Raw genomic sequence first — 115,343 nt, forward strand, 5'->3', positions numbered from 1 at the left:
TCCGGAGAAAAGTCAACCCAATCAGACCGCAACACCGGTGCGTACAATCACGATCCGCCAAAAACCGGTTAACGAAAAAACCACCTTGGCCGGTACATTGCAAGGCGATAAACGCATTACGCTTAGCACCAAAATCATGGGACAAGTCCTGGCAATACATGCCCACATCGGAGATCGCGTCGCTAAAGGCCAACTGCTGATCAAAATCAAAAGCGATGACTTAAGCGCCAAACGCGCGCAAATCGCCGCCAATAAAATCGAAGCGGAAGCCGCTTTAAAAAATATGGAATCCAATTACCACCGCATTAAAGAATTATACGCCCGCAAAAGCGCTACACAAAAGGAAATGGACGACACGGAAATGGCGTACGCGATGACACAGGCCAAACTTAAAGCCGTCGAAGAAATGGAAAAAGAAATCAACGACGTGTTTGGGTATTCGGATATTACAGCGCCCATTGACGGTTACGTCGTCCAAAAACTCACTGAAGTGGGCAATACCGCTGCACCGGGTATGCCTCTGATGGTTATTGAGGATCTTTCATCCTTCAAAGTCATTATCCCGATCCCGGAAAGCGACGCCGCTTCGATTCGTATCCAGGATGCCGTCGAAGCCGAGTTTTCTTCAGATCCGAAGCATCGGTTAAATGGCTATGTCAGCGCCCTCAGTCCTTCTGCAGTTCCCGGCTCACGCCAATATGACGCGGAAGTGCGGCTTCATGGAATAACGGAAAACCTGAAGAAAACATTGCGCTCCGGCATGTTCGTGCGCATCTATGCGGGCACCGGTCAAAAAAATATGATCACTGTTCCGGATTCAGTGATACATCGGCGCGGCCAATTGGAAGGTGTTTTCGTAGTCAGCGCAGCCAACCAGGCTTTGTTACGATGGATTCGTCCGGGTAAAAGCTATGGCAATGAAGTTGAAGTATTGAGCGGACTTGATTTCGGTGATCGTGTTATATACGAATCAACGGAACGTCTGAGCGACGGTGATCGTGTGGAGGTTCGCCCATGAAAACCGGATTTTCTGGACGCATCGCACAAGCGTTTATCAATTCTAAACTGACGCCGTTGCTCATCGCAGGGTTTTTAGCAATCGGTCTTTTTGCCACCTATCTCACACCGAGCGAAGAAGAACCGCAAATCGTCGTGCCGATGGCGGATGTTTTTGTGCAGTATCCGGGCGCTGAACCTAAGGAGATAGAAACCAAAGTCATCCAGCCGCTGGAAAAAATAATTTCCAATATCCGCGGCGTCGAATACGTGTACTCGACGTCCATGCAGGACCAAGGCATGCTCATCGTACGTTTTGTCGTCGGTGAGGATGCCGAGCGCGCAATCATTCGGCTCTACGACGAAGTTTTCAAAAACATGGATAAGATGCCGGTCGGTGTCAGGCCTCCGTTCATCAAATCCAAATCGGTTGACGACGTACCGATTTTTGCAATGACTCTATGGAGCGCCCGGTACGATGCGCTTGATTTACGACGTTTTGCTGCAGAACTCAGTTCTGAATACAAAAAAATCAACGACGTGTCCGAAGTGAAAATTATCGGCGGACGCTCACGGCAAGTGCGGGTCATATTGGACAAAGAAAAAATGGCGGCGTATCGCCTTGATCCACTCACGATTATCCCTTTTTTCCAATCCGCCCACCAACAAGGCCCGGCAGGAAAATTTAATCAAGGCAACACGGAATATTTAGTACAAACGGGAAAATTTCTAGAAACCGCAGATGACGTACGCCAATTGGTCGTCGGCATGCACCTGGGCAAACCTGTCTATCTCAAAAATATCGCTCAGATCGAAGACGGCCCTGATGAAATCAAAGATTATGTGACGTTCGGTTACGGGGCCGCTCACGCCGGTGAACATAAAGCGTTGGAATATCCGGCGGTCACGTTGTCGGTATCCAAACGTAAAGGCTCCGATGCGATGGGCCTCGGCGAACGCCTGATGGAAAAATCGGAAGCGTTGAAGGGTAAACTAATTCCCTCCGACGTAACCATGACCGTCACGCGCAATTACGGCGAAACGGCGTCAGAAAAAGTACACGAACTGCTCAAACATCTTTCTGCGGCTATTTTGGCCGTGACGGTACTTGTTGCGTTGACCATGGGGTGGCGCAGCGGATTGGTCATTTTTATGACCGTACCGGTGACCTTTGCTATGACACTTTTTGTGTACTACATGTTTGGCTATACGCTCAATCGTATTACACTTTTTGCGTTGGTGTTCGTGACAGGATTGGTTGTGGACGACGCCATCATCGTAGTTGAAAACATGCATCGCCACTTCAAAATGCGGAAATTGCCGTTTTTACAGGCGGCTATTGCGTCGATAGACGAGGTCGGCAATCCCACCATTTTAGCAACGTTTACGGTGATCGCTTCCGTACTGCCGATGGCTTTTGTGTCGGGATTGATGGGCCCGTATATGAGCCCTATGCCGATCGGCGCCTCGCTGGCGATGCTGTTTTCACTGTTCGTCGCGCTGATCATCACGCCGTACCTCGCCTACCGTCTTTTGCGCGGCGATACGCACGGGCATTCGGAAAAAGAATATCGCCTTGAAGCGACGGGAATTTATAAACTATACACCCGCATTTTTGTTCCGTTACTCGAAAACGCAAAAAAACGTTGGTGGTTCATCGGAAGTGTCGTCGTGCTATTGCTGGCTTCCATGTCTCTGATGTACTTCAAATTGGTAACCGTAAAAATGTTACCCTTTGATAATAAAAATGAATTACAAGTTGTAATTGACATGCCGGAAGGCGCCACGCTAGAAAAAACGGCTGCGTTGAGCAAAGAGATTGCCGCCTATCTGCGTAACGTGCCGGAAGTAACCCATTATCAGATGTACACCGGTACTTCCGCGCCGATCAATTTCAACGGGCTTGTACGCCATTATGATCTGAGACAAGGCTCCAATGTCGCCGATATTCAAGTCAACTTTCTTCCCAAAGGCAAACGGAGCGAACAAAGCCATGACATTGCCAAACGTATTCGACCGGCTATCGTAAAGATCGGCGCTTCCTATGGCGCACGCATCAAAATTGCAGAGGTTCCGCCCGGCCCGCCGGTATTGTCCACGCTGGTCGCTGAAGTATATGGGCCGGATTATACTAAACAAATTGAGGTGGCCCATCAGGTGCGTACGGCGTTTGAAACGTCGCCCGGCGTAGTGGATGTGGATTGGCTTGTCGAAGACGATCAAACCGAATACCGATTTGAAATTGACAAAGAAAAAGCAGCACAAAGCGGTGTCAGCCCGCAGCAGATTTATCACGTTTTAGGAATTGCATTAAACGGCAAACAAATTGGCGCACTGTATCAGGCCAAAGAACTGGAAACCGTAGGCATTCAACTCCAACTCGCCGAATCTCAGCGTTCGTCCGTAGATGACCTCAAAAACATCCATGTCATCGCGATGACAGGCACTCCTGTAGCGGTATCGGACTTGGTCAGAATCTATCCTCAAACGCGTGAAAAAAGTATCTACCGTAAAAATCAGCAACGCGTGGTTTATGTAACGGGCGATGTAGCGGGTGAAGTGGAAAGCCCTGTATATGCGATTTTAAACATCGACGAAGCGATGAAAAAAATCCGGTTACCTGAAGGGTACACTCTGCAAACGCTATACGCCAAACAACCTTTCCTTGAAGAAAATTTTTCGATGAAGTGGGACGGCGAATGGCAGATCACTTACGAAGTGTTCCGTGATCTGGGTGCCGCCTTCGCCGCCGTGATCGTGATTATCTACTTTTTGATCATCGGTTGGTTTCAGTCCTTCAAAGTACCTTTTGTAATGATGGTTGCGATTCCGTTGTCATTGGTAGGTATTCTGGTCGGCCACTGGATGATGGGTGCCTTTTTTACAGCCACTTCGATGATCGGTATGATCGCATTGGCCGGCGTGATGGTTCGCAATTCCGTATTACTGATTGATTTCATCGAATTGCGCTTGCAGGACGGTGTGCCGCTGAAAACAGCCATTATCGAATCCGGCGCCGTCCGTACTACGCCGATTCTTCTGACCTCAGGCGCGGTTGTCATCGGCGCATTTGTGATTTTATTTGATCCGATTTTCCAAGGGTTAGCTATTTCGCTTATCGGTGGTGCGATCGCTTCGACAGCCCTCACGCTGATCATGGTGCCGCTTTTTTATTATATGACCGAAAAAGCGCAGTACGAATCCGAGACTGTGCCGCAAGCGAGTGTGCCTCTTGAAACAACGGAAAACAAATCGAAGGAGAATTGATATGAAACTGATCGCAGTCATGACGATCGAGCAGTACGCGCAGGATCTGCGTAAACTTTTTCGCGAACATCACGTCACCATTTTTTCAGAGTCGGAAATTCGCGGCTACCGGAGTGATGCTACCGAGCGCGATCCTTCCAATTGGTTTGCACACACAGCTTCGCCGATTTATTCGCATCTGGTTTTTGCTTTTGTCGACGAATCAAAGGCTGCTGAACTGATGCAAGCCATCCGCAATCATGGACAAACGATGGATCACGATCATCCGATGCGCGCCTTTCAAATGCATGTCGAACAATTTGCATAAGGAGATACTATGTTAGAAAAAACCATTCGTGTTATCGCCGGTACTTTCGTACTGATCAGTCTGGCCTTAGGTTATTGGGTTCATCCCAACTGGCTGTTCTTTACGGCGTTCGTAGGTATCAATCTCATCCAATCATCATTTACCGGATGGTGTTTGATGGAAACGATTTTGAAAAAAACGGTATTCCGTTGATGATGTAGAAATAAAAAAACCCGGGAGATTTAATGCCCCGGGTTTTGTTTTTATCTATTACACCTAAACACTTTTCTATACATGCTCCTTTGATAACGATTCTGTTTGTTGCAATGGAGCGATATTTGTTTCCTGACCGGGCTTGTGCTCATGCTTCATATAAGAATAAATCGCAGGAATCACATACAGAGTCAGAATCAGCGAAAAAATCACACCGCCTATAATCACAATACCCATGGCAATTCGGCTAATCGAACCTGCGCCTAGCGCTAAAGCGATCGGAACGGCACCAAGCACCGTAGCAAGACTGGTCATCAAAATCGGTCTGAAACGCAGCACGGACGCCTCTAAAATCGAATCCATTTTGTTTTTCCCTTTTTCACGAAGCTGATTGGCAAATTCGACGATCAGAATTCCGTTTTTTGTCACGAGACCGATCAGCATGATAATGCCGATCTGACTAAATATATTCAGTGTTTGCTGAAACCACCACAGCGACAAAATCGCGCCGGCAAGCGCCATCGGTACCGTCAGCATGATAATAAAAGGATCCACAAAACTTTCAAATTGTGCGGCCAGCACAAGGTAAATGAGTACCAGTGCCAAAATGAATGCAAATAAAATATTGGAAGAGCTTTCTGAAAAATCCCGCGAAGCCCCCGCCAATGCAGTAGAAAACGAATCATCAAGCACCTTTTTGGCGATGCGATCCATCGCTTCGATGCCGTCACCGATGGTTTTTCCCGGCGCAAGTCCCGCCGATACGGTCGCGGAGGAATAACGATTGTAATGATACAATTGCGGCGGACCGCTTTGCTCGCTGACTTTGACCAGATTGTCCATCTGTATCAGTTCGCCCGTACGGTTGCGTACGTACAATGATTTCAAATCCAGCGGTTCGTCGCGATCCCGGCGATTAACTTGCCCTATGATCTGATATTGTTTCCCGTTCATTACAAAATAACCAAACCGCTGGCCACTCAGCGCCAGGCGAAGCGTCTGCCCTACATCTAACACCGAAACACCAAGACTACGGGCACGATCGCGATCAATCGTGATCTGCAATTCAGGGCGATTAAATTTAAGATTGGCATCAAAACCCTGAAACGTCGGCTCTTTGGCCACTTCTTCCATAAATTTCGGCAATACTTCTTTGAGGCGCTCGAAATTCGGTGCTTGCAGTACATATTGCACCGGCAGACCGCCGCGCGCACCGCCGCCCGACGCTGAGATCGTTTGTTCCTGCACGATAAACGTACGCGCTTCCGAATACTTGCGTGTATAGTTGGTGAGCTTAGCCGCAATCTCCTGTTGTGATCGTTTGCGTTCGTCAGGCTCAATCAACACCAATCGCCCGAACGCTGAATTAACGGCACCCGTACCTGCAAACCCCGGCGCCGTTACGGTCAAAAAGATGCGCTTTTCCGGTACAGAATCATTGACTAACTGCACCATATTGAACATAAAATTATCGGTATAATCAAAGGATGAACCCTCCGGTGCGGTCACCTGAAAACGTATGAAACTGCGATCTTCGAGCGGCGAAAGTTCGGATTGCAATTGTTTTCCCACGACGAAAATCAAAAGCACCGACACGACCAGAACAGCCAACGCTAACCAGCGACGTTTCATAAAAGCATGCAACGAATTACTATACGCCTGTATCATCCCTGCAAAAAAAGGCTCCGTCAACTCATAAAAGCGCGTATGCTTTTGCTGGCGACGAAAGAGGCGCGAACTCAACATCGGTGTGAGCGTCAGCGATACAAATGCAGAAATCAATACGGCACCCGCGATCACAATGCCAAATTCGCGAAAAAGGCGTCCTACAAAACCTTCTAAAAAAATGATCGGCAAAAAAACCGCGGCGAGCGTGATGGACGTAGAAATAACGGCGAAGAAAATTTCGGCTGAACCTTTAAACGCCGCTTCCATCGGCGAAAGGCCTTCTTCGATTTTTTTATAAATATTTTCCGTTACGACGATACCGTCATCCACCACAAGCCCTGTGGCCAATACGACGGCAAGCAGCGTGAGAATATTGATGGAGAAGTCCATCGTATACATAATAAAAAACGCACCGATGAGTGAAACCGGAATATCAATCAAAGGGCGAACCGCTACGATCCAATCGCGGAAAAACAAAAATACGATGAGTACGACAAGCGCAATCGCGATCAATAACGTTTCTTGTACTTCCGCAACGGAACGTTTGACAAAACGCGTATTATCCAGAGCGATATTGAGCGAAAAATCTTTAGGCAGATCTTTTTTGAGTTGCTCAAAACGTTTGTAAAACTCGTCCGCGATTTCTATGTAATTCGAACCCGGCTGGGGAATAATCGCACATCCGACCATCGGCACACCCGATTGGCGCAAAATCGTTTCTTCATTTTCAGGTCCAAGCCGCGCGTAACCAAGATCCTTAAGGCGCACGGTGCGTTCACCCGTCGAAGAAATGATGAGATTATTAAAATCATCTTCGGTGATCAATTTACCGATAGTTCGTACGACGAGTTCGGTAGCATCGCCGGAAATTTTTCCGCTCGGCGCTTCGATGTTTTCCCGATCCAATGCATTGCGTATATCCAAAGGGGTCAATCCGAAAGCTGAAAGTTTGGCCGGGTCCATCCAGATACGCATCGCATAACGTTTTTGCCCCCAGATCTGTACACTGCTCACACCGGGAATCGTCTGAAGTCGCTCGGCAATGACGTTTTCCGCAAAATCACTGAGCTGCAATTGATTTTTGGTCGTGCTTTCTACCGTCATCGAAATGATGGCATCCGAATTGGCGTCGGCTTTGGTTACTACCGGCGGGGCATCAATATCTTGCGGAAGTTGCCGCACGGCTTGCGAAACCTTATCGCGGACATCATTAGCCGCCGTCTCAAGATTCACATCCAGTGTAAATTCGACCGTAATATTGCTGGTGCCTTGATTGCTGGAAGATGTGATCGTACGGATACCCGCTATACCATTGATGGCTTTTTCCAAAGGTTCGGTGATTTGCGTTTCGATGACTTCCGCATTGGCGCCGGTATAGGACGTACGAACATTGATGATCGGCGGATCAATGGAGGGGAATTCGCGAACGCCAAGATAGCTGAAAGCGATCGCGCCAAAAAGCACGATGACGATATTCATCACTATCGCAAGTACCGGGCGACGAATACAAATCGCTGAAAGACTCATAAACAAGCTTTCTCAATAGAATTGATCGCCGATCGCTTCAAAATCTAAATTGATGCGATACGGGCATTTTAGCTGTAAGTAGTTACTGAATCAGATCGCTGATGCGAACCGGGAGACCATTGCGCAATTGCATAAGTCCTGTGATGATGATTGTGTCATTCGGAGCAATACCGCTTGTAATCTGAACATCCACATCGGTACGAATGCCGGTTTCAACTTTTTGAGAAACGGCGGTTCCGGATTTATAGACATACACACGTTGGCTTTTCAGTTCCGGCATGAGCGCTTCCGTCGGTATCATCAGCGCGCCAGGAATATCGCGCAGGATCAAAGTGATATTTGCAAAAGCGCCCGGCAAAACGCGCTGGTCAATCTGAGTCGAAATAGCACGCAGTTGCAGCGTGCGTGTGGCCAACTCGATTTTCGGTTCGACGGCAAATACTTTGCCTTTATATAATTTATCCGAACCTTCAATCCGGTACTCAATATCATCGCCTACACGTACGGCGCCGGAATATTTTTCTGGAATGGAGAAATCCAGTTTGATCGCATCCATATTTTGTAGACTGGCGATACGAGTTGTCGGTGTGATATAGCTGCCTTCGCTGACATATTTCAAACCGATCATACCGTTGAACGGCGCTCGAATCTCCGTTTTGGAAATTTGTGCTTTGATCAATTCAATATCCGCTTTGGCTACATTGAGTTCATTGAGCGCTATGTCATAATCATTTTGACTGGCCAAATTCTTTTCAAAAAGCCCGCGTTGACGCACTTCATTGGATTCGGCCAATTTGCGTTTAGACTCCGCGCGCTCCAGTTGGGCTGTCAGTTCGGCATCGTTGATTTTTATTAAAAGATCATGCTTATTGATAATACTACCTTCACGAAAATAAACCCGCACCACACGCCCGGAAACTTCACTGCGTAATTCGACTTCTTCGTTGGCAATGACGGACCCGGTGGACTGAATTTTATTAGCCAAAGTTTGCGGCTTGATGATTTTAGCTTTGATCATCATCGGCGCATTGCCGCCACCGCCGCGATTTCCTCCGCCCGGTGAAGAAGTCGCCTCCTTCAGAAGACGGCTTACGGTCAGCCAAATCACAATCCCTGCTAATATACCCCAAAACAAGTATTTCTTAATGGCCATGCAAATGCGGCTCCGTGGTTTCGATACGTTCGACTTCATCTAAAAATTCAACCGCCCGGCGGAGATGCGGTATCACGATGGAACCGCCCACCACCAATCCGACGCTGAACACTTCAAACATTTCTTCGCGAGTCACGCCCGCTTCTTTGGATTTATTGATATGGTAAGCGATACAGTCATCGCAGCGCAATACAAGCGACGCGACAAGGCCGAGCATTTCTTTGGTTTTTATATTCAACGCTCCGTCCTGATACGTCAACGTATCAAGCCCGAAAAACCGTTTGATGACCTTGTTATCCTCCGCCAGAATACGTTCATTCATTTTCTGCCGGTATTCGGTAAATTGTTTGTAACGATCCGCCATGTGTTTTACCATCAAATAATGTGTGAATGAATAAAGTTAAAAAACCAAATAGCCGCAAGCATAAACGTAAAACAATTATTAGAAACAAGTAACCGCGCTATCTTCTCTAAAAAATTCAATTGTATAGTTTCCACACCAAACCAAAACGCCATTGCTGCGGCGTTACAGCATAACCATCCATAAGTTCGAAGCGGTTTCTAAAAATATTTTCCGCTTCATAAAAAATCTGCAAGTCGCCAACATACGCCGATACGCGCGCAAAAAAAAGAAACCCTCCCGATCGGTTAGATGTTGTCGGCACAAAATACATCGTCGGTGCATCTTGAAACGTGTACCCTGTCGGCTTATTCCAGTACGACGCCGTTATTGTACCCGTTAGACGCATATTGTTTTGAAACACCATTTTTTCGCCATAACCGGTCAGCGATGCCCGATACCACGGTGTCCCGTTGCGAAACACCTGATCACCCTGGCTGACGGATTGGCGCAGTGTCCACGTCGTAAAAGAAAACGGATGGGACGCTTCAACATCGAATCCCCATGTTCTTCCGCTGGACTTGGTTTTAGGTACTACCCGTTCGGTGTCGGTATGAACGTGAACCGGTGTATAATACGTACCGCCTTTAATAAAGTTGGTATAAATCGTAGCGGACACGGTCAAACCTCGACCCGATGAACGATGGGCCATGGTACCGGAGATCGTGCGAATACGCGTCACCGGAAGTAAACTAAGTGAATCCTTTGGAAAAAAATAACTGCGGGTATATCCGTCAGCAAACGCATCCGAATACAACGATGTCGTATGTATCATTTCGTCATGCAACGATGGAAAAACAACGGTACTTCCGACATCAGCGCGAAGGGTTAATTTCTTTTGTATAGGATACGCCACAGACGCTGTCCACGTCATCCCGCCATCATATACCGAATGATGATCATAGCGCACACCCATCACTGCAGTCCATGATGCCCATCGAAATGTATTTTCCGCAAATAACGAAGTCATCCGAAATGTATCAAAACGTGTGTTAAGCGTATCAAACGATGTTCGATCATACGCTGCGCCGACTACGGGCGACCAAATCCCAATATCGCCCGCATACCGCGTACGGTAGGTTTGATTTTTTACTCCGTAGTAGCGTGGAACTAAACGATACGTAAATCCCGTGGAGCGGCGCACGATATCCGTGTTTTGATATTCAGCCGTCCACATATGCGTTTTATTATTTACAACTAAACGTGCCTGCCAATCATCGCGTTCATCTTTGCGTTCTGCGCCGCGTGTTGAAAAATCAAATTCATCCTTTAGCGGATCACGATCTCGTCCATAGGCATCGTATCGGTCTGTATAGATTTGGCGATGAATCTGCAACGCAATGTTTTCATGCATCAGTACTTTACCGCCGAAAAAAATGTTTTTTCCGGAGTACCGGGTACTGTTAAAATTAGCTAAGGTGCCTCCGCTAAGACCGATAGCGAGCTGCTCACCGGGCGTGCCGCGGCTGGAACCGCCGACATACGTCTGTACGCGCGAGCCAAAATTTCGCCCGAAAAATACACCCACATCGCGAAAATCATCAAACACCGAACGAAACTTGAGTGATGTGAGCGGTTTGTCCGCATCCGCTTGACGCAACACGATATTGATATATCCGGTTGCGGCTTGCGCGCCATATCGCACCGATGCATTACCCCGAAATACCTCGATACGATCAATGGTTTCAAGGCTTACATAATTCAGATTACTCCAACCCCAGTCCGGTTCCGTGAGCGGCATACCGTCGAGCAATATCAATACATGACGATTGGATAATCCCGACCACGCTACCGAGATGGGTTTACCATAACTACCCTGATCGTGTAAATAGGTTCCGGTTATTTGCATCAGCATGTCGGCAAAATCTTCGTGATAATAATGCAGCAGCGAATCATGCGTCAAAATCGTATACCAGAATGAAGATTCCCCACGCTGAATGTTTTCCGTCGTATCTATTTTTTCAAAAAAATGTTGAACCGAACGATAAGGAAACGGTTTGACCATCACCGAATCGGGCCGAATCGTAGTAGTGTCTGTCGAGGATAAATGGAGGCTATCGGAGGTCGTTTGTGCGTTAAGAAGGAAATCGTTATTGATGCAAAATAGAGGCACCGCTACAAAGAGCAGTGCCTTTTTGACTGTCCTATAAAGCATAGTGTGTTATTGCCCGGCGCTCATGAAGGGCGCGTATTTTTCTTCCGGCGACGGTTTAGTCATGAGGCTGACAAAGATCAAACATCCCAATGAAGAAACGATTGCAGGAATGATAATATAATCGGCTTCAAGCAGCGGTTGATCCATGACGGCATTGGCTACCGTGATACCGACCGTCACGATCATACTCGCAACCATCGAAGCGACACCGCCCTGAGGCGTAACGCGTTTCCATAAAAAGCTAGCAAGCAGTACAGGCGTAATGCCTGCACCGACCATCGTGTAGGCGGTAAACGCCATGGCAAGTATGGTCTGAAACTGCGTCGCCAATAAGAAGGCCGCCAGCGCAATAACTACGATCAATACACGCTGCATGGTGATGATCGTTTTCTGATCGGCTTGCGGATTGATAAAGCGCTGATAAATGTCGCGTGTAATATTGGTCGAGGGTATCATTAAAAAAGTATTGGCCGTAGATAAAATGATCGCTACCGCCGCGGCCATCAATAACGCACCGGCGACCTCCGGCAAATCAAATCGCGCGATATGCAGAACGACCGTTTCCGACATCGAAGGATCAATTCCGCCGTCCGGCGTTTTGAATATAGGATTGGACCAATGTTTGGCGCTGCCGATAATAGACAGAAGGCACAACATACCTTCTACAAAAAGAACGCCGATGACCATGCCGATGACAGCTTTTTTGGCCGTCGCTTCATCTCTAGCTGCAAAAAACTTTTGATAGATACTGCTTTCACCCATCAGCAGAAAAAATGTCGGGAAAAAGATGCCGATCACCCACCATGCATTATGCGTTCCCAATGCGGTAAAATGATCATTGGGCAGCGTTTCGGTTACAAAATTCCAACTGCCGATATCACTGCCAAACAACAACAAAGGAACACCGATGATAACCGAAATCGTGATGATCAATCCATTAACAAGATCGGCCGCGATGATAGACACCATGCCGGCCAATAATGTAAACAGTACGACGACACCGCATGTGATCATAGCGCCGACGAAAGGATCAAGTCCGGTCGCTGCATTGTGCGGGTCCGTACGGGTGATTATGTTGAGTAAACGTCCGCCGCCTTTAAATTGATAACCCGCGATGGACATATAGGCAATGACGATGGTGATCGTTCCGAGGATGCGCGCCGTCGCATTGTACCGTTTTTCCAAAATATCAGGCACGGTATATTCTGCGATTTTGCGAACGCGACCCGCAAGAAAATAAACACACACGATACCTACCCACGCACCGGCTGACATCCATAGCGCCGAAAACCCGTCGCGAAACGACAACCCTGCGCTTCCGAAAAGCGTCCCTGAACCGACCCACGTGCAGACAAGTGTACCGACCAAAAACCACATGGAAACACTGCGGCCGGCTACCATGAAGTCGTCTTGGCTTTTGATCTGAAAGCTTTTGTAAATTCCGATGCCGATCAGCACCAGCACATACACTGTTATGACTAAGAGAAAAAGATTCATAGCACCTCGGTTTGATTATTTTCCGAAAACCTGTTTATGCCGTGCGTCGGCGAGTATCTGTTTGTTTTTTTCGTCAAGCCCTACAATGTCGTCTAAACTCATATACGCCGCAATACGAACATTTTTGTTTTCGTCCTTAGTAAGCGCGACTAACGTCTCGTACACGTTTTTAGGTAATTGTTCTTTACCGGCATATACGACACTGAAGCAGTCGGCGCAGACTTCGCGCATATTCCATGCAAGACTGCGGCACCCTTCGATCAGAAATTCGACCGCGCCGTGCTGACCGTGCGTTGCGATTTCAGTGATGGCTTCGATAGCCGCCATACCCAAAGTATCTTCGCCGCCGTCATGATCGTGGTATCGCTGATGGGCATACGTTTTCAAAAACGCAAGCGACTCTTGCCCGCCGATGCGCCCCAATGCAATCAGCGCTTCCTGCAGCATCTCTATATCCCAAAGTACGCCCGGTGTCGGATGGTTTATCATTTCGATAAGCACTTCTGCGCCGTCGGTATGGCGCCAGTTACCGAGGCCGACGATACCCGACATCACAAATCGTGCATCCGTCGAACGAATCAACTTCATCAACGGCTCTTCTAATCGCGGGTCGCATTCAAAATGACTGATCAAGTCGATAGCTTCTCGACGTTTCTCGGTATCTTCATTGTAGATATTCTCAATGATCGCGGTATAATACATTTCTTTAGTCAGCGCGATATGCGCGGCTTCCGGATCTTCCTCATCCGCATCCGGCTCTTCCGGCAAATCCCATTCATTGAGTGGTTCTTCGTCCTGATTGCGCATTATACTTTTCCGTTAATAATTTCCGTGATCCCGACACGTACCATCATAACGCCGATCGCGGCTAATAAGATGGTAAATACTTTAGCGATGCCTTTGGCGCCGCTCCGTCCCGTAATACGTAGAACATACGGCGAAAAATGCAAAGCGCCGTAAACGATGAGCAGATTGATCATCACACTAAAAATCGTCGGCCCCATACCATAACTGTCGATCGTGATCATCATAGTTGTGAGTAAAGCCGGGCCCACGATCAGCGGTATACCGATGGGTACGATGCCGATCGTCGGATTCTGATTGATATGTATTTCGGTCGTTTCATCGCGGACTTCGTTACTGATGCGATCGTCCGATGAGGAAATGAGATCATTGATGGCAATAGCAAAAAGAATAATACCGCCGGCGATTTTGAAATCGCTGATCGAAATGCCGAGAAAAGCAAATATCGCCTTGCCAAGCGCCAAAAAAGTCATCGTAACCAAAAAAGCTGTCAGAATAGATTGGCGTAGTACGCGCGATTTGACGGGCTCGGGTATGCCGTCGGTCAATGTGATATAAAGCGGCATAAAACCGATCACATCAATAGCGACAAACACCGGTATGATCGCAAGGATATAGTCATTATAATTCATAAGGTCAAAATTTTCCCATTTTATCCATGTCCATGAATAAAACATTCCACCGGTGTCCGTCCGGATCGCAGAACCCGCATCCATACATCCACGCCGTATTTTCTGCCGGTTTGGCAAATACTTTTCCGCCGGCCGCTTCCGCTCTTGCCGCAAGGTGATTCACTTCCTCGCGACTCTCCGCATCAATCGAAAACAGAACTTGCGAACCGTGGCGCGTATCCGCAATCGGATGGTGGGTGAAACTTTGGAAGACATGCTCCGAAAACAACATGACAATCGTTTCTTTGCCGGCATCTTGATCGCCGACCAGCATGCACGCCGTATGTTCGGTATCGCGTTCTGAATTGAACGCAAATCCGAGATGACTATAAAATGCCCTGGCTTTTTTTATGTCTTTGACAGGCAGGTTGAGCCACATTTCTTTTGTCATAACCTGAGCATCCGATACAAGTGATATACGCGGTATTCGCTGTATAAATCTACGAAACGAAAAAATATATGCAGTTCGGCGGGAAAAATCCGTCTAAATAAAAAGAACTTACAAACGAAGTATGCGTACCGAAGACACTCGAAAAATATTATGCGCGCCCGGCGGTGTCCCGCACTTTGGTAAATTTGGCGTCGCCCCAGAGACGTTCGAGATCATAAAACGAACGCGCATCTTTTTGGAAAACATGGACGATAACGTCCACATAATCCAAAAGAACCCATTTCAGCGATTGGTGACCTTCTTTGTGATGGAGTTTAGCGCCTTCCTGAGCGAGGCGATCTTCCACGTTATCTGCAATGGCTTTGGCATGCATGTCGGATGTGGCCGTACATATCACAAAAAAATCGGCAGCGCTGGACAATCCTTCTAAATCGGCGATAACAACGTCTTCAGCCTTTTTCTCAAACATGTATTCCGTTACACGGCGACACATCTGCATGGCCTCGGACTCCGGTAAGGCTTTTCCGGTTTTAGGGTCACGCGGTTTGCCTTTTTCACTTTCATAAGCCGCCAATTCCGCATCAATTTCTTCCGTCGTCAACCGGTCCACATCCTCATCCATCATTTCGTCCTGCGCGATGAGTGCATCTTTTTTGACGGGTTTGGTTTTTTTGGTTACTACTTTTTTAACCGTTTTGGGTTTTTTGGATACGGTTGTTTTTGTTGCTTTTTTAACGGTTTTGACGGATTTTTTGGTTTTATTGACCGTCGAGCCGGATTTTTTTAAAGTTTTACCCGTCTTGGGCGCTGCTTTTTTCTTAGCCGGTTTGGTTGATTTTCCGGCTTTAGGTGCCGCTTTTTTAGTCTTTTTGGATGTAGCCAAGTTTTTGATTCTCCGATTTTTACAATGCGGTCAATATAGGGATGCCGATGCTTTAAAATCAAATAAAAACTTGCTATTGCAGGGCTCGTTGGCTATATTGCGCCGCATTTGGCCTATATATGCGGGATTGGCGGAATTGGCAGACGCGCCAGACTTAGGATCTGGTGGTTTTACCGTGTGGGTTCAAGTCCCTCATCCCGCACCATTTTTTTGAAAAAAATATTTATAACACAGGAGAATTCCTTTGCAAGCGAGTGTGATTCACGAAGATAATGCTACCCGAAAATTAGCGGTAGAAGTGCCCTACGATGCGATGTTGCCATACTTTGAAGAAGCCTTGGCGATGTACCGCGAAGAAGCCCAGATCGAAGGTTTTCGTAAAGGCAAAGCCCCCAAAGATGTGATTCAGAAAAAATTTGGCAATATGATCGAAGCGGAAGCGTTGGAAGTGGTCGTGGAAGATTTTTACCGCGAAGCGCTGGAAGCAACTAAGACCGAAGCCATCGCGATCGGCAAAATCGAAAACATGGACTACAAAAAAGGGCAGCCGCTGAAATTTGATGTGACCGTCGAGATCATGCCCAAGTACGACGTCAAAAACTACAAAGGCCTCAACTTAAAACGCGAAGTACACAAAATAACAGACGAAGAAGTGACTGGCGCTTTTGATCGTTTGCGCGAAAGCTATTCCACGACCAAAGAAACCGATGTGATTGCTGCGGGTAATTTCGCAACGGTGGATATTCAGGTGCTGGATGAAAGCGGCACGCCGCTCATCGGCAAAAAATACGAAGACCGTCGCATTCCGCTCACCCGTCAATTCGTGGGACAGGATTTTATTGACGGCCTTATCGGCGCCAAAACAGGCGACATGCGCACTCTTGATGTAGCCAAACGCCCTCCGCAGGAAGGCGAAGACATCGCAACGATCGAAAAAGAAAAATATCAGGTGACCGTTCGCAAAATCGAAGAAATGCAACTGCCGGCTCTGGATGACGAATTCGCCAAAGATCTCGGATTTGAAACGTTCGAATTGCTCAAAGCCGACATGCACAAAAATCTCAGCGAACGCTGGGAGCAGGAGTCCGAACAAAAATTTCGCGAAGCTTTGATTGACGAAATCATCAAACAAAACGAAATCCCTGCTCCGGAACCGCTGGTAGATAACTCGCTTCAACGCATCGGGCGCATGATCAAAGAACGTCTCAAAGGCCAGCCCGTCAAAGACGAGCTCATCGCCGAACGTTATCGCCCCAGCGCCATCCGCGAAGTAAAATGGACATTGGCTAAACGTAAAATCATCGAACAAGAAAACCTGAAGGTTGAAGATGCCGATGTTCAGGCCTATCGCGAAAAAACAGCCAAACAAAATAAAGTGCCTTTGGAGCAGATCAATGTTCACTTCCATACGGAAACGGAACAACGCAACTTCGAAGATTATTTGCTTGAAGAAAAAGCGGCCAAACTGATTGCCGACTCAGCCAAGGTCGAAGAAGTGCCCGACATGCTCTCGGAAGAGAAAAAATAAGCTGATATTGCACACGACGTAGTTAATATCTGTATTTTAAATTGTAAAAACTCTGACTTTGCTTTTTGTTCAGAGTTTTTGCACTTTAAACCTTGAATTTGATGACCGAAACCAGGACTTCTATGAATCCATACGAATCATTTGTTAAAAGTGAATTTAGTCGCCTCAGCGATGACAGCCTGCGATCCATCTCCGGTTCCGTCGTGCCTTATGTGATCGAACAAAAAGGTCAGATGGAGCGCGTCTATGACATTTATTCGCGCCTGCTGATGGAGCGTATTATATTTCTCGGTACGCCGATTAATTATGAGATTTCCAATGTCGTCATTGCGCAGTTACTCTTTCTCGCGGCAACCGATCCGGAAAAAGACATTATCATGTACATCAATAGCCCCGGCGGCAGCGTGACGGACGGACTTGCGATTTATGATACGATGGAATTTATCAAACCGGAAATTCAAACCACCTGTACCGGCATGGCGGCCAGTATGGGCGCTATCCTCCTGATGGCCGGCACCAAAGGGAAACGTTATGCCTTACCGCATTCGCGGATCATGTTGCATCAACCGCTCGGAGAAACGCAGGGACAATCTTCCGATATCGAAATCTACATGCAGGAAATCGTGAAGATGAAGGATCAATTGAACAAAATCATCATGCAGCGCACCGGCCAAAACGCGGAACGCCTTGAAAAAGACATTGATCGCAATTTCTTTATGTCTTCCGACGAAGCAAAGGCATACGGCATCATAGACGAAGTGCTTGTACGCAAAAAGTAATTGCGTGTACATAGAACATTATCCGGTCCGGCATCCTCTCCGCCGGTATCTTATCGGTTTATATTGTTGCAAACGCGAACCCTATTTCTTATTCTAAAGCCATAACCTGAAAGTTAGTCCATGGCACGTACTGTATTTTGCTCCTTTTGCGGTAAATCAGCCGAAGAAGTAGACAGCATTATTTCTGGACCTAACGGCGTCCACATCTGCAATGAATGCGTACGCAATGCGTTCGATATGATTCGCTCGCATACGACACGCGACGTTTCATTGCCGCTGACCGACATCACGCCCGAAAAACTGAAACTGAAGTTAGATGAATACATTGTCGGCCAGGATTTTGCAAAAAAATCGTTATCCGTTGCCGTCTATAATCACTACAAACGAATTAATGCGCTCCAAGACTCGGAAAACGATGTTGAACTCGAAAAAAACAACATCCTCCTGATCGGACCGACGGGCACCGGTAAGACCTTGCTTGCACAAACGTTGGCCAAATTTCTGAACGTACCGTTTACCATAGCCGACGCCACAACGTTGACCGAAGCCGGCTATGTCGGCGAAGACGTTGAAAATGTACTCGTACGCCTCCTGCAGGCCGCCAACTATGACGTCCAGGCGGCGGAACGCGGCATCATCTATATTGACGAAATCGATAAAATTGCACGCAAAGGCGGCAACCCTTCGATCACACGTGACGTCTCCGGTGAAGGCGTTCAGCAAGCTCTTCTGAAAATCCTGGAAGGCACCGTGGCCAATGTTCCTCCCAAAGGCGGCCGCAAGCACCCTGAACAAAACCTCATCAGTATCAATACCAAAAATATTCTTTTCATCTGCGGCGGCGCTTTCGAAGGGATCGAAAAAATTATTCAAACGCGCGTCGGCAAAAAGAATATCGGCTTTACGGCTTCAGCGGACAAAAAAGCCGAACAATCCGTAAGCGAAGTACTCAAATTGGTAGAACCGGATGATCTACTGGGATTCGGCATCATTCCCGAACTGATAGGGCGTTTACCTGTAATCAGTCCGCTCGAAGAACTGTCCGAATCGGCGCTCTATTCTATCCTTGTTCAACCCAAGAATGCGTTGGTCAAACAGTATAAAAAACTTTTTGCACTGGAACACGTCGAGCTGGAATTTGATGAAAAAGCATTGAAAGAAGTCGTCAAACTTGCGGTCAAACGAAAGACCGGCGCACGCGGGCTTCGTGCCATCATGGAAAAATTCATGACCGACATCATGTATCAGATACCCAGTATTTCACACTTAAAAACAGTTACTATTCACAAAGATTGTGTCGTATCGGGCGGTAAACCGCGCATGACGTTTGCGGAACCGGAAGATTCGACCGTCAAAAAAACGGCGTAATGTTGTATGCGTAGAAAGTTATCTCCTTCGGCTTCCATATCAACACAAAAATCTATGAAAAATCGCCCCAAAAACACCGAACCATCACCGACACAAATGGATGCTTCGGAAACGCTTTTGATCGAGGAACTGAAATCCAAAGTTTCAGAACTGGAAGCATCGTATATACGCGTCCAGGATGAAAATCAGCTTCTCCACAAACGTCTGCACCAAACGAGCCTGCTTTATAAAATAGCAGCCATGCTCAATTCGACGTACGATACGACCAAACTTTATAATATCATCCAAAACATGCTGTCGGATATTTCGTTTGTCCGGCATTATGCCTTGATCGAGAGAACCGATTCGGGTTCGGTAAATGTACTCTTTCACACCCACACTAAAGATCGTTCTTTGGCGCATGTGCTTGATGCGGAAAAAGAAGTAGCGGAAAAAGTGTTTTCAACGGAAAAAGAGTCTTACGTGATTTCCGTTAACGAACGGAAGGATTTATTAAAATATTTTCCGATGAAAACCGAAGGCAGCATCGTTGCACTGCCGTTGACGTTTCACAAAAAATCCAGTAAAGTGGTTTGTTATTTTGCCGAGCATAGTCTATCCGATGGAGAAAAAGAATTTTTGAATCTCATCACCAACGAAATCGGTGTGGCGGTTGAGCGCGCTTTACTGTATCAGGAAACTTTTGAAATCTCCATCAAAGACGGTCTTACAGGGATTTACAATCGGCGCTATTTCAACGACCGCTCACAGCGTGAATTTAACCGTGCCAAGCGGTACAAGCATATCCTGTCATTTATCTTGATGGATATTGATCACTTTAAAAAATTTAACGATACCTACGGCCACAAAGTCGGTGACGAAGTACTGGTATGGGTTGCAAAAAACTTGAGCAAAGGCTTGCGCGACCACGATGTATTAGCCCGCTATGGCGGTGAAGAATTTATTGTGATTTTACCGGAAACCGATGTCAAGGGCGCAGCGATCGTTGCCGAAAAACTGCGCAAAATCATCGATGAACAATCGGTTCAGATCAATCATCTTTTTGTGTCTCAGAATCCGCATTCGACCTTTCATACCGACCGTGTTACGATTTCACTCGGCGTAGCATCTTTTCCCAAAGACGGCGCAACGCTCGAAGAGGTACTGGAGCGCACGGATCAACAACTGTACGTCGCCAAATCGCAAGGACGTAATCAAGTGGGTTACGAAGAATAAAACAAATACCAGATATTGAAAATAAAAAATCCCGGTCACTGTGTGATCGGAATTTTTATTTGTGAGCCAGGTAGGGCTCGAACCTACGACCTTCGCCTTAAAAGGGCGCTGCTCTACCGACTGAGCTACTAGCTCGCCTGCTTCATTTGAAGCGTGCAATTATATAGAAATTACCCTTAGTTGGCAAGCAAAAAATCACATTTTTAAAAAATTATTTATCATTTTTTTTCCGTGTTCGGTCATCACGGATTCGGGATGAAACTGCACGCTTTCCGCTCTGGTACCCTGTATACGCAAACCCATGATTTCACCGGCATCCGTCTGTGCAGATATTTCTATCTTTTGATTCAGACTCATCGGATCAACGATCAGGGAATGATACCGAGTAACCCGAAGTGGGTTAGGAATACCCGCAAACACACCTCTACCGTCATGTTTTATAGCCGATACTTTACCATGCTTAGGTTCGTTTGCGCGCAGGATGCGGGCACCGTAGACTTGCGCCAGACACTGGTGACCAAGGCATACACCGAGCAGAGGTATGGTATCTGCGGCATATCGAATCACATCATTGGAAATACCGGCATCGTGCGGAGAACCGGGCCCCGGCGATATGATGATGCGATCCGGTCGTAACGCTTCAAGTTGTGGAATCGTGATTTCATCATGGCGATATACTCGCACATCCGACATCGGCGCCGCTAATTCGCGTACGTATTGATAGAGGTTGTAAGTAAAGGAATCGTAGTTATCAATAATGATAATCATAGGCCAAAATTCATAAGGGCTGCTTTAGCGGATTCCGGGAAGTTTTTTCGCTTCGACCAAACCCTTAAAGCAGCCCTTATATGTAATAATAACGAAACGTATTATTTAATTTTAAACGCGGCTTTCACTTTTCCTACGTAGTCCAGTTTTTCCCACGTAAAAAGTTCGACCTTCACCGTTTTTTGGATGCCGTCACCGGATGTAAATGTTTTCGTAACCCATTCGTTCTTACGACCCATGTGTCCGTACGCGGCCGACTCCGAATACATCGGTGTGCGCAGTTTGAGGCGTTTTTCGATAAAATAAGGGCGCATATCAAAAATGGATTCGACTTTTTTAGCAATATCGGCATCGCTCATACCGACTTTGCCTGTGCCGAAGGTATTGACAAAAATACCCATCGGTTTGGCTACACCGATAGCATATGAAACTTGCACCAGTACTTCGTCAGCCACACCGGCGGCAACAAGGTTTTTAGCGATATGCCGCGTCGCATACGCCGCCGAGCGATCCACTTTGGAAGGATCTTTGCCGCTGAATGCACCGCCACCGTGTGCCCCACGTCCGCCATAGGTGTCCACGATGATTTTACGACCTGTCAATCCCGTATCTCCGTGCGGACCGCCGATCACAAATTTGCCCGTCGGATTGATGAAATATTTGATCTGGTTATTAAAAAGATGTTTGTACTTGGGATAACGCTTCATAACACGGGGGATCAGAATATTGATCATATCTTTGCGGATTTTATCCTGCATCGCGCTGTCCGATCCGAAATCATCGTGCTGCGTGGAAATAACAATCGTATCAATGCGCACGGGCTTACGATTTTCATCGTATTCCAGCGTCACCTGAGATTTGGCATCCGGACGAAGATATTTGATTTCCTTGTTCTCCCGGCGAAGCACAGCCAGCTCTTGTAATAACTTATGGGCGAGATCCAGCGTAAGCGGCATGTAGTCCGCTGTTTCATTGACCGCATAACCGAACATCATACCTTGATCGCCGGCGCCTTGTTCTTCTTTTTTCTTTTTGTCAACGCCGCGATTGATATCCTGCGACTGTTCGTGAATCGCGGAAAGAATACCACAGGAGTGCGCTTCAAACATATATTCACTCTTGGTGTAACCGATCTTACGAATAACGCCGCGCGTAATTTCCTGCACGTCAAGATACGTACTGGATTTGACTTCGCCGGCCAATACGACCTGACCGGTCGTAACCAAGGTTTCGCAAGCAACTTTGGAATACGGATCGAATGCGATGAAGTGATCTACGAGCGCATCGGAAATCTGATCCGCTATTTTGTCGGGATGTCCTTCGGATACCGATTCCGATGTAAACAGATAATGTGACATGAACTACTCCTGTATTAAATAGGTTATTAAAATGAACAATAAAAAAACCTCATCCGAAGTCGGGAGAGGTTTTGAAAGAAATCTGTGTTGCTTCCATCTCATTGCCCCGACCGCTTACATTGCGTTCGGCAGGTATTAGCACCTTGACTACGCGCGGGACGTACGGTTGCTGTGGCTTCATCGTGCCTGATCACTCGGCCACTCTTCATAAGAAGGATATATGTGAAAGAACGAATTTTTTAAAAGCGGGTCAATATATCGAAGCACGACCGCGCTGTCAAGCAGAATTTAGGACGGCTTGGTGCCCCAAACTTCACCCGTAATATTTTCGACCGGTTCGTCAGGCTCTGCCGCATGTTTAAGTTTTTTCAAAAAGAAAATAATCATCACGGCTGAGAAGAAACAACATACGGTCAAGACGGTATAAAACTGTGTGTGGGACCAGGTACTGTAAAACGAACCGAGAAATCCGGCAAAATAATTACCTATCGCCGTCGCGGCAAACCAACCGCCCATAAGTAACCCGCGCCAGCGGTACGGGGCCATCTTGCTGGCATACGAAAGCCCCATCGGGCTGAGGCATAATTCAGCTAACGTTTGTACATAATACGATGAAATAAGCCACAGCGGAGACATGGATTTATTATCCGCATCACCGCCACCCATCGAAGCAAAAATCATGATGGCAAAACCCAACCCGCAGAGCATCATGCCGATTCCGATTTTGGCCGGCGTTGCCGGCTCCAGCCCACGTTTATTGAGCCATCCCCAAAACATGACAACCAGCGGCGTCATCATGAGTATGAACATCGGATTGAATACCTGATAGAATTCGGCTTCCGATGCGTTCGCCGGATCGGATATACCCAAAATCACATAAAGCACGCTGCGCAAGCCTTCAGGCAAATCCATCGGCCGTGTGGAGCGTTCGGCAAATAAAGTCAGTGCAAATCCGTTTTGGTGAAAAGACATCCAGAAAAAAACGACGATCAGATATACGATGATCAAAGCGATCACACGATCTTTTTCTTTTTTGGGTGAAACACGCTCCTCGGTCGCCATCGTCGTACTGCCGTTTGCGGCTACAGCGGCAGCAGAAGCATTATAGGAAGCCTGGCCAAGACGAAATGTGATAAAAGAAAAAAGCATGCCGGCGGCGGCGGCACCAAATCCCGCATTGTAACCATATTCCGGGCCGATCGAATTTCTAAGAAAAGTAGCCGCAATCGGAGCTAAAAAAGCACCGACATTGATACCCATATAAAAAATGTTATAACCGGCATCTTTGAGAGGACTGTTTTTTTCATACAAATTGCCGACGAGAACGGAGATATTCGCTTTGAAAAGACCGTTGCTCATCGCCACGACAAATAAACCGAGATAAAAAAGCGACTCGGACGGCTTAGGGATGGCCAATATAGCGTAACCAATACCGGTCGCAATAGCGCCCACCATAATGGTTTTAGGAAAACCCCAAAACTTATCGGCAAGGTATCCGCCGAGTACCGGCGAAAAATAAGTCAGCGCAAGGAATATTCCGTAAATCTGCCCCGTTTTGGTGTCTGGCCAGTCGAAGTAATTTCCCATATACAATGTGAAAATCGCAAGCATCGTGTAGATACCAAAACGTTCCCACATTTCCGAGAAGAACAAGACTTTGAGGCCGCGCGGATGTCCTTTGAACATATCTGTTCCTTTGAGGAATAATTAGAAATAAAATCTGAAACGTGAATTGAGTATGATCAGCGAACCATAAAAAATTTCGATGCTTTACTTACGCATTCACTACTTGCCATCCGCGCGGATCCGTCAATTCGCCGGTCACCGCCGCCACGCCTGCAACGAACGGTGAAACGAGAAATACATCCCCATTTCCGCCCATACGACCGCTGAAATTACGGTTGCTCGTAGATGCGGTGATCGTATCTTTAGTAGAAATTCCCGGCCCATTGCCGATACAGGATCCGCATCCGGGTTCCGTTACTACGGCGCCAAAGTCCTGAAACATCTTGATCATACCAAGCTGTTTGGCATCATCATAGACTTTTTGACTGCTGGGCGTTACGACCATATGAATACGATCAAGCTTTTTGTGACCACGAATGGCCATAGCTACTTGTTTGAGATCTTCCAAAGATGCGCCGGTACAAGAAACAATAACCACATTGTCAACACGCGTTTTGGCAACGGCAGTAATCGGTTTGCGATTACGACTATCGCCGGGTGTGGCCACCGTAACCGGTACATCCGCGAGATTGACTTTATACACCGATTCGTACGTCGCCTTATCATCAGGATAAACAAGCATAGATCGCACATCCGATTCCGTCATGCCACGTTTTTCGATCAGGAAACGAATAACCGGTGTACAAGGCTCGACAACACCGGTGGTTGCACTTCCTTCGACCGTCATATTCGTCAAAACGGATAATTCATCCACGGTAAAACGTTCCAGTGCGGGCCCGCCGAATTGCATGATCACGGTATCACCCGGTTCTTTTTTCCACTGCATCTCGCGGAAATACGGATCACCGATGATGTGAAGGATAATATCTTTAGGCGTTACCAGGTTGAGTTTATCTTCACCTTCGATCCAGATGCGTACAGTCTTAGGTACGGTTACCGGGATCATGCCGGTGCCCAATCCCAACGCGATGGCTGTCGAACCGAGTCCGTATGCAAAACAATTCATCACGCCCGCCGTCGGTGTGTGCGAATCCGTAAGCGCTATGACATCGCCGGGTTTGGCATAACTTTCCACAACCAAACGGTGACAGACACCGGCGGGAAGATTGCCACCCGGACCGTGCATCGGAAGATTGTGTTCTTTGCAAAATCCGATCAATTCTTGCGCGAGCGCCTGCGCCGAAGCCAAACGCTTGGATTTTACATCGCCGGGCACATCGTCATGCCCGATCAAAACAAAGTGATCGTTAAATCCGCGAATAGTCACGCCTTTGTCCGTCGGATTGTGACCAAAAGCTTTTTCGTACAAACTGCGCACATGACCGCCGGTGTATTCATGAATGCCAAGAAAATCCGCTTTGACGAAAAGTTGTTCACCGGGTTCCGAATAACTCAAACCCTGTCCTCCGGGGGCATCCGTGGCTACGGCTTTGCGTGCTAATATTTTTTCAGCGATCGTCATCGGTTTTACGGAACGTCCGGCGGCCTTATAGGGCAATTCCGCTTTTCCGGCGATCACTTTTTTTCCAAACTCCAAAAGTCCGCCGCCAAAAAATACAGATTTATACAGCGGTGATAACTGCTTTTCCATAAGTACATCAAGATCTACCGTTTCACCGGCAAGCAGTTTATCAATTACCGTCATATCATTGGTAAAATACAGACGATCAAACGTCATGTTTTCACGGAAAATACGTTCGAGGCTTTTCGCAATCACCAGTTCGATACCGGCACCGCGGTGCGCGACCACGGCCACTTCGCGTGAGGAACCGCTGCCATAACTTTCGCCGCCGACTACGACGGAAAAATTTCCTTTTTGAACGTCTCCCTCATGGATGACATCGCCTTTGCCGACCAAAAAATGAGGGCCGAGTATCGGCTCCGTATAACCCAACGTACATGCCGCACCATTGATGATCGTATCGGTACTCACACCAAAAACCAACGGCTGACCCGTGTATGTAAACGAACGCCCCTCAAGCTGATCGCGTACCGATCGGGCGTCTTCGGTATAATAAAAAATGCGTTTTTTTCCGAGAGAAAACGGTTTCATCCTTCTTCCTGTGTATAAATCTTAATATGAATTAATTCTAATTTATTTGCGGCGAATTGCCCTTACTTTTTTATCACGTTCTACGCCGGTACGAATTTCATCCCAATTGAGTTTGATTTTTTTAGGGCTTTTCCAAACCGTGGGAAGGCCTGCAGCGTCGAATTTGGTGAACACATCCGGATTGTTTTGATATATCAAACCCGAAGCTGATTTGAGGCCTTCGTTGGTGATATCCGCCGGAGCTATGGTTTGATACAATGTGTACTGATAATACAACGACATGATCAGGCGAATTTCGTCCTGAGGATTCCACGATTGGGTCGTGTACATTCCGCTGTTAATTTCGTTGATGATGATGTTGTTGCGTTCCGTGATCGTGCGCTTCTGACGTTGCTGTTCTTTGACGCGCATCAGCGAATCCACATTATTCAGCGTAGAATCTTTTTCAACCTTAAGTTCTTTTATGATCGTCTGCGCCGGTGGCGTATAGGTTGCAATACGATACACGATTAGCCCGATCACCACACTACCGATGATCAGCCCGCCGATAAGTATTTGTTTTTCTCGCACGGTCAAACCGGAACGGCTGCCCCAATAACGGGACTCTTCAAAACCCCAGGCTTCCGGCGCGTGCCGCCAGGAGTTAAACACTTTTCGTTTTTTGAACCATGTCCGGTAGTCTTCCGGCATGTGATACACAAAATCTTTTTTAGCGTCGAGGATTTGCGCTTCACGTTCGGCTTTGGCCGTTTCTATTTCTTCCGGGGTCGCGCCAGGATTTTTGACGACTTCTTTGTACTGAAGCTCGATTTCTTCCTGTAGATTGGTATATTGTTTGACGGCGGCTTTATATTGCCTGTTGTCCACTCCGATGATTTTCTCGACACCAAATAAATCGAGACTCACCTTTTTGGCGCGCCACCATTCTTTGAATCGTGAAAAAAGAGGCGTTTCGACCAAGTCGGCATACTCGCCGGCCAAATCCTCTTTGGGGGTTGGTTTGTTATCCTGCTCCATAAAACATCTCCTTGAAAACCGCTTGGGACGTGCTGGCGAAATATAGTAACTGACAGTGGTAATGAAAAGAAAAATCGGGAATTTTGAAATTCTCTGCCGGATATTTTGGAACATCCCTGATGTCTAATTCGACTGACCGATGGACGCATGTTTTTTCAAAAAACTTTTTCACACCGAAGATTTTTTTAAAAATACATATATGATTATTCCAAAAACCGTTTTACATTAAATGGATAGGTTCTTCGGGAATATATATACCAGCCATGTTTTCACGGGATAATAAAACGGTCATCGTATTTGTCGGCTTGCAACCCTTGCCGGAGTCGGTATGGGTGCACGTACTCAGTTCGCTCGCTGAGATCACAGCCGTGCATGATCGCCGGTGGTTATCGGAATTTCGGGCCATCGAAATTTATTCAGTATGTACCGATAAAGCCCGCATGCATGCCTATATCGCGAAGACCTTACCGGACTTCCTTCAAAGTCATGCCATAGACTATTTCATTTTGGATTTAGCGACCAGGTCCAAAAAAATATTGGTGACCGACGTTGATTCGACATTGATACAAAACGAATGCATTGACGAATTGGCACGCATGGCCGGCGTAGAAAAAGCCGTGTCGGAGATGACCGCATCGGCGATGCATGGCGCCATCCCGTTTGATGAAGCGCTGCGTAAACGTGTCGCATTACTTCGCGGATTGCTTGCCTCCGCATTGGAAGAAGTTTATGCGAATGCGATTCGGCTCACGCCCGGCGCACGCACGCTCAGTGCGACACTGCGCGAGCAAGGTTTACACCTCGTGATGGTGTCCGGCGGATTTACATATTTCACGGCACGCCTTTCGGAGGAACTCGGATTTCATCATCATCACGCCAATACCTTAGAGATACGTGACGGCGTTTTGACCGGTGAAGTCAGCGGTCCGATTATTGACAAAGAAACAAAACGGCGTATTCTCATCCAACACTGTGCGACACTTCGGTTTGATACGAGCCTGGCTATAGCTTTGGGTGATGGCGCCAACGACTTACCGATGCTGATCACAGCCGGTGACGGGATAGCTTATCATGCGAAACCCATCGTCGAACAAACCGTGATGAATCGTATTCGTTACAACGATCTTACGGCCGTATTGTTTGCTTTGGGACTTGCGGATTACCAATTTTCAGCCATTGAGGAAGAAATTTCCGCCGAACTTAAAAAAACTTGACAATATTAGGCGATTCATATACTTTGGGGTACGCTACAGAGACTTCGATCTGCAAAGGTTCACATCCTTAAATTCCAACACTTAATTTTCTGTTCGGCGCTAAAGCGGACAAATTTTCGTTGAATATCGTTGCCTCTAAAAACTGAATCCTTGTTTTTGTTAATTTTCTCTTTATAACCGTTTTTCACTTAATTTACCTCCAACATGAGCGAAGAAAAAGAAATCAAAACTGAAGCGGCAGAACCCGTAGCGGAAACCGCTGAACCAAAAACCACACGCAAACACGACGGTGCGCGTACACCCAGAGATAAAAAAGCCGATTCGAAAGCCGGTTTACCGGCCGATGTCGAAGAAGAAGCTCCCGCACCCCGGGAAAAAACGTCGCTGAATCTGGCCAAACTCAAAGACCTCAAAATCTCGGAACTTAACGATATCGCCAAAGATCTCGGCATGCTGAGTTTTACCGGGATGAAAAAGCAGGATCTGATTTTTACGATCCTCGAAGAACAAACCAAACGCGACGGCTTTATTTTCAGCGAAGGCGTTTTGGAAATATTACCCGACGGCTATGGTTTCCTCCGTTCGCAAAACTATAACTACCTGCCAAGCCCGGATGATATCTACATCTCTCCGTCACAAATCAAAAAATTCGGCTTACGTACCGGCGATGTGATCAGCGGGCAGATTCGCCCTCCAAAAGAAAGCGAACGTTTTTACGCACTCCTGCGTGTCGAAGCGGTCAACTTCGAAAACCCCGAAGAAGCCAAAAATAAAATTCTGTTTGATAACCTCACGCCGATCTACCCCAAAGAACGGCTTGAACTGGAAACAAAGAACGCCAATAATTATTCGATGCGCATCATGAATCTGATGACGCCCATCGGTAAAGGCCAGCGCGGTCTGATCGTCGCCCCCCCTCGTACCGGTAAAACGATTCTTTTGAAGAATATCGCCAATAGCATTACGGAAAATCATCCCGAAGTCAAAATGATCGTACTGCTGATAGACGAGCGCCCCGAAGAAGTGACCGATATGGAACGCTCCGTAAAAGCGGAAGTATTAAGTTCCACCTTCGACGAACCACCCGAGCGCCACGTACAAGTGTCGGATATCGTTCTCGAAAAAGCCAAACGCATGGTCGAATGCGGACACGATGTTGTGATTCTTTTGGATTCGATCACGCGCCTTGCCCGTGCACATAATACGGTCGTACCGCATTCCGGTAAAATTCTTTCCGGTGGTGTGGATTCTAACGCCCTCCATCGCCCCAAACGCTTTTTCGGCGCGGCCCGTAAAGTCGAAGAAGGCGGCAGCTTGACGATCATCGCGACCGCTTTGATCGAAACCGGCTCGCGTATGGATGATGTTATCTTTGAAGAATTCAAAGGTACGGGTAACATGGAAATCATCCTTGATCGCCGTTTGTCCGATCGCCGTGTCTATCCTGCGATGGACATCAATCGCTCCGGTACCCGTAAAGAAGAACTTCTCCTTACGCAGTTTGAACAAAGCCGCGTATGGATTCTGCGTAAACTGATGAGTGATAAGACGCCGGTCGAAGCGATGGAATATTTGCTCGACAAAATGCGCGGCACACGCTCCAATAAGCATTTCCTGGAGTCCATGAACGGTTAATCGCATTTCGTCTTTAATTTTAAAAAGGGATGAGTCGCTCGGATTCATCCCTTTTTTATTTTTTATATCCATTTTATTAACGCGCGTTTTTATACGTTTGTATGAAACGACATAAAATCGTCTCGCCGTACGTCCCACGATAGCCGATCAAAAATGCCTGTAATTTAAATTAAAAATCCGTAGCATTCGTCGGGGTTTTATTTTCATACGTTTTGAACGTCATGTTTTTTTGCTCTGCTTTTTCGGCAACTTTGCGTGCCAACAACTTATAATAAATCAAGAAAGCCGGTTATGAAGGACGCCGACACATCGCGCCACCTCCGTCATATCACATTGGAAAGCCAGGGGCTGACGAAACCAGCGCCGTTTGGAAAAGGTAAAGCGGCTGTTCTCCGCGCTATGGAACACCTCGGGTACATCCAGATTGACACGCTGTCCATCGTCGAACGCGCGCATCATCACACGCTATGGACGCGGATTCCGGATTATAAAACAGAATACTTAGACCAATTGATAGCCGAGCGCAAAGTGTTTGAATATTGGTTTCATGCCGCGTCCTATCTTCCCGTCAGAGATTTTCGTTTCGCGTTACCGCAGATGATGCGTTTTAAGCGCGGTCCGTCTCCGTACTATAATGCCGACCCCAAAGTGATGCAGTATGTGATGGATACGATTCGCACCGAAGGTCCCAAAAAAGCCAGGGATTTTGAAAACCGAAAAAAAAGATCCGGAAGTTGGTGGAGCTGGAAACCTACCAAACTGGCATTGGAAAGGCTATTTATGCAAGGCGACCTGATGATCAGCGGACGGGACGGCATGCAAAAAACGTACGATCTTCGCGAGCGCGTATTACCCGAAACTATGCATGCGACCGAACCGACATCGATGGAATGGGCCGAATATTTAGTTCGGACGTATCTCCGTGCATATGGATTTACTACGATCAAACAAATCACCCATCTTAAAACGGACGAACGCTTGCGAAAAAACGTGCAGGACATTTTACAATCCATGCTCACGGCGGACGCTGTGCAGCGCGTAGATATCAAAGGCAGCCCGTCAGTATTTGTACTTTCGGAATGGGCCGAAAAAACATTCAAAAAAAACGGCCCCTCGATCCGGTTATTATCGCCTTTTGATAATGCCATCATCCATCGCGACCGCGTCAAACATTTTTTTTATTTTGATTTTCGGATCGAATGCTACACGCCGCAGAAAAAAAGACAATACGGCTATTTTTGTTTGCCTGTCTTATGGGGCGATACTTTTATCGGTCGCGTGGACTGCAAAGCGCACCGAAAAGATCAGCGGCTGGAATTGATCCACCTGCATATCGAAAACACAGAACGGTCTTTTGAAATATGGGCGGAGGCTTTCATCGAATCCGTACGGCGTTTTGCTACGTTCAACGGCTGCTCCGCGATCGTACTGACCAAAGTAAGTCCGTCCCGCTACAAAAAAGCCTTAACGACGCTATTAAAAAATAAAAACTCGGGGGCACATGCCGTATGAGAAAAGTAATCGCTGCGATCAATATGACGCTGGACGGTTTCTGCGATCACACTGCCGGGATTGCCGACGACGCGCTTCATCAGCATTATACGGATATGCTCAGGCATGCGGGAACGCTTTTATACGGACGGGTCACCTATCAACTGATGGAAAGTTTTTGGCCGAACGTGGTAAAAAATCCGACCGGCAATCCGGCTTATGACGAATTTGCCACAGCCATAGAGGAAGTGCCCAAAGTTGTTTTTTCGAGGGCACTTAAAAATACCGCCTGGAAAAATGTACGCCTCGCGCAGCGCGACCTTGCGGAGGAAGTCTTAGCGCTCCGCCGGGAGACCGGCAAAGACATTTTCGTCGGCAGTCCGGGGCTGATCGCAGCCCTGACTGACCTGGGCTTGATTCAGGAATATCAACTCTGCATACACCCGGTCATCCTAGGGAAAGGTTTACCTCTGTTTAAACAGATCAGTGAAAAAAGAATACTCAAACTCACCAACACCAAAATATTCAGCTCCGGTTCCATCGTGTTGTATTATGGGGTGGGGAAAGAGTAAATATCATAAAATCACAATATTTTAGCTTCACATGCTGTTGCTCTGAAATGAAAATTCCGTTCCTCAAAAGCACTTTAAGAATACTTACTTGAAGTACATTAAATAAGATAATAGGATTTGTTCAAATATTATACCTCCGCTTCACAATAGATACTGCCAATCAAGATTTGATTAAATCTTCACTCCTTAAAAAAACCTCTAAACCGCCCCTTCTTATTCCCCCGTCTTGACAAATCCCCTGCGGTTATCTATCTTTCCCGCGTTTTAGAAATACTCTTAGTATAGCTTATGTTTCTTAGTGTAGTATATGATTCATTAACCCAAACGGAGTTTCTATGATTCGTGTCGAGAATCTCACCAAAGATTACGGCAGCGTGCGTGCGCTCAATAGCATCAGCTTTGAAGTGCAGGACGGCGAGATCCTCGGATTTCTGGGGCCCAATGGCGCCGGCAAATCCACGACGCTCAAGATCATCACGTCGTATCTCGCGCCCACTTCAGGTAATGTCTTTATCAACGACCGCAACATCCTCGATCACAGCCTTGAGATACGCAAGCAGATCGGGTACCTGCCGGAACTCAATCCCTTGTATTACGAAATGACCGTGTACGATTTTCTGAAATTCGTCGCGGCCGCCCGTCAGATCGAAAGCAGCGCTTTTACCAAACGCCTCGGCGAAGTGATCGAACTCTGCGGCCTGCGCGGCGTCGTTCACAAAACCATCGCCGAACTCTCCAAAGGTTACAAACAGCGTGTCGGTTTGGCACAGGCGATCTTTCACGATCCCAAGATTCTGATCTTAGACGAACCGTCCACCGGACTCGACCCCAATCAGATCGTCGAAATCCGCGAACTGATCAAAAACCTCGGCAAGAAAAAAACCCTGATCATGTCCAGCCACATCTTGCAGGAAGTGCAAGCTACGGCCGACCGGATGGTCATCATCAATAAGGGTCAGATCGTCGCCAACGGCACCACCGCCGAACTGATGGCCGGCTTCAAAGGCAAGACCGTCGTCACGATGGAACTGCTCAACGCGCAGGAAGAGGCCGTACGCAAACTGCAAGGCGCCGTGAGCGGTATCACCGTCACCCAAGTGACACAGGACAGCAATGCACTGATGGTCCGTCTCGAATATCCCAATCAGTCCGATCCACGCAAAGAGATCTTCGAATATGCCGTCCAACAGCAGTGGGCTATTCTGGAGATGAGCCGCCACAAAGTCAGCCTGGAAGATATTTTCCGGACACTCACCGTCGAAGGAGGCCAACCCCATGCCTAATACACACATGATCTACCGCAAAGAGATGGCGGTGTTTTTTAACAGCCCCGTCGCCTATATCGTGCTCGCCGTATTTGCGGTGATGACCTCGATATTTTTTAGCAATACGTTTTTTCTAAATAACCAATCCGATCTGCGCCCGCTCTTTGAAGTCGTGCCGTGGGTGTTTATGTTCTTTGTGCCCGCGATCACGATGAGCCTTGTGGCCCGCGAACGCCAGTCGGGTACGCTGGAGTTTCTTGTCACCCTGCCGGTAACCGACAGCCAGATCATCATCGGAAAATTTTTGGCTGCATTTACGCTCGTAGCGACCGCGCTCGGATTTAGCCTCGTACATTTTTTTACACTGATCGCCGTCGGCAAACACGTGGATGTCGGCGCCGTATTGTGCGGATACTTCGGACTCCTGCTTGTCGGCGCGCTCTACTGTGCGATCGGTATTTTTTGCAGCACCGTGACCGATAACCAGATTTCAGCATTCATACTCACGCTGCTGATCATCACGGTTTTCTTTTTCTTTTTCGGCAAAATGGTCACGTTCGTCCCGGCATTTCTCGCAGGACTTGTACAGTACATGAGCGTGGATCATCACCTCGAAGGTATCTCCCGCGGCGTGGTGGACTCCCGCAATCTGCTTTACTTCGGGTCGGGTATCGCGTTTTTCCTTTTGGTCAGCACCCGGCTCCTCGAAATGCGCAAGTGGCGTTGATTATTTACGAATGTATTAACGGATAAAACTTATGCTCAAAATCACCAATAAAAGCACGTTCATCAACTACGTCCTGCTCATCGCAGCGATCGTCGTGATGGCCAATATCGTGTCCCGCAATCTTTTCGTGCGATGGGATGCGACGGATAACAAACAGTATACCCTCTCCGAATCCAGCAAAGAAGTCATCGGCAAACTCAAAGACCCGATGCAGGTCAAAGTCTATTTTTCGGATAATCTGCCCGGCCCCTTAGCCAATACGCGCCGCTATGTGCAGGATCTCCTGGAAGAATATCAGGCGTTTTCGGACGGCCAATTTGTTTTCGAATTTGTCAATCCGGATGCCGACGATAAAGCCAAAGAAAAAGCGCAGCAACTCGGGATCGGTCCCGTACCCGTGCAAGCCGTCGAAAACGATAAGATGGAAATGCGCAATGTCTATATGGGTATGGTACTGCTCTACGGCGATAAAAAAGAACCCATCCCCGTGATCCAGTCCACCGAAGGTCTGGAATACATGATCACGGCGACGATGAAAAAAATCGCCGCGACCAATCTGAAAAACGTCGGGATCATTTCTCCGGAAAATGAAGAAATCAGCACCCAAAATCTGAACCGCTTTTTGGATCAGCTGTACACCGTACGCAGCGTTTCCCTCGGCAGCGATATTCCCGCCGATATCCAGACCATCATCATGAATGGCGTTTCGGATTCCGTCAAATTAGACGATCTGTATCGTCTGGATCAGTTTTTGATGCGCGGCGGCAAACTTTTTATCGGCCAAAGCAATGTCAAAGATTTTTTTCCGCAACCTTACGCTACGGACATTCGGTCTAACATATTTACATTCCTTGAGCACTACGGCGTCCGTATCGGCAAAGAAATGATCACCGATCAAAGTTGCAGCCAGATCCAGATGCAGTCGCAACAGGGCTTTTTTATGATGCGCACGGCCGTGGACTATCCGCCGTTTCCGATGATCCGAAACTTCAACACCTCGCATATCCTGACGCAAAAGATGACCGTCGCACGTTTGTTTTTTGTCAATGAGGTTTCCTCCGCCGAAGCCGCCGGAACGACGTTTACGCCGCTTATGTTTACGTCGGACAAAACCGGTATGCTGAACGGGCCCTTTTATCAGATCAATCCGACACAAAATCCGATGATGAAAGCATTTCCTTTCGGTACGAAAACCGTAGCGGCACTCGTCGAAGGAACGTTTAACAGCTTTTTCAAAGACAGTGCCCGGTATGCAAGCCGCGCGGGATTTATCCCCGCCAATAATAACGGCCAAATCATCATTGTCACTGACAATCAGTTTTTCAACGATCGCCGCGCCGGCGGTGTGCAGGAAAACACGGATTTTATTCTCAATGCGGTGGATTATCTGAGCGGCGACAAAGAATTGATCGCTATCCGTTCACGCGACGTCTCGATGCGCCCGCTTGCGGAGATGACCGATTCGGAACGCCGCTCCTGGAAATGGATCAATATCCTCGCGCCCGGAGCGCTGGTTATCCTTTTTGGTTTGTATATGTGGCGCCGCAATCGCCAACAACGCAAAATGCTGGAGGATCGTTATGCTTAATGCCAAACTCAAACCGTACGCGCCGTACATCGGCATTCTGCTGGTGCTGGGCATACTACTGATGTATTCGCAGATGCGCCAGCGTAAATATGAAGCCAAAATCGAAAAGGTATTCGATTTTGCCGCCACGGAAGTGACAGAATTTACCGTCAGCAAAAATGACGTCCAAGTCACCATCACTAAAGGCGATTCGTCATGGTTTTTTGCCGCGCCGGATACGGGTACGGCGGATGATTACCGGGTCAAACAATTTATCCGCGAAGTGCTCGGTGCCACGCGCGAAGATGCCGTGAGCGAAGATTCGATCAAGTATAATGAATACGGTGTCACCGAAAGTTCCGCCGTCAAACTCGAACTGCGTGCCAACGGAAAACAACTTTCCAAAGTATATCTCGGCCAATCCAAAAAAGATATCGGTCAGGAATACGTGCGCTATGCCGGCGATGATCGGGTGTATCCGCTGCGCGGACGCGTAATCAGCAGCCTCAGCGCCGCGGCTTCATGGTGGCGGTAAGAGGAAATCAGATTTTCGTATATCTCAAAGCGGAGAAACCAATTTCTCCGCTTTTTTATTTTTGCAGAATAGAAAAACTTCGTAAGTTACACGGAGCGGACCCATCGGAGTTTTTCCCATGATCAAACGGATATTCAAATATCTCGGTATTTTTTTTCTCTTAATCATCGTCGCGATCGGATTGATCGTCGGGTATGTCTATGTCCGGCACGGTGGTTTTTTCAAATACCCGTCCGGCGGTGTCCTGTCGGCTCATCAAGCACGATACGATGTCAAATCGTACGATATTACACTAGGCGTTGATCCTGAGGAGAAATTTATTCGCGGAACTACGACGATAAAAATCGAATCCCGCGCCGATGGATTGGATACCATCCAACTGAATCTGATCGGGTTATACGACGTACTTCATGTCACAGGACCGGGCCAATTGCGCTTCACACAACAGGAAGACACGCTCTGGGTCATCATGAACCAAAAACTTGATTCGGGCTCCTTAGTCGATATCGGCATTTCATATCACGGCACACCGCCCACCGCTTTGTATCCGCCGTGGCTTGGTGGTTTTAATTGGTCAAAGGATGAATCCGGTCACCATTGGGTTGGTCTTTCATGTCAGGGTGAAGGCGGTAAAATATGGTTTCCGTGCAAGGACCATCCTTCGGACGAACCTGATAGCGTAGCGCTACATATCACTGTTCCCCAACCTTATGTCGTCGCCGCCAACGGCATTTTGAAAAAAATCACTACCACATCGCACGGAATGCATACGTATCATTGGGTGACGCGCTACCCCATCAATAATTACGACATCAATCTGAGCATCGGGCGATACGACATCGTAGAGCGTTCGTATGCTGCGGCGTCCGGACAGACGATGCCCGTCCAGTTTTATGTGTTGCCTCAGGATCGTGCGAAAGCGGATACTTTGATTGACATGGCTGTTGATATGCTGAGCACTTACCGGTTGTATTTCGGCGAATATCCGTTTCTGTCGGAAAAATTTGGTTTAGTACAAACCGATTACCTCGGGATGGAACATCAGACGATCAATGCATACGGCAATAATTTCGAATACCGGGAATTTGCCGGACACCGATGGGATGAACTCATGTTGCACGAAATGGGGCATGAATGGTGGGGTAATAAAGTAACTGTCAACGATTGGGCTGACTTTTGGATTCACGAGGGGATTTGTTCCTACGGTGAAGCCTTGTATCAACTGTCCAAAACCGGAGAAGCAGGTTATCACAATCACATGTCGCGGTTGAGCAAACGGATTCGCAATAAAAAACCCCTCGTTGTTCATCCCAATGCGACCACGTCCGAAGCATATAACGACGACATCTACTCCAAAGGCGCCTATCTTATGCATTCGCTGCGTTTTATGCTCGGGGATTCAGTGTTTTTTAAAAAACTATACCGCTTTGCCAACGATAGCGCTTACACCTATCAAAACCGTGTCAATACCAACGACTTTGTCCGGCTTTGGGCAGACGTAGAAGATGGCAACACGACATTATTCATTCGCGAATTTATCTACACTACCAATCTTCCGGAAATTACGATGGATTCGACAGCGGCCGGCACGTATGTCATACGAAGCCGAAACCCGAAGTATGCGTTGCCTCTCGAAATACAAACAAGCCGCGGACTAGAGCGTATCACAGTTCACGCCGAGGGAACGAGCATTCAAAGCGCCACGACACCGGTAGTGGATCCGAGACGGTGGTATTTACTTAAAAGTGAAAAGTGATCGTCGGATTATAGATCTAAGAAGGACGAACAAAGAATTTGTCGTTTCTTGAATTGCTTTAGTTCAAAAGATGAAGCTCAGAAAGCCGTTAGGCTTTCAAATTTGGTAATGCCTCAACAAAGGAAAGATGAAACCCGTAGGGTTTCAATACTCTTCCATAACATTAGAAAAGACATAACGCTCATCGTAGTTAATCTCATACCGCTTAAGCAACGCGACGTATTCTTCGCGGAATGTTTGTTTTTTGTGATGCTGTTCTTGATTCTCAATATAGCGACAGACGGTATTTAATTGCGACTTGGCATAGGAAAACGCACCATACCCTTCCTGCCAAGAAAACCGGCCCTTGATCCAACCTTTTTCGTTTATGAAATTGGTCGAACATCGTTTGACCTCTTTGACTAGAGCCGATAAAGCTTCGTGGGGATCGTATCCTATCAGAAAATGAACATGATCCGGCATGCCATTGATCGCAAGGAGTTTATGGCCTTTGTTTTGAATAATGCCGGTCATGTATTTATACAGCTCAATCTTATGATTATCCGGTATCAAACTCATTCGACCTCTGACGACCGAAACGATGTGGATGTAAAGTTGGGTGTAGGTGTTAGCCATAGTTTTCCTCTAATTCATTCCCTACAGGAATGCCACGCTTTCTATCAGTTCATAGTTAACCATTTTTATTCCCTAACGGGAATACAATCTGATCAATAGCTCCTGAGACATAGAGAGCGTTGCCAGAACTTACAAAGCGACTAATAGAAAAAATAAGTAACGATTTAAAAAAATATAGATCAGGGAAAATTTGCATTCAAGCGTTAGCAATATTTACTGAATAGCGAAAACAACAAAACCTGTGAATAACTAAAAACACCACTAGGCATACGATGTTTCATTTAGCGAGCCGAGGAACCGTACGACCACGGAATACTCAGCGAACATTGGATGCCGCGATTTTTTCCGCCGACACCCTGATCACGTCGGAGCATTTGAAACAGCATAACCGACAAACGTATATCCGGATTATGCTTTTGGGAAAAAAGTGAAACACTGCCCATCACTGCGGCCGAATAAAAACTTTGGTGATCGAAAGTCGCCGCATTAGCCCACACAAATCCGGTCCATTCCCATCGGTGTGACGGTGCATAGGTGAGACGCAGACGATGAACGATGTCCGCACGATCCGCTTTTTTAAATCCATCAGCCCACAGCGTCGTATTTTCTATCTGCCACGAAGAGTGCGGCGAAAATAAAACCGACGCACCGCCGATGGCGTAAGGCGAATTAAACCACTTCCCGTTTTGCGGAATTTCGATGATCGCGTACGGAGTCACGGACCATGTATTGCTAAGATGAAACCAACGATACAGACCGGCTTGAAAATAATTGATATCCGAATTTCTCGTTTGGAGGTCTAACGACTGAAAAACATACGCGGAAATAAACGGCTTTTCATACGTGCCGACGATATCGCCCGACGGATGAAGATTGATTAATCGCCCGGAATACGGAAAAAATCCCGATGAATGTAACCGCAAACGAAGCGAACCTTTGGTGCGGCATGAATCATCTCCCGCATTTACCGCGGCACTCCAATTCAAAACAATAAACCATAACAACAAACCACGGATCGTATTTGAAAACACGTTTATGTCTCCTTTGTTTTTTTGAAAAATTTATAACCGGCCGTTGCGTTTTCCAACCCGATTCTTGCGCAGATTAACCCCCCGATTTTCCTTTGATAAAACACACCACGGTCAACGCGGCAAACAAAAACGATAACCAGAAGTACACATTCATAGACTCTTTGAAAACCAGCACCGCAAGGCCGATGGATGTAGTGACCATCGCCAGTATAGCGTACAGCGTATAATAGGCGGCTCCGTAATGACGGTACAGCACGTACAAAAAAATATTGAGTAAAATCAGACCTGCTGCGGCAACGGCAAACCAGACAAAATTTTCCACGGCGTAGGGTATTATTTTACCGGAAGAAAAAAATGTTGCGATACCAAACAATCCGAGCGATGCGAGAAGCAATGAAAAAGCACCAAAATAAAACGGGTGATCAAATGGTGTCGCTTTCTTTTGAGCATAGGTGACCAAGGCATTGCCTATCGCCGCGACGAACGCCAATCCAAACGGCACGGAAGCCGCCCACCACTTCATACGTCAAACCGCTTGGTCATAACCTCATACTCAAAATGCATTGAATGAAAATCATACGCATAACGTGTCGTTTTTTGGAAACCATGACGTTCGTAAAACCGAATGGCCTTGTCATTACCATCCCAGACGGCGAGCCAAAGCGTACGAATACCCAACAAGCGCACCTCGTCAAATAAAGCACTCTGTAGCCGCTCTCCGATACGCTGGCCGATAAAATTGCGCAGCATATATATTTTTTGCAGTTGAGCGGGTTTGGTATCTTCCAGTAATTTGTACGGCGACACTTTTTTCATTTTGGCGTAACCTACCGGCAAACCATCGGCCAGAGCGATCCAAAAGCTATTGTTTGTTTTGCTGAGACTCGATGTGATTTTGGGAACAGAAAAAGTTGTGTCGAGATATTCTTTCAGTACCGGTTTATCGGTCCACACGTAACCGAAAGCATCCTCAAATGTAACCCGCGCAAGAAGTGCCAACGCTGTCGCATCGGCGATCGTGGCTCTACGAACCGATATATCCATGCTCATTTCCTCAGTTCAAATATGGGTCGTGATTTCATTGTTTATTTTCACTGGACGCAGTTTTTTGTTTTATATCAAACGTTTTTCATTCGTACTTATCCGATCAGATCGAATGCATGATTCGGCTCAACTGACGATCGCTATTCAATCCCACCGCACGGGCAATCTGAACCCGCGACAAATCCGGGTTTTTAAGTAACAATTTTATTTTTTCTTTACGCACGAGTGTCGTGTACTCATTGACGGTGATCCCGGCTTCTTTTTTAAAAATGCGTGTAAAATTACGTTCACTCATGCACGCGATTTCGGCCAAATGACCGACGGAAGATTTTTTATGAATATTTTCCGAAAGATAATCCTGCACTTTATGGATACCGGAGTGAATGTGATTTCGGTAATCAAGGTACGAACTTTTTTGGGGCTGAGAACCCGTGCGCCGCGTATAGATCACCATTTCACGGGCGACTTTGTGCGCAAAATGCGATCCCTGTATGCGTTCTAAAATATATAACGCCATATCAATACCGGAGGCAATCCCCGCACTGGTTATGATATTACCGTCTTCTACAAAAAGCACGTTTTCCTGTACATCCAGTTTTGGAAAATAACGTTTCAATTCAGCCGTCCGCTTGAAATGCGTCGTACATTTTTTGTAATCCAATAAACCTGCATACGCCAGCGCAAATGCGCCGGAGCACACGCTGCACAGCGTGATATTTTCACGATGGCAACGCCGCAACCAATCCAGTAACTCGGTTTGTGAAGTAAACTTGTAATCGTGAATGGATCGGACATTCGGACCGGGTATAAAAATATAATCCTCCGGTTTGATCGCCACCTCGCTAAAATGTTTGATATGACCAAACGTGAGCCCGCCCGAACTTCGCAATTCTTTGGTATATGTACAGTATTCGATTTCAAACGGTGCACCGTAACCGATAGCTTCCAAAAACACCTGCTCAGGCCCACCCAAATCCAACAGATGAACTTCCGGCAATATTAGAAAAACAATTTTTTGAGATGCCATAACACGTCCTTTGATCTTTGTTTAAAGATAACACCGGTTATGCTAACCCGTGCGCCATTAATCAGACATTTTCGGCCAATCAGTATTAATCTACCCAGCAATATAAACTCAATAAAATCAAATTAGATAGACGTAAAAAATAAAATATAAGCCAGCTTAATTTATTTCAAAAAATTATTGGCCAGAAATGTCTTTTTATTGGCGATGCTAATTTTTTCATAAGCCGTATTTTGTAAAAAAGTATACACGTCACCGATTTTCGCACGAGGTATTATGAAAAAAAACGTAGGCATTTTGATTTTTGATGATGCGGAAGTATTGGACTTCGCCGGACCGTTCGAAGTTTTTGCCGTTGCATCCGAAGTGCATGATTTTTCCTTGTATGATGTATTTACGGTCGCCCGGCATATGAAACCGGTACGCGCCGTCAACGGTTTACTCGTCACACCCAATTATGATTTTTCAAATCACCCTCCGATTGATATTCTGATCGTCTCCGGCGGGCAAGGCACGAGAGCGTTACTCCACGATCAAGAGCACCACGATTGGTTACAACGTGTCCATCGTACAACCGAATACACTCTGAGTATTTGTTCCGCCGCACGAATTTTTGGCGCGCTCGGTTTGCTTGATCGTAAACCCTATTGCACGCACCATCAGGTGTACGATCACTTAAAAGAAATCGTGCCCACCGGACAACCGCAAAACGATCGGCGCTTTGTCCAAACCGATGAACGGCTTTACACGTCGGGCGGCATTTCCGCAGGCATAGATCTTTCATTTCATATTCTTGAGCAGCGCCACGGCAAAGAAACCGCCGTTCGAACAGCTGAATATATGGAATACCGTTATACACCATAAACCGGAGTTTGGTATGATCAGACCATTAATTAAAAAAATATGGATTGGCTTTGTATGCCTGATGTGGCCTGCGACGATGAAACCACTGCACACGCAGGATAGTGCAACGATCATCACGCCGGAACGTTGGGCGCGCATTCACAAAATAGATGTGCAACATGTCGATTTGAATCTGCGTCTGGACTGGAAAACAAAATCGGTGGAAGGGTATGCGACTATCATTTTGCAAATGCGTACCGCCACGGATCGTATCGAACTCGACGGCGCTTTTCTGACGATACATCGTGTCGAAGCCGGCGACGGGACGCCTCTGCGTTATACGTACGACGGCAGTGATCGTGATGGCGCTCTGCAAATACAGCTTGATCGGACTCATGGGGCAGGTGAAATCCTGACCTTGAATGTTTTTTACAAAACCGGATGGGTCAACTATAGTGATCCGAACAATCTCTGGGGAAGCAACGGTAAAGGTATTCGTTTTTTTGAACTCACATTTTCAGAACCCCGCCGCCGCAAACAAGCCTGGAGCATTTCCGAATACACTTCCAACCGTTATTGGTTTCCCGGCCATGATACGCCTTCGGATTTACGTACCACCACATTTTCGATGCGCGTGGACACACCGCTTACAGTCATCTCCAACGGCACTCTGCTGCGTACGGAAGATCATTCCGACGGCACCAGAACATTTCATTGGCGAATGGATACACCGTATGCCAATCATCGTACATCCTTTGTCGTTGGTCGTTATTCAATATTTCGCCAGATGACCGACGGTGTCGTGATCGACAACTATAGTTATCCCGACGAGTACGACGCTACCGTAGCCACGGTCGAACGTTTACCCGATATGATGCGTTTTTATTCCGAACTTACCGGACAATCGTACCCCTTTTCGCAATACGCTCAGGTTTTTGTTCAGGATTTACCGTGGGGCATGGAAAATGCAACCGCCTCCACACTAACTGAAAATATGGTGGATGATCATCCGACGCATACGGAATTTCTTTTTTTATGGGACATGCTGGAAGGTGAAGCGCTGGCGATGCAATGGTTTGGAAGTTACGTTCCTGCTGCATCATGGGAAGACATTTGGCTTAATCGGGCCTTTGCGCGGTATTTGTCTTGTATGTACGACGAATATAAAAATGGTCGCGACGAATTTCTCTTGTGGCAATTGGCGTTTCAACATAACACGTACCTCTCCGATTGGGCATCCGGTACACGGCTTCCTGTAGTTGCCCGACGCACCGCAGCTGAAGCTTCTCTGGTGAACGGTAATCACACTTATCTTCACGGCGCCAGTGTTTTGCATATGCTTCGCAAGCATGTCGGCGAAACCGCGTGGAAAAAAATCCTGCAACACTATGTACTGACTTACGGCGGCCGTCCCGTTCAAACGGAGGATTTGCGCCGCTCTGTCGAAGCCGTCACCGGTGAACCGATGGATTGGTTTTTTGATCAATGGCTGTATCGAACCGGTCACCCGGTGTTTACTGTAACCAAAGAATACCATCCCGGAGAAAAAACCCTGACGCTTACAGTTCGTCAAACCCAATCACCGGACACAACCGCGTCGGTGTTTTCACAGAACCGCTGGTTTCAGGGAAAGATGGAAATAGCCGTAGATGACCGTATCGAAACAATATGGATCAAACCGCAATCGGAAAATGTATTTCGTTTGGCATGCGAACGTGCGCCGCGCCGTGTTATTTTTGATTACGAAGGGACGTGGATCAAAGAGGTGGCATTTGAAAAAACATTTTCAGAGTGGATTGATCAGTTTACCGGCGACGGTGATATTTTAGCCCGACGGGATGCGATGACCCGACTTTCCGCGATGGCCTCCGACTCCGGCACATCGCTTCGCGATAAACAAAAAATTTATGCTGCTTTTCGCACTGTGATCGGCGGTACGGCATATTGGCGACTCCGTTACATGGCTACACTTCAACTTCAATCACTGATAGCGCCACCTTCAAACCCTAAACCGGTACTTGATAATGAAACGCGTCGCTTACTTCTTACCGTCATTCGCAGGGACAGCATGTGGTGCAAAACCGCAGCCATAAGCTTATTAGGCTCTACCCGGGATCCGTCGAATGCTTCGCTCTTTATTGATTTGCTCCGCGATCCTAAAGATCGCGTCGTAAACGCAGCCGCCATCGCCTTGGGTAAAACCAAACACCCTAAAGCGTTTGACGCTTTGAGTGAATTGACCCGTCGCCCTTCATGGAAAAACCAAAGCCTGATCAGCGCGCTCAATGGTTTGAGAGAATTGGGGGATGCGCGCGGAGCCGATATCGCGGTCGCTGCGCTGAGCGATCGCTATGCGCCGCGCTGGACACTGGTCACTCCGGTGTGGGACTTTCGTATCGCAGCCGCACAAACATTGGTCACTCTTGGCCATTCAAACAAAGCGTATTCCATCATCGCAGATCGCTTCCAAAAAGCCATGGAGGAAAACGATATCAACGATATTCTTAATAACGCTTTACTCATCGCAACACTGGCGGACCCCAGAGGCAAAGAAGTTTTTGATGCTTTGAAAGCAAAATTTAAAAATGATGCCAATACCATAACGGCCGTTACGCAATACGAAAATCAATTTTTGGAAGCGCTTAAGAAAAAATGATTATTGGGATAATATCCTCACACATGCAGGAGATGGTGATGAATCGGTTTTTTGGTATTGTTTATATGGTAACTTTATTCGGATTGGGTGAAAAGGTGCTTTCTCAAACACCCGCCAATGAATTGATGTTGCGCGTAGATCCGCGAGTTGAATTACTTTGTATTGCTTTTCGCTTGGCGGATTATCCGGAAGTAATAGACACGTTAAACTCGGCCTACACGCAGCGGATAGATGCGCATTTTCAAAAGTACAAGAACCATCCTTTGATCGAAGATATCCGGCTTCTCCTAGACAGCGTAAAAAAACACGACATCGAATTTGGTTATTGGGATATCCCCGCCATTGCGATTCATATACGTGCATCCGCGGACTGGACACCGGTGGCGACAGCAGATCAGCTTGTTGACGATATTTGGGATAATCGCACTTGGCTCACACCCCGGCGGATGGAATTGATCAGAGCATTTTATTATGACAGCGATGCACGCCGGTTTTTTGACGATGAACGGGATTATTACGCACGTGCCGAAGCGAGCATCAACCATCGCATAATGCATTTACAAAAAACGTGGTTACAGAAATATTTCGGCATGGCCGAATCGGAGGCGTATTTCGCAATTCTTGGTTTGCAATTGCGTCAGGGTGCCTATTTGCGTGTAAATGCTCCTCATGAAATGCGGCAAACCTTTACGCTGTTTCCGTGCACGGCATTCGATCGTTGGGGTCTGCCTGCGTCTCTGGATTCGCTGCAGATTATACGCTCCATTTTACACGAATACATCCACGCGTTTGTAAATCAAGCCGTGGACGCGTACGAAAGCCAATGGCAAAAACCGGCAGAGCTGATTTTGGCCGATCCGCATCTGTGGTCATTGATGAAAGATGCTTTTTATAATAACCCGCGGTATCTCGTTTACGAATCATTGGTTCGCGCCACATCGATCATCTATCTGACCCGGCACCATCCCGAACTCATTTCTCTTGAAAAGGAAATCACAGCGCAGGAAAAATGGGGATTTTATTGGATGAGGGAAACGATCCGTCTTCTGGAGAATTGCGAAAAAGAACGAAATCGTTATTCGGATTTTTATTCGATCATGCCGGAGGTGTGTCGTTTATTGGAGTTGGTCTCAGGTCGCATGCGAGACGGAAAATACGTCTCCCCTAATCGGCAATAAACCGTCACCGGATGTACGACAGGTTTCGGTATTGAAACCCGGCATGATGTTTCACGTATACACCAGATAAAAAACCTATGGCTACATTTTTTATCTGGTGTATTTTGTTGATTCTGTGCTGGCCGCTTGCCCTGGTCGCCTTGATCATGTACCCGTTTGTTTGGTTGATATTGCTGCCGTTTCGAATTGCCGGATTGGCGGTGGAGGGTGTACTCAAGTTTATCTGGGCCTTATTTACGCTGCCGTTTCGGGTACTCAGCGGCGGAAAATAGTTTTAACAACCGTCTCTGATTTTTTCTTCTTCTTTTTCAAATCGCGGAGCATCTATTTTTTTTCGGGGCGGTTCTTGCTTCTTCACCGTCACTTCGGGCTTAGGTTCCCGGATCACCGTAGGCTGACCGCCAAAATAGAGGCTTATCTTACTTCTTTCTTCGAAACGTTTTTTCTCTGCATCTTTTGCATCAGGCAATAACTTTGGAAACAATATTTCCGAACGCCAGGCTGATAATCCTCCGTGCATCGTATACACATTCTTAAAATTTTTAGCTTTGAGTAGCACCCATGCTTGCCCGGCATGAATGCCGCCTTCGGAATATAGAATTATCAATTCATTTTTTTTCAAGGTAGAATGCAGCAGATCAGGAAGCGACTTTAACTCAGCGCCGGGAATGTGATATCGGGAGTATGATGACGAATCACCAAGATGAATGATACGCATGGGTTTTTCATTCATAAGCCAAACAGCTAATGAATCGGACAAAACATGATCGTTTTCTGTCTCGACAAGATCCGCTATTTCATTGATCTTGTCATGATAGGGATCTGAATTGCCTGAAAGCAGCGCTAAAAGACCGAACACAAAACAGACTGCAAATAAAAAACGATTAACCGTCACGCGCTCAACCCTTTGCATGTAATTTTTCAATACGTTCAGCGGCTACAAAACCTAATAACGCCATCATAACTACGATAAAAACAGCCGTGCCGTACGGGATTTGAAAAAACTGAAACAAGGTGATATCTCCCAGCGATGTTGAAAAATACCAACTCTCGATATAGGGATAGGCCTCCGCAAAAATAAAAATTCCTGTCATCATGCCGATAAAATGAATCCATCCATCCATTCGACCGGTAACAGAAGCCACACAACACGTACCCGGACAATATCCGCCCATAATAAATCCGACACCAAAAACGACGCCTCCGGCGAGCTGCGGATATATATACGTGGGAAGCACACGAATAGCCGAAAGATCCAGCAAATCCAGTTTATTCAACCAAAACAAGCCCAACATAGCTGTTACAAGCGCAGAAAACATAACTTTGAATACAGACAGATCATTTAGATAAAATTGCTGCGCTAGTTTGACGGCGCTCCCAAAACCGGCTTGCTCAAGAAAAAAACCAAATCCAATACCGATGAAAACCGCTATTATCAGCGATTGTTCAAAACCGATCATATCAAATTTCAAAAAAGGGGCGTTCATTTCCATTGCCTTCTAAAAAATTTGGCGACCAGATACGCCGTTATAAACACGGAAGCGATAAATATCCAACTGCCTACACTCATCAATGCACCTCCCGTCAAAGCCTGACCGCTCGTGCATCCGCGAGCAAGCTTGGAACCCAAACCCATCAGAATTCCGCCGGCAAAAGCAAAAATAAAACGCGTGCGGGTGGATACGCTTTCGGATTTTTCGATTTTAAATTTTAATCTTCCCGAAAACCAACCGGATAACAAACCGCCGATCAGAACACCGGCCATCTCAAATACTAACCAGTCTTTGAGAGGGTTTCCGTTATTGTAATATTCACTGTAAAAAGCGTTCGACTGGATATGCGACGGTGCGACCGTATTTACGGTCGAAGTTAAAACAGAACTCAATGCGCCGGAAGCACCCAGACCTCGTCCCACAATGAAAAAAGACAAGAGTAAAACCAGCCCAAGTCCAACACCCGCCACATAGGGATTCATATAAGGTTTCATCGGTTTCATGGTCTATTTTTTTACCTGATACGATTCATCACGTACATTCCAGTCTTCAAAACATCCGTCGTATAATAAAGCTTCATACCCTAACATACGTGCAACTGTATATACCAAAGTAGCTTGTTGCCCGACATGACAGTAGGTGACAACCGTATCGCCTTTTTTGACGCCTGCATCATCAATGATTTTTTGCAAACTGGCGACGGGTAAAATTTTATTGGTACTATCCGTCAATGTGGAAAAGGGAATATTTCTGGCGCCTTCAATGTGACCGGTTCGCAATATCCCGCCGCCATTGCCGGCGTAAAAATTTTTAGAACGCGCATCTATAATTTTAACTTTTTCAGACGACAAACGCGACTTGACCCATTCTGCATTAGTGATGATTTCCGGATGGAGTTTAAGCGCCAGTGCTGTTTTTTGTACGATCGGTATATTCTTGGTAATCGGACGCCCTTCCGCTTTCCATACATCAAGACCACCATCCAGAACTGCTGTCTGATCATCAAATCCAAAATAAGAAAGCGCGACGAGCATCCGCGTCGTGGTGGTAACACTACCTCTGGTAAACACGACGACAATTTTTGATTTTTGAGAGATACCCAGATTTTCCAATACATTTTTAGCCGTTACGCTATCCGGCATTTCCGTGGATAAATCCGGCGTATCCATAGCGAGCCAGTTAAACCATAAAAATCTTGACCCTGGAATATGTCCTACAGCGTACTCTTTTCGTGTAAAAGCGGTTTGAAGTATCACTAGATCAGAATCATTGATATGATCGGCCAACCACTGGGTTGAAACAAAATAAGGCAATGTACGCTCTGAACCTTCCGCGGACGGGACCGACAGATAAAAAAGAATCAAACAGCAAAGAAGCTTCTTCATAAACAAATTACCTTTTATAAATTTAAGAGGGAAACGAACGGTATAGACTTGCGTAAGTCTTTACGGTTTTAATTGGTTTATGTTTCATGTTTTTACAATGCGTGACACCCGACAAATCTATGCGCTCTCTACTCAGAACAACGCCAAACCATCGCGCATTTAAATATGTAAACTGAAAATCGCTACGCTTATAACTATGCTATTATTTATATATCGTAAAAACATTCGGCAGACGGTTGTCCGCGATCATGAAGGTGTGAACTAAACTTGTATCTTCGTGCATCCTGCTTAAGCCGAGCGATCTACGGCGTCTCGAATCACTTCGGCCGGTTTATTCATATACCCAAAAAGCAGATGTGGAAATTTTTCGCGAACACGCCGCATCAAAGAAGGAACACCGGCCGCTTTGGAGCGATATTCGCCAACGACATCGTTCAGATACCAGTCGGGATCAATATTGAAATTGCGCCACTGAATCAGATGAAGTTTTGTATCGGCTATAAGAGCCATTAGCGCACGTATTTCCGCTTGGGAATCCGTTATACCCGGAAAAACAAAATAATTGATTGAGGCAAATTTTTTATGATCGCGCGCGACCTTCAGCGATCGTACTACATCGTCAAACGTATAGTTGTTGGGTTTGTAATAGCGATGATAAAGATCCGGCTGAGCCGAGTTCATACTCACACGGACACTGTCGAGGCCCGCATCAAATAATCGCACTAACGTATCCGGTTTGCTGCCGTTGGTATTGATATGAATAACACCACGCTTGGTGTGTCGACGTATCGCCCGTATGGAATCTTCGATCAATTTACCGCGTAACAGCGGCTCGCCTTCGCATCCTTGACCAAAACTCAAAATGGCATGTTCGGCCTTTTCCAAATGCGGTACGGCATATTCGACGATTTCTTCGACCGTAGGAACAAACTCTAAGCGATTTTGCGGTGATGGAACGGATTCTTTCGGTTGAAATGAAATGCAACCGACACAATTGGCATTGCACGCCGAGGCTACGGCGACCGGCGCCTCCCAACGTCCGAGAAAAAGATTTTTAGCGTTAGGACAACCGTATTCGATAGCGCAGGCATGACCATGATGCGCCAATAAACGATTATTAGGATGACGAACGATCCACGCATCGACAGCGTGCTTCACTTTTTTATCATCAAAAGACGTCGGCAACTGTTTGATATCTTCATCGACATGCACGGCAGGTACGTAGTAACGACCACGATAATAACCCACTGCGGTAAAAGAAAAAAGCGGAAGCCGGGGCGCTCCTGTGATGGTTTCGTAGGCGGCCATGAGATAATGCGTATATGACGGCGGGATGTATGCAGCGACGGCATACGCATCATCAAATACTATGAGTTCGCCGGTTTTTCTATCGTACCCCATAGCTTTACGTTGAGGTAAGAAATATAATTGCGAACCTTCCGGCAGAGGGATCAATGTATCGGCTGTAACAGGAACCGTATTGTTTCCACTGCGCCCAGCCATGGCAATCTGCGGAATGTCGCTAAATCGCCCTTGCGCATCGCTGATCAGCAGATGAGGTATGGTTTTAAACATGATAGAATGGAATTCGGGGAATTATTTTCCGCGCAGGCGGTTAATTTCGGTTGTCTTTTCGCGAAGGTCTTCGGTAAGGCGGAGGTTTTCAGTGGCAAGGCGCTGATTTTCAGAGGCTAATTCTATCTGACGGCGATTTTCGTCATACCGTTTGACAGCTAACTCTATCGTATTGAGTAATTCGTTGAGATCCCAAGGCTTATTGAGATATCTGAAAATCTCACCGTAGTTTACGGAATTAATCAAAGCCGTCATATCGGAATACCCGGACATGATAATACGAACCACTTCGGGACGGCGCTCACGGACATGACGCAAGAATTCTGAACCGGTCATTTCCGGCATACGTTGATCTGAAATAACGACGGATACCCGTTCGTCCAAAAGCTCCAGACCGGCTTTGGCACGCGATGCCGTTAAGACGTCATAATCGTCTTCAAGTGATTTTTGCAAAACCTTTAAAATTTCGACTTCATCATCTACGATGAGCAAAACCGGTTTTGTTAGCGGCTGGGACATGCCGTTTCCTGTCATAATGAGAAATAGGTAGTATAAAAACCGTTTTAAAGATACAATCAAAGCGTCGCAAAATCAAAATATTTTCTCTAAAAACGGTTTGACTTTATTGGGATGCCGACCTATATTTTTTCCGGATTTTTCAGCCTGTCGCTGGCACTTCCATATACCATTCAAAATACTTTCTATACATCTTCGTTATACTAACGGAAAAGGTAATCTATGGCACATGACGCTCAAGCGGGCTCTTCGACGACGGGTTCGCACCAATTCACGCCTTACATCGCACCGGAACACAATGTACCGGAGTTTACGGCTAAAGCGCTGATCCTCGGTGCGCTTTTCGGTATCATCTTTGGCGCGGCAACGGTCTATCTTGCGCTCAAAGCAGGACTCACCGTATCCGCTTCCATTCCTATCGCTGTTCTGGCGATCTCATTGGGACGCAAACTTTTTAAAACCACGATTCTTGAAAACAACATCATTCAGACCGGTGGATCGGCAGGCGAATCCATCGCTGCCGGTGTGGTTTTTACGTTGCCCGGATTTCTCTTTCTCAGCGCTGAAAGCATGGGACCGAGTTATTTCAACTATTGGACAATTTTTGTATTAGCCATGTTCGGCGGTATTTTAGGAACGTTGATGATGGTGCCGCTGCGCCGACCGTTGATCGTACAGGAACACGGCGTACTTCCTTATCCGGAAGGAACCGCTTGCGCATCCGTTTTGGTTGCCGGCGAAAAAGGCGGTGACTTTTCCAAAACGGCGTATCAAGGTCTTGGCTTTGCATTCATTTATGCATTCTTCCAGAAAGTATTTCACTTCATCGCCGAAACACCGGCTTGGGTCACACAACAAACCAATAAATTTTTTCCTTCCGCCACGGTAAATGGTGAAATCACGCCGGAATACATGGGTGTAGGCTATATCATCGGACCGCGCATTGCCGGGGTGCTTGTAGCCGGCGGTGTGCTCGCATGGCTCGGTTTGATACCGCTGTTAGCATCACTGGTTCCTGCCGCAACGATAGCCGAACAACTTGTCAAACTCGGTTATTTGCCGGATATCCTCACCGCAGGCGGACCGGGCGGCTGGGATCCTGCTACGCAAACTTTTGGCAGTACCGCTACAGCCGTCTATCGTGCGTATGTGCGCCAGATCGGCGCCGGCGCTGTCGCCGCAGGCGGATTTATTACATTGATCAAAACGCTTCCCACGATCGTAAGCTCTTTTAAAGGCAGTGTCGCCTCGCTGAAAAACAAACAATCCGAAGAATCCGTGCGTCGTACGGAACGTGATCTGTCGTTTGGAACAGTAATCGCCGGTTCGCTCGGATTAATAGTTCTTATCGCCATCCTCCCCATTATCCCGGGCGATTCGATCATCAGCAAAATTGTGTTAGGTTTATTGATTATTGTATTTGGTTTTTTCTTCGTAACGGTATCAAGCCGTATCGTCGGCATCATCGGTTCGTCATCCAATCCGATTTCCGGTATGACCATCGCCACCCTCATGGGCACAGCTTTAGTTTTTATCGGTGTAGGTTGGACGGGCAGTTTATATGAACCGATGGCACTTGTCGTCGGAGGTATGATCTGTATCGCAGCCGCTAACGCCGGTGCGACATCCCAGGATCTTAAAACCGGTTACATCGTTGGCGCGACACCGAAGTATCAGCAGATTGCACTTTTTGTCGGCGCGATTGCCAGCTCCGCGATGATCGGATGGACGGTGCAAATCCTTGATACTCCGACTTCCGAAATGGCCGCACAAGGCATCCAGCATGCGATCGGCACAGAAAAATACCCGGCACCCCAGGGAACATTGATGGCTACCTTGATCAAAGGTTTGTTATCATTTAACCTTGATTGGCAGTTTGTTCTTGTCGGCGCATTTGTAGCGGTGACGATGGAACTCTGCGGCGTCAAGTCGTTATCGTTTGCCGTTGGTGCATACTTACCTCTTTCGACGACGCTTCCTATTTTTGCCGGTGGCGCCATCAAAGGTATTGCCGATTGGAATCGTTCACGTAAGGGCGAGTCGGAAGAAGATGCGGAACTTGGCAAAGGCAGTCTCTTTGCGACAGGTCTTGTTGCCGGCGGTGCGCTCTTTGGCGTCATCGTTGCCATCGCAACTGTGTTTGCCGAAGACTTCATGAAATCCATCAATATGGAACATGCTTTCTCCGGTATTTTGGGCCAGGCCGGTTATGAAATTTTCGGTGTTATCTGTTTTGCTATCATGGGCATTACACTGTACCGGGTTGCAATGAAAAAGTAAGTGCCGTGAACTGTTTTTGACTTTATAGAAAACATTACTTATTATTTGAGACATGAAAACAGCACCTATACATATTGAAACATCGTTTTATTATTACTTTTATCGCAACGGATCCCCGCCTTTGGAGATGCGATTAAGGTAGTTTTTATTTTTAAAATCACCGACCCGTTTCCCCAAAGGAAACGGGTTTTTTATTTTCACCCTTTAATGAAAGGAAAACGCCATGACTTTGGAAAATGAAAACCACACAACGGAAGAACTCGAAGTTTGGAGACTTTTGTTCGAACGCCAATCGTCACTGCTGCACCATACGGCATGCCAAACGTTTTTGGAAGGACTCACCGCATTGGATTTTCAACCGGACGCCATTCCTCATTTGAAATCCATCAATGCAAAACTTCGGGATATGACCGGTTGGTCGCTCACGGTAGTACCCGGCATCGTTGAGGATGCGATTTTTTTTGAAATGCTGTCGCGTAAAACATTTCCCGTTACAGGATGGTTGCGATCCAAAAAACAACTTCAGTATATCGAGGAGCCGGATATGTTTCATGATGTATTCGGACACGTCCCCATGCTAACCGATAAACAATTTTGCGGTTTCTTGGAAGGATTGAGCCGCATTGCCTTAGCCTATCCCAACAACACCTTTGTTATTGAACGCCTCGTACGTATGTATTGGTTTACGGTCGAATTCGGTTTGGTACGTGAATCCGATAACGTCAAGATTTGCGGCGCAGGAATCCTTTCATCCATCGGCGAAACGCTGTATTGTCTCAGTGGCAAACCGCCCGTTGTGGAGTTCGATTTACATACCGTATTTGAAATGCCTTTCCGAAAGGATCGTTTTCAAGATCGGTATGTGTTGATCAATGATTTTGAGCAGCTATTTCGATCCGTGAATCAAATGGAAGAAACTTTGTTGCGTTTGCAAAGACAAATTCAACTTCAGGTTTTATCATGGAGTTGTTGAGCGATAAAACTGAAAACAATTGAAAAACACGTTTTTATGGCTAAATTTAGCACATTCAAAAAAGGTTACGGATGAATTCAGCCAATAAATCAAACGAAATCGAACGCATTGCGGACATGCTTCGACTGGAGATGAACAATCGTCCCAGCGAAGATTTTATTAAATCGTTTATTCGCCAAATAGACAGCCTTGCGCCCAATGTATTACGGTATTTTCGCTCTACGCTCAGTCAGACTTTGATCGAACGCGAAAATCAAGGCAAAGGTCATCTTAAAATCGAAGCGCTTCTTGAGTTATTGGATTTATGCGATTTACAGGTGTGGCTTACTTCGGCAGGACTGCATGAAAAAGCCGCCCGTAATGTCGTCAAAGGATTAAAAAACCGATCCACGGAAGAACTCAATAGAATCATTCACGGCAAACTCTACATCGAACACGATCGCACGGAATTACTGGAGTTCTTGGTTGATGCCGGTGTTGAAGGTGATGATGCCGAACATTTTGTGAAGCTTGTTCGTGAGATGGATGTGTCCGTAACGGAAATTATTGACCGCATCTTCAAACTTAATTTTCTTGCCGAAAATGCCTTTCGGCAAGAATCTTTGCGTGGTATGATGTCACTGAAAGAAATTGTGACATTATACTTATACTCGGTTTTACAAGTTACGATCAGTGACTATGTGCACGACGAAGAAACGATAAGCGAAATAGCCGCGCGCCTTGCTTTATGTAACAATATGCGCCGTGAATTCGCTTTAGTTCAGCAATTAGAACGCTACTTTTTCAGCACTACATCCGTAGAAGACACCCAAAACAAAACACGGGATTTTTGGATCAAACTGCTGAACGATTACGAAGTGAAGCTGGCGCTGGAGCAATATATCGGTGATGATAAATTGAAACGCTCCGATATGGAGATCGCCGACCTCTATGTAGAGGCCGGGCACATTTTTGACGATGTCAGCGAGATCAAAGATCAGACTTTAGCCGTTATTTCGATCACCTACCGGCTTGATAATCCCGAAGAAACAGGTCATACTGTCGAAGAACTTCTTGCCATCATAGATCAGATCAAACTGCTCACCACCGAGATGGGCCCGCTGAGCATTATGACAAGAGATATTTTTTCGTTTTTTGAAATCCTCGGTGAATCCGATCACAAGAATCGTTTTTTCCACAAAACAATTATTTCATTCCGTTCGTTACTACGCAAATTAGTGGATCTCAACGAAAAAACAGGCGAGCGGGTGACATTGGATCAATTAATTCTCACCTATTTACACGCGCGCCTCAAAGCTTTTCTCGAAGATTACGAGGGCCCGCGGGAAAAACATCTTGAGTCTATCAAAACTCGCATTTCCCATTGCCATGATATGCACCGTCAGTTTGCCATCACGGACCTGGTAGAAGAACATATCTTCGAAAATCCGGGATTGCTGTTGACGCTTTCCGAACCGGATAAATACTGGCCGGAACTCATCAATACATTTGAGCTCAATATCATGCTGGAGATTTATATCGAGCGCGAGTATTTGGTCTCCGGGCATCACGATATGACCAAGCGCCAGATGATGGAAACTTTGCAACAGCTCATCAACGGTATTCAGGAAATTTCCATCAAAAGCCTCAGCGTGGTATTTCTCACAGCGCATCTGGCCGCTATGCAAGATCACGCCAAAAGTAAAACCGTTTCTCTTGACGAAATCATCCAGACCATCGCTCAACTTCGCAAAGATGCGGAGATGGCTGCCAAACAGATCACCGTGGAGTCGCGTGTCAAACACGATATTCTTACGACATTGACTGAACGGCTATTCCGTTTGGAAACGATACAAAGCGCCATCACGCTTAGTAACACTACAGATATCATAGATCGCTTAGATGAAGTGATTGTCGGTTTACGTACACGCAGAGATAATCTGATCGGCGGGAAAATGGATGCCAAAGTTTTGCAGGATGACCTGAATACTTATCTTCATGACTCAAAAGTTGTCGGATTGATTGACGAAGTAGAAAGACTGTATAAAAACGAACTTGCCCAACAGGCCAAACTTGTTGCATCCAAATAGTCGTTATTTCATTGATCGTAAAACTATCGTTGTCTTATTAGCCGTTTGTTCTACGATTACTTCATCAACGAGTTTTTGTATGGCACCAATACGCCGCGCACGGACCGCTTTGCCTTCGGCTTGATCTGATCCTTCCGAAATCCTCGCCATATTCCAAAGTGCATTGTTATCCTGATCCGTGATTCGCACTTCGACGCCGTCATCCCACGCTTCGGTTTCGACATGAATCGACTTCTTCAGTTCAGACGGCTTGGTACTCCGGGCAGCATAGGTTATCGTTTCGCGGCAAGCGGATAGCATGGACTTGATTTTTTCCGATTCAAAACCACGATTCGCCATCATCGTTTGGATCTTATTTTCCGTGTCAAATTCTACATCCGACCCTGGTGTAAATATGAAATGCTCTTTAACGCTTTCACGGCGAGCTATTTTTAATATGACGGCGTCACTATGTTTCGAATCCATCGCTGTGTTATGAATTTTCTCCGGCCCATCGGTCATCGTGTCGGGCGAAATTCCATTGCTGTGTAAAAACATAGTTTCACCCGTAGCCAATACAAATGTCGTGGTTTCAAAAGAACCAAGCCATTGAGGCATACCCAGAGCTCTACCGCGTATAGCGATAGATTGCGTTTGATCCTTTTTTTGCAAAACAGGGTATTCCGACCCCGCATTGATCAACCGTACTCGATGGTCGTGGGTATTGATGATTCCGACACCAAGCGCTATCGTTCGCGTATCGGTATCCCGATGTTTCATAAAATCCGTTTCAAGTTCGTTCATCCATCGCAAAGGGTCTTGCAGAAGCAAATCACTGCGTTTCCAATACGCACTCAGCAATCCCTTCATCAGTGCAGCATAAAACGAACCGATGGCGCCTTTACCGGCAGGATCAGCGATAGCAAAAGCAACAAACCCCGGTTGCGGTTCGGTTATATCGTAAAATTTTCCGTTGTACTCTTGAGCTATCACTAAACGACCATTGATCGTCAGACCGCGCGTTATTAACGGCGATGACCGAAGAGTACCGCCTTGGATTTTTTTTACAACATTGGATTGAGTCTTCAATTCCGATTGTACATCAGACCATGCACGTTGAACGGATTCGGTTTGTATCGTACTTTCCTTTAGGGATTTTACCATGTTTGCTATAGCGCGATGAAGAGCGCCGATCTCATCTTGTGGATCAGAGGAAGATTCGCGAAGTGTATGCGTTTGATCACCGGACGCAACGATCTGAACATCGTCTGCCAACCGACTCAAGGGTAAAAGAATAGTACGACTGAGATACCAACTCAACAAAACTCCGGTCAAAAATCCAAATACGGCCGAAAAAATCAGTACACGTATCAATGCCGATTCGGCGTATGCCATATTAGGAAAGGCCGTATTCCATACCTGCAAAAAAACCACCGACCAGTTATCACTGCGTAGCGGGTATCGCGCAAAAAAAATCTGTTCTACGGAATTACGCCCATATCCTTCGTTTTTTATTCCGCGTATTATGTTTTCATTCCATTGTTTTTCGTTGGTCGCGATGATCTCATTATCATGCAGCAAAAAAACAGATACGCCCGGCATGGATTGTTTTATTTCAAGCAGCCAAGCATTCGTTCTGATATAGAGTAAAATATAACGCTTTTGCCCTTCTGCGGTTTCGAGAGGTATAAAATATTTGAGGGTGTGCCACACAGGGGCTTTATTACCATCGCTTATAGGCTGGAATGACGGTTCGACGAATGCCGGATTGGGCAAATTACGAACGGGATAGTTTTCTTTGTATCCGGTTGATATCGGTTCAGACAAAAGACTTACACCCTGATCGTCCAGGAGATAAACTGAAAAATAATCTTCGGAATGATGTCTAAGGAATTCGGCTAATATACCCGGTTGCCTCCAAAACGGTTCCGCAGTAAGTCGTTTCCTCAAAAACTCGCCTTGTTCGGTATGTTTCATAAAACGATTGTTTAAGTTGGCCCGATAGGACGCCAGACGATCAAGGTTGGCCGACAAATCCGCTTCCTGTATCACGTGATCGATATGGCCGCGAAAAAGATAACCTACGATTACAAAACAAAATGTCATAGCGATAATGATTACGGAACTCATGCGCCGTGCGATACGTGCTGTTTTAGTAAAATATAACAGCGCCAGCACACAAAAGGTCGTACCGGTTATACCTGCCAAAACTAAATACAATACACGATCTTCTTCCGCCCAACGAAAAAGAAAATACACGACACCGGCGAAAAGCAGTAACTGAGAGATTGCAACACGGAAACGGTTTGTCCACCTTGCAGGAAAGGTCATCATTGCGGAATATTCCTCTTTATAAAAGCAACGTACACAATCCGTTTCTGTAATTCAACTTGGGATATTGATGCTAGCCATAGCGATGCTTGAACAAATTAAAACACGTGCTACTGATATGCTCTGCGAAGATTAATATGCAGTATGATTTTTCGTTGGCAACACATAAAATAAAAAACCAATAAACTTCTTTGTTCATTGGTTTTTATTATTTTCGACGTGGAGCTGAGGGGGATCGAACCCCTGACCTCATCATTGCGAACGATGCGCTCTCCCAAGCTGAGCTACAGCCCCAATACAAAACAATTTCAAAGTTACATTTAAAATTTACCAGATCGAACCACTGACCTTCCCGCCTTCAAGCGGGACGCTCTCCTCACGCCCACGGCGTGAAACTACAGCCCCGATACAAAAAGCGGGACGCTCTCCTCACGCCCACGGCGTGAAACTACAGCCCCGATACAAAACAATTTCAAAGTTACATTTAAAATTTACCAGATCGAACCACTGACCTTCCCGCCTTCAAGCGGGACGCTCTCCTCACGCCCACGGCGTGAAGCTACAACTGCATTGCAAAAAAATTTCAAAGAAATTTACCAACTAAACCCACTCAACATCCTGCTTTCGCATCGGGATGTCCTCTAAATCTGAACTAAAGTCAAAAAAACTATTTTAAAAACGATAACTTATTATTCAACGATGGCGCAATCTAAATGACGGCATGTAAAAATACAATGAATTTTTACAGCTTGGAGAAATACTCATGCCGCAACAAACTGTATAAGTAATGATCCACCCGTCGACCTTGGATATCAAAATATTCACGCATAATACCCTCGCGATGAAAACCCAATCGCTCCAGCAAACGTGAAGATGCCATATTTTCGACAGAACATTTGGCCTCAACCCGGTACAAACGGGCTTCGTAAAATATTTTTTTCAACACAAGCCGTATCGCTTCCGTCCCGTAACCGCGCCCCTGAAAAACGGTCGCAATACTGTATCCGATTTCACCGATTTCGTGTTCCCAAGAACGTATCGTCAACGTAATCCAACCGATGGGTATACGATCTTCTGTTTTTTCTATGATCCACTGAAACCGTTCACGGTTATAATCGGGTAAAACATTGGACTGCGAACGTAACAAATCCTGCTCTATCGTATCCACGGTGACCGTACGCAATGGCTGATGCGCTCTTACCGTGGCCTCATTGCGCCATATCACCATCGTCGCCGCATCTTCCGGATAAGGATCGCGCAATACTAAGCGTCCTGACTCACTTTGTGAAGGGGCATGTTCTGCAAAATCAATCATCTTTCAGTTACTCAAACCAATTTTGTAAAATGTTAATCCGTCGAAATCTAAAACGCATCAAAAAATACAATTCTATATAACTAATCGCAAGATTAAGCTTATCAAAATCACCTAAACCCATAAAAAACAGTGCGTGAAAAATCAATATTATTACTTGACAAACGAAAGCTTTTAATATATATTTCTGCCCATTTTGGATAGAATATAATTTTATTATAAACATAGTCTTTTGGAGAGTTCGTCATGGCAAAGTCTAAAGGCAATCGCATCGTGATTACGCTGGAATGCACATCCTGCAAAGACAGCGGTTTGCCCGGTATGTCCCGTTATACCACGGAAAAGAACAAAAAAAATAATACGGAACGCCTTGAAGTAAAAAAATACTGCAATGTAGAACGTAAACATACCCTGCACAAGGAAACCCGTTAATAAGCATTTTTTGTAAAGGAGCTTTGCCATGGCAAAGAAACAAACATTTGTTGATAAAACCGCTAAAGTCGCAGCGTATGCTGAAAAAGTAAAATGCGAAGCCTGCAAACAGGAATCTGTCGCATCGTACGCCAAATTCGTAGAATCTAAAGTATCGGAAAAAACCGGTGCATGGAAATTTTTGGAACGCAAAGTAAAACTCTGCGGTAACTGCGGCACCATGATCGCCTGATCTATTCAAATTTAGTTTTTAAAAGCCCGTATCGGTTGACGATATGGGCTTTTTTTTTAATGCATTGCCGGGTATTTTACTTGCCATTCCTTATACGGCGATCTATATTTTGATGCACATCACATAATTTTATTTTCAATCAACGGTCTTGTACATCAAACAACGAGGTTTATGTGAATTCAGGACTCGCCCGCATCGTGGTCGCGATTGTAGCTTTGCCTTTTGTCATCGCCGCCATCATTTACGGTTCTTGGTATTTTTTTGCACTGATGGGTACTATACTGCTCATCGGCATATCCGAAATGCTAAATCTGCTTCGCCACAAAAACAGTAAACCGCAAACTTTCGCTGCTTTTCTTTGGGGATTGATTTTTCTAGGACTCACGTTTTTCGGTAAAACCGAGCTATTATTACCCGCCTTTTTTATGTTTGCAATATTTGTCATGACTGTGGAATTGTTTCGTAACACCGGCTCGGATATGATGAATATGGCGGCCACATGGATGACCGTTTTTTATCCGTCGTTATTGATCGGATCGATGATTTTACTCCGTAATACCGGCGGCGCGGAGAGTCATAGCGGCGCTCAATTAGTGTTTTTGGTTTTTTTGAGCATTTGGGCATGCGATACATTTGCGTATTATGGTGGCCGAATGATGGGTAAAAATATATTTTTCGAAAGGGTCAGCCCTAAAAAAACATGGGAAGGCGCCATTACCGGTTTTTTTGGTGCATTGATCGGCGTATGGCTCGTACGCTACGTATATCTGACGCTTGACATCCCTTTCATTATGAGTTTGCCGCAAACATTGGTAATCGGTTTTTTGGGCGGTACATTCGGACAGATCGGTGATCTTGCCGAATCTTTGATCAAACGGGATGCCGGCGTCAAAGACAGTGGCGCTCTGCTTCCCGGGCACGGAGGCATTCTGGATCGGTTTGACAGTATGATGTTTGTCGCACCGCTCACCTATGTTTATGTCACTTATTTTGTTTAATAACTCTATGCGCCGGTGGCTGATTGTTTTGGCGATTATCCATCTGACGGGATGTATGCCACACACACCCTCGGACGGCGGAATAGCAACCATCGCTTTGTCATCCGATCCTGAAACGCTAAGCCCTCTTTTTGCTACGGGTACCAATTCTTCCGCAGTGATTTATTTTTTATACCCGGACTTGGTAGAATACGACTTTAATGAAATCACCGGACGCGACACCAATCTCCCATCATTAGCAAACTCCTGGACTATTTCGGATGACTATTCTACGGTGACTTACCATTTGCATACGCATGCACACTGGCAGGACGGAAAAAAAATCACGGCGCATGATTTTGCGTACACTTATCGTTTGTACTTCGATCCGCAGATCGGAAGCGCAAGACGAACACGAAGCGATATCGTACAAACCCGTGACGACGGTTCGATTGATTGGGAAAATGTAATTCGCACGCCGGATGACTCCACGATCGTATTTCATTTCAAAAAAAACACGCCACATCACCGTATGACCGAATGGGCACAACAGACCCCCATTCCCAAACACGTGCTGGATACAATCCCGCCTTCGCGTATTCGTACATCCTGGTTCAATCAGAAACCGGTGAGCGGAAAACATTTTATCTTGGAACGATGGGAACGAAAACAAAACCTGATTCTCAAACGCAATTCGGAATGGACGATACCCGACAAAGCACATCTTGATCAGATAGTGTTTCGTATTATTCCCGATATGACCACACGCCTTATCGAATTACAATCCGGACGTGTGGATGTCGTCGAAGGTGTTAACCCGTCCGATGCCGCCGAACTGCGCAAGCAATCCCGTTTTCGAATCGAACGTCAATCCGGGCGCCGCGTCGAATTTGTCGGATGGAATCATATTGATCCATCGCCCTATATTTCCTCCGGAACCATAAAACCGCACAAATTTTTTTCCGATCAACGTGTACGCAAAGCTTTGAGTTACGCGATTCATCGCGCAGAGATCACACAAAATTGGTGTGGAGAATATGGTCAAATAGCATCAGGTCCCGTATCGCCGGTTTTCCGATGGGCATACAACGATCAACTCCCGGAGATGACCTACGACCCGGATTCGGCACGCATTATCCTTCAAAGTGCAGGATGGGCCGATCATGACGGTGACGGTATTCTAGATAACAACGGAAAGCCTTTTCAATTTACGCTCACCACCAATACCGGCAATCCACGCCGCGAGTTTATCGCACAAAAAATCCAATCGGATCTTTTGCGCATCGGCATCAAAATAGAAATCCAGATGCTTGAAACGGCGGCCTTCAATGCTGCGCTGCGTGAGCGAAAATTAGACGCATTCATCACCGGCTACTCGGTCAACATGAATCTTGACCTGCAACCGCAATTCGGTTCCGATCTGAAAAAAAATACATTTAACGCATCAGGTTATCAAAGTGCTGAAGCGGATAGTTTACTGAATGTTATCTACAACGCAGCTGATCGTTACTCTGTAGCCGACGCTTATCGCGCATTGCAATCCGTTATTTACCGCGATCAACCTGTAACTTTTTTATTTTGGTATGATAATTTGACTGTGTTTAATAATCGTGTCCGCGGCACACACGCAGACATCTATTCGCCATACCACCGTTTTTGGGAATGGTATATCGAAGAAAATCCATAGCTGTATGTTGAGATTTATATTAAAACGCGTGCGCACGGCGATCCCGATGATTTTCGGATTGCTCACGGTGACTTTTTTTTTAATACGATTAGCGCCCGGCGATCCGACATCACTTTTTATTGATCCATCGATAGATCCGCAAGCGGCTGCTCAACTTAAAGAAAACCTCGGCCTTAATGATCCTTTACCCGTTCAATACGGAAAATGGCTGGGTGTCATACCGCCGTTTGAAGGTTTATTGCAAGGCGAACTGGGTATTTCATTTAGCAAACAAATACCCGTTGTAGAAGTGATTTCGGAAGCACTAATCAATACGCTGATCCTAACCGTTGCTGCTTTGATTGTGGATATTCTTGTCGGCGTCGGGCTCGGCGTTATATCGGCGTTACGCAGGGGTACGGCTTTTGACCGAATGACAACTGTCGTAGGTTTATTTTTTTATTCGATGCCGCATTTTTGGTTGGCGCTGGTTTTGATTATGATTTTTTCACTTTATTTGGGCTGGTTCCCGGCTTCGCAAATGCATAGCATCGGTTACGAAGTGTGGCCTTTCTGGACACGCGTGCAGGATTTGCTGGCGCACATGGTGTTACCGGTTTTTGTGTTGGGGATTGCTTCTGCCGCTTCGACGATTCGTTATGTGCGCAGTAGTATGTTGGAAGTTTTGCAGCAGGACTATATCCGCACGGCGCGTGCCAAAGGATTGCCGGAGTCTACGGTGATATGGAAACACGGTTTACGCAACGCATTGTTACCTTTGATCACGATCATCGGATTATCGTTTCCATTTTTACTGGCGGGCGCTGTCGTTACGGAAGTTGTTTTTGCGTGGCCGGGGATGGGACGGGTTATTATTGATGCGATTTTTGCACGGGATTATCCGCTGATCATCGCCAACACCATGATGGCCGGCGTATTAGTTATCCTGGGAAATCTTTTAGCTGATATATTGTATGCAGTAGCCGACCCGCGTGCACGTGCGGAATAATATTGCTTTAGTGTGCGGTACCCAAAGCCTGAAGTTTTAATGCGATGACTTCCGCTAAATTGGCCGCCTCCATATTCGGAGCAAACGTATCATCCAATGCCTGAATTCTGTTAACCGCCCCCGGATAATTTCCCAACTGATAATAACAGCTGGCCTGAACCCATATCAGATCTTTATGTGTCACGCTGCGATCAAGCGAGAGTTTGAACTCCGGTTTTTTTCGCAACACAAAGGCCGTTTTATCCAATGACTGCAAAAGACTCCCGGAACCCCACAGCGTAACACTCCAACCGGCATATCCGTCCGGTATCGAATCCAAAGCTGCTTCTGAAAAATATACATTCGCCGTATTCAGATCGTTGAGTCGCATCGCGGACCAACCCGCACCAACACGCGCCGTCGAACCTTCGGTCGCGATCAAACTTTCATAACGACTTAGTGCTTCTTCATAATCACCGTCTTCAAACAACTGTTGCGCCTTTTCGATAGCCGTTTCATCTTTGGACGGGCAACCTGTAATCCAAAAAACGGAAACCAATAAAATCAAATAGCGGATAGATAAAGTTTTCATTTTACTAAAACCATTCTGCGTGTTTGTGTGAATGCGCCCGAACTTAAACGATACAGATATACGCCCGAAGCTACCGCGAGGCCTTTTTCGTTTTTACCGTCCCAAATTGTTTCAAAATTTCCAGCCGGTTTATATCCGCTGAAAAGTGTTCGCACTTCCTGCCCGAGCATATTATAAATTTTTAACGTCGTATGTCCCGGTTGTGAAATCGCAAAACGAATGGTCGTGGACGGATTAAACGGATTTGGATAATTTTGATCAAGGGCAAATGTTTTCGGTTGCACGATATATTCGGGATCATAAAACACCGCGATACGTACATTTTTATGAATGCGTGTTTCAACCGCGCCAAAGCGACCTTCTCCGGAAAGGCGTTGCCATTGATGATTTTCATAAGCATAGACACCGATACGCCCTTCATCAAAATTTTCATCCGCCGCACGCAACGCGCTTAGATGATCCTGATATCGGACATGCACGGTAACTTCGGCTGAGGAAGCCGTATTCAGCACATTCACCGCATCCGAAAGCGGGCGCAACAACATCGGGACATTCCCGGTTTCAGCTTGATCTAAAACAAGATATCCGCGTTGATTACCTTCAAAAACAAAATTACTGTAGGTTGTTTTTTTGTCCAAAGAAACTACCGTGTAACTTCGTCGAATCGTATCCTTATTTCCGGCAAGATCAAATACTTCACCCACGACCGGTATTACACCGACAGATTCGATGCTGTAGTCGCCGAAATACACTCCGTTGTTTGACTCGATATCAATCACCTGTCCGTTGGCGGTAAGCGCGGCCGAAGCGATGGTTTCGTTACTTCCCAATGCAAACCGAATACGCTGAAGTAACGGCGAAGATAATGCCGCCAGATATGCCACCGGCGCCGTATTGTCCTGCACTACGACACGGAATGTATCCGATACCGTAAATTCACCGTCGGAAGCAATGATGCGTACGGAAACGTTACCAAAAAAATCCGCTGTACTGCGCAAATACAAGGAATCATTAGAAATCAACGGGTCTACCCCATCGGCAAATTTGACGAACGAAAAAGTCAGCGCGGTATGGTCCGCATCATAAAATACGGTTGAAAGTTTTTTGATCAGAACCTTACCGAAATTTTGCGGCAGCGTCGTATCCGATATTGTCGCCAAACGCACGGGTCTGTCGTTAACCGGTACAATTTGCAAGACCAGCGTATCCTTGGCTGACAAATCAGACAGATCCGTAGCTGAGAGATACAATTCCATCGAACCGGTCGAATCCTTTAGCGGCGTAACATACAACGTATCGCCGGAAATCGCTGCGACCGATTTGCTATTGGAAAGTAATACACCATACGTGACGGGTTCCAAATCCGGTTCCGAAAAAATCATCGGCAGATACAAAATCGCCGTACGGGCCGCATCCTCTTGTACACTCGTATCACGGGCTGCAAATATTCTACTCGGCGCATCATTGGCTGCTGTTACGGTAAAAAAAACAGTGTCGCGGATTTCCGTGTTGCCATCGGATACACGGATTTCAAGTGAAGCGCTTCCAAAAAAATCTCTATCCCCTTCCACGTACAACGAATCGTTAAGGATATAACCCTCGACGCCGGCATTTACTACAAAAGAAGAAAAATCAATCACACCATCATCCGGATCACTATAATAATCTGGCAAATAAACCATCGCACGATACGAAAAATCCTCCGCAAAACTGGTGTCCCGCAACAGCGACGTACGCGCCGGCGGATCGTTGATCGGAATGATTTGAAGTTGGAATGTGTCGCGATTGCTCAAAGGCGTGGGATCGGAAGCTTCGATGATGACCTGGCTCTGACCGTTGAGGTTATTTTGTGACAAGGCATACAAACTGTCACCTGAAATACTCAACGCAACAAACGGAGACGGCGTATGCACTGAAAATGTCATTGTTTCACCATCCGCTTCATGAAACACCAATGGCAGATAGGCTAACAATTGTTTTCCAAAATCCTCTTGTAAATTTTTCGGCCCGATCGGAGTAGCTACTTTCGGCGCATCATTTTGTTGCGTTACCGTGACAAGGAGCGTATCGTATGCAAAGTTACCGGAATTATCCTGCGCTTCAACGATCACTTCAAACAGACCGGATGAATCTTCAGATGAAAAGAACTCCAATGTGTTACCGGTGACCCACGCATCCGCTCCCGATACCAATGTACCGGCAGAAAAAGTAAGCGAACTATTTTCCGGATCGGAAAAAATATCATGGAGGTTCGTTATGATCGTACGAGTGCCGCTATCTTCTGCAAATGTAGTATCCCGTATCATTTGTATCCGTTCGGGCGAACGGCTCAGCGTCGTCTGTTCACCGACAGCCGCGTCTGTCAAATAATCCGCATCACTCCCCGTGCCGTTATACGTGAAAACAGAAAAATAATATTTTACTCCACGCGATAATCCGCTGATACTCACGGACGTTCCGCTGCCTGCAAAAACAGCGTAGGTATTACCGCCAAGATCCGTGCCGCTGCCAAACGTCGAATTCGCTGTAATACTTTGACCGTCATTGGGTGCAAGCTCGATGAGCGCATCGGCGCGGACAAGTACCAAATGATAGTCGCCGTCACCACCCTGCCAAGCGATGGTCATCGCCGAAGAATCAATCCCGCTAAATACGACATCCGATGGCGGCAATGTCGGTTCACTGAATGCGCACAAACCCGTTACGGCCAGTGTCTGTGTAACACCGCTTTCATGTACGATCACACTGTCATACGATCCGGTAACCGAGGGCGCAAAACGCACATAAATTGTCGTAAGCTCAATTACCCCGCCGGTTTCAGGAAGTGTAATATTGGAACCAAACACGCCTCCGCTGGTTGTAGAGATTTCAAATCCATGCGGCGCATGTATTAATAAAGAACCGCTCAAACCCGTAGCCGACACGGCATACGAAAACTCATCAGAAATCGCACCGGGCGCTGTAACCGGAAACGGTTGCAGGTCCCCTGAAAGTGAAATTTCCTGAGCCGACAGATACGAACGAAGACCGCCCGCAAAAAACATTACAAATAAATACACTCGAATGTAGCGCATGCGAATTAGTTATCCGATTTACGACTGTGACAATTATACAAAAAAACAACCTATTCGGGCTAAAAAATTATTTTATCAATTGAAGAACGGCATTAAAATCATCCGGCAGCTCCGAATCAAAGCGCATTATTTTTTTAGTTGTCGGATGAATAAAACCCAGCGTTTTGGCATGCAGCGCCTGACGTGGTATCAGTTCTAATATATTTTCAGCGTGCTGTTTTTTCTTTTTTTCTCCGCCCGCCAAATTCGGATTATCTCCGCCATACGTTTTGTCGCCAAGTATCGGATGACCGATATAGTTCATATGCACGCGGATCTGATGCGTTCGCCCGGTTTCCAGCTGGCATCGAATCAATGAAACGCTTTCGTACGCCGTTATCAATTCGTAATGCGTGATAGCGTTTTTACCTTCTTTAGTCACGGCAAATTTTTTTCGATCCTTCGTACTCCGACCGATCAGAGTTTCAATCGTATCTTTTTTCTTTTTGGGTTTACCCCATACCAGCGCCCAATATTCGCGCTCGATATTATGATCTTTAAAAAGTTTACTCAGATGACGGTGCGCCCGATCATGTTTGGCAACTAATAAAAGACCGCTGGTGTCTTTATCAATACGATGCACTATACCCGGACGCAACTCACCGTTGATACCCGACAAATCCTGCACATGATGCAGTAAGGCATTGACCAGCGTACCGGTATAATTAGCATACGCCGGATGAACAACCATGCCGGCCGATTTATTAACCACCAAGATATCATCATCTTCATATACCACACGAATAGGAATATCTTCGGCTTGCGCTTCGACTTTTTCCGGCAAAGGTAATATTACTTCGATCCGATCGCCCGGGCGTATCATATACGATTTGGCAACAAACTTACCGTTGACACTGACCATGTTTTCCGACACCAGCTGTTGCGCGCGCGAACGTGAAAGATTTTCGATCGCGTGGGTCACAAAGTGATCAAGACGTTTGGGGCGTTCGTTGGCCGGTATATTGAACTGATACTTTCGCATGCTTTCAGGAATTCGCCGTTGAATGAATGCCGTTAATTGTGTAACATAGTCAAAACAATTCTGAATTTCAATTTGCTGTGGCACATTACCCGGTTTATTTTTCCGACTCTACCCTTGCGTTACACCGCTCGGATTATCACTCCCTTTTTGGCAATGATGCACCTGTCGTACAGGAAACCGCACGTATCCAGATCGGTGATACGGCCCTCACCGTCGCCGTGACATTATCCGACAGCAATGCGCTGTGTCTTACGCCACAAGATAGTTTTCGATTAAAACTTAATCCCTCTATATTGACATCAACCCCGACACCGGATTTTCTAAAAATCATTGTTATGGTACATGCCCGTGGAAAAGAGACCCGCTTTAATGGTACCTTGCAATTGATCGAACGCGAACTTCTTTTGCAAAAACACGAAATGACACAGCTTAAGCTAATTCCCGGCCAAGTGGTTTTTCTTGCTGCGCGCAAAGGACGTGATACGATTTTTGGCGGTGTGCGCGTCATCGAAGTCAGCGGCGCCAATCGGGCCAGGATACCACGTGATGAAGCACAAGGCGCTCTTTTACAGGAGAACGATCTGCTTTACCTCACCGGGTTGGGTACGCCGAATTCTATTCCCGTTTCGGAAACACCGGCTTTACCCGAACGTTTTCTAGCGCTGGATCTGAAACCAGGAAAAAGCGGTACATCATGGATTACCGAAAAAGACGTGTGGCAAGCCATTCTCAAACACAAAAAAATCTGGGTCCCCAAAAATGCCCGCCTTACTCCGGCCGCGGCAGATCTCGGCAAATCACATCGCATTTTTGAATTTGAAGCATGACGCTTGATTGGTATGAAATTTTCGGATTTGTAACGGGTGTCCTGTGCGTCGCCCTCCTGATCCGTCAGAATATCTGGAACTGGCCGGTCGCTATCGGCAATGCCGTGTTCTATATTATCGTATTTTATAATGCACGTTTGTATGCCGATGTGGTGTTGCAGTTTTTTTTCATCGGCATCAATGCGTATGGTTGGATAGTCTGGCTGCGACGCGGACCTCAAGGTGAGACGCTGCACGTCAACTCAATGGATAAGGTCGCATGGCTTTGGTCTCTGTTGGCGATAGCGGCAGGCACGACTTCCCTCGGAGCATGGCTCCATTATAATACCGACGCCGCACTGCCGTATGCCGATGCCTTCGGAACGGCCACCAGTTTGACGGCTCAATTTTTGATGGCCCGAAAAAAATGGGAAAATTGGATTTTGTGGATCGCCATCAATATCTGGTATATCGGTTTATATTTTGTTCGGGACCTCTATCTTACCCAAGTCCTTTATGTGATTTATCTCGGCCTTGCCATCGCGGGCTTGATCGAATGGCGACGCGCTTTTCGCAACTCCAAGCAATCCCTTACCAACTAACTGTAACACAGGTACCATCTGATGCGCGAACAACAGTATGACTCGGAATCCTTTGTACAAATTGATTTCACCAAACAACGTATCGCACTGAATACCTACGATACCTGCACATTTGAACGATGCGATTTTTCGAAATCGGATTTGGCGGAAGTTTGTTTTTTAGATTGCCGGTTCATCGGTTGTAATTTTACTTTGTGCAGCGTGGGCAACACCGTCTTCGGTAATGCTGTTTTTCAAGAATGTAAAATGACGGGAATTAATTTCGAAAAAGCCAATACGGCGTTATTCTCCGCTTCATTTATCCAATGCGACCTCAGTTCATCCCTATTCACCAAAATAAAACTCCGTAAAACACAGTTTGATAACTGCATATTAAAATCGGTTGATTTTACGGGATGCGATCTGACCGATGCAAAATTGTCGGCCAGCGATCTAGCGGGAGCGCATTTTGAAAATACCATACTTGAAAAAGCGGATTTACGTACCGCGTTCAATTATTCGATTGATCCGGATATCAACCGCATACGAAAAGCGCGTTTTTCACAAAGCGGTTTACACGGTTTGCTTGAAAAACACGGAATAGAAGTCAGTTGAATTATTTAACCCGACCGAAAGTTATGACAACAACCTCGAAAACAAAAAAACAACGATGCTGGTGGTGCGGCGACGACCCTTTGTATTGCGAATATCATGATAAGGAATGGGGCGTACCAGTACACGATGATCAGAAAATATTTGAGTTTTTAATTCTCGAAGGATTTCAGGCCGGGCTGAGTTGGATAACGATACTGCGCAAACGCGATAATTTTCGCAAAGCGTTCAAACAATTTGATCCTAAAAAAGTGGCACGCTTCTCAAAAGCGGACGTCAGCCGTCTGATGCAAGACACCGGTATCGTGCGTAACCGACTCAAAATCGAAGGTGCGATCAACAACGCCAAATGTTTTCTCGAAGTACAAAAAGAATTCGGCACATTTGACCGTTATATTTGGTCTTTTACCGGGTATAAAACGCTACGCAATCCAAAACGCTCCCGCGAAAATATCATGGCCACTTCGCCGGAATCAGATGCCTTGTCCACTGATCTGAAATTGCGCGGTTTTAAATTTGTCGGTTCGACCGTCATTTATGCGCACATGCAAGCTTCCGGAATGGTAGATGATCATGTCAAAGGATGTTGGAAGCACAAAAAGCGCTAAAACTTTTTAATCGTTGCACTAACTCCACCTCGACCGGTTAACCCGAAGGTGGGTTATCTATTTCTTATTAACCCAAAAAAATCGCTCGGACGAAGCCGTCTGACCGGACAACAGATCTTTGACGGTAATCGTCAAAACGCATTCGCCTTCCGGCAATTCGCTGATATCAAATCCCACGTATTCCCGTTCTGTCGGCAAGGTTCCGGTTTTTTGTGTCACCGACGTGATCGTCGCTTTACTCCTACCAAAAAGTTTACCTACAGCCCGCGTTAAAATATTTCCGCGTTGAACCGGTGCCAACGTATAACTGATTTCGTAGGATGTCACGCCTTTTAGATCACGTGTCAGATTGTTAATTTCATAATACACCGACAGCGGTTTGCGGCCGGCAAAGTGATCGCCGGCAAAAGGCACTACACGTATACGTGTATCGGGTTTGATAAATTTATCTTCCAGCGAACCAACCGTCACCGAAACAGCCGGCTGAATATCACTGATGGATAAGTCGGCGGCGATAAAATCACGCACCTCCACATCAAAACGATACACCCCTTTGCGCTCGTTGTTATTATTAATCAGCTCAAGTCCTAGAATATACGTACCCGGTTGCAATAACGTACGCAACTCGTCTATAACAAAAAGCGGCGCGTCCCGATCGACAACGGCTATTTTAAATTCACGGTGAAGCGTAGTAATCTCTCTGTAGTTGGTGTCCAAAATACGCGCATTGGCAAATAGAAACGCCGTACTTGAGGAATCAGCTATACGCAAGGTCTGCAACTCACGGATCGGAATCATATAATAAAAATCAACGCGAGTAGATTTATTTTTCCCCTTAAAACACGCATACGATGCCGCAAGCGACACCGAAGGAATTTTGTCCAACGTTTCAGATTTTTGAAGACCCGGTTTATTCGTACCTTCGCGCCCCAAACGTATTTCAGTTTCACTGATAATATTTCGAAACGCATTACTACGGCTGCGTTCTACGGATATTGCATCTTCACGTGCCTGAAGCCGCGCGGCCGTCTGCTCGTAAAACGGGTGCAAGTTGCGACGTGCTTCCATCATCGCTTTAAGTTCCTGAAACTGCCCAGCCGCACTTCCCGACAGACTCAAAGCATCGGTCAACGGGCGCATTTCATAATAACCGCTGCCCGGATCTACAAAATCAAAATGTGCATTGGCGGATTCATAAACCCACGATTCGGTCCGGGTATCAGTATAAAAGTGATCGGGTTTGCCCATACGCATAAAAACTAATCCGCGTTCATCATAACCCGGAAAGGTGCGTCGCGCGTAATAGCGTTTTACATGACGCAAACGTTTATAATTTTCAGCAAGTTTAGCATTAGCCGAGTCGGCAAGATTGGGAGTCCGTTTTGACCAAAAGCGACGAAGAAAATCTTTTTTTGCATCGAGCGTATTCAATGTATTCCACTGCTCAAGTTCGGTTCGGGCCGCGATCGCCCACGCCTCTTCAAAAAGTTGATGTACCTGAGATTCATCCCGCAATGCATCGAGACCTTGAAAAAACAATCGTGTACCGCGTGCTGTTTCACCTGTTTCCAAGGCCACCTGAGCCATCTGAAGTTCAAACCATCCGCTGCTTTTTTCTGTACCTGCGGCATGGGTTAGAATGGAATTGGCCTCCGTAAAACGCTCCTGATCAATAAGAAGTGTACTATACGCTGTCCAAACCGATACAAACCAAGGGCCGGAAATGACACGAGGGTTTTTCATCATCCTCCGATAGATATTTTCCGCATAAACCGGTTCATCAGCCAACTTATGCACCTCGGCTAAAAAAAGTTGCGCCTCCGCATCTTCCGGATCGCGCTGCATAACGCGGTTAATCAGTTTTTTCTCTTTGGTGTCCGCGCCGCCTAAAAGCTGTTGCAAAAGTCTGGGCCCGGCTGACTGTGTTTGAAGTTGTTTGATGCGCGCGCCGACATACAGTTTGATCAGGACATTGTTTGTGGATGTATCTTCGATCACCGGCTTTATCAAATCAATAATCGCTTCATACGATTGCGTTTCAGTATACGCGCGACCCAAGGCCTCCATAATAGCCTGCGAAGAGGGCTCTCGTTCGAAGGCTTCCTTCAGCGAATCAATGCGCTGATCCGCCGGATTTTCATTTTGAGCATAGATCGGGGAGCACCACAAAAGCAGAGCCAACACAACAAGTGTAAAACGCATAAATGATTTTTTGGATAAGATAGATTGAAAGATAATAAAATTACCGACTTCGATGTTGATTCCAATACCCATACAACGGCAATCCGGTTATGATAATTCCCACACCGATCAATGATGAACGCAAATCTTCCATGACCGCATTACCGATCAAAAAAGCCGCAAACGCAATAAACACGATCGGAGTCCAGGGATAACCCCATGCGCGGTATGGTCTTTCGGTTTGCGGGTCTTTTTTTCTCAACACGATAACCGCCATGCACGCCATCGCATAAAAAAACCATGATGCAAATACGACGTACGTGGTGAGTTGCTCGAAAGTACCTGTGAATACTAATCCGCAGGACCAAACGCCCTGTGCGACAATCGATACCGCCGGTGTACCAAAACGCGGATGCACATCGCCGATTTTTTCAAAAAAACGACCCTCGCGGGCCATCGCGTAATAAATACGTGCACCGCTGAGGACAAATCCGTTATTGGCACCAAACATGGAAATCATGACCGATCCCGCGACAAAAGCTGCCCCTTCGGGTCCCATTAAAATTTTAGCCATATCCGATGCGACCAGCGAAGAAGCGCGCAACTGATCCGCGGGCAAAACATAAAGATACGCCATATTGATCAAAACATAGAGCCCGATGATGAGCGCGGTAGATACGACCAAAGCGCGAGGTACATTTTGTTGCGGATCACGCACTTCACCGGCCACATAGGTGATTTCGATCCATCCGTCAAACGCCCACAACACGGCAATCGTGGCAAGACCAAAAGCGCCGATCCAATGACCGGAATTTGGGTCAGAAAAAAGCGGCGTGAAATGTTCGACCGATCCGCCGGGCACTACGATCGGAATAATGATCAATATTCCGAGGGAAACAATTTTGAGCAGCGTCATGAAGTTTTGAACGGCCACACCAAAAAGGATTCCGACAACATTGATGGCGGTGAGAAATATGATGCTGGCAATCGCCACCGCTTTTATTTCATCCGGTGCAAACGGGATAAAATATCCGAGATACGTCGCAAAACCCACAGCTACGGCTGCAATAGAGCCGGTCATAATCACTGCGAAATTGGCCCATCCGTAAAGAAAACCCCACATCGGCGAAAAAGCGCGGCTGAGGTATATATAAATTCCTCCGGCCTTTGGCATCATCGCACCCAATTCCGCCAAACACAAGGCACCCAACATACTAACCAATCCACCGACGATCCATGCCGTCATGATCCAAACCGAACCCTGAAGATAACCCGCCACGGCCGCCGGTACAATATAAATGCCGGAGCCGATCATGCTGCCCGCATTGAGCATGATCGCATCCCACAACGTGATAGATTGTGCGAGTTCTTTTTTTTCTGTCATTCGCAGTTCGACTTAATCGCTTTAACGAGTATCTTGTGAAACCGTTTGATAGTTTTTTTTGAGTAGGTTTTGGAAATGATACACGCCGTTTTCACACTCTACCGAAAATCGACCTCGGTCATACACGTCCGATAGAAGTCCTTTGTGTACATGTTCGCAAATATCACAATCTTCTTTTTGTACTTTGTCACTATAGGCGATATCATCTTCCGCCACCGCTCGTTTGGCCTCCGTCGAAAGATCCGCGTAAAAATAGTCAAAGATCACATGACACCGTTCGTGACCGTCGGGTATGATACGATTGACCTGCAAACGTCCCGGTAAAATATTGAGCATAAAATTAGGCCAAACAAAATAATACAACGCCTCGCCTTCATTGGTCTTATATACGTTGCCCTCGTCGGAAAAAGGACTGTACTGTATCGAATAATATTCATACGTCTCCGTCACATACTGCGCATAGTCAAGCATGGACGTAAGTTCCGGATGAACGAATGGCAAGTGATAACCTTCCAGATAATTATCGGCATACACTTTCCAATTGGCGCGCACGGGATACACAATGCGCTTATAAAACGTGAGGTTCGAAAACAAGCGCCGCTCCAAGTCCGCATCATACGGCTTGCGCGATATGCGCTCTTGTGCACCTTGAAATAACTTGGTGAGCGGCATAGGATTTTTCTCAAGCGAAACGAAGACCAATCCACCCCACACATCCACCTGTAAAGGCACTAAGCCGTAATCCTTTTTATCAAAAAGATCTACGTAGTTCCACCGCGGGATGCCGCGCAACGATCCGTCGGTTTTATATGTCCATCCGTGATATTGGCACTGCAGGACTTTATTGCACGTACCGCGCGCATCGGTGACCAGGGGTCCTCCGCGATGGCGGCATACATTATAAAAGCCGCGAAGATTGTTTTCCGTGTCACGCAAAACCACTACCGGATTATCGGCCACCGTCGCCGTGAGGTATTGGCCCGCTTCCGCCAACTGCGAAACATGACCGACGTACTGCCAGGATTTAGAAAAAATATATGCACGATCCACAGCGTGAAAACGCGCATCCGTGTACCACGACGACGGTATGGTCGAGGCACGTTCTAAAGGTTCAATTAAGAATTGAGAGGCATCAAAATCAGGTAACATAGGAAATATCTTTTTTGTGCATGGCAATTATAGAAATGCGGGAATAAAGTACACGGAATCGCGGTTAGTCACAACAGATTTTCTTCGCTTCGCTGCATAAATTTTACCCTCTAGAAGTTAAGAAACAAATCAACTCTTGTGAAGCGGCTTGTTTTCCTTTATAATTGTCGAAATCTTTTTTCGGAGGTTACATGAAACGCAGATGGTTTATTTCTGTCATGACCGTACTGATCTTCGGATCGTGGTACGGATTTGTAAGCTGCCAGACCAACCGGCCTAAAAACATCAAAGTGCTTGATGAACTGAAGGACGCCACCATCGAAGAGATCAAAGAATCCATGCGCTTATACACCCTTTCTATGGGCGTCGAATGCGACTATTGCCACAATAAGGATGATTATGCGAGCGATGAAAAAAAGGAAAAAAATATTTCGCGCGATATGATGCGCATGGTCCGGGCGCTCAACGAAAGTACATTTAAAAACGCCAAAGAAAGTGTTACTTGTTATACATGCCACCGCGGCGCCGTAAAGTTAAAAAACATTCCGCCCGGACTGTAAATTCCAGATCCGATCATTTGTCAAAAAGTTGTAAAATCGTTTTCCGCTTTTCCGATTTCGCTTGACTTTCCACCCGTTTTACCTAATTTGAATTATAGGTACAGTACTTAAAGTAAAGACTTAACCATCGCATGATGCGGACTTTTTTACATACGGCATTTTCCAAAGCGTTGATATTAACGTATATCTTCATCGGATATCTCGCTATTACGACGACGGATACGCCGCAGTGTGTGATCTACGCCCAACATGTGATGCAGACCGACCCGACGACTGTCCCTTCATCGGTCACCATCAAGGTCTTTGCGGCACGCCACATACAGCCTGAAAAACAATCACGCTCAATAGCTTACGTCAGTCTTTTTGATTTCGTTATACCGCCGGCATGCGCAACGCTCTTACGTGTTGTTAAATCAACGCATTTAACGACGTACAACGGATTTTCCATAGAGCAGCCCGCCAGAGCCCCGCCCATCGCATAATTATTTCCTAAAACCAGCAGTACACAAAACAATCGCTTTTAAAGTGTGTGCATTCGTGTGTTCGCGATAAGCGACTACACCAATCGACATATTTTAATCGGAGGATATTACCTCATCCGAAAAAAGCCTTTGTGTACCGTATTTCATCATCTTTAAAAACACATAAGGAAAGATTATGTCAAACGCAGCTTCAACCCCCAAAACAGGTTATATCGCATTCGGTATTTATGTAGGCATCGTTGTTCTCGGTGTCGTGTCTTTTTGGATATTTGCTTTGACACGCTGACAAACTCAATGATAATCACATATTGCACGCGATCGTACGCCAATATCTTTTTGACGTACCAATAATCGTGTGCTCATTAAGCCACGAAAGTTCTATATGAAAACGCATACACAACTTACATCGGAAACCAAACCCAAAAGGGATTATTTATTTATTTCACTTATGGCTTTGATCGGCCTAGGTATTCTCTCATTTATTTTACGTTTAGCCGGATTGATTTGATCAACCGCTACATAATACATGAATCATTTTATCAGGAGAAGAGTGTATGTCTGAGGAATCCAAAGTGAACCGTCTTTTTTCAAGGCCGGTGATGATCGGAATATTTTCCGTTTTACTTTTTATTTCGGCGCTTTTGTTTGTTCGCGATCCGCTTTTCCAACAATCGTCAAGTGGACAATGGTTGTTTTTGAGCATTCCGGTCGAATTTATTTTGTTTGGCCTTACACTGCTGTGTGTTGCTCTGTTTCACCATTATGTTTTACAAGTGGCGTTGACAGGGCTTGCCGTCATTTTGACTTACAAATTAAGCTTTACTTCATTTGATGCCGTCGCGCACATTCATCACGAATGGGCGATTGTCGTTAATTTGCTCGGTTTGCTGGTAGGGTTCGCCATTCTTGCCAAACATTTTGAAGAATCGCATATACCGGAAATCCTTCCGAAGCACCTTCCCAATGGCATGGCCGGACCGCTGGTATTGCTATGCATCACATTTGTATTATCCTCTTTTCTGGATAATATCGCTGCGGCAATGATCGGCGGCACGATCGCACTAACGGTTTTTCGCGGTAAAGTGCACATCGGTTTTCTTGCCGCTATCGTCGCTGCAAGCAATGCCGGCGGCGCAGGAAGTGTTTTGGGCGACACGACCACGACGATGATGTGGATTGACGGCGTCAGCCCGTGGGATGTACTTCATGCATACTATGGCAGTATCGGTGCATTTGCCTTTTTTGCCATCGTTGCTTCAATACAACAGAACAAATTGCAAACCATCATCCGCGCTGAAGGTTCCGAAAACCATTCGATCGACTGGGGTAAAATCTTAGTCGTAGCTCTGATATTAGTCGGTGCAATTGCCACCAATATACTTCTTGATTTTCCTGCACTCGGCGTTTGGGTTGCAATTTTTATTGGCGCCTTTATCCGCAAAACCGCATGGCATGAAATACCCGTCGCGCTCAAAGGCAGCATCTTCCTGGTTTCTTTGGTGCTCAGCGCTTCCATGATGCCTGTTGATCAACTGCCGCCGGCCGCCTGGTTTACCACATTTATACTTGGATTCGTTTCCTCCGTATTCGACAACATCCCTTTGACCAAACTGGCCTTGGATCAAGGCGGATATGATTGGGGGGTTTTGGCTTATGCCGTCGGATATGGCGGATCCATGATTTGGTTTGGTTCTTCGGCGGGTGTGGCCATTTCAGGTATTTTCCCCAAAGCCAAATCCGTCGTGTTTTGGCTCAAAGACGGGTGGCATGTCGCTGTCGGTTATGTGATTGGCTTTTTTATTATGCTGGCTTTGTGGGGCTGGGAACCGCATGAAAACCACAAAACCGAAAAAAGCGAATCGCTTAAACAACCATCAACCGAACAAACGCATTAGATTCCTCTCCTCCTGATTCAGCGAATAGTCGGTGTTGCACTCAGCGCACCGGCTATTCAGCTTTTTGTAACACCCCCGTTACATGTAATTTAGCTTGAAAACGCCGCCTTACCTGTTTAATTTGCATGTGCATTTCCGGTTCTACACTTCACCGAGGAGTTTTATCCATGAAATCTCGTTTTGATTTTTTCATCATCGTTTTGTGCGTTTGCGGCGTAGTGACTTTGTCCGCTCAATCTGCTGCCGATTTAGTCCAACAGGCCAATGAAAAATTTTCATCCGCCGGTTCGGAGAAAGAATACAAAGAAGCCGCCGGAATTTATGAGAAAGCGGCCGCCGCCGATTCGACCCTGGCTATCGCATGGGCAGGTCTTGCCAAATCGCACGCCATGATCGGCAATATCGCTTCGCTGAACTACAAAGATGATCTGAAAATCAAACACTATAAAGAATCCGCTAAATATGCCTCCAAAGCCGGAAAACTGGATAAAGAAAACTCCGATGTGCAGACGGCGCTCGCTATGGTGTACCGCCAACTCAGCCAACGGGATAACTTGATGCGCGTTGCTCAGAAAGCGGTCGCGCTTGATCCCAAAAACGCCGAAGCTTATGACCTATGGGCTGATGCTTACTCCGAAGATTATTTTCCAAAAAACGCTAATATTGATTCTTCCATTCTCATTCGTAAAAAAGCCGTTGAAGCCAATCCGAACTTCGCCAAAGGATATCGCGGCCTCGGCGATGACTACGCATCCAAAGGGGATTTGGAACAAGCCGAGTCGTACTTTACCAAAGCTATCGCGATCAATCCGCAACACGCCGGTTCACATGATCGTTTAGGAAGGCTGTATTATCTACAGGGCGAATTTGAAAAAGCCAAAACCGAATTTAACACGGCTATCAAACTCGATCCGCGCTCGACGTTTGCCTATACCCATCTTGCGGACGTATTGGCCGACGAAGGAAATTTCAAAGAAGCGTTCCTCAAATTTACTTATGCTGTTGATCTCAATCCCAATGCCGCTTACGCACACGCCAGCCTTTCATGGATGTATCTGACGGCTAAAGACAAAAGTTTTCGCAATGTCGGGAAAGCCATCGAATACGGCGCTATGGCCGCAGAGTTAACCAATAACACCAACCCTGAGTTTTTAGCTGTGGCTGCAGAAGCCTATTACGAAGCCAGTTTTAACAAATCGGAACTCCGTGACTCCGCAACCAATCGTCTCAAAATGGCGTTGAGCATAGAACCCGACAACTTTGAATATCAGGAAACCTTGGGACGGATGAATGCGAAGGAAAAAAGCCGTGAATATGTTTACGCATGGAAGCGCGGCGAGCGGCTTTTAAGACATAACCGCATTAATGACGCCATCAATGAATTTATTACGTCCGAAGAAAAGAATGACAAATTCGTACCCAATCTGATCAGCTATGCAAAAGCGCTGAAGAAAAAAGGCGATGAAGCTACCATGAAAGTATATTTAGAAAAAGCACGCAAGGCGGATAAGGCCGGAAAATACACGGCTTTGATTTCGTCTGTGCAATAAACTTATTTCTATGTTCTAGGTTCAGTCTTAAAACAAAAGGTAAACCGTATGCGCGCTTGCATGAATTTGTTTTTTTTCGCCATGATGATTACCGCTTCGCTTTGGGCGCAACTCAAAGTAGCTGTGGTTCCGTTTTACAACGGTACCATGCTTTCCAAAAACGAATGGCTTGGTCATGGATTTTGCGAATCGCTCAACACCGATCTGAGCGAAGAAAAATCTGTCCTGATCATGGATCGCCCCGATGTGCTCGCTGAAATCAAAATGAACGGTTTTAAACTTCTGGACATGCTGGACGAACAGAAAGCCTTGACGGTTGCCCGTTCGCTGGAAGTGGATAAAATCATTATCGGTTCTTTTGACATTCCGGGTGGTGCAACGCCTTCGATCAAAGTGCAGGCGCGTTTCATAGACGTCAAAAGCGGTAAAGCGGATACTAAAAACGCTTACACCGCCGAAGGCAAGTATTCCATGACTAATATTTACGCGATGTACGGGCAGATCGCGGCGCGTGCGCTTGTTAGTTTCGGAAAACGTGCGGCGGATGAAACCGCCATCACCGGTAAAGGTTCGATCAATGTGGACGCTTACGAGCCATACATCAAAGGTATTTTGCAATATGACGAAAGCAGCACGGTCGAAGATTATTTAGCGTCGATTGCTCTATTACAACAAGCTATCAAAACCGACAGCAGCTTTGCCATGGCATACGCCGGCATGGCAAAAGCCTATGCCAAAATCGGCCGTATACAGGATATTAATTTTAAAGCTGATGAAAAAACCGAGAGTTATAAAAAGGCCTTAGATGCCGGTCTCAAAGCCGCCAAGCTTGATAAAAATCTTGCTGTAGCGTGGACGGCTCTCGCTCTCACGTATCGCGAACTGAAAGAACGCGATCAGTTGATCGAAGCGGCCCGCAAAGCCGTCGCACTCAAGCCCAGTCAATATGATGCGTACGATATGCTGGCCGACGCATTCTCTGCCAATTTTTTCCCCGCTCATAAAAATAACGACTCGTCCGTTTTTTATCGCAAAAAAAGCGTAGAGTACAATAATAAATTTGCCTCCGGATACCGCGGACTCGGGCGCGATTATTTCGACAAAGGGGACTACAAAAACGCCGAAGAGGCATACCAACGCGCCATCACACTCAATCCTAAACATGCGGGTTCCCGTGATCTGCTCGGTCAGGTATACACCATACAAGGCCAATACGAAGAAGCTAAACAGCAATTTCGCGAAGCCATAAAACTCGATGCCAAATCCGCTTTTGCTCATACGCATCTTGCCGACGTACTGGCGATGGAAAAAAATTATGCCGAAGCCGTCACTTCCTATCAGTCTGCAATAGCTATCAACGCCAAATTCGCTTTAGCGTACAACGGCTTGGCATGGATTTATATCGCGTCTAAAGATAAAACCTTACGTAATCCGGCCAAAGCCGTAGAAAACGCGCAAGCCGCCGTTCAGCATTCTGACAGCAAAAACGCTTCTTATCTTTACACGTTGTCCGAAGCGCATTTTTCCGCCGGCGCTCATGATGCCGCACTTGAGACTATCGGCAAAGCTCTCGCTCTGGATCCGCATAATAACGACTACGCCGAAGCCCAAAGTCGCATTACCAAAAAAGAAAAAAACAGTGATTATGTTTTTACACTGCGACGGGGTATGATGCTGATGAAACAAGGTCGACAGGACGAAGGTGTCGTCGAATTTGAAGAAGCGAACAAGCTCAGCCCCCAAAACGTCTACATACTTTTTACGTTAGCTAAATACTACGACAGCAAAAAAGAATTCAAAAAAGCGTTCGAATATTATTATCGCGCGCGCAGCTGCGACTGGGATAAAAAATATTCGAAATCCATTCAGGAACGAATGAATGAGCTGGCACCCTACGGAAATTAAAAAGCAGGATATTTAAATAAAAAAAAGCTGCCTGAAAACATCAGGCAGCTTTTTTAATATAATACATAAAAAAAGAACCAGATCTATGCACCCCAACGAAGAAATCATAAACCGATTCTACCAAGCATTTCAAAAAAAAGATTTTTCCGTCATGCAACATAGCTACCATAATGACGCTGTTTTTTACGATCCGGTGTTTGAACATCTGACGGCGGCGGAAGTGCGGGCCATGTGGGAAATGCTTTGTAAACGCGGAAAAGATCTGGTCTTGGAATATCGTATTATTCATGCCGACGACCAAAGCGGCTCCGCGGAATGGATTGCAACATATACATTTTCAGCTACCGGGCGAAAAGTGGTCAATCGTATTCACGCCGATTTCACTTTCCGCGAAAATAAAATCATGTCGCACAAAGACACGTTTGATCTTTACCGCTGGATAAAACAAGCATTCGGATTTTCCGGTGTTTTATTAGGTTGGACCGGTTGGATGCAAAATAAAATACGCTCCACCGCAAAAAACAACCTTCAGCGATTCATAGAAAAAAGTAACCCGGTGTCTTAAAAATATTACTTTTTCACATCGGGATATTCGTGCACACCCTTACCGGTTTTTCGACCAAGCCGTCCTGCTTTGACATACTGCACCATCAAAGGGCAAGGTTTGTATTTCTCACCGAGCGATTTATGCAAATACTCTAAAATCGAAAGCCGCGTATCCAAACCGACTAAATCGACCATTTCAAAAGGTCCCATCGGATGATTGAGCCCGAGCTTTAATGCGGTATCAATATCTTTGGCTGAACCGATACCTTCCTGTAGCATATAAAACGCCTCATTTCCGATCAGCGCATTGATACGGCTGGTAATAAATCCAGGCGACTCTTTGATCGTTACGATTTCTTTACCCATCGCTGTTGCGACATCTTGTGTCGCCTTTATGGTGGCCTCATCCGTTTCCAATGCTTTAATGATTTCGACCAGTTTCATTTTGTGCACCGGATTAAAAAAATGCATCCCGATACACTTTTGCGGGCGTTGCGTCACGGCCGCTATTTCAGTAATGCTGAGCGAAGACGTATTCGTTGCAAATATTGTTTCCGGTTTGCAGGTCTTGTCCAGCGTCGTATAAATTTTGATTTTTAAATCAATTTTCTCCGGAACCGCTTCAATAACGAAATCCGAAGGCGCGACGGCGGCTTCAAGATGCTGCTCGACGGATATACGGCTGAGCGTCGCCTCTTTATCCTGCACCGAGATTTTTCCCAGTTCGATACCTTTATCCAGGTTTTTGGAAATCGTATTCAGCGCTTTATTCAATGCGTCCAGCGACACATCATGTAAAATGGTTTTATATCCCGCCTGCGCGGCGACATGTGCAATGCCGTTTCCCATAATACCGGATCCGAGTACGGTGATCGTTTGAACAGCCATCGTTTATAATCTCCTATGTAAAATGTTTTTTAAGTGGTGCAATAATAGAACAGCTTTGTAACGGAAGCAAATAAAATATCTTGAATATTGACTGTCATGCCGGCACACTACACCTCCATCTCATTATTATCCCGCATGACTTCCGACATACCCCCGTGATGCGTCACGTGATATATTATCTCGTAATAAGGCGTTTTTTATGATAGCATTTCAACGCCTATTTATATATTTTGCCGCGGCTTAAAAAGGAGTGCTCACAGTGACAATCGAACCTTATTTTACGACGGGTCAACACAATCGTTTTTCAGAAATGGCCAAAGGCCTTCTCGGATCGGAGATTCTCAAGATCGCTTCCGACATTCGTGCTATGGTGGCCAAAGGGCAAAAAATCGGAAATCTCACCGTCGGCGATTTCAGTCCGGCGGAATTTCGTATTCCTCAGTTTATGGAAGACGCCATTCGCCGGCATTATGCCCAAGGACAAACCAACTATCCTCCTTCGGACGGTATGCTCGAACTTCGCAACGCAATCGTCGGTTTTTATAAAACATGGCTTGATGTAGAATATCCGGTTAAGTCTGTTCTCGTAGCCAGCGGTGCGCGACCATTGATCTACAGCCTTTTCCGTGCGATCGTGGACCCGGGCGACAAAGTCGTTTACCCTGTTCCGACATGGAATAACAATAATTTCGTTCAAATGCTCGGTGCACAGGGCGTTCCGGTACATTGTCATGAAGAGCATGCGTTTTTACCGACGGTGGATTTGCTGAAACCGCATTTGCACGATGCACGCCTGATATGCCTCAATTCACCGCTCAATCCGTCCGGCACGGCGTTTTCACGTCAGGAACTTGAGGCCATCTGCGACATGATCCTTGAAGAAAATAAACGCCGTACCATCGAAGACGCTTTGTATCTGATGTATGATCAGGTGTATTGGATGTTGACTTTCGGTAAAACAGAGCACTTCAACCCCGTACACCTTCGCCCGGAGATCGCTCCCTACACAGTGATGGTGGATGCGGTTTCCAAAGCGTTTGCCGCTACCGGTGTGCGTGTCGGATGGTGCGTCGGTCCTCCGGATATTATCGAACGTATGTCCGCCATACTCGGCCACGTCGGCGCGTGGGCACCACGTGCGGAACAAATGGCCACCGCTGAACTTCTCAACAATAAAGAAGAAATCGTCAAATACCACAGTGTCATGAAAGTAGGCGTGCAGGATCGGCTCAACGCTTTATACGAAGGCCTTTCCGCAATGGCCAAGGACGGTTTACCCATCAAAACGATCGTACCCATGGGCGCAATTTATCTTTCGGTACAATTCAATTTTCTTGGCCGCAAAAAACCGGACGGAACCGTATTCACCAATAGCGAAGAAATCCGCCAGTACCTTTTATTCGAATCACAAATCGGTGTGGTACCGTTTAAAGCTTTCGGATATCAGCATGATACGGGATGGTTTCGCCTGTCGGTTGGCGCCGTTTCCATGAAAGATATCGAAGAGGCGTTGCCGCGATTGCGTCGTATCTTAGAAAAATTAGTCTGACCGGTTTATGGATAAAAATAGTATGACCATCAAACCCGGTCTTGCGGCCCCCGAATTGCGCATTTCCGAATGGATACAGGGTACAGCAACCCCGCTTTCCGAATTACGAAGGCGTGTCGTAATTATCGAAGTATTTCAGGTCAATTGCCCGGGCTGTTTTCTCTACGGTTTACCCGAAATCTTGGAAATCGCAGCTAAACATAAAAACGAACCGCTTACCGTGATCGGTCTGGCAACGGCGTTTGAGGATTTTGACATCAATACCAAAGACAATCTTCAAAAACTTTTACAGACCGGTGAATTGGTCGGTGAAACGGCACGCGTCTTGAAAGAACATGACTGGGCAACCGATAACAAACTGCGTTACACGATTCCGATTCCCGTCGCAATGGATCGCCTGAGTGAAGGTTCACGCTTAGATACGGTTTCACAAATCGAACGCATCATCGAACGCGATATCACCAATTTTGACCGCCTCAGCTACGGGGAACAAGGACGTATCCGCGAATCCATATTGAAGTACTTAAATGAACGCACACTGGTTCCCGAAACATTTGATCTCTACAATCTCAGCGGGACACCCTCCAGTATTGTCATTGATAAAAAAGGCATCCTCCGCCATATCCAATTCGGCTCTACAGGAAATCTGGAAAAAATCATTCGGCCGCTGCTGACTGAATAAAAATCTCACGTTATAAAATCTTCTTCTAAGAACAGATCAAATTTGAAAATAGAGAAGCTATTCTGTCAAAAACTCATTGGAATAAAACAATGAAAACCATTGAAGAAGCATTTATCCATGAAGGATACTTAAGTATTCCTTTTTCTTACAATGGCGCCGGACACCCTATTATCAAAGTTACTGTTGCGAATGGTTTTCAAACCAACATTCTGCTTGATACGGGCGCCTCTGCTAATTTACTTGACTTAGAATTCGCAAAAGAAATCGGGCTCAACCCGACACCGACCGGTGAAAAAGGCGGCGGTGCCGGCGGACTCACGCTGGATGTATTCACCATTGATAACCTTACACTAGAAATCAACGGCAAACATCTTCAATTTACCGATTTCCTTTCGATGGATTTTACGACAATAAAACAATCCTTGATAACTAACGGTTTAGAAGCTGATTTTCATGGTATTCTGGGTTTTGGATTTTTTAAGAAAACTAAATGTTTTATAGATTACTCTTCAGATAGAATTTTTATTCAGAACAACTTTTATATCGAATGATATAGCCTTCGATTTACCGTTTTTTTTCGATATACTTCGACTGATTGAATTCCTTGAAGCTAAACGTATCATGATGTTTGTAGGCTATGTCATCAAACATATCACCCCATACATTTACCCATGACTTCACTTTACAGACCTCTTGGTAATACAGGATATACTTGCCATCCTTTAGGTTTCGGCAGCTATCGGATAAACGAGGACAATCCGGCGCATGAACGCGCGTTGCGTTCGTATATCCAGCACGGCGGCAATCTTATTGACACCAGCGCCAATTATGGCGATGGCGCTTCGGAGACATTGATCGGAAAAATCCTCAGCGATATCAATCGCAGCAAAATGATCGTAGTTTCCAAAGGCGGATACATTCAAGGGCAGAATCTTGCTTTGGCGCAAAAGCATGATTTTCCGGAAGTCATCAAAGTGCAGGATAATCTCTGGCACTGCATTCATCCTGAGTTTTTGGAAACACAGATTGCCCTCTCTCTCCAACGCCTGCAATGTGATTACATGGACATCTATCTCCTGCACAACCCGGAATATTTTATCAATCATCAATCCAATTTCGGTCCGCTTGACGACACGGTACATGAAGCGTTTTATCGTCGTGTGCGCAGAGCTTTCGAATACCTGGAGTCGCAGGTTGCCCTGGGACGTATCCGATACTACGGCATAAGCTCCAATAATTTCGGTTATCATGCGCAAGATCGCGCCCGCACGGACGTATCGCGCTGCTGGGCGATGGCAGAAGAAGTTTCACCCCATCATCATTTTCGTGTGGTACAAATGCCGATGAATCCGTATGAAGCAGGGGGCGCCATCTATCCCACGCAAAACGGTTTGACGCCGTTGGAATTTTGTATCAAACACAACATCGGTGTTTTAATCAATCGTCCTCTGAACGCTTTTTATGATAACCGACTTATTCGAATCGCCGACTATGTGACTCCCGGACAAAATAAACCGGATATTTCCACGCTTCGCGACGAAATGCAGCCCCTGATTAATCTTGAAAACGAATTTAAACTGCGCTTCAACGGTACCCCGTTTGGCGATGAAGAGCAGGGCCTTGTTTCTTATTTGCTGTATATCGCCGATGATCTTCCATCCAAAGAACATTGGAATACGGTGATAGACCGCTACATCGTACCGACGGTTACGCAATGGCTCCGCGATCAAAGTGCACTCTACAACGATAGTATCGTTTGGAATGCTTGGCAGGAAAATTTTGTCAAAGCCGTCAATCTCGCATTGGATCGCGTCGAAAAGTATGTCGCCTACAGCGATCAGAAAGTTTCCGATCGCGTCCGTCAAAGGCTCATGGATTCCGGTTATCCGTCAAGTGATGCGTCGTTGAGCCAAATGGCATTGTCGCTGCTCATACAAACGCACGGCGTCTCTTGTGTACTCAACGGGATGCGCACCGAATCGTACGTCAAAGATGCCATGGCCGCACTGAATTTGCCTGCGGTGGATGCCAAATATATTTTAGAACACTTTGATCAATCCATTCGCTAAATGAAAACGCTCAAGCTCAAGCCTACGGATGCAAATATCCGTAAAGCCGCGCGCATCCTACAGAAAGGCGGTTTGGTCGCACTGCCCACGGAGACGGTGTATGGTCTCGCAGCCAATGCGATGGACGCCAAGGCTGTTCGACGTATTTTCAAAGCGAAGGGAAGGCCTTCCGATAATCCATTGATCGTACACATCGCCGATCGCCGGATGCTCAGTACTTTGGTGGACACGATCCCGGAACACGCGCGGTTGCTCATGCGTCATTTTTGGCCAGGACCGCTTACACTTGTACTTCGGCACAATGGTGCATTACCCTTGACCGTAACCGCCGGTTTATCCACGGTCGCTGTACGTTTACCGGGACTTGCTTTGACACGAAGGATCATTCGCTTATCCGGCGTACCCCTCGCCGCGCCGTCGTCCAATCGCTCCGGGCGACCAAGCCCTACGCAATCCGAACATGTACTTCATGATCTTGACGGGCGCATTGAGGCCGTCATCGAAGGAGGCGTTTCCCGCGTCGGTATCGAATCTACAGTCGTAGATGTCACCGGAAAAATTCCGGTCATACTCCGCCCGGGCCATATCACGATTGAGGATATACGTCGTGTGTGCGGTCATGCCCGTTTGTCACACCACCGTCGGCATACCAGCGTACGTTCACCGGGTATGAAGTACCGTCATTATGCACCGGATACACCTGTACAAATCATCACACCAGAAAAAATCGAAGCCTATGCTAAACGCAACGCGCATCTTCGACTTGGTATCATGACCATGCGTCGCGGTTTGCATATACCCAATGCCACTGTGATTTATATCGGTAACACACCGACACGCGCTGCGCGGCATGTTTTCGCTGCATTGCGAAAATTAGACGGAAAAGTAGATCGTATTGTGTGTGAAGCATTGGAAGAAAAAGGGATCGGCCATGCCGTGATGAATCGCCTGAAAAAAGCAGCGAGTAAAAAATAAATTATACGACGGAGATAAATCATGCATCGGGAAGCAGCTTGGGCGCTTTTGTGCGAGTACACCAAAGGCGAAAGCCTTCGTAAACATGCTTTAGCCGTAGAATGTGCGGTTCGGGCTTATGCAGTAAAATTTGGCGAAGATGTTGAGTTGTGGAGTGTCACGGCGCTGTTGCATGATTTTGATTATGAGATGTTCCCGGATCCGGTTGCACCGAACGGACATCCCTACAAAGGAAACGAAATACTCAAAGACAAAGGTTACCCGGACGATGTGCGTCGTGCGATCATGTCCCACGCGGATTACACCGGTGTTTCGCGCGACTCTTTGCTGGAAAAAACTCTCTTTGCTTGTGATGAATTGGCCGGTTTCATAACCGCCGTTGCGTATGTTCGTCCCACAAAGTCGGTAAAAGAAGTCGAGGTAAAATCCGTTCGAAAGAAAATGAAAGACAAGGCCTTTGCGGCCAAAGTCAATCGCGATGATATTATCAACGGAGCGGCCGCACTCGGCATAGATCTGGATGAACATATCGCTTTTGTTATTAAAGCCATGCAAGATAATGCGGATTCGTTGGGATTATAGCGGATATTATTAAACGGGGTGATGACCCTTTGGTAAAACAGTGCGCATGGTTGTGCCTTTTCCAGTCTCCGATGACACATCAATATGTCCGCCATGTTTGTGGACGATACCGTATGCCTCCGATAAACCTAATCCCCTCCCCTGACCTACCGGGCGCGTCGTAAAAAACGGGTCAAATATTTTCTTAAGATCATCGGGTGCGATACCGACACCGTTATCCGTGATGACGATAGATATCCACGCCTGATCGTGCGCCAGAGCCGATGTCGTTTGTACGGAAATAACACCGGAACCAGAGCGAATCACCGCCTGCGTTTCAGCTTCCCGTATCGCCTGCACCGCATTGGTCAATACATTAAAAAACACCTGATTCATTTCAGAGGCGTTAACATGAGCAATACAATCTTCGCCCAGTGAGGTATCAATGCGAATGTCATTGTGTTGCTTGACAAACAAATCAATAATGCGGAGTAAATCCGCATTGATATCCGTTTCTTTGTAACCGCTTTCGCCGATACGGGCAAACTTTCGAAGGTTTTCGACAATATCACGGATGCGGCGCGAACCGGTAATACCATTGTTTATTTGCTCCAATAGTTCATGCATCCATCCGTGGGTTTCGGACGGAGAAGGAAGCGCTGTAGATTCGAGCGTATCACCACCTGCAGCATACCGGCGACGCATTTTTTCAACACTGTCTTTCAACCCTTCAAAGTTACCGTAAACGAAGGTTAACGGATTATTGATTTCATGTGCGATGCCGGCTGTCATTTGACCGAGCGAAGCCATTTTTTCAGATTGTACAAGTTGCGCCTGCGTGTCCCGAAGCCGCACGATCGTATCATTTAGTTCCTGATTGATCTTGGCCAGTTCACGTGCCTTTTCCAGTTCATGACGTTTGCGTTCATTTTGAATGCGTATGCGAACAAAAAGCATTAGGCTTAACACAACCAAACCCGTATAAACCGCATAAGCCCACCATGATTGCCACCAGGGCGGTGTGATACGAATAGTCAGGACACATGTATTTTCATTCCATATTCCATCGTGGTTAGTTGCGCGCACTTGGAATCGGTACGTACCGGGATCCAGATTGGTGTACGTTGCGATACGACGCCCGGCGTCGATATAATTCCAATCTTCGTCAAAGCCTTCCATTTTATAAGCGTACCTGTTTTTTTCAGGTTGCGTAAATGTCAATGCAGAGAATTTTAATCCGATTACCGATTCGCGATAGGATAAGACGAGCTCTTCCAATTCGGATATCGCTTTGGGAAGTATAAATCCGTTATACGATTTTCCCACTTCTACCGTTTGATTGAATAACTCCAGGCCGGTAATCACGACGGCAAATTTATCCGTATTATCTTTGATGCTGTCCGGATGAAAATAATCCAACCCATTAATTCCTCCGAAGTAAAACCATCCGTCGTGCGAACGAAAATACGCATTCTGATTGTATTCATTATTGGCTAAACCATCGGTCATATCATAGTTCCGAAATGACTCCGATTGCGGATCAAATCGTGCGATACCGTAATTGGTACTTAGCCAAAGACGACGTTGTGTATCTTCAAGGATCCCATATATAACATCACTGATCAAACCTTGCCGGTGATTGTATAGCCGCAGTGTGGACGAATCCGGATCCCATCTTTGCAAACCGACATCTGTACCGACCCACAAAACACCGTCATGATCTTCATAGATCGAACGAACACGATTTCGTGAGTGACTGGAGGATCGCGGTGTGTTTGTCGCGAAATCCAAATCTATAAACCGGCGCTCCGTGGGGGCAAATGATTTTAATCCCCCGGCGGTGCCAATCCAAAGTTTGCCATCGCGGCCTGTATGCAAAGCTAGCACAGGATCATTGGAAAAATAACCGGGTTCACCCAAGGCCGGTTGAACTCTCTCAAAATTTTTCTTCTTTTCATCAAAACGACAAAACCCGCCTCCGGTCGTACCAAACCACATAGTACCTTGTGCATCCTCAGCGATGGACCAGACACCATTATTGGGTAAAGAATTTTCTGACGAGGGATCATGTTTGTATATCGTAATCTTATTTGTCAATGAGTCCATGACGGCCAAGCCCGCTGCGCTTGTCCCTATCCACAAACGCCCTTTGGTGTCACGGCGAATGATACGGATACGGTTTTCCGGCAACGATGATGCTGCGCTCGGTTCAGACGTAAAAACAAAAATAGATCCTGTGCGCGAATCTAAACGATTTAGCCCTTTGAATGTTCCGAGCCACATCGTTCCATCCGTATCTTTCCAAATACTACGAACACGGTTATCCGAAATGGATGCCGAATTATGAGGGTCATGACGCATCGAACGAAAATCTTTTTTTCGTGTATCAAAAACATTCACTCCGCCGCTATATGTTCCTATCCACATACGTCCGGACCGATCACAAAAAAACGCATAGAGACTGTTGTCACCTAAACTTGTAGCATCCTTCGCATCGTATTTGTACGAACTCACAATACGGCCCGTACGATCAATCGTGCGAATACCGCTGCCAAATGTTCCGACCCATACCGTTTGATCGGTATTTTCCGTTAAAGCAAAAACGGCTCTGGACGTCAAGACCGAATCCTGCACGGATCGAAAACGCCCTTGCTCCTGATCGCTGCGATCAAGAATACTCAAACCGTTATACGTGCCAATCCACAACGTACCGTATTGATCTTCTATAATAGTGCGAATGCGATCATCCGCCAATGATGACGCATTACGAGAATCATGGCGATACACCTGCATCTGCATGGTTTGCGGATCCATACGATACAATCCGCCGCCAAAAGTACCGACCCATAGTTTTCCATCCTGCGTCGCACGAAGACTCATGATTTCATTGGATGCAAGCGAAGTATTGCTCGTATCATAAATCGTGAAGGCATGCGTAGTTTGATTAAGCATCGCTAGGCCACCACCAATCGTTCCAACCCATAATTTGCCGCGCGCATCTTCGGAGATGGCCCATACTCGACCGTGCGGAAGTGAACCGGGTTTACCTTTTCGTGGCGAATACCGAACAAATGATTGGCTTTGCCTGTCATAACAGTTAAGCCCGTCGCCATCCGTACCTATCCATAGTTTTCCGTTTCGGTCTTCATAGATTGTCTGAATCCAGTTATCTGAAATCGAAAGGCTATCTTGCGGATCATGACGAAATATTTTAAAACCGTATCCATCATAACGATTAAGCCCATCTTGAGTACCCAACCATATGAACCCCAGTTTATCCTGCAAAAGACAATGGACGGCGCTTTGCGATAAACCTTCTTCGATAGAAATACGCTTGAACGTGGCCTGTTGACTAAAAACAGAAACAGGTAAACCCGCCAAACTGAACATCATTCCTGCAACGGCAGAAAAGAAAACAAAAACCGAACTCCGTTTTTTGGAAGCAAAGGTCATCAATAAAACCCGTATGAGTAAAAGGAAATGCTGCGTAATTAAATGAAAACCAAGGCGGCTTAACTTAATTCAAACCAATAAGTATCGCTACTACATTTTGCATATAGTTTTTTGCAAATTGCTTTGAAGGGAATGCTTTATTATAGCGTGCATACCGAGGAGAGAACGTATTATCTATGCATCATCTTCCGGATACAGTTTTTGTACACACTCGGGACAGATGCCATGCGTCAACATAGCTTTTGTGTTCGCTTCAATATAATATTCTAACTGATTCCAATAGCCTTTATCATCGCGAATTTTTTTACACGATGCACATATCGGTAAAAGCCCGCTCAGCGTTTTGACTTCGCCCAAGGCCGCTTGCAATTCGGCAATCAGCTTTTCTCTTTCTTTTTCATGACGTTTACGTTCCATGATATCACGCGCAAACGTGATGATGTACTTTTTATCTTCATGCGTAAAAACGGATACCGACGCTTCAACATCTACAAAGTCGCCGCTCTTATTACGTATCTGGAAATCATACAACGAAGGTACTTCTTCGCCCAATGAGCGGCGACGACCATACTCCAAAAGCCTCGGCAAATCATGCGGTGCAGCCAATTCCGAAAGATGCAAACCCATCAATTCATCTGCGCTCGTTCGCCCAAACAGCCTTGCATAGGCCGTATTCATAAAAACAACTTTTTCGTTTTCTTCTACTAAAACACCGTCTCGTGAAGTTTCTAATATTTTGCGAATGTACATTTCACGGCGACGTGTTTCTTCGTCGGCAATCGTTTTTTCGTTTATCTGCGATTGCATATTCATAAGATGACGACGTAATTCCAATTGATCTTCTACCTGGTGCGCCAATGCGCGTAAAGCCTCTTTTTGTGCATCGCTCAGATCGCGCGGCTTATTATCTAAAACGCATAGTGAACCCAGCGCAAAACCGTCAAACGAAAAAAACGGCATGCCGGCATAAAACCGAAGTTGCGTCTCGCCGGTAACCAACGGATGATGTTTGAAACGTTTATCTTCGGACGCATCACGAACGATCAATAGTTCGTCGCCAAGAATCGTGTGAGAGCAAAATGCTACGTCGCGCGGTACGTGTACCGGCGGAAAACCTATCGATGATTTGACCCACTGACGATCGCTGTCTATCAATGTGATCATCGCGACCGGCGTCCCGCAGATATGGGAAGCCAAACGTGCCAAATCATCAAAACGTTGTTCCGACTCCGTATCCAAGATATGATACGAACGGAGACGTTTTACGCGTGCGTTATCGTGGGAGGTCTCTGTGGATTTCATCGTAGCAATATACGATGTTAATGTATTGAGAGGGAAGAAATCTTTTTATCACTCCAGTTCCACCATTTCAATTTTTCCGGTTCCCGGTCCGGGTGCGATGCATAATAAACGGCACAGCGAAAAACATATAACATACAGCGATCTACGATCTCGCCACGCCGTGTACAAAAGTCCTCATACAGTTTTTCCGGATTTTTTTTGGCTAATTCGCCTACGGAACGAAAGCCCATATCCCAAAAGTCTTGGGCTATACTTTTGCCCACGCCTGGGATTTGCATAAATTCACGTATTACGGATATTCTGTTCGTACGGTGTCGTGTTTTCATAACCGATCAAAACTGTATTGACCAACCGATCATATAACTCCGTCCGGGCATACGATACCGCTCGATCTCTTCGTATTGCGTATTCGTAATGTTTTGCACTGCTATATACACGCTACATTTGGGTACAAACTCCACGGAGAGTTTGCCATTCAAAACAAAAAAAGCGTCCGGTTCGCTCCCGGGATAAATGGAAACTTCACGAATGGCGCTGTTATAACGACCATTGAGATTAAGACTGACCGGCTCGTAGCCAGCGTCTATGTTAAAATTGAATGAATGTTTGGCTTTGTACGGCAGATCATGATTGCCTGAAGTATAACCGACATCGCGGGTTCCCGCATCTTTGGATATGTCCCGCGCATCAAGTAATGTATATCCCGCCGAAGCATTGAGATACTGTTTGTAAAAAACGTGGATGCTCGCTTCGACGCCGCGCATGCGGGCACGATTGAGATTGACGACTTTGTAATATCCTTGATACGCCACCGCCGTATCGGCAATATACGCGATCATGTTTTTGTATTCATTCCAGAATAGCGAAATATCGTACGATGTAAAATCTGTGATTTTAAATTTGGTCCCGACTTCAAACGACGCGTAGAGTTTTTCCGATTTGAGATTAGGGTTCTGATGAAAGTGCAAATTGCCACCCTGTTCGTATTTGATATAACGTTCGGCGATGGACGGGTTACGAAACGCCTGCGCTACCAAAGCACGAACCGACCAATCTTTTTGAATTTCATATACGGTTGAAACCTTAGGACTAAAATTACCCTCGCCATATCCATCGACAATTTTGTTGTAATCATAGCGAAGACCGAATGTCGTCGTGAGGCGATCGCTGAGTTTGATTTCATCTTGAGAATATGCGGCTACATTATACGCTGTATGTTTACCATACAATGTATTGGCCGGCCTTGCATCCACAAAATCCAGCTGCATTTCCATACCTGAAATCATGTAGTGCCGTTCGGACATATAATAGTCAAACTGTGTTACATTACCGATACGATGATTATTGATCGAAGTCTGGCGGATACGTTCGTTACCCATTCGGCTCGAATCTTTCCAAAACGTGTACTCGGAATTATTCGTGTAATAATAGAACCGCGATGAGTATTTCAATTCTGAAGTCGGTATCGAATAATAATATAAGTCCGTGCTAAATTCGCTCCGTTTCTGGCGATTATCCAGTTTTGCCGGTGCGACATGATACGGCTGTAAAAAACTGAGCCACGTGGCCGGATAGTCATTAGCCACATGATTATAATTCATTGCGAGTTGCAGATTTTTATTATTAGCAAAATGATACGCTGTTTTACCGTAAAGATTGATCATATCAAATTCTGTATTTTGACGATGGCCGTCGTTGTGGCGGTGACCAGCCTCGATAAGATACGATAAGTTACCGACGCGGCGACTATGTGCTACTTCGATTGTGTTAAATGCATTATACGCATCGTAACCGGTCCAGCCGGGAGCTTTCTCATAAAAACCATCTTCGGTATGAATCCGTGTCACAGCAACCGGTGACGGATTTTTAGTAATAACATTGATCACACCGCCCATTGCCGATGACCCATACAGCGAGGAATAAGCGCCTTTGACTACTTCAATACGCTCGATGGAGTTGGTCGGAACCAAATTCCACAACGCACCGCCGGATTCCGGGCTCAACGCAGGTCGTCCGTCTATAAGCAGCAGCACACGGTTGCCGACGCCTGCACCCGCCACTTCCGATGAGCCGCGAATCGAAACCGCCTGCACATTGGATCCCGAAGAGCGGGTCAATTGTACACTGGGCGCAGACTCAATCGCCTGATCAAAGGTCGAAATATTTTTTTTCTGCATCTCTTCGGCGGTGATCACACCGACGCTGGCCGGCGCCAAATTGGCTGTGGTCTCCTTACGTGTCGCCGACACGACGATCTCTTCAGATGTGATTTCCGAAACGGCCAAACGTACCTCTATATGCGTCGTTTCACCGGTTTTTACTTTCACATTATCTAAGGCTTTTTTTTCGTATCCGATATACGTTGCGACGATCGTATAGATCCCTTGGGGCACTTTGATTATTTTAAAAAAACCCTCCGCATCGGAAACGGCACCGAGTATAGTACCGGCCACAGCCACATTCGCATATGCCAGCGGTGCACCGGAATTTTCTTCTGTTACTCGACCGCTGATTACACCGATCGTTTTGTTCTCGGTCTCGTTACCATTACCGGCAAATATACTAGAACAACCAAAAAGAAAGATGATACCTATCCATCGAAACCATTTCATATCAAAACACCACTTTCATATCCAGCGTGTCTTCTCCGCGTTTTATTTTTACACTGGTCGTTTCGCCTTTTGTAAATTTTGACAACGCTTGCATGTATGTTTGGATATCAAAAACGACGTGCTCTCCGATTTGAACGATGACATCACCGGCTTTTAGACCTGCTACAGCCGCCGGTTTTCCGTCTGTGACACCATCCACCCGCATGCCGCCGGTAAACGCGTAATCCGGTAAAATACCAAGTGTTACTTTAAACCGGGGCGAATCACTTGCGGTAGAATTATTGCGCGTCGCCGTAAAGGCCAATTTAGGCATGGCTTCGACTTTTTCGATAATGCGCTGAATATACTCCAATACATCTTTTTGACCGTCATAATTTACTTTGTCGGCGTCATCGCTCGGTTTGTGATAATCCGGATGTGATCCTGTGAAAAAATGCAGTACGGGAATATTTTTCAAATAAAAACTGGTATGATCCGAGGGCCCAATGCCGCTGGAATCCGTTTTGATTTGAAAATCATGCGATGTATTACGAATAAGATTTTCTAATACCGGGCTTGTCCCCGTGCCATATATCATGAGACGTCGAGCCGAATCCAAACGTCCGATCATATCCATATTAATCATAAGATGGACTTTATTGAGATCAATGCTCGGATTGGCCGTAAACGCCTTTGATCCCAATAAACCAAGTTCTTCGCCGGAGAAGGCGATAAACAAAAAATTATATTTTTCTTTAATTTTGTTCTGCCTGTAAAAGCGAGCCAATTCAAGCAACCCTGCCGTTCCCGATGCATTATCATCAGCGCCGTTGTGAATTTTTCCTTCCGGGTTGGGATCAAGAGACCCGCCTTGCCGACCTAGCCCGAGGTGATCGTAGTGCGCGCCGATAATGATCGTATTTTCAGCGCTATTATTCAGATAAGCAATCACGTTATACGCGGATCGTACAGGTTGCGTAGTATCTATCGCCGCATGGGGATTACTGCTATTACGCGGGCGAAATTCAAACTTTTGAAGAAATCCGTTGTTGGCGCCGTACGCTGTTAAGCCATAGCGCTTAAATTCCGATGCTATGTAACCTCGTGCTTCGGCTTCACCCGGTTCGCCGGTTCCGCGACCTTCCATTTCATCACCGCTGAGTTTTTGGACATGCCGTCTCAGGATAGATGCGTCGATTTGTGCATATACCGGTTTAATCAAAAAAAACAAAGTTGATGCGATGAGACTGAGACGTAAAATTTTGTTACGAATGCGGCGCTTCATGATCAATCCTCCCAATCGGCGATAAATAAATTAGTATCTCGTGTTCCGTTATTATTACGATTGGACGAAAAAATCAAGCGTTTCCCGTCCGGCGAAAACATGGGAAATGCATTAAAGATGCTTTCGTGCGTAATGCGCTCCAGTCCGTTGCCGTCGAGATTGATCATATAAAGTTGAAAATCATAGCCGCGTTGGGAGTGATGATTGGATGAAAAAATTATTTTTTTTCCGGACGGGTGAAAAAACGGCGCCCAGTTGGCCTTACCAAGTTGGGTGATCTGCCGCAGATCCGAACCATCCACATTGCATGTATAGATTTCCATATTGGTCGGTGCAACCAAACCTTGACTCAAAAGCTCTTTGTACTCTTTGATTTCATCTTCAGTTTTAGGGCGTGAAGCACGGAAAACCAGTTTTTTCCCGTCCGGCGAAAAAAAGGCCCCGCCGTCGTAACCAAGATCGTGGGTGACTTGTTTGAGTTGCGAACCGTCGGTATTCATAGTCCAAAGTTCGAGGTCTCCGGAACGCGTACTGGTAAAAACAATCTTATCACCTTGCGGTGAAACCGTCGCTTCGGCATCATAACCCGGCGTTTGTGTCAATGGTTGTAAAATACGCCCCTCGGTATCGGCTACAAAAATGTCATACGTATCAAAAATCTGCCACAGATATTTGCGATCGCTGCGGGAGGGCGGCGGGGGCGGGCAATCCTTTCCGCCAAGATGCGTCGAAGCATAGACAATGCGCGTATCGCCTTTAAGAAAATAAGAACACGTCGTACGACCTAATCCTGTACTCAACTGTTTTGGTTTGTACATAGAATCGGCGCTTGCAATATCCATCATAAAAATCTGATCACAGGACATGCCCCACGCCGGATTATTGCTTTGAAAAGTCAACTTCTTTCCGTCAAAACTAAAATACGCTTCCGCATTGTCTCCGCCAAACGTCAATTGACGCAGGTTTTTAAGATGCTTCTCCGTTGACGGCGTTTGCGCCATCACTACGCCCGTAACCGTCAAAAGAACCCATCGCAACAGTGCACTCATTTTTTTCATCCCTGTTTCATATAAAGAAAAAAGGCACGTGACGACAAAAGAGTCATCGTGCCTTTTTTAAAAATCATATTTATATTAATGGAACCAGCTATTTACAAAACCAAAATCGGCTTTAAAATTGAGCGTCAATTCATCACCGGCTTCCACAGTAATTGCCGCCGGTGCAGGGTAATCGTAACCCGGGAAGTAGGGTGGTGCCGGAGCAATGTATATACCGTGGCTTACGCTATCCGGCATTTCCCAATGCACTCCGAGTGTTGCGGTTTTTTTGTCGGAGGAAACTGCACGGTTGGTACGAAATCCTACCGCCAACGCCGAGTATGTACCGGGTTCAACTTCAATTTCGTATTGATATGTCGAGTCACCGGCCACACGGGTAAAGACAACCGGATTATTGGCGTTGTATGGCGCACCATAAGGCACGCGACCGCCAGGACCGTTTTTCCATACAGAATCTGCAAAAATCGTAACTTCTACTTCACCGCTGTCTTCGTCAGCTTTGGTAAAACTACCGGATGCTTTCCATACGCTTACATTTTTGAAGGTTACGGTTCCTTTGATGGTAGCCGTTGTCGGCTTTTTGTCATCATCGCAGCCGGATAATATCATAATTCCTATGGCAAGGATGAGACTAAGTAATAACGTTTTTTTCATAAAATTGCCTTGTATAATGGTAGTAGGTTTAGTGACACTTGCAATATAGAGCCATAGAACACCTCTTGTCAATGCGACGAACCACCTTTTACAAATATATTACAAACAATGAGATATGATTAAAATTTTTAAATTCTATGACCAAAATCATGGTATTTTTTTAGTCCTTTTGTTGTGATTTTTTGTATGAAATCTTTACATTACATTTAAACTTTGGTACAGCGATCCCGTCTAATAGAACACCAGGAGAAGAGAATACCGACGCATGACGGATCAGGAAATCATAGCAATATTTCAATCAGCCGAAGGCGCGAAACGTGATCAGGTTTTCGGCGACATCGTGCATCGGTATCGAGAGAGACTGTATGCGATCATCATGGGTTTTACCAATGATCATGACGAAACAGATGACTTGCTTCAGGAAACATTTATCAAGGCGTATCAGCACTTGCATACATTTCGCGCCGAAAGTTCTTTGTACACATGGCTTTGTCGCATCGCAATCAATCTTTCGATTTCATATACGCGCAAAAGAAAATTGCGTCAGTTTTTCAGCGTAGATGCGATGGAAGAAATTTTACCATCCGGACAAGATGGGCCGGACGCGACAACGGAAAAAACGGAACTGCGAAAGCATATCAAAAGAGCCGTTGATCAGTTATCGGAAAAACAAAAAAAGGTTTTTATTTTGCGTTATTATGATGAACTCAGCCATGCTGAAATTGCACAAATAACCGGAAATTCCGAAGGAACAATCAAAGCCAATTTTTTTCATGCGATGAATAAAGTACAGGCGTATTTAGAAAAACATTATTTTGAAAAAGGAAAACCCCATGCGTGACGAATGGGTAGCTTACCACAAAAACAAATTGTCGCCGGACGCGCGACGCCGGTTTGACGAAAACCTAATTTCCGATCCCTCTGAAAACGAGGCCTTTCAGAAATTCAGTCGCGTTGCGGAAGCTTTAGAATCGGCTCGTCCGGTCACGCCTGAAGGATATTGGCGAAACTTCAACGTACACCTGATGGATAGGATCGCCGAAAAACGTAAACCCCGTTTTTCTTTTTCTTGGAAACTTGCCATTCCTGCGATAGCGACAGCCGCTTTGGCTGTTTTTTTCCTCGTTCCGCTTAACACAGACGACACAACGGCTGTGCATCCGGACGTGTGGAATGATTTAGCGTCTTCACTCGAATCCATGGAAACGTCCTCCGCGTTCGAGTCGGGCGCCGATATACAGATCGCATCCGAAGATGTCGAAGAAACAATGGTGACAGCCGACGAATGGCATGATTTTTCAAGTGCTCTGGAATCTATTCGTTTTTCAGTCAATGAAACCAACGCCGACGGCACGGTTTGGGATAAAAGCGCCAAAGAAGAATTACTCAAAACACTCGATCAAACATCTATAATCTAATAATTCAATCATAGGTATGCGCATGAAACTTTTTACGATCCTTGGTGTAACTCTGATTCTCGGGACTTCAGGTGTATCTCTGCACGCGCAGGAAGACGCTGAGTTCAAAGAACGGATCATCGAAATCAAAAAGAAGAAACTGCTCGAATCCCTTGCACTTTCTAAAGACAAGGAAAACCAGTTTCTCAAAGTGTATGACGAATATTTCGATAAGCGCCGCGACCTCAATCGCGAACGTAAGGCCGTTATGAAACGTATCGCTCATATGTCACAGCTTCAGGCGGATGACATTCAGGGCGATAAAGTGACCAAAGCTATCGAAGAGCTCGGTTATGTCGAACGTAAAATCGTAGATCAACGTCAACGCACCGTCGAACAGCTGCGCGGCACTCTGACTGAACCCGAATTAGCAAAATTTGTGATTTTCGAACAGAATTTCCCAATCCGCATGCGGGAAATGATCTTTGATATCCGCGCCCGGAAACATAAAGACAAGGACATGCGCATGTTTATACCGCCGGGCGAGGACGATTTATTGGATTAAATGAGGTAGGTCACAACTTATATTTTGGCAGGATAATATCGAGACACAAAAATTACCTTCGCACACTTAACTGAAGGAAATCGAAGCGTAGATGTAAACACAACATCAATCTACAATTCACCGTTTTACACCAAAAGCAAAATATCGGGATAAGTATAAAACTGTAATCTAAAACTTATTTCTTGTCGTTATGACAATCGTAACAACTCATTTCCTGCCACGCTTTATCCACATTAACCGGATGGCGGTAATTCAAACCCTGCATTGAAACCTCTTGTTTGTCATTTTCAAACTTCTGCGCAAGCAACGTGTGGCAAACATTACAATCCCGTGAAATCACTTTACCATCATCGCTTTTGTGTTTGCCGTCATGACAACGGAAACATCCTGCGGCATACATATGTCCTATATTATCCGGATAACCACGCCAGTCAGCACGCATTTCAGGAAAATAATTACGACTGTATATTTTTTGCGTTTCCTGTATCGCTTTATCCACCTTAGCGGATTGATGTTTAGAAATATCAGGATAATTTTGACTGTAAAAATCCCGTATCACAATCGCGATGCTGTCCATCGCTCGGGATGTAGATGTATAAGGTATCTCCAACGCTTTGATAGAAATGTTTTTGGCATACGGCAATGACGGATCAATCCAACCGAGCTGCATATATTGATTGACCTGATTAGCCGGATGGTTGTATTTATGGCTTGGACGATTGTGGCAATCTATACAATCCATGCGGCGCGTTTCATGGTTTTTCAACTCAGCTTCTGAAATTTTGTTCTCCGTGGATTGATATACAGTTTCTTTCCCCGTTTTTTTATCGCGAATACGGACCCATGGAATTTCCTGACGTTTGTGATCGGTAGAGACATAGTCCACTTCATTGGCAATATTCATGTGCCAGTGAATACCGTCGGTGTTACCGGACAGTTCATTGCCACCGCCGATGCGCATAAGTAAATTCAGCGTCCATTTGGTATTGTTCTCATCTGAAACGTAATACGTAAGGGCGCGTTGCTTTTCACTGAAAAAATGGCGTGGCCAGTGGCACTGTTCGCATGTTTGTTGTGCGGGACGCAGATTCTCAATGGGCGTCGGTATCGGTTTAGAAAATTTATTAAAAAGCACCGAATATACCTGATACGCACCGGAAATTTTAGCTTTAACAAACCATTCCGCACCGGAGCCTATGTGACACTCGGCACATGGGACGCGTGCATGCGGTGAATGCGCATAGGCCGTATATTCGGGGTGCATGACATTATGGCAAACTTCACCACAAAACTGTACCGAATCCGAATATTCTAAAACTTCCATACTGCCAAACGCCGATAAACCGAGCAAAATAATCGTTCCGAAAAAAAACACGGCGGTTGCGCGGCGATGACGCGGATCATTGAGGTCTATGTGTGGTAGATGTCCTTCGGAGGGTGTTCCGCGCGCAATACGTTTCTTTTCGCGCCATGCGCCATATGCAATCATCAATAAACCGAGTATCAGAAACGCCGGCGCTACCATGAAAGTAAAAATACCCATGTACGGATTGCTATGATCCGCCGTAAATTCGATAAGAAAAAGGAAAATAAAGACGGCAAAACTAGTAACCGACAATGCGGCGCCACTCATACTTACCATATTATAGAGTGACGGAGGAAATAATCGTCTCATAGTTCGGCTCCGTCAGTTTTTAGTATTATTGGTGTTATTATCATTGGCCGGAGCGTCGGTTTTAGTATCAGGTACATTTTCCTGCTCAACGCGAATGACTTCATCCTGAGGACGGTTAGCTTCTTCTGATTTTTTGATAGCTTCAAGTTCCAACGGATGTTCATGAGCCATTTCTTTTTCAGAGATTTTACCCGTTAACCAAGCTAAACTCATCGGATATACGTCAGGATTGAAAATGACAAAGTAAAAGTGCCATACGATGATCGCCAGTGTAGCCAAAATCGCTTCATAGAAGTGAATGATACGTGACACATCCCAGCCCAACTTGGTGATCATGTCAATGGACTGCACTTCAAACCAAAGAATTGTACCGGTCAAGGCCATCACGATCGTCCCCCACACCAAAGCCCAATATTCGCTCTTTTCGACATAACTGAAGCGACCCAAGCGTGGTTTGTCTTTACTTATACCAAGATTATATTTGAGAATACCGACAGCATCAGCCCAATCTTTTTTACAGAACCACAGATCTTTGACCAACTGGCGTCCGCGCACCGTAAAAATGATATACCAGAGATGGTACAAACTTACGACAACCATCGCGATACCTGCAACGCGGTGCAATATACTGCGTGCCTCAAAGGCATATTCGCTAAGGCTACGGATGCCAACTACCCACCATGCATCGGGATACCGCAGCATAAAGCCGGTAATCACAAGCATTATGAAACTCAAAGCCATCGTGCCGTGCTGAAGTCGCTCAGAAGCCGTCATGCGAACATACAGACCCCGACCATGATGTTCTTCTTCATGCAGTTCTCCGCGTTGAATGGCCAGCTTACGACGCACTTTACGATGGATATCTATGATATTGTGCAGAGCCATACCGCCGACAACCACGAAAATTAAAATCAGATAAATCGTAGCCACATACCAAAGTAACGGATCATCCGCTTTCTTTTCTTCGGAAGAGTGCACCGACCCGATTGTAAAACGATCGCCGGCACCCGGGTGACACTTGCCGCACGTTTTGACTAAATTGGCTTTTGAAATCGTGGAAGTCGAATCTTTAGCTTGTTTGATATTATGTGCACCGTGACAACTTGCGCAGTTGACGACTTCCAATGCCCCGCCGCGTACCGATAGACCGTGATAACTATCGGAGAATGTTTGAAAACGATCCGAAGCGATACCATATTTTTTCGATAGCTTTACCGATGCATGGCAGGTACCGCACACTTGCTGCGAAACATTGCGAGACGATACCGGCGACTTAGGATCATCGTGTTTTAAAATATCGTGTTCACCGTGACAGTCCGTACAACCCGGCGCATCCTTACTGCCTTTGTGCAACATATTTCCATGAATACTGCTATTATAGTCATTGGCAATATCTTTATGACATTTCGCGCATGTTTCGGGAATATGCATTTTGTTGACGGGCGAATTATCTACGATGGCCTTATTCATCGTGTGACTGCCGTGGCAATCTACACAGTTGGCCGCCTCCGCTTTTCCATTTTTTAAAGCCTGACCGTGTACGCTTTTTTCAAAACTGCGAACAAACTGCGCACCGAGCAATGTTTTCGATGAAACTTCCTGATTATCCACGTGACAACTCATACATACCTTGGCTTGCGCCACTTTGAGTTGTAGCGAATCCATGCCCGCTGCGATGTGCGTAATATTGCTGGAGTGACATTGGATACAAGTCGGCGCATTTTTATCGCCACGCTTTTGCGCTTCGGCATGAGCGGAATGAATAAAATCTTCTTTTACATCCTTGTGGCACGAACCGCAACCATTGACCAGATTATCTTTATGAAAAATATTTCCCGGTACTTTTGTCGAAGCCACGTCGTGTGTGCCGTGACATGTTTTACAGTTGGCATCATCGCTCCACCCTGTACCTTTGGTTGCCATGATATTGGGGTGAAATGCATGTTTGGTTAATTCTTTATTATGGCAGGAAACACAATTCACCGGCGTGATTTTTTCTTTGTGCGGAATTTCTTCCGGATCAAATCCGGTATGGCACGCGATACAGTTGACTTTAGCGTGTGCCGATTTACCTCGGATTTTTTCATCCACAAAAAGCGAAATCTTTTTACCCGCCTTTTTTTTGCTGAGCGACTCGTCGGAGTGGCATTCCATACAATCATCGTTGGACTGAGCCTTGAGCGAAAAGCCAGCGAATAAAAAAATCACGGTAAGAATGGTGTTTAAAATACGGCGTGAGAAAACCATAACATGCCTGCTGTCTTTATATTTCAGAATGGATTTTTATGATTACCAAACTACCGTTTTTTATAACGGCAGCTGTTTTTCCAGTACAGGCTGTTTTCCGATTTGTAAAGTTCAATACGTAGTAAACGGCCTGTTTTTTATAAAAAAAAGAATCTGGCCAAAACGGGTTCGGCCAGATTCTTATATCGCATATATATGAACTGTACGGGTTATTGTTTCGTTTTCTGTTCGACCAACCACGCGGCTAATGTCTTCAGTTCGTCTTCCGTACCTTTGAACTTTTTCATGTGTTTTTTGCCGTTGATGGCTTCAAGTTTTTGAAGATACTTGGCAATAAACTCAGCATCTTTTTCAAGACCGACGCCGGAAAGATCAGGAGCTTTGTTTTCCTCCGCTTCTTCGCCTTCGGCTTTTTTAGCTTCGATACCTATGTTTTTGACCGCATGGCACGACATACATTTATTGGCTTCAAAAATAGCCTTTCCGTCCGCAGGTTTGGCCTCTTGTGCATTGATTTGCGCTACATTTACAAACATTACTAATAAACCAAAAGCGGCGATAAATATGAGTTTTTTCATAGTATTGCAAACTCCTCTTAAATGTTTTTCTATCAATTAAATATACATTAGTTTCATTGTTCACAGTCATACTATGTAAAAATTATGTAAAGAAACATGATTTTCGTCATCTTGATAATTTTTGGTATATCTCGTAAGTGCTTAAAAATAAATCGGCTACAGCGAATCTGTAGCCGGATAGGATGGCTAAATGTATGCAAATAATGAAACAGTAACCGATTATTCTTTCGTTTTTAACTCAGCAAGCCACGACGCCAACATTTTAAGTTCCTCTTCAGTACCTTTAAATTTTTTCATGTGTTTTTTACCTTCGATCGCTTCGAGCTTCTGAAGGTATTTTACTATAAAATCAGCATCTCGTTTTAACCCTACACCGGATAGATCGGAACCTTTGTTGTCTCCGGCGTCTTCGCCTTCGGCTTTTTTAGCTTCGATGGCCATGGATTTGATAGCATGACATGATTCACATTTAAAGGACAGAAATACCGCTTTACCGTCCGCCGGTTTAGCTTCTTGCGCATAAGCCTTGGAAGACAACATAAGAATCGTTGCAAAAAAAGCGATCGCGAAAGCAACTATACTTTTCATAACACTCCTTGATAAGTATTGATTAATCCGCCACACATGTCCTATGCACGCGACGCCCGTGCGGCGTAGTGAGAATAATTCATTTTATTGTGTCGTGCGAAGTCTGAAAATAAATGGATACGAAATCCACACTTTGACCGGGCGATTACCATTGATTGCCGGTTTGAAACGCGCCTGCGACAAAGCATTCACCGCGGCTTCTTTAAACATATCATCGCCCTGAATGTAAACAACTTTGACAACGACTCCTTCTTCGTTAACCAATGCTTTCAAAAAAACTTTACCTTCAATACCGGCCTGACGAGCAATTTCAGGATATTCGGGTATTACTTTAGCCAATAATATCGGCGCTTGTTCGACCGGGATAAATTCGTCCATTCCGGGTTCATCGGAACTTTCATTGAGTCCGCGAAGCGATTCACTAATATCTACTTTTATTTCGCCTTCGCCGGCATTACCCAGCGAAAAGGACGAAGCGGCGATATTGGTCTTAATTTCTTCCTGAGTTTGTAACGTAACATCCGAGGGAGCTTCCGCATCTGGCACGACGATGGGAATTCCCGCTATTACCTTTGGTATTTCGTTCATTTGAACATCCACCTTGACTGGTTCGGCCGTTTTTTCAAGCGGTGCCGCGCTTGTAAGCTCATTGGCATCCACAAAACGAACCGTACGCATGGATATATCTTCTTTGAGAAGAACAGCGCTTACATAGTATGAAGTAATAAGTGCCGCATGTAACACAAACGCTATCGAAAGACCCTTCCACAGATTGATGCTGCTGATGTGGATTAGAAAATTACGGCCCGAGTCCGGGTGAAGTCCAAATCCTTCAAGACTTTCCAAATTGATGACTTTTACATTCATCATAGAGCCGATCACCTCCTGCTACAAGGTAAAACGCAAAAGGCATAGAGAAAATGCCCGACGTCATCAGCTGTTTTGACTTATGTCAAAGAATAGGCCTTAATAATAAAGATGTTACAACTATCTCGCCGCTAAATTACATTTTGGCAAATAGAGAAACGATTAAAAACAACACGGCATGGGTGTCGCGTTTTGAGAAAAGAGGGTATAACGAAATCCTTATTTACCCAATGATTTTTTCATGCGGGAAAAGACTAAACGTTTTCTTTTTTAGGTTGTTCGATAGGAAGTGTGAAAATAAATTCGGTACCTTTACCGGGACTGGTGTCCACATCGATTTTTCCGTTGTGTTTACCCACAATCTCATAGGCTAACGCAAGACCCAGCCCTGTGCCTTGACCGACGGGTTTCGTCGTAAAAAACGGATCAAATATTTTTTTCTTCACTTCTTCGCTCATTCCCATGCCCGTATCTTTGATGCGCACACGAATATTTTTTTCATCCGCCATTTCTGTCGTTATCGTGATCGTACCCTGGCCTGGTGTCGCTTGTACGGCATTGACGATCGTATTCATAAAAACCTGATTGAGTTGACCGGGAAAACACTCGATCTGAGGTATTTCGCCATAGTTTTTTATGATTTCAATCCGGCCTTTGTATTGGTTTTTAGCGATAACCAAAGCACTATTGATCAGTTTGTGCACATCGGACATACGGTAATCTTTGTGATCGGCTCGGGCAAAATTGAGCAGACCTTCTACGATTTCACCGATACGCTCGGTAGCCAGTTCGATCGGCGGCACAATCTCTTCTTGTATATTTTCAAGAGCCGCACGCATATCATTCGGATTTTGAGATTGAACCGCATCTTGCAATTTGCGATACAAAATAAACACATAATGATCCACCGTTGCCCGCGGCGTATTGACTTCATGTGCAATACCGGCCACCATCTGACCTAGGGATGACATTTTTTCGGCTTGAACAAGTTGGGACTGCGTTTTTTGCAGATCTTCCAGCGTTGTTTCAAGCTGTTCGGTTTTTTGGCGAAGTTGCGATGTGCGGTCAGCTACTTGTTTTTCTAAAAGCTGCTTCTGATGCAGCAACCTCCGCATACGCTGTTTGTACCACGTCACCGCTGAAAAAATCAACAGCGCTAAGGCCGCGATACGAAACCACCACGTCTGCCAGAACGGAGGCTGAATAACAATTTTAAGTTCAACGCCTTTTTCATTCCACACCAGATCGTTGTTCGACCCTTTGACGCGAAAAACATATGTACCGGGATCGACATTGGTATAATTAGCTTTGCGCTCGGTACCGATATTAACCCATCCGTTATCAAATCCTTCGAGACGGTACGCATATTGATTTTTTTCAGAACTGGTATAGTTGAGTGCGGCAAACTCAAATGAGAAAAAATTCTGTTTATACGAAAGCTCAACGACCGGAAGATCATTGATATCCTTGCCCAACGCTACCGGTTTTTCGAAAATTTTGAACTGCGTCAGAACCACGTTAGGAATATTGGGATTATCGCTTACGCTGTCGGGATGAAACCGGTTAAAACCCCGGATACCTCCAAAATACATTTCTCCGTTTTGCGCTTTATACGCCGAACCGTTTCTAAATTCGTTACTTTGTAACCCGTCACTGACATCATACACACGAAACACCCCGGATGAACCCGATGCATCAGACGGTATAAAGCGTGTAAGCCCTTTATTCCCGCTTATCCAAAGACGATTTTTAGCATCACAAAGCAATCCGTAGATAATATCGCTGGGTAACCCTTCTTTTGTAGTATAGTGCTGAAACGTAGATTGTATGCGATCAAAACGATTGAGCCCGCCGGTCGTTCCTATCCATAGCGTACCTGACGTGTCTTCCGTAATGGCGCGGATATTATTATGACTGATAGTAGACAGATTGCGCGGATCATGCAAATAGTGACGAAACGCCGTTTCACCCGGCAAACGCACACTCAAACCGCCTTGGGTACCCACCCACAATGCACCGCTCCGATCCTGATAAAGCACTTTGGCCACGTTATTACGTAAAGAAGCCGGATCATCAGGATTGTTTTGATAATGAATAAAACCGTTTTTTTGCGGATCAAACAGATCGAGACCATTCATCGTACCTACCCATATATGCCCGTCGCGATCTTCGAGTAATGTAATGATTCGATTTTCGATCAGCGACGCGGGATCTACGGAATGTTTATAAGACGCGACAAACCGGCCGCTTGCGCGATCAAAACGACGCAAACCGCTGCCGTAACTTCCAACCCATAAATTACCTTTGCTGTCTTCCAGAAGACAGTTATAGCTGTTATCCGCATTATTTTTGAGTGACGCATCCGCAAAATAGTTATTAAACGTATTTTTTACGGGATCTAATTGATTGAGTCCGTATTCGGTTGCAACCCATATTTGTTTTTTGACATCCTCATAAAACGACCAAACTACATTATTGCTTAAGGATGTTTTATTCTTAGCATCGCTCACGTAGAGGGAAAATTTTTGCTGATGCGGATCAAACCGGGACACACCACCGCCATAGGTGCCAAACCAAAGACGCTGGGCATTATCTTCAAAAATCGTATTGACATAGCTGTGACTAATACTGCTTTTGTCGGTCGGATCATTGACAAAACGCATAAATCGTTTTTCTTCGCGGTCGTAGCGATTAAGCCCGCTTTGGGTACCTACCCAGATCACACCCGCATGATCCTCAAAGACCGACCATACCATGTTATGGGAAAGACTTGCCGGATCGGAAGGATTATTCGTAAACGTCACAAAACGATCGGTAGCCGGGTCATACATATTAAGCCCTTCTGCCGTGCCAATCCAAATCATTCCACCATGGTCCTCGCAAAGGCTTAATATGTTTTCGTGAATGATTTTTCCTGTTCCGATCCCGTATTCAAATTTTACTGTTTTTCCTGTCGCCAATTCGTGCGCTATCAAACCCTTATTCGTTCCTATCCAAATTCGACCTTTGGTGTCAAAAAGCATCGCATTTACTTGGCGCGAGGGTAACGCTTTGCCGATGGGTGTTGACTTATCCTGATGGGTAAATACGCCCGTGGTTTTATCAAGCATATCCAAACCGCCGGATGTAGCCAACCACAAATTACCGGACGTATCTTCAGCGATGAAGTTTACACGATTGCTGTTGATGGAGTTCGAATTTTTAGAGTCATGACGATATATGACAAATGATTCTTTATCACGATCAAAACGACACAATCCTCCGTCGGCCGTACCGATCCATAATAAACCGCTGCGATCTTTGAAAACCTTGAGAATTCGGTTATCCGAGAGTGACGCCGTATCCAAATGGTTGTTTTTGTAAACGGTAAAGTTGTAACCGTCGTAACGATTCAGACCATCTTGTGTACCAAACCATAAAAAACCCCGGCTATCTTGTACGATGCTATATACTACGGTTTGCGACAAACCCTGCTCTATCGAAAGTGTCTCAAACGTAATGTTTTGCTGTGCGTGCAGAGCTGACAACCAAAACAGCACCGTACCAATAAAAAACCGACGAATCATGTGGGGAAGCCTTTACAAGTTAACCATGGTTTTAGATTTTTCGACTCCGGAGGCAATCGTTTTATACAGAAGTTTAGTGGGACAAGACTTGGTAAGAAACTCGTTGATAACCTTGGATGCAATCATTTTGATCATGTCTTTTTCCATTTCGGAATAACCGGAATAGATGATCTTATAGTATTGCTTATCGCCATGCTCTTCTTTAATTTTTTGGAAAAACTCCAGGCCGTTCATTTCCGGCATGCGATGGTCACTGATGATGAGATTGACTTTATGCGTTTTCAAAAGGCCCAGCGCTTGAAAGGGGCTTGTGGTCGTCAGAACTTCGTAATCATTTTCAAACAACAGTTTGAGTGATTTAAGAATTTCGGCGTCATCGTCAAGACACAAAATACAGGGCTTCACAGACATGAGACACTCCGTTTGAATAATATATTAATGAATTAATTATCGGTATCAGACAGGCTTTAAAAGAGGCAGCGTTTATGGATTTTTTTATAGTGAAACGCGAACAATCTAATCAAAACAAAAGGAAGTCTCAAGAACATTAATGCCCATGAAAGATAAAAATTCAAAAATCGTGTATTCTACTGACCCTAACTATACTGATAATGAGCCGCAAGAAGAAAGTTCTTCACCACGCGAAAAAAATTACTTCCTTAAGATGTATCTTGATCGAAAACAACGCGCAGGTAAAAGTGTTACCGTATTAGAGGGATTCACAGAATCCGCGGATGACATAGCACAGCTTGCCAAGCGTCTGAAAAATTTATGCGCAAGCGGTGGCACAGCTAAAGATCGTCTTATCGAAATTCAGGGCGATCATCGCGACAAAATCGAAAAAGAAATGACTAAATTAGGTTATAAAATCAAACGCAGCGGTGGGTGACATTTAATCGAAATAACTGTTTTATATCATAATTTTGTTATGGCGTACGTTTGTATCACTGTTCACTGAAAAACATTTTCGTCATTTTAAAGCCTGCGGTCAATTGTGTGAAACCGGATTGCCTTCACTACCGACAAACAACGCCTGCAAATTGAGTGAGGGAGCGCGGCGATTGCTAGCCAGTGCCACATAAGTCTGACCCAGTCGGTCTTTGGCGGCGCCTAATATAGTACTGACCACACCCAGCGCATGTCCAAGGATAGCCGGATTAATCTTCCCGATGATTCTCTGCCATAATGCTTCCTCCAGCACATTGATCGCCGTTTGCGTTTCATGAAGATCATAACCCGACTGGAAGCGCTCACCGGCTATGATTTCAATGTGATCCGTGAGGCGCGTCAGGTTTTTGGAGTGTGCCGCGTCGGCAATCAGATCATAAAGATCTTCCAATCTTTGACGCGACACCACCGCCCCGGCCTGACGGTAATGCGATAAATGCGCTCGTTCCATCGCGGCCACAGCCTCTTCGATGATTTCAGAACGCTCATCTTCCAACAAAGCTTCGAGTGTCATAACCACCTCAAAACTAATAGTTAATAATCAGCCGATATAACCGGCAATGTAAAATACAAACAAACTCTGTCGCGTAGTATGATGAGGGTCAGGAAAGCGAAGATAGCTCAGTTAAAAAGAAGCGCCGAGCACCATAAGGCATCCCGGCGTTAAAAAAATTTAGTATAGCAAACACATAGATTAGTATAACCATCGTCGCGCCATAACCTCCGCCGAAAGAGATTCTAATTTATCTGAAAGCACGTCGGCGATATTGACGGCGTTGATATCCGTCGTATAATTCGGCTCCAATTCACGAATTTTGGCATAGCATTGCGAATAATTTGACGCATGCAAATATGAAGACGCCTGATACCAAATCAGATCGCTATGCGTAACGGATGATTTATGTGAAAATGTATAGGCATTATCATGACGAAGCACAAACTGCGCATACATTATAGCGGATGGATAATCCTCAAGCGACCAACTCACAGCGCACCAACCCGCATACGCATCGCTTAAGCTGTCACCGCTGACGTTCTGAAAATATGTATGTGCTGTCGCCGCCTGATTTTCATCTATCGCACACCAACCCAAACCTACAAACGCTTCGGCATTGCCTATGGCGGATTGTTCGGCGAAAATAATTTTCGCTTCCGAAACATTTCCTTCCTCGTACAGAGTCCATGCTTTCTCGATCGCATCGGGATCCGCTTCGGCAGGACCACAAGCATTAAATATTAAGGCACCGGCAACGAGCCCCATGAATAATTTTGAACGTTTCATATATGATATCTCCTGTTTTTTCTTATTTGATCAACATCATTTTACGTGTGACCAATCCGCTTTTTGTTTCAAGACGGTAAATATACACACCGCTGGCTGAAAGCTGACCTGCCGCGTTACGGCCATCCCATACGATCTTATGATAACCGGCTTCGCGTTTTTCGTCCACCAGTGTTTTGACGAGTTGACCTAAAAGATTGTACACCGCGATTTTAACGTTTCCATTTTCCGTAAGGCCAAACTCAATCGTCGTGGACGGATTAAACGGATTGGGATAATTTTGCGCGAGTTCCAGACGATCCGGCACAACGACATGCCCTGCGCGATACAGCGCGACGTACGTACCATAGTGAGCGACCTTTGCACGCACTTCGTATCCGTCCGACTGACCGCCTACGTATTCATATCCCATATCGGTTTTTCGGTAGATACCGATTTGTCGCTTATCAAATTGCGATTGAACGGATGCCTCTGCGAACATCTCTTTATCAAGTCGGATCACTAAGTTTAATACATCACTTATTTCTGTCGTACCGTGGATACTTACAGACGTGCTTACCAATATTTCGTTTA

Annotated in this window: 100 protein-coding genes, 3 tRNA genes and 1 riboswitch (2 of these 104 cut by a window edge); of the genes, 50 read left to right on the forward strand and 53 right to left on the reverse strand. The window is 45.9% G+C overall.

Features of this window, described 5'->3' with window-relative positions; translation table 11 throughout:
* The 4 genes in view from HUU58_05050 to HUU58_05065 are tightly spaced (at most 9 nt apart) and all read left to right on the forward strand, a layout consistent with a single transcriptional unit that may run on beyond the window.
* A protein-coding gene (locus HUU58_05050; protein ID NUN45032.1) for an efflux RND transporter periplasmic adaptor subunit crosses the window boundary here: on the forward strand, nucleotides 1-1,018 show its 3' portion. Its footprint begins 65 nt before the window's first position; only the last 1,018 of its 1,083 coding nucleotides appear in the window; its start codon lies off the left edge, out of view; it ends in the stop codon at nucleotides 1,016-1,018.
* Nucleotides 1,015-4,263, forward strand: a complete 3,249-nt coding sequence (locus HUU58_05055; GenBank protein ID NUN45033.1) for an efflux RND transporter permease subunit — start codon at nucleotides 1,015-1,017, stop codon at nucleotides 4,261-4,263. Before HUU58_05050 ends, HUU58_05055 begins: the two co-directional genes overlap by 4 nt.
* A 1-nt stretch (nucleotide 4,264) precedes the next feature.
* The gene (locus tag HUU58_05060; GenBank protein NUN45034.1) at nucleotides 4,265-4,570 is read left to right on the forward strand and encodes a hypothetical protein; all 306 of its coding nucleotides are present in this window, start codon (nucleotides 4,265-4,267) and stop codon (nucleotides 4,568-4,570) included.
* Nucleotides 4,571-4,579: 9 nt separating this feature from the next.
* Nucleotides 4,580-4,762: a DUF2892 domain-containing protein gene (locus HUU58_05065; protein NUN45035.1), complete on the forward strand. Its 183-nt coding sequence runs from the start codon at nucleotides 4,580-4,582 to the stop codon at nucleotides 4,760-4,762.
* 75 nt (nucleotides 4,763-4,837) lie between these two features.
* On the opposite strand, the gene HUU58_05070 is transcribed toward HUU58_05065, so the two are convergent.
* From HUU58_05070 to rsfS, 9 genes are all read right to left on the reverse strand, one after another.
* Nucleotides 4,838-7,957 carry an efflux RND transporter permease subunit gene (locus HUU58_05070; protein NUN45036.1) on the reverse strand — a complete coding sequence of 1,040 codons (3,120 nt, stop codon included), beginning with the start codon at nucleotides 7,955-7,957 and terminating at the stop codon, nucleotides 4,838-4,840.
* Between the two features lie 82 nt (nucleotides 7,958-8,039).
* Nucleotides 8,040-9,110 (reverse strand): efflux RND transporter periplasmic adaptor subunit, encoded by a 1,071-nt coding sequence (locus tag HUU58_05075; protein NUN45037.1) that lies wholly within the window; start codon nucleotides 9,108-9,110, stop codon nucleotides 8,040-8,042.
* Nucleotides 9,100-9,474 (reverse strand): carboxymuconolactone decarboxylase family protein, encoded by a 375-nt coding sequence (locus HUU58_05080; protein ID NUN45038.1) that lies wholly within the window; start codon nucleotides 9,472-9,474, stop codon nucleotides 9,100-9,102. Before HUU58_05080 ends, HUU58_05075 begins: the two co-directional genes overlap by 11 nt.
* Nucleotides 9,475-9,589: 115 nt before the next feature.
* On the reverse strand, nucleotides 9,590-11,665 hold the full coding sequence (locus HUU58_05085) for a TonB-dependent receptor (protein ID NUN45039.1): 2,076 nt from the start codon (nucleotides 11,663-11,665) through the stop codon (nucleotides 9,590-9,592).
* A gap of 6 nt (nucleotides 11,666-11,671) precedes the next feature.
* Nucleotides 11,672-13,162, reverse strand: a complete 1,491-nt coding sequence (locus HUU58_05090; protein NUN45040.1) for a sodium:solute symporter family protein — start codon at nucleotides 13,160-13,162, stop codon at nucleotides 11,672-11,674.
* 15 nt (nucleotides 13,163-13,177) lie between these two features.
* Nucleotides 13,178-13,969 carry a HEAT repeat domain-containing protein gene (locus tag HUU58_05095; GenBank protein NUN45041.1) on the reverse strand — a complete coding sequence of 264 codons (792 nt, stop codon included), beginning with the start codon at nucleotides 13,967-13,969 and terminating at the stop codon, nucleotides 13,178-13,180.
* The gene (locus tag HUU58_05100; protein ID NUN45042.1) at nucleotides 13,969-14,682 is read right to left on the reverse strand and encodes a MarC family protein; all 714 of its coding nucleotides are present in this window, start codon (nucleotides 14,680-14,682) and stop codon (nucleotides 13,969-13,971) included. The genes HUU58_05095 and HUU58_05100 overlap by 1 nt, the downstream gene beginning before the upstream one ends.
* Nucleotides 14,603-15,028: a VOC family protein gene (locus tag HUU58_05105; protein ID NUN45043.1), complete on the reverse strand. Its 426-nt coding sequence runs from the start codon at nucleotides 15,026-15,028 to the stop codon at nucleotides 14,603-14,605. The genes HUU58_05100 and HUU58_05105 overlap by 80 nt, the downstream gene beginning before the upstream one ends.
* Before the next feature lie 148 nt (nucleotides 15,029-15,176).
* A complete protein-coding gene (rsfS, locus tag HUU58_05110; GenBank protein ID NUN45044.1) occupies nucleotides 15,177-15,527 on the reverse strand; it encodes a ribosome silencing factor in 351 nt (116 codons plus the stop codon).
* A 505-nt stretch (nucleotides 15,528-16,032) separates the two neighbouring features.
* Between rsfS and HUU58_05115 the strand changes: the two genes are divergently transcribed.
* The 5 genes from HUU58_05115 to HUU58_05135 all read left to right on the forward strand — a co-directional run bounded on the left by HUU58_05115 (nucleotide 16,033) and on the right by HUU58_05135 (nucleotide 20,801).
* Nucleotides 16,033-16,116: transfer RNA gene (locus HUU58_05115), tRNA-Leu, on the forward strand.
* Between the two features lie 39 nt (nucleotides 16,117-16,155).
* Nucleotides 16,156-17,439 carry a trigger factor gene (gene tig, locus HUU58_05120; protein NUN45045.1) on the forward strand — a complete coding sequence of 428 codons (1,284 nt, stop codon included), beginning with the start codon at nucleotides 16,156-16,158 and terminating at the stop codon, nucleotides 17,437-17,439.
* A 122-nt stretch (nucleotides 17,440-17,561) separates the two neighbouring features.
* Nucleotides 17,562-18,218: an ATP-dependent Clp protease proteolytic subunit gene (locus HUU58_05125; protein NUN45046.1), complete on the forward strand. Its 657-nt coding sequence runs from the start codon at nucleotides 17,562-17,564 to the stop codon at nucleotides 18,216-18,218.
* Nucleotides 18,219-18,338: 120 nt separating this feature from the next.
* Nucleotides 18,339-19,586 (forward strand): ATP-dependent Clp protease ATP-binding subunit ClpX, encoded by a 1,248-nt coding sequence (clpX, locus tag HUU58_05130; protein NUN45047.1) that lies wholly within the window; start codon nucleotides 18,339-18,341, stop codon nucleotides 19,584-19,586.
* Between the two features lie 6 nt (nucleotides 19,587-19,592).
* The gene (locus HUU58_05135) at nucleotides 19,593-20,801 is read left to right on the forward strand and encodes a GGDEF domain-containing protein (protein ID NUN45048.1); all 1,209 of its coding nucleotides are present in this window, start codon (nucleotides 19,593-19,595) and stop codon (nucleotides 20,799-20,801) included.
* A gap of 62 nt (nucleotides 20,802-20,863) precedes the next feature.
* On the opposite strand, the gene HUU58_05140 is transcribed toward HUU58_05135, so the two are convergent.
* The 6 genes from HUU58_05140 to HUU58_05165 form a co-directional block, all read right to left on the reverse strand.
* Nucleotides 20,864-20,936: transfer RNA gene (locus tag HUU58_05140), tRNA-Lys, on the reverse strand.
* A 60-nt stretch (nucleotides 20,937-20,996) separates the two neighbouring features.
* The gene (locus HUU58_05145; GenBank protein NUN45049.1) at nucleotides 20,997-21,569 is read right to left on the reverse strand and encodes an aminodeoxychorismate/anthranilate synthase component II; all 573 of its coding nucleotides are present in this window, start codon (nucleotides 21,567-21,569) and stop codon (nucleotides 20,997-20,999) included.
* Between the two features lie 101 nt (nucleotides 21,570-21,670).
* Nucleotides 21,671-22,927: a methionine adenosyltransferase gene (locus tag HUU58_05150; protein NUN45050.1), complete on the reverse strand. Its 1,257-nt coding sequence runs from the start codon at nucleotides 22,925-22,927 to the stop codon at nucleotides 21,671-21,673.
* A 95-nt stretch (nucleotides 22,928-23,022) separates the two neighbouring features.
* A riboswitch (SAM riboswitch) is annotated at nucleotides 23,023-23,141 on the reverse strand.
* Between the two features lie 74 nt (nucleotides 23,142-23,215).
* The gene (locus HUU58_05155) at nucleotides 23,216-24,613 is read right to left on the reverse strand and encodes a peptide MFS transporter (GenBank protein NUN45051.1); all 1,398 of its coding nucleotides are present in this window, start codon (nucleotides 24,611-24,613) and stop codon (nucleotides 23,216-23,218) included.
* 88 nt (nucleotides 24,614-24,701) lie between these two features.
* On the reverse strand, nucleotides 24,702-26,666 hold the full coding sequence (locus tag HUU58_05160; protein ID NUN45052.1) for a hypothetical protein: 1,965 nt from the start codon (nucleotides 26,664-26,666) through the stop codon (nucleotides 24,702-24,704).
* A gap of 42 nt (nucleotides 26,667-26,708) precedes the next feature.
* Nucleotides 26,709-27,683: a hypothetical protein gene (locus HUU58_05165; protein ID NUN45053.1), complete on the reverse strand. Its 975-nt coding sequence runs from the start codon at nucleotides 27,681-27,683 to the stop codon at nucleotides 26,709-26,711.
* A 263-nt stretch (nucleotides 27,684-27,946) separates the two neighbouring features.
* On the opposite strand from HUU58_05165, the gene serB reads away from it, so the two are divergent.
* The 9 genes from serB (at nucleotide 27,947) to HUU58_05210 (ending at nucleotide 38,445) form a co-directional block, all read left to right on the forward strand.
* A complete protein-coding gene (serB, locus tag HUU58_05170; protein NUN45054.1) occupies nucleotides 27,947-28,897 on the forward strand; it encodes a phosphoserine phosphatase SerB in 951 nt (316 codons plus the stop codon).
* Between the two features lie 204 nt (nucleotides 28,898-29,101).
* Nucleotides 29,102-30,532 (forward strand): transcription termination factor Rho, encoded by a 1,431-nt coding sequence (rho, locus tag HUU58_05175; GenBank protein NUN45055.1) that lies wholly within the window; start codon nucleotides 29,102-29,104, stop codon nucleotides 30,530-30,532.
* Between the two features lie 291 nt (nucleotides 30,533-30,823).
* The gene (locus HUU58_05180) at nucleotides 30,824-32,044 is read left to right on the forward strand and encodes a winged helix-turn-helix domain-containing protein (GenBank protein NUN45056.1); all 1,221 of its coding nucleotides are present in this window, start codon (nucleotides 30,824-30,826) and stop codon (nucleotides 32,042-32,044) included.
* Complete coding sequence (locus tag HUU58_05185; protein ID NUN45057.1) at nucleotides 32,041-32,595, forward strand: dihydrofolate reductase family protein; 555 nt, start codon at nucleotides 32,041-32,043, stop codon at nucleotides 32,593-32,595. Before HUU58_05180 ends, HUU58_05185 begins: the two co-directional genes overlap by 4 nt.
* 335 nt (nucleotides 32,596-32,930) lie before the next feature.
* Nucleotides 32,931-33,878, forward strand: a complete 948-nt coding sequence (locus HUU58_05190) for an ATP-binding cassette domain-containing protein (GenBank protein ID NUN45058.1) — start codon at nucleotides 32,931-32,933, stop codon at nucleotides 33,876-33,878.
* Nucleotides 33,871-34,587, forward strand: coding sequence for an ABC transporter permease subunit (locus HUU58_05195; GenBank protein ID NUN45059.1), 717 nt, complete (start codon nucleotides 33,871-33,873; stop codon nucleotides 34,585-34,587). The genes HUU58_05190 and HUU58_05195 overlap by 8 nt, the downstream gene beginning before the upstream one ends.
* A gap of 31 nt (nucleotides 34,588-34,618) precedes the next feature.
* Nucleotides 34,619-36,175, forward strand: a complete 1,557-nt coding sequence (locus HUU58_05200; GenBank protein ID NUN45060.1) for a Gldg family protein — start codon at nucleotides 34,619-34,621, stop codon at nucleotides 36,173-36,175.
* Nucleotides 36,168-36,689, forward strand: coding sequence for a DUF4340 domain-containing protein (locus tag HUU58_05205; GenBank protein ID NUN45061.1), 522 nt, complete (start codon nucleotides 36,168-36,170; stop codon nucleotides 36,687-36,689). The genes HUU58_05200 and HUU58_05205 overlap by 8 nt, the downstream gene beginning before the upstream one ends.
* A gap of 118 nt (nucleotides 36,690-36,807) precedes the next feature.
* Nucleotides 36,808-38,445 carry a M1 family metallopeptidase gene (locus HUU58_05210; GenBank protein NUN45062.1) on the forward strand — a complete coding sequence of 546 codons (1,638 nt, stop codon included), beginning with the start codon at nucleotides 36,808-36,810 and terminating at the stop codon, nucleotides 38,443-38,445.
* 144 nt (nucleotides 38,446-38,589) lie between these two features.
* Here the strand turns inward: HUU58_05210 and tnpA are convergent, their stop codons facing one another.
* The 5 genes from tnpA to HUU58_05235 all read right to left on the reverse strand — a co-directional run bounded on the left by tnpA (nucleotide 38,590) and on the right by HUU58_05235 (nucleotide 42,162).
* Nucleotides 38,590-39,060 (reverse strand): IS200/IS605 family transposase, encoded by a 471-nt coding sequence (gene tnpA / locus HUU58_05215; GenBank protein NUN45063.1) that lies wholly within the window; start codon nucleotides 39,058-39,060, stop codon nucleotides 38,590-38,592.
* A gap of 281 nt (nucleotides 39,061-39,341) precedes the next feature.
* On the reverse strand, nucleotides 39,342-40,091 hold the full coding sequence (locus HUU58_05220) for a hypothetical protein (GenBank protein ID NUN45064.1): 750 nt from the start codon (nucleotides 40,089-40,091) through the stop codon (nucleotides 39,342-39,344).
* A gap of 73 nt (nucleotides 40,092-40,164) precedes the next feature.
* Nucleotides 40,165-40,614: an EamA family transporter gene (locus tag HUU58_05225; protein NUN45065.1), complete on the reverse strand. Its 450-nt coding sequence runs from the start codon at nucleotides 40,612-40,614 to the stop codon at nucleotides 40,165-40,167.
* On the reverse strand, nucleotides 40,611-41,135 hold the full coding sequence (locus tag HUU58_05230) for a GNAT family N-acetyltransferase (protein NUN45066.1): 525 nt from the start codon (nucleotides 41,133-41,135) through the stop codon (nucleotides 40,611-40,613). The genes HUU58_05225 and HUU58_05230 overlap by 4 nt, the downstream gene beginning before the upstream one ends.
* 103 nt (nucleotides 41,136-41,238) lie before the next feature.
* On the reverse strand, nucleotides 41,239-42,162 hold the full coding sequence (locus HUU58_05235) for a DJ-1/PfpI family protein (GenBank protein NUN45067.1): 924 nt from the start codon (nucleotides 42,160-42,162) through the stop codon (nucleotides 41,239-41,241).
* Between the two features lie 273 nt (nucleotides 42,163-42,435).
* Here HUU58_05235 and HUU58_05240 point away from each other — a divergent pair, with 273 nt between their 5' ends.
* From HUU58_05240 to HUU58_05255, 4 genes are all read left to right on the forward strand, one after another.
* Nucleotides 42,436-43,023, forward strand: coding sequence for a DJ-1/PfpI family protein (locus tag HUU58_05240; protein ID NUN45068.1), 588 nt, complete (start codon nucleotides 42,436-42,438; stop codon nucleotides 43,021-43,023).
* Nucleotides 43,024-43,036: 13 nt separating this feature from the next.
* A complete protein-coding gene (locus HUU58_05245) occupies nucleotides 43,037-45,658 on the forward strand; it encodes a HEAT repeat domain-containing protein (GenBank protein ID NUN45069.1) in 2,622 nt (873 codons plus the stop codon).
* A gap of 38 nt (nucleotides 45,659-45,696) precedes the next feature.
* The gene (locus HUU58_05250; protein ID NUN45070.1) at nucleotides 45,697-46,836 is read left to right on the forward strand and encodes a DUF4932 domain-containing protein; all 1,140 of its coding nucleotides are present in this window, start codon (nucleotides 45,697-45,699) and stop codon (nucleotides 46,834-46,836) included.
* A gap of 77 nt (nucleotides 46,837-46,913) precedes the next feature.
* The gene (locus tag HUU58_05255) at nucleotides 46,914-47,108 is read left to right on the forward strand and encodes a hypothetical protein (protein ID NUN45071.1); all 195 of its coding nucleotides are present in this window, start codon (nucleotides 46,914-46,916) and stop codon (nucleotides 47,106-47,108) included.
* A 2-nt stretch (nucleotides 47,109-47,110) separates the two neighbouring features.
* Here the strand turns inward: HUU58_05255 and HUU58_05260 are convergent, their stop codons facing one another.
* The 6 genes from HUU58_05260 to HUU58_05285 form a co-directional block, all read right to left on the reverse strand.
* Nucleotides 47,111-47,731, reverse strand: a complete 621-nt coding sequence (locus tag HUU58_05260; GenBank protein ID NUN45072.1) for a hypothetical protein — start codon at nucleotides 47,729-47,731, stop codon at nucleotides 47,111-47,113.
* A 4-nt stretch (nucleotides 47,732-47,735) separates the two neighbouring features.
* Nucleotides 47,736-48,323, reverse strand: coding sequence for a YeeE/YedE family protein (locus HUU58_05265; protein NUN45073.1), 588 nt, complete (start codon nucleotides 48,321-48,323; stop codon nucleotides 47,736-47,738).
* On the reverse strand, nucleotides 48,320-48,832 hold the full coding sequence (locus tag HUU58_05270) for a YeeE/YedE family protein (GenBank protein NUN45074.1): 513 nt from the start codon (nucleotides 48,830-48,832) through the stop codon (nucleotides 48,320-48,322). Before HUU58_05270 ends, HUU58_05265 begins: the two co-directional genes overlap by 4 nt.
* Nucleotides 48,833-48,835: 3 nt before the next feature.
* A complete protein-coding gene (locus HUU58_05275) occupies nucleotides 48,836-49,714 on the reverse strand; it encodes a sulfurtransferase (protein ID NUN45075.1) in 879 nt (292 codons plus the stop codon).
* A 288-nt stretch (nucleotides 49,715-50,002) separates the two neighbouring features.
* On the reverse strand, nucleotides 50,003-51,289 hold the full coding sequence (locus HUU58_05280; protein ID NUN45076.1) for a radical SAM protein: 1,287 nt from the start codon (nucleotides 51,287-51,289) through the stop codon (nucleotides 50,003-50,005).
* Nucleotides 51,290-51,310: 21 nt separating this feature from the next.
* Nucleotides 51,311-51,808, reverse strand: a complete 498-nt coding sequence (locus HUU58_05285; protein NUN45077.1) for a response regulator — start codon at nucleotides 51,806-51,808, stop codon at nucleotides 51,311-51,313.
* Between the two features lie 219 nt (nucleotides 51,809-52,027).
* On the opposite strand from HUU58_05285, the gene HUU58_05290 reads away from it, so the two are divergent.
* From HUU58_05290 to HUU58_05300, 3 genes are all read left to right on the forward strand, one after another.
* On the forward strand, nucleotides 52,028-54,085 hold the full coding sequence (locus HUU58_05290; GenBank protein NUN45078.1) for an OPT/YSL family transporter: 2,058 nt from the start codon (nucleotides 52,028-52,030) through the stop codon (nucleotides 54,083-54,085).
* 223 nt (nucleotides 54,086-54,308) lie between these two features.
* The gene (locus HUU58_05295; GenBank protein NUN45079.1) at nucleotides 54,309-55,058 is read left to right on the forward strand and encodes a phenylalanine 4-monooxygenase; all 750 of its coding nucleotides are present in this window, start codon (nucleotides 54,309-54,311) and stop codon (nucleotides 55,056-55,058) included.
* Between the two features lie 71 nt (nucleotides 55,059-55,129).
* The gene (locus HUU58_05300) at nucleotides 55,130-57,127 is read left to right on the forward strand and encodes a hypothetical protein (GenBank protein NUN45080.1); all 1,998 of its coding nucleotides are present in this window, start codon (nucleotides 55,130-55,132) and stop codon (nucleotides 57,125-57,127) included.
* Nucleotides 57,128-57,130: 3 nt separating this feature from the next.
* Here HUU58_05300 and HUU58_05305 read toward each other — a convergent pair whose 3' ends face one another.
* The 3 genes from HUU58_05305 to HUU58_05315 form a co-directional block, all read right to left on the reverse strand.
* On the reverse strand, nucleotides 57,131-59,440 hold the full coding sequence (locus HUU58_05305; GenBank protein ID NUN45081.1) for a SpoIIE family protein phosphatase: 2,310 nt from the start codon (nucleotides 59,438-59,440) through the stop codon (nucleotides 57,131-57,133).
* A gap of 217 nt (nucleotides 59,441-59,657) precedes the next feature.
* A tRNA-Ala gene (locus HUU58_05310) sits at nucleotides 59,658-59,731 on the reverse strand.
* A 448-nt stretch (nucleotides 59,732-60,179) separates the two neighbouring features.
* Complete coding sequence (locus HUU58_05315; GenBank protein NUN45082.1) at nucleotides 60,180-60,752, reverse strand: GNAT family N-acetyltransferase; 573 nt, start codon at nucleotides 60,750-60,752, stop codon at nucleotides 60,180-60,182.
* 243 nt (nucleotides 60,753-60,995) lie between these two features.
* Between HUU58_05315 and rpmG the strand changes: the two genes are divergently transcribed.
* From rpmG to HUU58_05340, 5 genes are all read left to right on the forward strand, one after another.
* Entirely contained in the window at nucleotides 60,996-61,181 is a 186-nt protein-coding gene (rpmG, locus tag HUU58_05320; protein NUN45083.1) for a 50S ribosomal protein L33, read from the forward strand.
* 28 nt (nucleotides 61,182-61,209) lie between these two features.
* Nucleotides 61,210-61,413 (forward strand): hypothetical protein, encoded by a 204-nt coding sequence (locus HUU58_05325; GenBank protein NUN45084.1) that lies wholly within the window; start codon nucleotides 61,210-61,212, stop codon nucleotides 61,411-61,413.
* A 173-nt stretch (nucleotides 61,414-61,586) separates the two neighbouring features.
* Complete coding sequence (locus tag HUU58_05330) at nucleotides 61,587-62,411, forward strand: phosphatidate cytidylyltransferase (GenBank protein ID NUN45085.1); 825 nt, start codon at nucleotides 61,587-61,589, stop codon at nucleotides 62,409-62,411.
* 55 nt (nucleotides 62,412-62,466) lie between these two features.
* Nucleotides 62,467-64,077, forward strand: a complete 1,611-nt coding sequence (locus HUU58_05335) for a hypothetical protein (protein ID NUN45086.1) — start codon at nucleotides 62,467-62,469, stop codon at nucleotides 64,075-64,077.
* 4 nt (nucleotides 64,078-64,081) lie between these two features.
* Complete coding sequence (locus HUU58_05340; GenBank protein ID NUN45087.1) at nucleotides 64,082-65,065, forward strand: ABC transporter permease; 984 nt, start codon at nucleotides 64,082-64,084, stop codon at nucleotides 65,063-65,065.
* Nucleotides 65,066-65,072: 7 nt separating this feature from the next.
* On the opposite strand, the gene HUU58_05345 is transcribed toward HUU58_05340, so the two are convergent.
* The 3 genes from HUU58_05345 to HUU58_05355 form a co-directional block, all read right to left on the reverse strand.
* Nucleotides 65,073-65,636, reverse strand: a complete 564-nt coding sequence (locus HUU58_05345; protein ID NUN45088.1) for a hypothetical protein — start codon at nucleotides 65,634-65,636, stop codon at nucleotides 65,073-65,075.
* Nucleotides 65,633-68,710, reverse strand: a complete 3,078-nt coding sequence (locus HUU58_05350) for a T9SS type A sorting domain-containing protein (GenBank protein NUN45089.1) — start codon at nucleotides 68,708-68,710, stop codon at nucleotides 65,633-65,635. The genes HUU58_05345 and HUU58_05350 overlap by 4 nt, the downstream gene beginning before the upstream one ends.
* 67 nt (nucleotides 68,711-68,777) lie before the next feature.
* Nucleotides 68,778-69,731, reverse strand: a complete 954-nt coding sequence (locus HUU58_05355; GenBank protein ID NUN45090.1) for an RluA family pseudouridine synthase — start codon at nucleotides 69,729-69,731, stop codon at nucleotides 68,778-68,780.
* Between the two features lie 77 nt (nucleotides 69,732-69,808).
* Between HUU58_05355 and HUU58_05360 the strand changes: the two genes are divergently transcribed.
* From HUU58_05360 to HUU58_05375, 4 genes are read left to right on the forward strand one after another with little or no spacing between them, the layout of a single operon-like run.
* Nucleotides 69,809-70,558, forward strand: a complete 750-nt coding sequence (locus tag HUU58_05360) for a hypothetical protein (GenBank protein ID NUN45091.1) — start codon at nucleotides 69,809-69,811, stop codon at nucleotides 70,556-70,558.
* Nucleotides 70,555-71,139 (forward strand): nicotinamide mononucleotide transporter, encoded by a 585-nt coding sequence (locus tag HUU58_05365; GenBank protein NUN45092.1) that lies wholly within the window; start codon nucleotides 70,555-70,557, stop codon nucleotides 71,137-71,139. Before HUU58_05360 ends, HUU58_05365 begins: the two co-directional genes overlap by 4 nt.
* A 21-nt stretch (nucleotides 71,140-71,160) precedes the next feature.
* Complete coding sequence (locus HUU58_05370) at nucleotides 71,161-71,733, forward strand: pentapeptide repeat-containing protein (protein ID NUN45093.1); 573 nt, start codon at nucleotides 71,161-71,163, stop codon at nucleotides 71,731-71,733.
* Between the two features lie 23 nt (nucleotides 71,734-71,756).
* The gene (locus tag HUU58_05375) at nucleotides 71,757-72,338 is read left to right on the forward strand and encodes a DNA-3-methyladenine glycosylase I (GenBank protein ID NUN45094.1); all 582 of its coding nucleotides are present in this window, start codon (nucleotides 71,757-71,759) and stop codon (nucleotides 72,336-72,338) included.
* Nucleotides 72,339-72,395: 57 nt separating this feature from the next.
* Here the strand turns inward: HUU58_05375 and HUU58_05380 are convergent, their stop codons facing one another.
* The 3 genes from HUU58_05380 to HUU58_05390 are packed head-to-tail and all read right to left on the reverse strand — an operon-like array spanning nucleotide 72,396 to nucleotide 77,052.
* Entirely contained in the window at nucleotides 72,396-74,612 is a 2,217-nt protein-coding gene (locus HUU58_05380) for a GWxTD domain-containing protein (GenBank protein ID NUN45095.1), read from the reverse strand.
* Nucleotides 74,581-75,903 carry an amino acid permease gene (locus tag HUU58_05385; GenBank protein ID NUN45096.1) on the reverse strand — a complete coding sequence of 441 codons (1,323 nt, stop codon included), beginning with the start codon at nucleotides 75,901-75,903 and terminating at the stop codon, nucleotides 74,581-74,583. Before HUU58_05385 ends, HUU58_05380 begins: the two co-directional genes overlap by 32 nt.
* A 21-nt stretch (nucleotides 75,904-75,924) precedes the next feature.
* Nucleotides 75,925-77,052 (reverse strand): Rieske 2Fe-2S domain-containing protein, encoded by a 1,128-nt coding sequence (locus HUU58_05390; GenBank protein NUN45097.1) that lies wholly within the window; start codon nucleotides 77,050-77,052, stop codon nucleotides 75,925-75,927.
* Between the two features lie 191 nt (nucleotides 77,053-77,243).
* Between HUU58_05390 and HUU58_05395 the strand changes: the two genes are divergently transcribed.
* From HUU58_05395 to HUU58_05420, 6 genes are all read left to right on the forward strand, one after another.
* Complete coding sequence (locus tag HUU58_05395; protein ID NUN45098.1) at nucleotides 77,244-77,612, forward strand: c-type cytochrome; 369 nt, start codon at nucleotides 77,244-77,246, stop codon at nucleotides 77,610-77,612.
* A 131-nt stretch (nucleotides 77,613-77,743) separates the two neighbouring features.
* Nucleotides 77,744-78,094: a hypothetical protein gene (locus HUU58_05400; protein ID NUN45099.1), complete on the forward strand. Its 351-nt coding sequence runs from the start codon at nucleotides 77,744-77,746 to the stop codon at nucleotides 78,092-78,094.
* Between the two features lie 689 nt (nucleotides 78,095-78,783).
* The gene (locus HUU58_05405; GenBank protein NUN45100.1) at nucleotides 78,784-79,989 is read left to right on the forward strand and encodes a citrate transporter; all 1,206 of its coding nucleotides are present in this window, start codon (nucleotides 78,784-78,786) and stop codon (nucleotides 79,987-79,989) included.
* A gap of 167 nt (nucleotides 79,990-80,156) precedes the next feature.
* Nucleotides 80,157-81,539, forward strand: a complete 1,383-nt coding sequence (locus HUU58_05410) for a tetratricopeptide repeat protein (GenBank protein ID NUN45101.1) — start codon at nucleotides 80,157-80,159, stop codon at nucleotides 81,537-81,539.
* A gap of 48 nt (nucleotides 81,540-81,587) precedes the next feature.
* Nucleotides 81,588-83,444, forward strand: coding sequence for a tetratricopeptide repeat protein (locus HUU58_05415; GenBank protein ID NUN45102.1), 1,857 nt, complete (start codon nucleotides 81,588-81,590; stop codon nucleotides 83,442-83,444).
* Between the two features lie 85 nt (nucleotides 83,445-83,529).
* Entirely contained in the window at nucleotides 83,530-84,009 is a 480-nt protein-coding gene (locus HUU58_05420) for a nuclear transport factor 2 family protein (protein ID NUN45103.1), read from the forward strand.
* A gap of 5 nt (nucleotides 84,010-84,014) precedes the next feature.
* On the opposite strand, the gene HUU58_05425 is transcribed toward HUU58_05420, so the two are convergent.
* Nucleotides 84,015-84,878, reverse strand: a complete 864-nt coding sequence (locus HUU58_05425; GenBank protein NUN45104.1) for a 3-hydroxyacyl-CoA dehydrogenase — start codon at nucleotides 84,876-84,878, stop codon at nucleotides 84,015-84,017.
* 310 nt (nucleotides 84,879-85,188) lie between these two features.
* Between HUU58_05425 and HUU58_05430 the strand changes: the two genes are divergently transcribed.
* The 6 genes from HUU58_05430 (at nucleotide 85,189) to HUU58_05455 (ending at nucleotide 90,735) form a co-directional block, all read left to right on the forward strand.
* On the forward strand, nucleotides 85,189-86,427 hold the full coding sequence (locus HUU58_05430) for an aminotransferase class I/II-fold pyridoxal phosphate-dependent enzyme (protein NUN45105.1): 1,239 nt from the start codon (nucleotides 85,189-85,191) through the stop codon (nucleotides 86,425-86,427).
* Between the two features lie 22 nt (nucleotides 86,428-86,449).
* On the forward strand, nucleotides 86,450-87,109 hold the full coding sequence (locus HUU58_05435; protein ID NUN45106.1) for a TlpA family protein disulfide reductase: 660 nt from the start codon (nucleotides 86,450-86,452) through the stop codon (nucleotides 87,107-87,109).
* A gap of 89 nt (nucleotides 87,110-87,198) precedes the next feature.
* Nucleotides 87,199-87,660 carry a retropepsin-like domain-containing protein gene (locus HUU58_05440; protein NUN45107.1) on the forward strand — a complete coding sequence of 154 codons (462 nt, stop codon included), beginning with the start codon at nucleotides 87,199-87,201 and terminating at the stop codon, nucleotides 87,658-87,660.
* Between the two features lie 120 nt (nucleotides 87,661-87,780).
* Nucleotides 87,781-89,178, forward strand: a complete 1,398-nt coding sequence (locus tag HUU58_05445) for an aldo/keto reductase (GenBank protein ID NUN45108.1) — start codon at nucleotides 87,781-87,783, stop codon at nucleotides 89,176-89,178.
* Nucleotides 89,179-90,153, forward strand: a complete 975-nt coding sequence (locus HUU58_05450; protein ID NUN45109.1) for a threonylcarbamoyl-AMP synthase — start codon at nucleotides 89,179-89,181, stop codon at nucleotides 90,151-90,153.
* Between the two features lie 21 nt (nucleotides 90,154-90,174).
* Nucleotides 90,175-90,735: an HDIG domain-containing protein gene (locus HUU58_05455; GenBank protein ID NUN45110.1), complete on the forward strand. Its 561-nt coding sequence runs from the start codon at nucleotides 90,175-90,177 to the stop codon at nucleotides 90,733-90,735.
* A gap of 9 nt (nucleotides 90,736-90,744) precedes the next feature.
* Here HUU58_05455 and HUU58_05460 read toward each other — a convergent pair whose 3' ends face one another.
* From HUU58_05460 to HUU58_05490, 7 genes are all read right to left on the reverse strand, one after another.
* The gene (locus HUU58_05460; protein NUN45111.1) at nucleotides 90,745-94,167 is read right to left on the reverse strand and encodes a hypothetical protein; all 3,423 of its coding nucleotides are present in this window, start codon (nucleotides 94,165-94,167) and stop codon (nucleotides 90,745-90,747) included.
* Nucleotides 94,168-94,341: 174 nt separating this feature from the next.
* Entirely contained in the window at nucleotides 94,342-95,469 is a 1,128-nt protein-coding gene (locus tag HUU58_05465) for a PAS domain S-box protein (protein ID NUN45112.1), read from the reverse strand.
* A gap of 17 nt (nucleotides 95,470-95,486) precedes the next feature.
* On the reverse strand, nucleotides 95,487-95,795 hold the full coding sequence (locus HUU58_05470) for a helix-hairpin-helix domain-containing protein (protein ID NUN45113.1): 309 nt from the start codon (nucleotides 95,793-95,795) through the stop codon (nucleotides 95,487-95,489).
* Nucleotides 95,796-95,801: 6 nt separating this feature from the next.
* Entirely contained in the window at nucleotides 95,802-98,081 is a 2,280-nt protein-coding gene (locus HUU58_05475; GenBank protein NUN45114.1) for a TonB-dependent receptor, read from the reverse strand.
* Nucleotide 98,082: 1 nt separating this feature from the next.
* Nucleotides 98,083-99,345, reverse strand: coding sequence for a M20/M25/M40 family metallo-hydrolase (locus HUU58_05480; GenBank protein NUN45115.1), 1,263 nt, complete (start codon nucleotides 99,343-99,345; stop codon nucleotides 98,083-98,085).
* A 2-nt stretch (nucleotides 99,346-99,347) separates the two neighbouring features.
* The gene (locus HUU58_05485; GenBank protein ID NUN45116.1) at nucleotides 99,348-100,394 is read right to left on the reverse strand and encodes a PD40 domain-containing protein; all 1,047 of its coding nucleotides are present in this window, start codon (nucleotides 100,392-100,394) and stop codon (nucleotides 99,348-99,350) included.
* An 84-nt stretch (nucleotides 100,395-100,478) separates the two neighbouring features.
* A complete protein-coding gene (locus HUU58_05490; GenBank protein ID NUN45117.1) occupies nucleotides 100,479-101,057 on the reverse strand; it encodes a hypothetical protein in 579 nt (192 codons plus the stop codon).
* A gap of 265 nt (nucleotides 101,058-101,322) precedes the next feature.
* Here HUU58_05490 and HUU58_05495 point away from each other — a divergent pair, with 265 nt between their 5' ends.
* Genes HUU58_05495 through HUU58_05505 form a run of 3 tightly spaced genes read left to right on the forward strand, consistent with a single transcriptional unit; the run spans nucleotide 101,323 to nucleotide 103,019 of the window.
* A complete protein-coding gene (locus HUU58_05495) occupies nucleotides 101,323-101,898 on the forward strand; it encodes an RNA polymerase sigma factor (GenBank protein NUN45118.1) in 576 nt (191 codons plus the stop codon).
* Nucleotides 101,891-102,475: a hypothetical protein gene (locus HUU58_05500; protein NUN45119.1), complete on the forward strand. Its 585-nt coding sequence runs from the start codon at nucleotides 101,891-101,893 to the stop codon at nucleotides 102,473-102,475. The genes HUU58_05495 and HUU58_05500 overlap by 8 nt, the downstream gene beginning before the upstream one ends.
* A gap of 22 nt (nucleotides 102,476-102,497) precedes the next feature.
* Nucleotides 102,498-103,019, forward strand: coding sequence for a hypothetical protein (locus HUU58_05505; protein NUN45120.1), 522 nt, complete (start codon nucleotides 102,498-102,500; stop codon nucleotides 103,017-103,019).
* Nucleotides 103,020-103,194: 175 nt separating this feature from the next.
* Here the strand turns inward: HUU58_05505 and HUU58_05510 are convergent, their stop codons facing one another.
* From HUU58_05510 to HUU58_05540, 7 genes are all read right to left on the reverse strand, one after another.
* Nucleotides 103,195-104,694: a NapC/NirT family cytochrome c gene (locus tag HUU58_05510; GenBank protein NUN45121.1), complete on the reverse strand. Its 1,500-nt coding sequence runs from the start codon at nucleotides 104,692-104,694 to the stop codon at nucleotides 103,195-103,197.
* A gap of 12 nt (nucleotides 104,695-104,706) precedes the next feature.
* Complete coding sequence (locus HUU58_05515) at nucleotides 104,707-106,941, reverse strand: cytochrome b/b6 domain-containing protein (GenBank protein NUN45122.1); 2,235 nt, start codon at nucleotides 106,939-106,941, stop codon at nucleotides 104,707-104,709.
* 209 nt (nucleotides 106,942-107,150) lie between these two features.
* Nucleotides 107,151-107,519, reverse strand: coding sequence for a cytochrome c (locus HUU58_05520; protein NUN45123.1), 369 nt, complete (start codon nucleotides 107,517-107,519; stop codon nucleotides 107,151-107,153).
* Nucleotides 107,520-107,738: 219 nt separating this feature from the next.
* On the reverse strand, nucleotides 107,739-108,107 hold the full coding sequence (locus HUU58_05525; protein ID NUN45124.1) for a c-type cytochrome: 369 nt from the start codon (nucleotides 108,105-108,107) through the stop codon (nucleotides 107,739-107,741).
* An 84-nt stretch (nucleotides 108,108-108,191) separates the two neighbouring features.
* A complete protein-coding gene (locus tag HUU58_05530) occupies nucleotides 108,192-108,977 on the reverse strand; it encodes an energy transducer TonB (protein NUN45125.1) in 786 nt (261 codons plus the stop codon).
* Nucleotides 108,978-109,228: 251 nt separating this feature from the next.
* Nucleotides 109,229-112,540, reverse strand: a complete 3,312-nt coding sequence (locus tag HUU58_05535) for a hypothetical protein (GenBank protein ID NUN45126.1) — start codon at nucleotides 112,538-112,540, stop codon at nucleotides 109,229-109,231.
* 12 nt (nucleotides 112,541-112,552) lie between these two features.
* Entirely contained in the window at nucleotides 112,553-112,951 is a 399-nt protein-coding gene (locus HUU58_05540) for a response regulator (GenBank protein ID NUN45127.1), read from the reverse strand.
* 145 nt (nucleotides 112,952-113,096) lie between these two features.
* Here HUU58_05540 and HUU58_05545 point away from each other — a divergent pair, with 145 nt between their 5' ends.
* Nucleotides 113,097-113,429, forward strand: a complete 333-nt coding sequence (locus HUU58_05545; protein NUN45128.1) for a translation initiation factor — start codon at nucleotides 113,097-113,099, stop codon at nucleotides 113,427-113,429.
* A gap of 99 nt (nucleotides 113,430-113,528) precedes the next feature.
* Here HUU58_05545 and HUU58_05550 read toward each other — a convergent pair whose 3' ends face one another.
* The 3 genes from HUU58_05550 to HUU58_05560 all read right to left on the reverse strand — a co-directional run.
* Nucleotides 113,529-114,002: a hypothetical protein gene (locus HUU58_05550; GenBank protein NUN45129.1), complete on the reverse strand. Its 474-nt coding sequence runs from the start codon at nucleotides 114,000-114,002 to the stop codon at nucleotides 113,529-113,531.
* Nucleotides 114,003-114,182: 180 nt separating this feature from the next.
* Nucleotides 114,183-114,770, reverse strand: coding sequence for a hypothetical protein (locus HUU58_05555; GenBank protein ID NUN45130.1), 588 nt, complete (start codon nucleotides 114,768-114,770; stop codon nucleotides 114,183-114,185).
* 22 nt (nucleotides 114,771-114,792) lie between these two features.
* Nucleotides 114,793-115,343 carry part of the coding region annotated (locus tag HUU58_05560; protein NUN45131.1) for a tandem-95 repeat protein on the reverse strand (this coding region is incomplete at its 5' end). 8,888 nt of the annotated region lie beyond the right edge of the window, so 551 of the 9,439 annotated nt are shown.

Source organism: bacterium, from assembly GCA_013360215.1.
Lineage (GTDB): Bacteria > CLD3 > CLD3 > SB21 > SB21 > JABWCP01.

What these genes read in the sequence shown, in the direction of transcription:
- HUU58_05250 (NUN45070.1), top strand. Translation starts at nt 45,697, where the DNA reads ATGAATCGGTTTTTTGGTATTGTTTATATGGTAACTTTATTCGGATTG.
- HUU58_05155 (NUN45051.1), bottom strand. Translation starts at nt 24,613, where the DNA reads ATGTTCAAAGGACATCCGCGCGGCCTCAAAGTCTTGTTCTTCTCGGAA.
- HUU58_05375 (NUN45094.1), top strand. Translation starts at nt 71,757, where the DNA reads ATGACAACAACCTCGAAAACAAAAAAACAACGATGCTGGTGGTGCGGC.
- HUU58_05470 (NUN45113.1), bottom strand. Translation starts at nt 95,795, where the DNA reads ATGAAAACACGACACCGTACGAACAGAATATCCGTAATACGTGAATTT.
- HUU58_05255 (NUN45071.1), top strand. Translation starts at nt 46,914, where the DNA reads ATGGCTACATTTTTTATCTGGTGTATTTTGTTGATTCTGTGCTGGCCG.
- rho (NUN45055.1), top strand. Translation starts at nt 29,102, where the DNA reads ATGAGCGAAGAAAAAGAAATCAAAACTGAAGCGGCAGAACCCGTAGCG.
- HUU58_05530 (NUN45125.1), bottom strand. Translation starts at nt 108,977, where the DNA reads ATGATGAATGTAAAAGTCATCAATTTGGAAAGTCTTGAAGGATTTGGA.
- HUU58_05060 (NUN45034.1), top strand. Translation starts at nt 4,265, where the DNA reads ATGAAACTGATCGCAGTCATGACGATCGAGCAGTACGCGCAGGATCTG.
- HUU58_05555 (NUN45130.1), bottom strand. Translation starts at nt 114,770, where the DNA reads ATGAAACGTTCAAAATTATTCATGGGGCTCGTTGCCGGTGCCTTAATA.
- HUU58_05100 (NUN45042.1), bottom strand. Translation starts at nt 14,682, where the DNA reads ATGGATGCGGGTTCTGCGATCCGGACGGACACCGGTGGAATGTTTTAT.
- HUU58_05190 (NUN45058.1), top strand. Translation starts at nt 32,931, where the DNA reads ATGATTCGTGTCGAGAATCTCACCAAAGATTACGGCAGCGTGCGTGCG.
- clpX (NUN45047.1), top strand. Translation starts at nt 18,339, where the DNA reads ATGGCACGTACTGTATTTTGCTCCTTTTGCGGTAAATCAGCCGAAGAA.
- HUU58_05445 (NUN45108.1), top strand. Translation starts at nt 87,781, where the DNA reads ATGACTTCACTTTACAGACCTCTTGGTAATACAGGATATACTTGCCAT.
- HUU58_05540 (NUN45127.1), bottom strand. Translation starts at nt 112,951, where the DNA reads ATGTCTGTGAAGCCCTGTATTTTGTGTCTTGACGATGACGCCGAAATT.
- HUU58_05335 (NUN45086.1), top strand. Translation starts at nt 62,467, where the DNA reads ATGCCACACACACCCTCGGACGGCGGAATAGCAACCATCGCTTTGTCA.
- HUU58_05475 (NUN45114.1), bottom strand. Translation starts at nt 98,081, where the DNA reads ATGAAATGGTTTCGATGGATAGGTATCATCTTTCTTTTTGGTTGTTCT.
- HUU58_05065 (NUN45035.1), top strand. Translation starts at nt 4,580, where the DNA reads ATGTTAGAAAAAACCATTCGTGTTATCGCCGGTACTTTCGTACTGATC.
- HUU58_05195 (NUN45059.1), top strand. Translation starts at nt 33,871, where the DNA reads ATGCCTAATACACACATGATCTACCGCAAAGAGATGGCGGTGTTTTTT.
- HUU58_05535 (NUN45126.1), bottom strand. Translation starts at nt 112,540, where the DNA reads ATGATTCGTCGGTTTTTTATTGGTACGGTGCTGTTTTGGTTGTCAGCT.
- HUU58_05340 (NUN45087.1), top strand. Translation starts at nt 64,082, where the DNA reads ATGTTGAGATTTATATTAAAACGCGTGCGCACGGCGATCCCGATGATT.
- HUU58_05410 (NUN45101.1), top strand. Translation starts at nt 80,157, where the DNA reads ATGAAATCTCGTTTTGATTTTTTCATCATCGTTTTGTGCGTTTGCGGC.
- HUU58_05185 (NUN45057.1), top strand. Translation starts at nt 32,041, where the DNA reads ATGAGAAAAGTAATCGCTGCGATCAATATGACGCTGGACGGTTTCTGC.
- HUU58_05245 (NUN45069.1), top strand. Translation starts at nt 43,037, where the DNA reads ATGATCAGACCATTAATTAAAAAAATATGGATTGGCTTTGTATGCCTG.
- HUU58_05205 (NUN45061.1), top strand. Translation starts at nt 36,168, where the DNA reads ATGCTTAATGCCAAACTCAAACCGTACGCGCCGTACATCGGCATTCTG.
- HUU58_05345 (NUN45088.1), bottom strand. Translation starts at nt 65,636, where the DNA reads ATGAAAACTTTATCTATCCGCTATTTGATTTTATTGGTTTCCGTTTTT.
- HUU58_05150 (NUN45050.1), bottom strand. Translation starts at nt 22,927, where the DNA reads ATGTCACATTATCTGTTTACATCGGAATCGGTATCCGAAGGACATCCC.
- HUU58_05280 (NUN45076.1), bottom strand. Translation starts at nt 51,289, where the DNA reads ATGTTTAAAACCATACCTCATCTGCTGATCAGCGATGCGCAAGGGCGA.
- HUU58_05465 (NUN45112.1), bottom strand. Translation starts at nt 95,469, where the DNA reads ATGAAATCCACAGAGACCTCCCACGATAACGCACGCGTAAAACGTCTC.
- HUU58_05435 (NUN45106.1), top strand. Translation starts at nt 86,450, where the DNA reads ATGACCATCAAACCCGGTCTTGCGGCCCCCGAATTGCGCATTTCCGAA.
- HUU58_05305 (NUN45081.1), bottom strand. Translation starts at nt 59,440, where the DNA reads ATGATGACCTTTCCTGCAAGGTGGACAAACCGTTTCCGTGTTGCAATC.
- HUU58_05430 (NUN45105.1), top strand. Translation starts at nt 85,189, where the DNA reads ATGGCCAAAGGCCTTCTCGGATCGGAGATTCTCAAGATCGCTTCCGAC.
- HUU58_05325 (NUN45084.1), top strand. Translation starts at nt 61,210, where the DNA reads ATGGCAAAGAAACAAACATTTGTTGATAAAACCGCTAAAGTCGCAGCG.
- HUU58_05485 (NUN45116.1), bottom strand. Translation starts at nt 100,394, where the DNA reads ATGAGTGCACTGTTGCGATGGGTTCTTTTGACGGTTACGGGCGTAGTG.
- HUU58_05160 (NUN45052.1), bottom strand. Translation starts at nt 26,666, where the DNA reads ATGAAACCGTTTTCTCTCGGAAAAAAACGCATTTTTTATTATACCGAA.
- rsfS (NUN45044.1), bottom strand. Translation starts at nt 15,527, where the DNA reads ATGCAGATGTGTCGCCGTGTAACGGAATACATGTTTGAGAAAAAGGCT.
- HUU58_05300 (NUN45080.1), top strand. Translation starts at nt 55,130, where the DNA reads ATGAATTCAGCCAATAAATCAAACGAAATCGAACGCATTGCGGACATG.
- HUU58_05370 (NUN45093.1), top strand. Translation starts at nt 71,161, where the DNA reads ATGCGCGAACAACAGTATGACTCGGAATCCTTTGTACAAATTGATTTC.
- HUU58_05275 (NUN45075.1), bottom strand. Translation starts at nt 49,714, where the DNA reads ATGAAGAAGCTTCTTTGCTGTTTGATTCTTTTTTATCTGTCGGTCCCG.
- HUU58_05355 (NUN45090.1), bottom strand. Translation starts at nt 69,731, where the DNA reads ATGCGAAAGTATCAGTTCAATATACCGGCCAACGAACGCCCCAAACGT.
- HUU58_05520 (NUN45123.1), bottom strand. Translation starts at nt 107,519, where the DNA reads ATGAAAAAACTCATATTTATCGCCGCTTTTGGTTTATTAGTAATGTTT.
- HUU58_05515 (NUN45122.1), bottom strand. Translation starts at nt 106,941, where the DNA reads ATGGTTTTCTCACGCCGTATTTTAAACACCATTCTTACCGTGATTTTT.
- HUU58_05240 (NUN45068.1), top strand. Translation starts at nt 42,436, where the DNA reads ATGAAAAAAAACGTAGGCATTTTGATTTTTGATGATGCGGAAGTATTG.
- HUU58_05420 (NUN45103.1), top strand. Translation starts at nt 83,530, where the DNA reads ATGCACCCCAACGAAGAAATCATAAACCGATTCTACCAAGCATTTCAA.
- HUU58_05090 (NUN45040.1), bottom strand. Translation starts at nt 13,162, where the DNA reads ATGAATCTTTTTCTCTTAGTCATAACAGTGTATGTGCTGGTGCTGATC.
- HUU58_05080 (NUN45038.1), bottom strand. Translation starts at nt 9,474, where the DNA reads ATGGCGGATCGTTACAAACAATTTACCGAATACCGGCAGAAAATGAAT.
- rpmG (NUN45083.1), top strand. Translation starts at nt 60,996, where the DNA reads ATGGCAAAGTCTAAAGGCAATCGCATCGTGATTACGCTGGAATGCACA.
- HUU58_05495 (NUN45118.1), top strand. Translation starts at nt 101,323, where the DNA reads ATGACGGATCAGGAAATCATAGCAATATTTCAATCAGCCGAAGGCGCG.
- HUU58_05200 (NUN45060.1), top strand. Translation starts at nt 34,619, where the DNA reads ATGCTCAAAATCACCAATAAAAGCACGTTCATCAACTACGTCCTGCTC.
- HUU58_05210 (NUN45062.1), top strand. Translation starts at nt 36,808, where the DNA reads ATGATCAAACGGATATTCAAATATCTCGGTATTTTTTTTCTCTTAATC.
- HUU58_05075 (NUN45037.1), bottom strand. Translation starts at nt 9,110, where the DNA reads ATGGCCATTAAGAAATACTTGTTTTGGGGTATATTAGCAGGGATTGTG.
- HUU58_05285 (NUN45077.1), bottom strand. Translation starts at nt 51,808, where the DNA reads ATGTCCCAGCCGCTAACAAAACCGGTTTTGCTCATCGTAGATGATGAA.
- HUU58_05265 (NUN45073.1), bottom strand. Translation starts at nt 48,323, where the DNA reads ATGAACGCCCCTTTTTTGAAATTTGATATGATCGGTTTTGAACAATCG.
- HUU58_05510 (NUN45121.1), bottom strand. Translation starts at nt 104,694, where the DNA reads ATGAGACGATTATTTCCTCCGTCACTCTATAATATGGTAAGTATGAGT.
- HUU58_05225 (NUN45065.1), bottom strand. Translation starts at nt 40,614, where the DNA reads ATGAAGTGGTGGGCGGCTTCCGTGCCGTTTGGATTGGCGTTCGTCGCG.
- HUU58_05290 (NUN45078.1), top strand. Translation starts at nt 52,028, where the DNA reads ATGGCACATGACGCTCAAGCGGGCTCTTCGACGACGGGTTCGCACCAA.
- HUU58_05525 (NUN45124.1), bottom strand. Translation starts at nt 108,107, where the DNA reads ATGAAAAGTATAGTTGCTTTCGCGATCGCTTTTTTTGCAACGATTCTT.
- HUU58_05550 (NUN45129.1), bottom strand. Translation starts at nt 114,002, where the DNA reads ATGACACTCGAAGCTTTGTTGGAAGATGAGCGTTCTGAAATCATCGAA.
- HUU58_05165 (NUN45053.1), bottom strand. Translation starts at nt 27,683, where the DNA reads ATGGAGCAGGATAACAAACCAACCCCCAAAGAGGATTTGGCCGGCGAG.
- HUU58_05270 (NUN45074.1), bottom strand. Translation starts at nt 48,832, where the DNA reads ATGAAACCGATGAAACCTTATATGAATCCCTATGTGGCGGGTGTTGGA.
- HUU58_05230 (NUN45066.1), bottom strand. Translation starts at nt 41,135, where the DNA reads ATGGATATATCGGTTCGTAGAGCCACGATCGCCGATGCGACAGCGTTG.
- HUU58_05450 (NUN45109.1), top strand. Translation starts at nt 89,179, where the DNA reads ATGAAAACGCTCAAGCTCAAGCCTACGGATGCAAATATCCGTAAAGCC.
- HUU58_05085 (NUN45039.1), bottom strand. Translation starts at nt 11,665, where the DNA reads ATGCTTTATAGGACAGTCAAAAAGGCACTGCTCTTTGTAGCGGTGCCT.
- HUU58_05415 (NUN45102.1), top strand. Translation starts at nt 81,588, where the DNA reads ATGCGCGCTTGCATGAATTTGTTTTTTTTCGCCATGATGATTACCGCT.
- HUU58_05070 (NUN45036.1), bottom strand. Translation starts at nt 7,957, where the DNA reads ATGAGTCTTTCAGCGATTTGTATTCGTCGCCCGGTACTTGCGATAGTG.
- HUU58_05500 (NUN45119.1), top strand. Translation starts at nt 101,891, where the DNA reads ATGCGTGACGAATGGGTAGCTTACCACAAAAACAAATTGTCGCCGGAC.
- HUU58_05235 (NUN45067.1), bottom strand. Translation starts at nt 42,162, where the DNA reads ATGGCATCTCAAAAAATTGTTTTTCTAATATTGCCGGAAGTTCATCTG.
- HUU58_05095 (NUN45041.1), bottom strand. Translation starts at nt 13,969, where the DNA reads ATGCGCAATCAGGACGAAGAACCACTCAATGAATGGGATTTGCCGGAA.
- HUU58_05545 (NUN45128.1), top strand. Translation starts at nt 113,097, where the DNA reads ATGAAAGATAAAAATTCAAAAATCGTGTATTCTACTGACCCTAACTAT.
- HUU58_05055 (NUN45033.1), top strand. Translation starts at nt 1,015, where the DNA reads ATGAAAACCGGATTTTCTGGACGCATCGCACAAGCGTTTATCAATTCT.
- HUU58_05365 (NUN45092.1), top strand. Translation starts at nt 70,555, where the DNA reads ATGACGCTTGATTGGTATGAAATTTTCGGATTTGTAACGGGTGTCCTG.
- HUU58_05135 (NUN45048.1), top strand. Translation starts at nt 19,593, where the DNA reads ATGCGTAGAAAGTTATCTCCTTCGGCTTCCATATCAACACAAAAATCT.
- HUU58_05490 (NUN45117.1), bottom strand. Translation starts at nt 101,057, where the DNA reads ATGAAAAAAACGTTATTACTTAGTCTCATCCTTGCCATAGGAATTATG.
- HUU58_05505 (NUN45120.1), top strand. Translation starts at nt 102,498, where the DNA reads ATGAAACTTTTTACGATCCTTGGTGTAACTCTGATTCTCGGGACTTCA.
- HUU58_05395 (NUN45098.1), top strand. Translation starts at nt 77,244, where the DNA reads ATGAAACGCAGATGGTTTATTTCTGTCATGACCGTACTGATCTTCGGA.
- HUU58_05385 (NUN45096.1), bottom strand. Translation starts at nt 75,903, where the DNA reads ATGACAGAAAAAAAAGAACTCGCACAATCTATCACGTTGTGGGATGCG.
- HUU58_05425 (NUN45104.1), bottom strand. Translation starts at nt 84,878, where the DNA reads ATGGCTGTTCAAACGATCACCGTACTCGGATCCGGTATTATGGGAAAC.
- HUU58_05390 (NUN45097.1), bottom strand. Translation starts at nt 77,052, where the DNA reads ATGTTACCTGATTTTGATGCCTCTCAATTCTTAATTGAACCTTTAGAA.
- HUU58_05480 (NUN45115.1), bottom strand. Translation starts at nt 99,345, where the DNA reads ATGAAGCGCCGCATTCGTAACAAAATTTTACGTCTCAGTCTCATCGCA.
- HUU58_05295 (NUN45079.1), top strand. Translation starts at nt 54,309, where the DNA reads ATGACTTTGGAAAATGAAAACCACACAACGGAAGAACTCGAAGTTTGG.
- serB (NUN45054.1), top strand. Translation starts at nt 27,947, where the DNA reads ATGTTTTCACGGGATAATAAAACGGTCATCGTATTTGTCGGCTTGCAA.
- HUU58_05400 (NUN45099.1), top strand. Translation starts at nt 77,744, where the DNA reads ATGATGCGGACTTTTTTACATACGGCATTTTCCAAAGCGTTGATATTA.
- HUU58_05380 (NUN45095.1), bottom strand. Translation starts at nt 74,612, where the DNA reads ATGGGTATTGGAATCAACATCGAAGTCGGTAATTTTATTATCTTTCAA.
- HUU58_05180 (NUN45056.1), top strand. Translation starts at nt 30,824, where the DNA reads ATGAAGGACGCCGACACATCGCGCCACCTCCGTCATATCACATTGGAA.
- HUU58_05125 (NUN45046.1), top strand. Translation starts at nt 17,562, where the DNA reads ATGAATCCATACGAATCATTTGTTAAAAGTGAATTTAGTCGCCTCAGC.
- HUU58_05455 (NUN45110.1), top strand. Translation starts at nt 90,175, where the DNA reads ATGCATCGGGAAGCAGCTTGGGCGCTTTTGTGCGAGTACACCAAAGGC.
- HUU58_05145 (NUN45049.1), bottom strand. Translation starts at nt 21,569, where the DNA reads ATGATTATCATTATTGATAACTACGATTCCTTTACTTACAACCTCTAT.
- HUU58_05460 (NUN45111.1), bottom strand. Translation starts at nt 94,167, where the DNA reads ATGACCTTTGCTTCCAAAAAACGGAGTTCGGTTTTTGTTTTCTTTTCT.
- HUU58_05105 (NUN45043.1), bottom strand. Translation starts at nt 15,028, where the DNA reads ATGACAAAAGAAATGTGGCTCAACCTGCCTGTCAAAGACATAAAAAAA.
- tnpA (NUN45063.1), bottom strand. Translation starts at nt 39,060, where the DNA reads ATGGCTAACACCTACACCCAACTTTACATCCACATCGTTTCGGTCGTC.
- HUU58_05350 (NUN45089.1), bottom strand. Translation starts at nt 68,710, where the DNA reads ATGCGCTACATTCGAGTGTATTTATTTGTAATGTTTTTTGCGGGCGGT.
- HUU58_05315 (NUN45082.1), bottom strand. Translation starts at nt 60,752, where the DNA reads ATGATTGATTTTGCAGAACATGCCCCTTCACAAAGTGAGTCAGGACGC.
- HUU58_05440 (NUN45107.1), top strand. Translation starts at nt 87,199, where the DNA reads ATGAAAACCATTGAAGAAGCATTTATCCATGAAGGATACTTAAGTATT.